Genomic DNA, 112,653 nt, shown 5'->3' with positions numbered 1-112,653 from the left:
TTTGGACTCGTAGACCTGGTAGGGGTCCACAATAAAATCCTTTCTCAACAGGGGCTGGCCGGTCAACTTCCGCGCCGCGGTTAAAAACCCCGGCGAGCCGCCGAAAAATTCCCCGTCCGTCAGTACGGATACGGCATCCGCCCCGGCCTCCCGGTAGGCCGCAATCGTTTCCTCCAGGCTGAAACCCTCTTTGATCACTCCCCGGGAGGGGGAGCGCCTTTTCACCTCGGCAATCAGGGCTACCCGGCCGGGCTGCCGCAACGCGGCGGCAAACTTCCCGGGAGTGCAAGTCGCCCCCTCCAACCGTTCCCGGATTTGCTTCAGCGGCAATTTTTTTTTGTTATCCGCGACTTCTTCCCGTTTATGCCGTAAAATCGTTTCCAGGAAATCTATGCTCATAATCCGGCCACCTTCGCCTTCCGGTACCTGGCTGTAAACCGGATCATTTCCTGCAGTTTGGCCTGGGCCAACCCCCGGTCCAGGCTGCGGGCCGCCAGGTCGATCCCGGAGGTGAAATCTTCCGCGGCGCCGGCCGCCATCAGCCCCAGGGCGGCGTTCAATACCACCGCATCCCGCCGCGGGCCCGCCTCTCCCTTCAATATGCTCAGGATAATTTCCGCGTTTTCCTCGGGCGAACCCCCGGCCAGTTGATCCGTTCCCGCCCGGGCGAACCCGAATTCGCCCGGGTCCAGGGTATATTCAAATATATTGCCGTCCTTGACCTCACATACCAGCGCCGGGCCAGCCGGGGACACCTCATCCAGCCCGCCGGCGCCGTGCACCACGAAGGCCCGCTGTGCACCCAGCCTTAGCAACACTTCGGCCAGCACGGGCACCAGCTGGGCGCTGTAGACCCCCAGCACCTGCGCCCGGGCGCCCGCGGGGTTGGTCAGCGGCCCGAGGATATTGAACACCGTGCGGAAACCGAGCTCGCGGCGCGGCCCCGCGGCGTGCTTCATGGCCCCGTGCAAAGCCGGGGCGTACAGGAAGGCGATGCCCACTTCCTCCAGGCAGGCCGCCATTTCGCCGGGCTCCAGGTCCAGGTTGACCCCCAGCGCCTCCAGCACGTCGGCGCTGCCGCAGCGGCTGGAAACCGAGCGGTTGCCGTGTTTGGCCACCTTGACCCCCGCGCCGGCCAGCACCAGCGCGGCGGCGGTGGAGATGTTGAATGTGTTGGCGCCGTCCCCGCCGGTGCCGCAGGTATCCACCAGCAAGGGATGACAGCTGCGCACCGGCGTGGCCTTGCTGCGCATAACCCGGGCAAACCCGGTGATTTCGTCAATCGTTTCGCCCTTCAGTTTCAGCGCCGTAAGCAGCCCGGCGATCTGCGCCGGCGTCGCCCCGCCGTCCATAATTTCCTCCATGGCCGCGGCGGCCTCGGCTTCGGTAAGGTTTTCCCCGGCCACAACTTTCTTTAACAGTTCCTTGATCAACTCCGCTCAACTCCTCTCGGCTTAATTGGATCGCAATGAAACTCATGCGTTAATGTTGAGTAACTCAAGCAACTTTCAACAGGCTCTTCCTACTTTTACGCTGTTCATTCAATTAATTGGCTGCTTTGAATATGCTGATATTATAGTTATTACAGTTATTCAAGGCCTGACCCCTGGAAAGGAAGTTGGAGAGGAGGTCCAGGCCGTATTCACTGAGCATGGATTCGGGGTGAAACTGGACGCCTTCCACCGGCAGTTCCCGGTGCCGCAGGGCCATAATCTCGCCCTCCTTCGTCCAGGCGCTTATTTCCAGGCAGGCGGGCAGCGTTTCCCGGTCCACCACCAGCGAGTGGTAGCGAACGGCCTTGAACGGCGAGGGCAGCCCGGCAAAAATCGACCGGCCGTCGTGGTAAACCAGAGATATTTTCCCGTGCATGGGCGTCCTGGCCCGCACCACTTTGCCGCCGAAGGCGCGGCCGATGGCCTGCAACCCCAAGCACACGCCCAGGATGGGCATCCGGCCGGCGCATTTTTCAATGGCTTCGATGATTATCCCGGCCCCATCCGGCGTGCCCGGTCCCGGCGATAAAACCAGGTAATCGGGATGCAAGTCGTGTATTTCGGGCACTGTGACCCGGTCGTTGCGCCTGACCAGAACTTTTTCCCCCAGCAGGGACAGGTATTGCACCAGATTATAAGTGAAGGAATCATAGTTGTCGATCATCAGCAGCAGGGTGAACACCCCCTATTGAAAATAAACACAAAAAGCCGGCACTCAAATGAGCGCCGGCCGGTTGGCACGGTAATCACTCATCTCAGCTCTCCTAAAAACTCCACTCAACTAAACTAAACTCAACTGAACCCGAATTGATTATTTACTTGTTTATCAAGTGTACTACTGATAACATCTTCTGTCAATAACTTTTTTTTCTTCCAACCCCAAGGTTTTAAACAAGGCCCGGGCCTTGCCCGCAATTTCCTCGCATTCCCGCAGCGGCCGGGAGTCGGCCACGATCCCCGCCCCGGCCTGGATGTAGGCCTTATTATCTTTGATCACCAGGGTGCGGATGGCGATTGCGGTGTCCATATTGCCGTTAAACCCCAGGTACCCCACGGCCCCGGCGTAGACGCCCCGCCGCTGGGGCTCCAGTTCGTCAATGATTTCCATGGCCCTGACCTTGGGCGCGCCGCTCACCGTGCCGGCGGGGAAACAGGCCCCGAGCGCGTCCAGGGCGCCGGTACCGGGCGCTAAAACGCCCTCAACCCGGGATACGATGTGCATTACGTGCGAGAAATACTCGATCTCCATAAAGCGGGGAACCTTGACGCTGCCGGGTACGCACACCCGCCCCAGGTCGTTGCGACCCAGGTCCACCAGCATCAAGTGCTCGGCCCGCTCCTTTTCGTCGGCCAGCAATTCTTCAGCCAGACGCGCGTCTTCCTCCGGGGTGTTTCCCCGAGGGCGCGTGCCGGCAATGGGGCAGGTGGTGGCCCGACCGTCTTCCACCCGCACCAGCATTTCGGGCGATGAGCCGATCACCCTGATGTCCCCCAGGTTCAGATAATACATGTACGGCGAGGGGTTCACGCTCCTGAGCCGCCTGTACACCGCGAAATCATCCCCCGTAAAGTCCACGGCGAAACGCCGGGACAGCACCACCTGGATGATTTCCCCCGCCCGGATATACTCCAGCGCCCGTTCCACCCGGCGGGTAAACTCGTCATCCCCCAAGTCCACCGTTATTTCACCCCCCAGTGTAAAAGCGCCGGGCCCGGGCAGCGGGCGCCGCAGGGCCGCCCGCATTTCCTCCAGCCTGCCCACCGCCCGGTTGTACGCGCCGGCGGGGTCGGCGCCGCCCGCCGGGCAGTTGACCACGAAGGTGACGGTGTGCCGGACATGGTCAAATATAATCACGGTGCCGGGGAAAAACTGGGCGCAGTCGGGCAGCTGCAATTCATCCCGCGGGGTGCCGGGCAAATCCTCCAGGGAGCGCACCGCGTCGTAAGCGACAAATCCCACCGCTCCACCGTAAAAACGGGGCAAATCCCGCATCCGCGGCACCCGGAAAGTTCGAAACAATTTTTCCAGAACCTCCAGGGGCGGGCCGTCGGCTCTTTTAACCATGCCGCCGGGATAAACCACCTCTCCCCGGCCCGCCCCGGAACGGAAAGTCAACAGCGGGTCCAGGGCAATAAAGGAATACCGGCCCAGGTACCGCCCCCCTTCCACGCTTTCCAGCAGGCAGGACGGACCGCCGCCCGCCAGCTTGAGAAAAAGCGTAATGGGCGTTTCGGTATCCGCCAGGCACTCGGTATATACGGGAACCAGGTTGTATTGCCCGACCAGGTTCAAGTATGCGTTGTAATCGGGATAAATCATCTGCCATCTCCCTCCCCAAAAATACAAAAACGACACTCGTAATGAGTGCCGTTCGTCACTGCGCAACAGCTTCCTCATCCAAGCTCAAGCTCATACTATTAAACTCCGCTCCACTCGTCTCATAACATATTAATTTTAGAAATATATTATAAATTATTCCCGCGCAAGTCAACCCTATAAAATTGTTAACGCTGTTCCGGTAATCGCAGGTGATAAGCCAAACATGCTGTACCCCTTCCACGGCACCTGCAACCAAAAAATCACCCGAACACGATGCGAGCCGTGCCGGTGAACTTGTTTTTCCCACCTTTTCCTTCATTTAAAATATTCTACGCAATTTTATTATTTATAATATGATTTCACTGCAAAAACCACAGCGGCAGGCGATTCGGGGGATTTCCGGAGTAAGTGGAGCACTGGATGCGGAATAGCGGTCAGGGGACACACCTCCTCTTTAGAGCAAAGCTTTGGAGTCGGAGGTATGTCCCCAACGATACCGTCATATCCCCAAAGCCATGACCCTTTAGCGGCGTGAAGAAGTAGTTGGGCAGTAAGTTGCAAGCGTTAACTAAAAGTTGCTCCAACTATTAAGGTAAAATTGCGAAACGAACGATTGATGCCGCCGGAGTGCCAGATATAAGTACCGGTTTTGTAGCAAAATCATAATATGCAAATATTGTAGTTATTACAGTTACGACAGGCCTGACCCCTGTAAGGATGTCGCCTCTTTTCTCATCCGTTGCAAGGCATCGTGCAGTTCCAGAAGCGGCGCCGCAACGTGGAGCACTTCCCGTTCAATCGCAGCGGCGTCTCCCCGTAGCACCGCGCCCATCAAATGCCCCATGTGTTCCCCGGCAATCATCGCCCATTCCTCAATTTTCCGGGGTTCCGCCTTTTCCTCGTCGCCGTGCCGGGTGCGGTTGATTTCCGCCTGCAGCAGGGTCTTGGTCAAAAAATCATCAGCATGGGTCATCCCAACCAACCTCCTTTTTACTCCAGGATACACCTGAAGCCGGACAACCGTTTGTCAAACATAATCCGACTTTGCAATTCATCAAAAAAGGTTCGCCGGTCATCGACGAACCTTTGTTTATCCTCACTACTTGTTTTTTTCTTGCTTGTTTTTCTCGGGTTCCGCTTCCCCGGCCAGGGGATTGGCGAATTCATAACTAAAACTCGCCCTTTTCCCCTTCTTAAACTTATCTTTATCTTTTCTCACTTTATCCCTCCTTTCCAGTTTAGTTATTGCAAGAATAATTTTTTTTATACTTGTTGCATTGGCTTTTTACGGCCCCGTTGTGGTAAAATACAGGCGATCCCAATACTTATCCCGGAGGTTTTTCAAATGATCGACCCGGTTGCCGTCAATATCGGCCCCCTGCAAATCCGGTGGTACGGCGTGATTATGGCCACAGCGTTTTTACTGGGCATCTACCTGGCCTACCGCCGGGCCCTGCAAAACAATATCGACCCCAACCACATTTTAAACATGGTGACGTTGATCATCCCCGCGTCCATCATTGGCGCCAGGCTGTATTACGTCATTTTCGCCTGGGAAAATTATGCCGGCAACCCCCTGGAGGCGCTGGCCATCTGGCACGGCGGGCTCGCCATCCACGGGGGCATTTTGGGCGGGCTGCTGGCCGGCCTGTTTTACGTGCGCCGGTACGGGTTGCCCGTCTGGAAAATAGCCGATATTATCGCCCCCAGCCTGATCCTGGGACAGGCCATCGGGCGCTGGGGCAACTTCATCAACCAGGAGGCCCACGGGGGACCGGTATCGGAACAATTTATCAGCCACTTCCCGGACTTTATCAAAAACCAGATGTTCATCGAAGGGAGCTACTACCACCCCGCTTTTTTATACGAATCAACCTGGGATTTCATTGTTTTCATCATCCTCATGTGGCGGTGGCCCCGTAAAAAAACCGACGGCGAGATCGCCTTGCTCTACCTGGTGTTATATTCAGTAGGGCGTTTTTTCATAGAGTCCATCCGGACCGACAGCCTGATGCTCGGCCCCTTCCGGGTGGCCCAATTGGTCAGCCTGGCCTTGATAGCTGCCGGTATAGCCGGTATTATGGCGTTACGCAAGAGAAATCAAGCATGGGCAAAAAAGCGGTAGAAAAACCCCTGGTGGGCGGTTTGATTTTGCGGGCCTCCAGTTGGAGAAACACGGAAGAAACCACCGGAGCGCCAGATACAAGTACCGGGTTTTTGCAGCAAAATCAAAAATGCAAAAAAGAAAACCCTGAACGGGTTTTTTAAAAATGTTTTGATTAGGATTTAATGTGCGGAAATTTTCATATGCATTTATTCGACATTATCTTTAAATATCCTGCAATCTTATATATTAAAAAACATTTTCCTCTAAGGTATAATTTAGGCAAACAAAATTACATGCTTTTCTACATAACTCTCCAAATTTATACCGGAAGAAAGGATTAAGCATGATTGATCCGCAATCTACCAGCGATACGATTTTTGCCCTGGATATCGGGACCAGGACCGTAATCGGCATCGTGGGGTGCATGGAAGGGAAAAATTTTAAAATCCTGGCCCAGGAGTTGGCGGAACACGAAGGCCGGTCAATGTTCGACGGCCAGATCCACGACATCCCCCGGGTGGCGGAAGTGGTGGCGCAAATTAAGGCCGGGCTGGAAAAAAAGACGGGGCTGGCGCTGGATAAAGTGGCGGTGGCGGCGGCTGGCCGTTCACTGAAAACCATCCGCTGCCATGCGGAAATGGAGCATGATGAAAACCGGGAAATCGACCAGATGGATATCCGCAGCCTGGAGTTGTCGGCGCTGCGGCAGGCCCACCGGGAACTGGAGGGTGAAAACGCCGCGGATTATTATTGCGTGGGGTACTGCGTAATTACGTACACCCTCGACGATATGCCCGTAACCAATCTTCTGGGGCATCGCGCCGGGAAAATCGGTGCGGAAATAGTGGCCACCTTCCTGCCGGTCTCAGTGGTCAACAGTCTTTACTCTGTTTTGCACCGGGTCAACCTGGAGCCCGTCCACCTGACCCTGGAACCCATCGCCGCCATCGACGTGGCCATACCCCCCAGTTTTCGCATGCTCAACCTGGCCCTGGTGGACATTGGCGCCGGCACCTCCGACATCGCCATCACCCGTGACGGCAGCATTGTCGCCTACGGCATGGTGCCCATGGCCGGCGACGAGATTACCGAACCCATCATGGAACAACTCCTGGTGGAATTTAACGAGGCGGAAAAAATCAAAAAGGCGCTGGGTACGGGCGAACAAATATCATATACCGATATTCTCGGAATCACCAATTGTATAACCCGAGAGCAAGCACTGGAAATCATTAACCCGCCGGTGGACAAGCTGGCCGGCGCCATCAGCGCCAGCATACTGGATCTTAACGGCGGTATCCCGCCCAAGTCGGTATTTTGCATCGGAGGTGGCGCCCAAACCCCGGGGTTGACGAAAAAGCTGGCGGAACATTTACAACTGGACCAGCAGCGGGTGGTGATCAGAGACAGAAGCTTTTTGCGCAATTTTGTTTTTGAGGGGGACGATTTCCTGTCCGGCCCGGAAGGGGTAACGGCGGTCGGTATCGCCACGGTGGCACTGACCAGGTTGGGTTACGAATTTATGACCGTCAGGGTAAACGGGAGTGAATATAAAATTTTCAACACCAGGAACATCAATGTTTCCCAGGTGCTGGGCCTGGTCAAATTCGACCCGCGGCATTTAATCTGCAAAAACGGCAGGGACCTCAGATTTACTTTAAATAAAAAAGAACACACCGTATTCGGTGAACTGGGCCGGCCGGCCCGCATTTACGTGGGCAACCGGGAAGCCAACCTGCAAACGCCGGTACGGGACGGCGATGACATACTGGTCATCAAGGCCGTCGATGGGGCTGACGCGACCGCCCGCGTGGAAGATTTTTTACCTGAAAAAAGAACGCTGGACCTCCTAATCAACGGCATCGAAATAACCTGGCCGGTACGGGCACTGCTGAACGGGACCGAGGCCGGACCAGCCGCGCCGGTTAAACCCGGCGACAGCCTTGAGATCGTTAATCAGCCAACTATAGGTGAAATATTAAAATGGCGGGGCATAAACACCACCCGGGGGGAAATTTACATCAACGGGCAAAAAGCAACAACCCGGGATACTGTTGCCGACGGCGACGTAATTGAAGTCCACGCCGCCGAAAAAATAATGAACAATGGGCAGCCTCCCGGTATTAAAGTAACCGTCAACGGAGAAGAAATAATCATCCCGCAGCGGGAAGCCATTTTCGTGGATATCTTCAACCACGTCAAAATAAATACCAGCGATTCCGGAGGAACCATGGTGATGAGGCTGAACGGCGCCAGGGCCCGGTACACCGACCCCGTCCACAACGGCGACCGCATAGATTTATACTGGGAAAGCTCAGCTTCAGACCCCAAACCGGCGGGCGGGTCCGGGTAAACGGTACAAGCGCCGCCGGCGCTTGTTAAAAGATTACAGCGCCTTGCTCTGGTGCCCATTTTATGGTAAGCTCCTAGTAGAGAATTTTCCCCAAAATCTGCCGGGGGTGGAGTTGTTTTGACAAGACCGGTTAAAAAAAAGGCCGGGCAGCACAACGATTATAAGTTTGATTTAGCGGGACTGGCGTTAATCGCCATTGCCTTGATCGGCCTGGCGGGAATTTTTTCGGACGCCGTGGGCACCATCGGGCTGTTGATTAAAAAAGGTTTGGAAATCTTAACCGGTAACGGGTACGTGGTATTTTTGCTGCTAATGATTTTTTCAGGCGTCAAACTGGTATACCGGAACAGCTGGCCGATCAACAACCGGTTTTTTGGCCTGGCCATTCTTTTCGGAGCCCTGCAAATATTTCTGCACATGCACATACCCCTGTCCGAATCATTCCATGCCGCCCTCCAAAAAGAGGGCGGGGGGCTTCTGGGCGCCGTCCTCAGTTACGCCTTTATCTTTTGTTTCGGCACCGTGGGCACTTATATTTTACTTTTTTTCCTCGCCTTGATTGGACTTGCCCTGTGCCACGGAGGTTCCCCGAAGGACCTGGGAACAACCTCCTGGTTGGGTCTCCGGTCGGCGACGGCAAGGCTCCGGGACATGGTAATCAATTTCCTTTTCGTCGAGGTGGAAGACGCCGGTCAACCCAAACGCAAAAAAAACAAACGCAAACTGACGGAAGAAAGCGCCCCACTGATCGGAGTCGACGGCGGCGAACAACCAACCATTGAAATAGCAAGGGTTCCCGGCGTGGACGACAACCGGAAAACCAACAACGATACCGCCATGGAAGAGGCCGGATTGCCGCCGGCGAAGATTGGCCCGCGGGGAACCGCCTTGGCCGGAACCGGCGGAATGGAATACCATCTGCCGCCGCTGACGCTGCTGGCCCCGCCGCAAAGCCGGGGTGAAAGCGCCGCCGGCCAGGATATCGGCAAAAAAGTAAAAATCCTGGAGCAAACCCTGGACAGCTTCGGCATCAAGGCCAGGGTCACCCATGTTTCAGTGGGTCCCGCTATCACCAGGTACGAACTACAACCGCCACCCGGCGTAAAAGTAAGCAAAATTGTGGGATTGGCAGACGACATCGCTCTGGGCATGGCGACGACCGGGGTGCGTATCGAAGCGCCCATCCCCGGCAAGGCGGCGGTGGGCATCGAGGTACCCAACGACGAGATCGCCACGGTATCGCTGCGGGAATTAATTGAGTGCAAGAACTTCAGCAATTCCGCCTCCCGGTTGACGGTGGCGCTGGGCAAGGACATCGCCGGAACCCCGGTGGTGGCCGACCTGGCCAAAATGCCCCACCTGCTGATCGCGGGGGCAACCGGCTCGGGGAAAAGCGTATGCGTAAATACCATCATTTGCAGCATTTTGTTCAAGGCCACCCCGGACGAAGTAAAGTTCCTCATGGTCGACCCCAAAATGGTGGAACTGGCCAACTATAACGACATCCCCCACCTGGTCAGCCCGGTGGTGACCGACGCCAAAAAGGCCGCCGGCGCGCTGCGCTGGGCGGTGCGGGAAATGGAATCCCGGTACGACCTGTTTGCCGCCGCGGGGGTAAGGGACATCACGCGCTACAACGCCATGCTTGATGAGTTTGATCACGACCCCGGGCAAACCCCGCTGCCGCTGATCGTGGTCATCATCGACGAGCTGGCCGACTTGATGATGGTGGCACCGGCGGACGTGGAGGACTCCATCTGCCGCCTGGCGCAGATGGCGCGGGCGGCGGGCATTCACCTGGTGGTGGCCACCCAGCGGCCATCGGTGGATGTCATTACCGGACTGATCAAAGCCAACATCCCCTCCCGCATCTCCTTCGCGGTTTCCAGCCAGATGGATTCCCGTACCATCCTGGACATGGGCGGCGCAGAGAAGCTGCTGGGCAAGGGGGACATGCTTTTTTACCCCGTGGGAGCGCCCAAGCCGGTGCGGGTGCAGGGCGCCTACCTGTCCGACCGGGAAGTGGAAACCCTGGTGGACTTCCTTAAAGACCAGGCCAGGCCAATATACAACGAGGAAGTGTTGAAAGACCAGCCGGGGGCTGAGACCGCGGAAACCGAAGAAACAGACGAGTTGCTGCCCCAGGCGACCAGGATATTTATCGAAAGCGGCACTGCCTCCATCTCCATGCTGCAACGCAGGCTGCACATCGGCTACTCCCGGGCGGCCAGGCTGGTGGATATTATGGAACGGCGGGGCATCGTGGGCGGGTTCGAGGGCAGCAAACCCCGCGCGGTGCTGATGACCATGGAACAGTACCGGCAGGTGTTTGAAAACGGCGAAGCTCCCCGGGAAGCAAAAACAGCGGCGTCATAGCCACCATGCCCCCAAAGTCACGATCCCTTAGCCGGAACGCCAGATAAAGTACCGGTATTTGCAGTGAAATTATCATTAATATGCGACATGAGGAAACACCGTGGCGACTTTGAATATAAATAATGTAAATGTAAATAATCTTATCGGAGCCAAGTTACAATGCAAAGAGAACTGCAAATTCAACTATATAAACTGTTGAGCGCCCTGTCCCTGGCCATGGATTACAACCGGACGGGCCTGATGCGCCACCACCAGCGGGTGGCGCTGCTATCGCTGTACCTCGCCGGGGAAATGCAAATGACCGGGGAAGACCGGATGCGCCTGTTTTGCAGCGCGGTCATCCACGACGCCGGCACAAGTACCTTCCGGGAGAAGGCCAAACTGGAGCATTTCGAAGTAACCGACCCCTGGCACCACTGTGAGAAGGGATTTGCGCTGCTGCACAACACCGGCATACTTGCCCCGCTGGCGGAAGTCATATTGCATCATCACGACCGCTGGGACGGCAATAACCGTTCCGGCCTGGCGGGCGATTCCATCCCCCTGGCCAGCCGCATCATTTTTCTGGCCGACCGGGTGGACGTGCTGGCCCAGCGGCCGGGCAACATTCTGGACTACCGGGAAGAAATCGTCCGGACAATCACCGCCCATTCCGGCACCATGTTCGACCCGGACCTGGTGGAGATATTCATCCAAGTGGCCCGCAAGGAATGCCTGTGGCTGGACTTGACCTCGCAGTATATTGACTACCACCTGCAACGGCGTTTGGGCGCCTGCCCGGTTATCATCGGACCGGAGGAAATTACCGGCATCAGCCGTATTTTTGCCGAGATTATTGACGGGAAAAGCCCCTACACTTACCGGCACTCCAGGCTGGTGGCGGAAGTGGCCGCCTACCTGGCACGGCGGGCGGGGTTCGATGAGGCGCGGCAAAAAAACATGTACGTGGCGGGGTTGCTGCACGACCTGGGCAAACTGAGCATACCGGAGGAAATCCTGGAAAAACCCGGCGCCTTAAGCGCGCGTGAATTTAATTTAATTAAACAGCATACCTATATCACCCACCTGATCCTGGGCGGCATCGACGGCATGGAAGAAATCAACCTCTGGGCCTCCTACCACCATGAAAAATTAAACGGGGAGGGCTACCCCTTCAGGATCAAGGGTGAAAACCTGTCCCCGGGCTCGCGGATCATGGCCGTGGCCGACATTTTCAGCGCGCTGGTGGAAAACCGCCCTTACCGGGCGGGACTCCCCCGGAGCAAGGTGGAAAACATCCTGGCCGGCCAGGTCAGCGCGGGCGCCATTGACGGGGATATTGTGCACCTGCTGGTGGAGCGCTACCGGGAAGCGGAAAGCTTGCAACAAAAAATCAACACGTAATAAACTCTTGATTTCAGGGAGTTGTCCATGCTTACACCCAAAGATTATCAGTACCTGTACCGGATTACGGCCGGGCCCACGCCGCTGCCCGGAGATTGCGGAACCTTGTGCGGCAGCGTTTGCTGCCGGCCCGGCAAGCATGACGAGCTGGGCATATACCTGTTCCCGGGAGAGGAAGCCATGTTTACCCGCCGGGAAAACTGGCTGCAGTGGGAGGAGCACGACCCGGTGGAGCACTTTTTCCCCGCCTCCTGGCCAAAACCCGTTTATTTCGTGCGCTGCACCCGCCCGTGCCCCAGAGAAGCGCGCCCGCTGGCCTGCCGGTTCTTCCCCCTGGCGCCTCACCTGCAGCGGGACGGAACCATGTTGCTGATTTATGAAACTATGGACCTGCCCTACAGCTGCCCGTTGATCACTCAAAATAAACCGCTGCAAAAAGAGTTTGTCGCCGCGGTCAACGCGGCCTGGCAAATCATGCTGCGGGACCGGCGTATCCGCGACCTGGTGGAAGAGGATTCACGATGCCGGGAAGAACAAAACTTACCGCTGAGAATTGTGACAGACTGGTAAAATACCGCTTTGGTTCAATGCTCTTTTTCTTCTGCCCTGTCCACCTTTTCCACCATCCGAATAATCAGCGACGCCAGTATTTTTTTCTCATCTTCAGTAGCCTCATTCCATAACTCAACGAGCAATCTCTGCTCCCGGTTGCCGGGGTCGACCTTTTTGGCCAGAAAATCGCCCAGCCGGTAAGCCAAATCGTTAATCCGATCGTCTGATACGCCGATAAATTGGGCGGCGTTAACGGCCCGGCTCAATAATTTTTTCCACTGGTGCCATTCTATTTCAAGCTCCATTAGTTGTCACCTCCAGCAGATATTTAGCCTGGTTTCAGCCTGTAAAAAAACAGGCCATTTTTAAAATCCCCGGTTGGATTATTATTTAAACAGCACAGGTCGTATTTTTAAATAAAAAACCCTTACTTCATTCGCAAGGGTGTACACGAAGCAAATTCAGTTCAGCAAATTAAATTTAAATTTGATTTAACTACAAAGACACCATAGTGGTAGGCGATCCGGCGGATTTCTGGAGTGAGTGGAGCACTGGATGCGGTCCCTAGCCCGTCATATCCCAAGAGCCATGACCCCTTAGGGCGTGAAGAAGTAGTTGGGCAGTAAGTTGCAAGCGTTAACTAAAAGTTGCTCCAGCCATAAAGGTAAAATTGCGAAACGAACGATTGATACCGCCGGAGCGCCAACTACAAGTATCAGTTTTTGCAGCGAAATCAAATTTAAATAACGTTTTCTTGCTGCAGCACAGCAAGTTCAGTCTCGCTCAATCCAAGCCCCGCGTAAATTTCCCTGTTATGCTGCCCCAGAACGGGCGGGGGCTTGATTTCCCCCGCCTCCTGTTCCAAAAACACCAGGGGGCTGCGCACCTGCCGCATCGTACCGCCCCCGGGCTTCGGCACATCAATGAATAGATCGCGCTCCCGGGCATAGATACCATTAATTACCTGTTTCACACTTTCCACCGGGGTAAGGCAGCAATCCACCCGGCCGGCAAATTCCGTCCATTCCTCCGTTGTTCGGGATAGAAAAATATCCCTCACCTCACGGTAAACCGGGTCTTCTTCAACCGCCCGGGAAAAGTGGCCCGAAACGAGGTCCTCCCTGCCCAACCCCATACAGAAATTCCTCCAAAACTTGGCCTCCAGCGCGCCCAGCGCCATGTAGCCATTATCGCGGGTACGATAAATATTATAACAGGTCAGGGCGCCCGACAGCATCATGTCGCCCCGCACCGCCGGCGTTCCGGCAGCCATGAAATTGGCCAGGTGAATGGACATCATGGAAAACAGCCCGTCGGTCATGGACATATCCAGGTATGCGCCGCGGCCTTCCCGCCGCCTCCGCCATAAAGCGGCCAGAATACCAATTACGGAAAACATGCCGCCCGTCAAGTCCGCCACCTGGATCCCCGGCACCACCGGCTGGGCGTCCCTGACCCCGGTGATGCCCAGCGCCCCGCTGACCGACATGTAATTGATATCATGTCCCGCCCGCTCCCGAAAAGGGCCGTCCCGGCCATAGCCCGAAAGGGAACAGTATACTATTCCCGGGTTTGCCTGCCGCACGGCCTCGTACCCGAGCCCGAGGCCGTCCATCACGCCCGGGCGAAAACCTTCAAAAACCACGTCGGCCTCCCGGGCCAGCGCTAGGAAAATTTCCTTACCCCGCTCCTTTTTCAAGTTCAAGGTAACGCTTTTTTTGTTTCTGTTCACCGCCAGGAAAAATACGCTCACCCCGTCCACCCGGGGCATAAAATGGCGCATATAGTCACCGGTGCCCGGCTCCTCGATTTTAATCACTTCCGCGCCCAGGTCGGCCAGCAGCATGGTGGCGTAAGGCCCCGGCAACAACCGGGTCAGGTCCAGCACGCGTATTCCTTCCAACATACTTATCACCCCTGCGCAAAAAAGCCCGGCTCTCCCGGGCTGTTAGAAATTGGAATAAATTCTAAAGGATGATCTCCTGTCCCGGCTCGATAACCTCAACTTTCACCCCGGGCGCCTTTTCACCGGCCAGCTTGACAAATTCTGCGGCGTCCTGCACCAGAATGGGGAAGGTTCCGTAATGGATGGGAACTACTCGCCCGGGTTTCAGCAAGGTCAGGCTGTACGCAGCCTGAACCGGGTCCATGACAAATACACTGCCGATCGGCAACAGGGCAACATCAATACTGTAAATTCGGCCCAGCAGTTCCATGCTGGCGAAAATGCCCGTATCTCCTGCATGATAAATAGTCTTGCCGTCTTCCAGGATAATAATGTAACCCACGGCATCCCCCGCCGTGCCGGAGTGAAAGGCCTGGGTCATCACCACCTGGACGCCGGCCGCTTCCACCCGGCCGCCGATGTTCATCCCCATGCCGAAGATAATATTTTCCGCGGCCACTCCCGCTTCCTGCAAAGCGCCCGCCAGTTCCGGCTGGGCTATCACCGTTGCTCCGGTGGCCTTGACCAAATCGGGGATATCCGTGCCGAGATGGTCAAAGTGGTCATGCGTAACCAGGATCAGGTCCGCGCGTTTAATGTCGTCCTTTTTTACGGGGCAGGCGGGGTTTCCCGTAATCCAGGGGTCGATCAAAATTACTTTGCCGCTTTCCGTGGTGATCTGGCAGGCCGCGTGTCCCAGCCACTTGATACTGTGGGGCATTAAAATTCCTCCTCTATTGTTTTTTTATTATTATTGTTTACTTTTTCTGTATTATCCAAAAAAATCCTGCCAAAATCGACCGATCGGATTATTATTTATCTGTAAACCTTCTCCGGGTCGAGCCCGGATGCTGCATCAAACAATACCGGAGGGGTCTACACCTCCGGCATAATTTTACTTATTAACCCAACAGGGTTTGTAAACGCATGGCCAGGGACAAGTCGCCCTGCACTTTCAATTTGCCGCTCATGAAAGCGCCCATACCGTCCAGTTTACCTTCCACCAGGTCTTTGAAATCGGAGGCAGCCATTAAAATGGTAATATCGGAGTTGTCGGCGACGCCTTCATTTACTTTACCCGCTCCGTTGGCGAAGACAATATAATATTCGCCGCCATCGTCGCCAGACAAGCTGAACTGGTAAGTTGCCGTGAGCCCGGCCGCCTTGGACGGATCGGCATCAAGTCTTTCCTGAATTTTTGAGAAAATTTCCTTCATGCTCATTAAATAATCCCCCTTCTAATATATTGTATTAGGTCGACGCGCAATGCGCCGGAATCCCCCCAGTCTTTATGAATGAACTCTCATTCATTTTTCTTCAAATAAAAATTATTTCCTCCACAATTACCTCTTCGGGAATATACCGGGTAACTATTAGTTACTTTATAGTTTAATCCTATAAGAATTTAGTTGTCAATACAGTGTTAATGAATATTCTGAAAATAAGAATGTGTATAATAAGACCCCTCGCCTCTCAAGGCGAAGGGTCATCAACACCTGTTCTCCCACCGGGCCGTTATCCACCAGTTTTTTAATCAACCCACCTCTCCCAGGTGGGTGCCCGACCAGTTGCTTCTGCCTTCCGCTCGCCAGGGCGGCCTGGCATAAACAACCGGATCCGTTGCTCCCGTAATGCATGTGTAGGTTAAAAAAACAAGGGACAACGCACCTAGCAGGTATTAATATAATCTCATAAGCCAGGAATTAAATCAAGACTACACGGCAAATTTATACTGGTGAAACACCAATCCGCCATGATTAAATTTACAAAAATTAAACCAGAGCACGGCCGTAAGCGAGATTCTGTTTCGACAGTCATCTATCTAGGCAAACCTTGCGGTTTACCTCCCCCTTGCGGGAGCGCCCCTACCCGCGGCTCAAAGGCCGCCTATTTGGGTTGCACGCTGGCGGAGTTTACCCTTGCACTCACCGGTTGCCCGGTGACCTAGTTTCTGTGGCACTTTATGGCTACTCGAAACCCGGTGGGTTTCTTTCGCCGTCGTCAGGTCGCCCTGCCCCGGCTTGCGCCGGGCGCCGTACTACGCCGGGCACGTAAAGCGCCCGGTGTGCGTGTCTCGACTTTCCTCTACCGCCCGGAACCCCGGGCGGCAGCGACTGTCCGCCGTACTCCGATTATATTTCCTTGGTCACATTACGTTATTATAAATCATATAATGCATTTATGCAAATGTAAAGTATACCATTTGCAGGACATTGACTAACCGGTTGCATAGTGATAAATTTTAAACAAGCACCCGACTGTGAAAGGAGGAGCAAAATGGAGAACTACTGGACCGCGTTTTACATCGGCATGGGCATTTTTGCCGTTATCGGTATTGGCGCCGGTATTTTCGCCAACCCTATCAAGAAAGCCATAAAAAACCTGGAATACTATGCCACCGGAAAGGTCACGGACCACCACACCTACATTCCTTATGATTAAAAGTAAATAAAATAAATTACCATCACCCCGGCACACTCGTGTGACCGGGGTTGTCTTTTCGCGGAGCTGGTGATTATGTTATGGAAAAATTGACATTAAAATGATATACTATTAACATGGGAAGTGAACCAATGATTTCGGATCAGAAGATAATATCTTTAAAAAAAATAATATCATGCATATTGATACTGGTGGCTTTGGCAGCTTTAATCACCGGCTGTACAATCGCCGGGGAACCGGGCGAGGGCCAGTCCGCAAGCAAACCCGGCAATAACGGCATGAAACAAACGGAACAGCCCGATATCAACCTGGCCGTTTACTTTGTGAAATACGACGGGGAAGATGTTTACCTGGTGCGGGAGGTACATACCGTTCCTTATACCGAGCACGTTGCAGAAGCGGCCATGCAAGAGCTGATCAAAGATAAAAAAAGCATTTTCCCCCCCGGCACTGAAGTTCTGGGAGTAAAAATTGAAAACGGCCTGGCTACGGTAAACTTTAATGAAAAAGTGCTAACAGCGACCAACGTCGGTTCAGCCGGGGAAGCGCTGGGCATTCAGAGCGTTGTCAACACATTGACCGAGTTGCCCAATATCGAAAAGGTGGCTTTTCAAGTGGAAGGCAAATCGGACGGCCGGGTGCGGGACTGGTGGGGCCACGTGGGACTTTACGACCAGCCTTTTACCAGGGACCTGTCCAAAGTTTACGAGCCGGCCATTTGGGTGACCCACCCCACTCCCAACCAGGTGGCCGGGGTGCCTTTACTGGTAAAGGGTAGCGCCAGGGTTTTTGAAGCCGCGGTAAACGCCCGTCTGCTTGATCAAAACGGGAACTTGCTGGCGGAAGGTCATACCACGGCAACCGCCGCCGCACCCGACCGGGGGGATTTTGAAATGAGCCTCAAATTTGACCCCCCTTCCAGCGGTAAAGGATTGCTGGAGGTATTTTGGACGAGTCCCAAGGACGGCAGCATCAAAGACAAGGTATCTATTCCATTGCAATGGCCTTAAAATACAGGAGGTGTCACCATGAACAAAACCGGAAGCAGCTTTCCCACGGAAATAAAAAACCCCGAGCTGGTAATTAAAAGAGTTAAAAGAGATCTGATCCGGGTGGTTGTCAGCACAGCCGTGGCGCTTGCTGCCGCCGCTGCAACCTATATGTTGATAAAACCCGCTTAAAGCGGGTTTTATCTTTTTAACTTAAACGATATTGATAGTACCATACCAGCGCCGCTGCAACCATGGCAATTACTTTCGCTATACCGGCCCTGCCGGCGCCAACGATACCCTTGTATTTCAACCATTCCACCAAACCATTGGGAATCACGAAAATAATAAAAACAGCCCGTGCCACCGGCACCAGCGACGGTTGCCCCAGGGTAAGAATCCATAGGAATAACGCCCATAAAGCCATGGCCAGGGTTATACGCACCGGCTGCGGCATGCGGCTTTCCCTTTCACCCATGTCCAAACGCCCCCTTTGCCCTGTATTACTTCCTTCTCCCGAAAGTGAAATCCTCCCTTTGGTATCAACGTTTTCAAAAAAAAAACTCCGCCTGTCCGGCGGAACTGCTGAGAGAGATTTAGGAGGCTGGTCACTGCTCGCTGCAGTATTATAATATTGCCCCAATTAATGCCCTTTTATCCGCCCGTATAAATTATTATTAAAAAAAATAAAATACCCCTAACAATTGTTAGGGGGGAAAAAGAGGTATGTGTAAAACCAGGAATAACCGTAATAAAATTTTGCCATAAGACAAGCCCGCAGGTCTGTCCGTGCATTGACAACGGATCTGTCATATTTGCGACAAAACGCTTTATTGCTCCCGGTTGCTGTTGATCAAATGACCGGCCATGTCGTGAAAGGAATCCGCAAAGGAATTATAATGAACGACCCACTGCCCGCCGGTGTCAAACATGCTGAACGGCCCGACCTGTTTTACCGTTCCATCGGCCATGGTTATTGATATTGTCACCAGCGCTCCCGCGGAACCGGCGGGACGGTAATTTTCCACGCCCCATTCCACCGGGTGTAACAACTCCACCTCACGCTGCAATTCCCCCAGCGTAACCTGGCCGCCGCCTTCGTCAAGACCGTTCAGGCAGGCTTCGGCCTTTCCCAGATCGTTCAATCTCAAACTTTCGATTAAATTAGATAAAGTGTTGTTTATTGCTTCTATTTTATCTCCGTAACCCTTTGGTGCCAGCAACGGGTTGTCTTTTTGTCCCGGCACGGGTTCGGCCAATTGGACGGTACCCAGTTCCGGGCTCTTTTTCTCAACTGCTTGTTGTGCCTGTTCGCCGTTCGCCTGTTTTTCACCCTCAGCCGGAGAACAGCCTACCAGGATTACGGCAAGAAATACTAAAAGCAACATCTTAAGTTTTAGCTCCATTTCGGCAACAACTTCTCCTTTCGTCAATTATTTACTTATATATACATATAATAACATTATATACGTTTATTAAGGGCATCACGGGTAGGTGATTTAATTGGATTGGGAAACCAGGTATATCGAAAAAATTGAACAGGAACTCAGCGAATTACGTAAACATTTAAATGCAATAGAGCACAAAATAACGGACAACCTGGACCGCTCCATGGCCAAATTGTTTTTGGTCAACAAGGAAAGGCACCAGGAATACCTCAACTTGAACCAACGCATCGACAGCATGGGGAGTAAGGTGGACCGGGCAATTCAATGGACTGTCAAATTTACCATCGGCACCCTCGTTGCCGTTTCCGGACTAGTCATTGCCTTAATTACAAAAATCTTCTAATCTGCCGCGACTAATAATGGCAACCGGCGATTGAATGAAATAAATGGACCACCCAGTGTTCCACCCGGTGAAAAGTCAGCCCGTTATAAAACCCGTCACCAGTTAATTTTAAAAAATTACTTACTGTCACAGGCATTTTCTCCGGATATACCTCAACTTCGATATTCCCTTTTTCCGTACCAATCATCACTTTCCTGGTCGACATTTTTCCATATCAGCTCCTTTTTAAATCACCACTATGATACATCTTTTGATAAACCCGGACAACCCCACAATGGTAGTTATTGAGCCGTCTTTTAAAAAACAAGAAAATTTCTCAAAATTGTCATTTACTTGACATAAACTGCTATATTATTCTGTTAAAATACAATTTAAATATAAAATTTAGAAAATCAACCTCCTCTTACTCCCATAGATCATCTTTTACTTAAACCCCGCTGAAGGGGGTTTTTCTTTTTCCCAACTTTACGTGGTCGTTATCCGAGGTACGCTTGCCACCGACCACCCTAACAAGAAAAGCATATCCAAAAACGCAGCAATCCGGAAAACAAAAATTGCGCAGGTACTATATTTCCCCTTGCAAGTCTCTATAATAGCATTAAAATAATTGTAAAGAATTTTAGCAAACTTCATAAGAGTCTAACATTGCCGGGTGGTGCTATAATGTTTAAAAAATTTAAGGCAAACCGGGCGCAAAGGGATTTTTTTCAGCAGGAAGGGCTGATCCCTAAAAAAATTCACCCCACCCTGGCCGGGTCATGGTTGAGATCAAGGGAGCACGGTGTTGATCCCTTCATTGAAGTAGCCCCACCAGCGACTGATTTTTTACAGAGTGACACCGAGGAGCTGCTGCTGAAATCGGCTAGGCCCTACTTTGATTATTTCGGTAAACTGGTTGCTATCAGCGAATGTGTTTTAGCCCTTAGCAACGCCCGGGGGGCCATTATTCACCTGGAAGGGCGCATGGAACAAAAAATCAGAAAACTGGCGGAAAGGCATAACTTCCTGGTCGGAGCGGACTGGAATGAAAAAGCGGTCGGCACCAACGCCATCGGCACGGCCATAACAGAAAAAACAAATATGTTGATTCACGCCGAGGAACATTTTTCTTACGCCTGGCATCCTTACAGCTGCGCAGCATCACCGGTGTTTGACCGCGCCAGCGGCGAAATAATCGGGGTGGTGGACGCAACAAGTTTCAGCGGCAGCCTGCACCTGCATACCATCGGTTGGGTGGCGGCGGTGGCCCGTTTAATTGAGGCGGACTACAATAAAATAGTTGCGATAAGAAAGGACCGCCGGGAATCCGGGAACCCGCCCGCCCGGTTTTATATCCGGGAAAACCCCTTGCAACAGGGGCCGGTGAGAATTTTGGGCAACGCACCCGCCTTTCTCCTGGCGCTCAATACAGCTTGCAGGGTGGCCAAAACAGACCTCAGTGTGCTGCTCACTGGTGCAACCGGAACCGGCAAGGAGATGTTCGCCAGGGCCATTCACCACCAGAGCAACCGGTCCGAAGGCCCCTTTGTGGCCGTCAACTGCGGGGCAATCCCCAGGGAACTTGTTTACAGCGAGCTTTTCGGCTACGTCGAGGGGGCATTTACCGGCGCGTCACGCCGGGGACATCCAGGCCGTTTTGAGCAGGCCGACGGGGGTACAATACTATTAGACGAAATAGGTGATGCGCCAGCCGAGGTACAAGTGGGTTTACTGCGGGTAATTGAAGAAAAATCCGTATACAGGCTGGGATCGGCCGCGTCAGTACCGGTTAACGTAAGGATTCTGGCGGCCACCAGTAGAGATCTCCAGGGTTTTGTAAAGCAGGGAAAATTCCGCGAGGACCTGTATTACCGGTTAAGCGGCGTGAATATTGAAATCCCTCCATTAAAAGAACGGGGACTGGATATTCTCCTTCTGGCCGACTTCTTTCTCAATGAAGCAGCGGCAAAGCTGGGCCGCGCCACGATGGTTATTGATGACCAGGCCGGACAGGCGCTGCTCGAATATCACTGGCCGGGCAACGTCAGGGAGCTTAAAAACCTGATGGACCGGCTGGCGGCCTTGACCGAAGACAGCGTAATCACCCTCCAGACACTGGCACAGTGGGGACCCCGGGGTTTAAAAACAGAAAATAATAAAGACATTTCGGGAAAAGAGCTCATGATTAGGACAATCAAGGGTACAGGCGGCAACATAACAAAAGCAGCCGAACAGCTAGGTATCAACCGTACAACGGTTTACCGCAAAATTAAAAAGTATGGTATTAATATTTACGATCTTAAAAACATGAATCTAAAAACCTAAATATCCAGATTTAATAACGGCAAGGGCCAGCAATGGAAATCTTGCCGTTATTTTTTCAAACGGTTAATACATTCAACAACCCACGCGCGCCGTTATCTCTTTGGCGCTAATAGATTTTGCGTAGTGTTGCCGCAACGTTGCGCAACACTACGGGCATAAAGCCACATCACCACCGGCTCACCACGCATCGCCAAAGTTTGTTTTCCCCGATTATTCCTTTCACCCCGCTTTTTTCACAAGGATTAGCGTATTGGCACAGCGTTTGCTTTTAAATAAGTTACCAAATAGACCAATCTACGCTGCGGGCATTTTTAAACCAATTAAAGTAAGGGAACTCCGGGAGGTGGTACTTCGAGAAACTAATTGCTTGAATATTCCCATTTTTCAATCTAGAAGGGGTGAAAGCTTTGGGTAAACATGACGATTTCAGGGGCAGGGAGCACATCCATGAATACCCTCCCTATTCCCCCCAGGATTTAAGAAGGCGCGAAGGTTCTCTCCTCGCCGCCAGGTTGATGGTCAATGCCGCTCTGACCGCCCCGTTTGCCGGCGGTGTCTGCCAGGTGGAAGCGGAAATTGTTTACGGCCCGGACGAGCAGGAAGAACTGGCCAGAAAGATTGAGGAACTGGCCTACACCAACCGGGCCTGGGAAGAGATGTTCAAATACGAGGCGGTAATGGTGCGCGAAAGCGACGCGGTGATTTTCTTGGGCAACCTCCTGGCCGGGGAATTCGCCCTGGACGCCGGCTGCGGCATGTGCGGCGGCAGGCCCGACTGCAGCTATTTCTACGAGAAAAAGAACACCAAATATGGGCTGGTTGACGTCACAGACCGCCGGTCGGATACGTTGATCAAGGGCCCCCTGTGCTCGGCTAGAGTCAGCGACCTCGGTTTCGCCGCCGGTTCGGCACTATGGATGGCCTCGCAACTGCTTGTGGACGCAAGGCCGCTAATCAGCGTATCCCTGGCAGGACAGCAGCTGGGGTACTGCCGGCGGTCGTTCGTGGTGGCCGGAATTTGCATCGCCACTCTGGCCAAGAACCCGTTCGTGGACATCAACCCCGATTACCACCTGATCAACATGACCAAAGTGCTGGAGAACACGCGCAAGCAGTACGTAACACCGCGGACGGTAACCACCTTTGATTACCGGAAGTGGATACCCAGAAAGAGCGAGGAGGAATAGCCATGGCACGATACACCGGAAAGGAAATTGCCCGGGAGCACCTGCTGGATGTGGCCAAACACGTGGTTCACGCCGCGTATAAGGCGCCGCAGATAACCGGCAGGCTTAAACTACAGGCGGAGATCATCACCGGGGAAGACCTCGTACCCATTATCGAGGGCCTGGGTGTACTGGCCAAGGTCTCCCAGTTTGTTTACTGGGACTATACCACCTTCAAGGATTTTTACGAAGCCGGGAATCCCCCGGTGCTGGTGCTGATCGGGGCCGAGACCACGATTTCTGAAATGAACTGGAACTGTGGCGCCTGCGGTTTTGCCACCTGCTCGGAATTTAACAGGTACGCCAAAGAGAACCGCGGCACCGGGGTAATTGGCGGCGGGCCCTGCTGCAACTGGAAGGTGTTTGACCTGGGCATCGCATGCGACTGGGCCTGCGCCGCAGCCAGCCAGTACAACGTGGACAACCGGATCCAGGGCTCCAGCGGCGGCGTCGCCGCAACTCTGGGGTACCTGCCCGGGTGTAGCAGCGTGCTGGGCTTGCCGCTGGGGCCCAGCCGGGAAATGGTCTGGTACAGCCGCGACATCATGCACCGCAAGTTTAAATACGAAGACCACATCAACACCATGCTGGCCAGTATTCCAACTCACTTCATGGCCTTTGCCGGAAGCGGCCGCCCGGTGTTCAAGGCCGCCGACCGGTGGTGGGAAGCCAACAACCAGATTACCTGGGGCCGCCAGGAACAATCCGAGGAAAAGCTTTACGAAGTGATCATGGAAATGGCCGAACTGACCGCCAAATACGGGCCCCAGATCGAGGCGCGGTATAAAAACAGCTAAGACGCAAGCGTCGCCATCAAAAAAAAAATGTGAAAAATCACCACTTCGACAGGCGATCCGGTGGCTTTCTGGAGCGAGCGAAGCACCGTGTGCGGTGCTCAGCCCGTCACAGCCCCAGAGCTTGATCCCGAAAGGGCGTGGAGTATTGCCCCGGCAGGTTTGTGTAAGCGTTAACAAACATTATCAGGATAATTGCGAAGTGAGCGGAAGAAACCACCGGAACGCTGGATACAAGTACCGGTAAAGGAGATTACCGCCTATGAGAGACGTTTATGTGATCGGCGTGGGTATGACCCGGTTCGGCAAGTACCTGGACGGCACCATCAAGGGCATGGCCGCCGAGGCCACCGAAAAGGCGCTACGGGACGCCGGCATTGGGAAGAAGGACCTGGAAGCCGCCTATTTTTCCAATACTTTCTGGGGCTTGTACAGCAACCAGCACTCCATAAAGGGCCAGGTTGCGTTGAGGCCCATGGGAATCGAGGGCATCCCGGTAATCAATACCGAAAACGCCTGCGCCGGGGCTTCCACCGCGTTTTACCTGGCCTATACGGCCATTGCCTCGGGCATGTTCGATGTTGCCCTTGCCATCGGGGCGGAAAAACTGTCGCACGAAGACAAGGCCTTTGCCCTCAAATCCTATGCCTCCTGCCTGGATGTGGAAAACACCGCGGCCCAAATCCGAAGCCTGATGGAACAGGATAAGCAGGCGGCGGTCAAGATCCCCGAAGACCAGGCCCCGCCCGGCCAGGGCCGCAGCATCTTTATGGATTTATACGCCTCCGCCTGCCGGTTGCACATGGCCAAATACGGAACCACCCAGCGGCAGCTGGCCGTCATCGCCGCCAAAAACCATTATCACGGCAGCCTGAACCCGCTGGCCCAGATCCAAAAGAACATGACAGTGGAAGAAGTGCTGGCGGACGTGCCGGTTTCCTACCCGCTGACCCGCTCGATGTGCTCCCCGGTGGGTGACGGCGCGGCGGCGGCAGTGCTTTGCTCCCGGGCGTTCCTGAACAAGCTCGCCGCCCCCCGGCCGGTCAAGGTGAGGGCCTGTGTCCTGGGTTCGGGCATGGACCGGCCTTCGGAAGACGAGGAAATCAGCGTCCGCCTGTCGCGCCGGGCTTACAACCTTGCGGGCGTGGGCCCCGAGGACATCAACGTGGCCGAGGTACACGACGCCACCGCTTTCGGTGAATTGCACCAAACCGAGGCTTTGGGCTTCTGCGCCAGGGGTGAAGGCGGGCCGTTCGCCGAATCCGGAGCCACCAGGCTGGGGGGCAGGATCCCCGTCAACACTTCCGGCGGCCTGGAATCGCGGGGACACCCCATCGGCGCCTCGGGCCTGGCCATGATTTACGAAATTGTCGTCCAACTACGCGGCGAGGCCGGCCCGCGCCAGGTGGAGGGCGCCCGCCTGGGCCTTGTTGAAAACGGCGGCGGCAACATCGGCCTTGAGGAGGCCGCCATGGTGATCGGCATTTTTGAGAAAGCCAATCGCCAATAAGATTAACACTGTCAAATCAAGCAACCCCAAAAGGAGGTTTTGACCATGGGAGTTTTTAAAAATACCGCTCAAATGTATGAGGTGCTAGGTGAACTTTGGACGGGATTGCTGGAGCACCCGGAAAGCGGGCCCAAAATGAAGCAAGCCGGGCTGACGGTCAAGTACAATCTGACCGACCCGGACGGGACGCTGTGGATCACCCCGGATGGAGTGAAAACCGGCGACCAGAACTTTAAGGCAGACGTGGAAATGAACCTGGCGGCTGATATCGCCCATAAATTCTGGTTGAAACAAATTACCCTGCCGGCCGCCATGGCCAAGCGGCTGATCACCAGCAAGGGTTCGATGGACAAGGTAATGAAACTGCTTCCGCTATTGGGACCCAACTACGAAAACTACCCCAAACTCTGTGCAAAATACGGTCTGCCCAAGGAATAGTTACGTTGCAAGGAGGAACCGCAATGGCTCAGAATGTTGGAGGAATACTGGCCACCGAGATAGCCAAAAAGGTGGAAGAGAAACCGGATTTTCCGCTGCTTACTTTTGAAAACGGAACATATCCCGACGAGGTAATAACCTACGCCGGCATCTTTGCCAACGGCTGCAAAATTGCGCATGCGCTGCTGCAAAACGGCATCGGACAGGGCGATACCTTTGCCCTGGTCATGCGCAACCACCCGGAATTTGTGTACAGCATGGTTGCGGCGTCCATGACCGGCGCGGTACTGGTCCCCATCGACCCGCGCTCCAAGGGGGATAAACTCCGGTTCCAACTGTCGAACTCGGGCGCCAAGGGAATCATCTTCGCCAACGAATTAATCGACCAGGTGGAGCCTGTACTCGCCAACCTGCCCGGTCTCAAGGTCATCGGGGTCATGTATAAACCCGGCTTTGATGAACCCGTCAGCGACCTCTACCCCAGCCTGAACGAACTTCTGGCCGGGCCGGACCCGGGACCGGTGGACCGGCCCAAAAACGACCCCAAGGTGCCACTGGAAATAATTTATACTTCGGGAACCACCGGCAACCCCAAGGGGGTGCGGGTGGCGGAGGACAGGCTAATGCTTTACAATTTACTGGCCAAGCTCGTCTGGCAGTACACGGACGATGACATCCTCTACACCGGTCTTTCCTTCACCCACGGCAACGCCCAGGCGGTAACCCTCATGCCCGCCCTGGGCCTGGGAATACGGGCCGTGTTCAGCCGCAACTTCACCAAGAGCCGGATCTGGGACATCTGCCGCAAGTACGGCTGCACCACCTTCTCGCTGCTGGGCGGGATGATGATGGGCATCTACAGCGAGCCCGCCCGGGAAAACGACGGAGATAACCCGGTACGCAAGGTGCTGAGCGCGGGAACGCCCGTCGCCATCTGGGAGGCCTTTGAAAAGCGTTTCAACGTGCAGATTCACGAGTGGTACGGCGCCGTTGAAGGAGGATTCGCCCACAAACCGCCCGGTCAGGGCCCGGTTGGGTCGTTCGGCAAGCCTCTGCCCGGCCTGATGGAAATGAAGGTGGTGCGGGAAGACGATACCGAGTGCGCCCCGGGAGAGATCGGTGAATTGATCTGCAGGATGGTGCAGGGGGAAACCACCGTGGAATACCACGGCAACCCGCGGGCGTCCCAGGAAAAGACCCGCGGCGGCTGGCTACGCACGGGCGATATGTGCCACATGGACAAAGACGGCTGGTTTTTCTTTGACTTCCGTAAGGGCGGGGGCATCAGGCGACAGGGTGATTTTATCCAACCGGATTACGTGGAAAAGGTGATGGCCGAACACCCGGACGTTTCGGAGGTCTGCGTTTACGGCATTCCAGCCGCCAGCGGAGCCCCCGGGGAAAGCGACCTGGTGGCGGCAGTGGTGCCCTTTCCAGGACGCGCGCTCGACCCGCAATCGCTGTTTGAAGCCTGTATCAGGGGGCTGGAGAAAAACGCCGTGCCCTCTTACATCCAGTGCGTCGACGAAATTCCCAAAACCGTTTCCGAAAAGAACCTGGACCGGCTGCTCAGGGAGCAGTTCCATCCCGATGCCGCCAACGTTTTTAAATTTAACGATTACATTAAATCAATAGGGGGTTAGTCCCATGGAATACTTGGAACTGGATATGAATTTGACCGATGAGCAGATAGCGCTGAAAAAAGCGGTGCACAAATTTGCCAAAGAGGTCATTCGCCCGGCCGCCATCCAACTGGATGCCCTGGCCGACCCCGGGGACGTTTTAAAAAAGGAGTCCATCTACTGGGACGTCATGGGGCAAATGAAAAAACTGGGCTACCACACCGTGTTTATACCGGAACATTTCGGAGGCATGGGCCTGTCTCCCCTGGAACTGCACATCTTCTGGGAGGAAATTGCCTGGGGCAGCGCAGGCTTTGCGGTTTCCCTGGGGGTTGACACCTTCCCCTCCTTCTTTGCCTCTTTAATCGGGGAAGACGCCTTGATTAAAAATATCGTTGAGCCCTTTGTCAACGATACCGGCTGCAATTTCATCGGCTGCTGGGCCATCACCGAGCCCGACCACGGTTCGGACATGCTGGTGGCCGGCACCCCATATTTCCACGATCCCAAGATTACCGGAAATGTAAGGGCCCGGCGGGAGGGCGACGGGTGGGTGATCAACGGTCAAAAGTCGGCCTGGGTTTCCAACGGCACCCATGCCACGCACGCATTGCTATTCTTAAATATCGACCAGTCCATGGGCATGGCCGGCGGCGGCATCGCCATCATCCCGCTCGACTTGCCCGGCATCTCCAGAGGCAAACCTCTGAACAAGCTGGGACAGCGCGAATTGCCCCAGGGGGAGATCATTTTCGACAATGTGCGCATCCCGGGTTGGTGCATGGTGGCGGAGCCGGATACCTACGAGGCCATGCTGGATATGACCCTGGCCACGGCCAACGCCTGCATGGGCGCGTTTTTCACCGGAGTGGCGCGGGCGGCTTTTGAGGAGGCCCTGACCTATTCCAGGGAACGGGTGCAGGGTGGGAAACTCCTTTGCGAGCACCAGCTGGTGCAGAAAAAACTCTTCGAAATGTTCATGAAGGTTGAAACCTGCCGGGCCATCTCCCGCAAGGCGATGGTTTATAACCTGAGCAACACTCCACCCCGCACGGAATACTCCATCGCATCAAAAGTTTACTGCACCCAGGCGGCTTTCGAGGTGGCCCACGAAGCGGTGCAGCTTTTCGGAGGGTACGGGGTCAGCAAGGAGTACCATATTGAAAAATTGTTCCGCGATACCAGGTCGGCACTGATTGAAGACGGGTCCAACGACGTATTGGGCCTGGCGGCGGCCGAAGCCATTCTTAGAAATTACGGGGCATAAGTTGAAACCGGGGGCAAAATGCCCCCATTTTTTATGAACAATACCTATTGGGATCCAATCAAAAATTCAATAATAACATGATATGATTTACGACAAAATAAATATAGGCGCCATGTATGAATGAGCATCGGTTTAACAATGCCAGCACGCCGGATAAGATAGACGCGGCCATTTATGAACTGGCGGCCGCTGAATTTCATCTCCGGGCGGTTTTAAAAAGAGTTCGTAAAAACGAGTAGCTCTTGAAAATCATCATGAATTGCCGTCCCCGCTCATGCGATAAACCAGGCCTTCCGCCAGGGCAACCGTTCTGCCGCTTTCGTCCTTGACTTCCATGCGATAGAGGCCGGTCTTTCTGGTCAGGTTGTCCTCGCGGGCAGTGGCGGTAAGAACGGCACCCTCAGTGGTAGCCTTTAAAAAATTGATGTTTACGTTTAATGCCAGCGCCACCGGGCCATGGGCATTGCTGGCGGCGGCAAAAACCACGTCGGCGAGGGTAAAAATAGCGCCGCCGTGAGTCACACCCGCTCCGTTGAGCAACTCCGGCGTTACCTTCATCACCGCCCTGGCGTAACCTGGTTCCATCTCAAGCAGCTCAATTCCCAAAAGCTTGGCCAAAGCGTCTTTTTCCATGCGCGCCTTACCAGCGTCGTTATTTTTAACGGCACTGCCATTTTTCATTTTATTTGCATCCCCGTTACCCAACTATATAACCACCTTTCTCCACTTTCACCCTTTTATCCTTTTATCATACTACAAAAAATAAATGAAACACTCAATAAGAGTGTTCCGCAATCCCTTCCACCGCCCAATGCAAACTTGCCCACAAGAAATCATCTGTTTTTAATTTCTTTCCCGATGGAAAACGCGGCCCCAATATCTTTACCCACACCGTAATAATGTCTGATTTCCGGAGCATGCAGCATGGGTTTTAATTTTTCCATCACCGGAACCTCGTTTTCCCCAAGTATGGCCGGATCGGCTTTAACATCCATAACCTCCCCGATGAATTGTGTATGCAGTCCGATTTCAAAGATATGAATGACCTTACATTCTAAAATTAACGGAAACTCCGCTATATACGGAGCATCTACCAGGTCGCTTTTGACGGGCGTCAGACCGGACCTGGCAAATTTGTCGACATCCCGGCCTGAAACTAAACCAAAATAATCCGCCTCTTTCGCATAGTCTTCCGAAGGGATGTTTATTGTATAGGCCTTTCTCGCCATAATGTTTTCGTAGGTGTAAGTAGCTTTTCTGAGCGAAACAGAAATACACGGCGGGACCGAACAGCAAATACCTCCCCAGGCGGCGTTCATCACATTCGGCTTGCCCTTTTGGTCATAAGTACCGACAATCAAAACAGGCGTTGGATAAAGTATGGTTTTGGCACCCAGGCTCTTTTTCACTTGCATCCCCTCCAATGTTTAAGTAAACTGCCGGTGGTTATAGCAGGCAGTTGTTATAGAAATCCTCAACAACTTCGTTTTTTAAGCAATCATCGCAAATATGCCGGTTATCCCTCCTGCTTGCGGTCCATAAACCTTCGAATTGCCTGTTACACCTTGGGCAGATTTTAATTTGCTTATCTTCCATTTTCTTCACCCCTGTTCCGGTATTAAGTTTACCATATAATTTTATTCCAATACATTCTTGCTAAAACTTTTTTGGTATAATTACCCTGGTTGTAATTTTTGAAATACCATCTAAGTAAGGAGAATGAGAACATGGAGCCCGGCAGGTCCCAATTTAAGGCGGGAAGGTTCGCGAGTATTCATTACGGTTGGACAATACTGGTGATGGGCATTTTTGTAGTTGCCGGTGCGTTGGGCCTGGCCCGTTTCGGGTATGGAATGATTTTGCCGTCCATGCAGCAAAGTTTAAATTTAACCCATAACCAGACCGGTTTCATTGCTTCTGCAAATATGTTCGGTTATTTTATCAGCGCCTTGATCGCAGGTCTGCTGGCCACCAGGTTCGGGCCACGGGCAATAATAGCAATTGCCCTTTTGTGGACCGGTTTGACCATGATATTGACCGGCTTGGTGCACGGCCCTTATCAAGCTGCCTTGACGCGTTTTCTTACCGGGGTCGGCAGTGCGGGAAGCAACGTTTCCGTGATGGGCCTGGCATCAGCCTGGTTTGCACCCACCCGCCGGGGAATGGCTACGGGGTTTCTGGTGGGAGGTTCGGGCCTGGCCATTGCTTTTACGGGTTGGGTGGTTCCTTATGTTAATGAAGCCTTTCAGGAGGCAGGGTGGCGGTATAACTGGTTTATCCTGGGCGGGATTGTTATCCTTGTTGGTATCGCTTCCTGGTTGGTATTGCGGAACCACCCCTCGGAAAAGAACCTGATGCCCATAGGGGTGGGCTTCAAAATGGCGCAAGAAGAGACAACAACTTCCAACCCCCCGGGGGTAAAGGACTTGTTAAGAATTAACGGTGTTCCCTGGCTGGCCGCCTTATACTTTTGTTTTGGGTTTTCCTATATCATAACGGCAACGTTTTTAGTTACTTTTTTAATAAATGAGATTAAATGCACAGAGGAGCTGGCCGGAAGTATCTGGGGAACGGTGGGTATGTTAAGCATCGGTAGTTGCGTGGTGTGGGGAATACTATCCGACAAGTTTGGGCGCCGCTCGATATTGATTACAGTTTTTTTAGTTCAGGCATTATGCTATACTTTACTTTTGTTTAAATTTTCAACAGGGTTTTTACTATGGTTGCCCGCTATTCTTTACGGGTTGACCGCCTGGAGCATACCCGGCCTGGCTGCATCTTGCTGTGGTGATATCAGCGACGCCAAGCGTGCCCCGGCCGTTCTCGGCTTGATTACGTTCGTTTTCGGGTTTGGACAGGTGCTGGGACCTATTATTGCGGGGTATGTTAAAGAACACACTTCATCCTTTACCGGGGCCTTTCTTTTGGCAGCGGTACTTGCAGCTCTGGGGGCGTTTTTTAGCAGCAGGCTTATTATTACTAAGGGCGTTAGAAAATAATCTATGAGTTAAATTTATGCTTGTTCTACAATAATCCTCCAGATCCCCAGCACAACCTGCGCAAAACGAAAGAGGGCCCCGGGATGAAATATCCCGAAACCCTCTTCGCTGTAATACTGGAGGCGACACCCGGATTCGAACCGGGGAGTAAAGGATTTGCAGTCCTCTGCCTTACCACTTGGCTATGTCGCCTTAAATGATTAACTTTGCCGTGCGTGTTTATTATAATAACAAATTGCCGCCACCCAGTCAAGGGTAATTGCTGCTAATTTCCCGTAGCCAATATGTCGCCAAAGTAAAATAAACTACCCTCCTGCCCGGTTTAAGATTAAAACTCTGGATGCTCAAATAAAGCAGAGGGAAAATTTATAAAGTGAGTTAGATACGCGATGGCTTAACTGGCACCAAAAAGGATTCCGGAGAAGCTTAATTCTCCGGAATCCTTTTATTACTGGAGCGGAAGACGGGATTCGAACCCGCGGCCCTCGCCTTGGCAAGGCGATGCTCTACCACTGAGCTACTTCCGCATATTGAACTTATCCTGGTGCCACGGGACGGAATCGAACCGCCGACACGAGGATTTTCAGTCCTCTGCTCTACCAACTGAGCTACCGTGGCATTTATATTTGGCGGAGCTGACGGGAATCGAACCCGCGATCTCCGGCGTGACAGGCCGGCATGTTAGACCGCTACACCACAGCTCCGCGATTTAACTTCCTTCACCGGACCGGGCTTTTTATTGCCTCGCGCCGTTGACAATGATAAGTATACAAAAGATTTACCATCATGTCAAATGAAATTTTTGGCCTTTTATAAATTTTATCATGAGAATTTTACCCTGGATGCGCTGTAAGACCCGAAAACTCGCTCACCTAATGTTTACGGTGGAATCCACGGGCGCGCCCGGCCGGATCACAATGGATCCTGAAGCCGTTATCCACGCCCGTGGATCTATTGTACCGCGCCGGCTAAAAATCAGCCGGTCACCAATTCCTGAAAATAAGGGGGCAGCACAAAGGCCGACCTGTGAATTTCCGGCGAGTACCACTTGGTTTTCAGCGCGGGGAACTTATCCATATCCACGGCCAGGGGGTCATATTTTTTGGAGGCCAGGGTAAAGGTCCAGGCCCCGCCGGGATAAGTGGGCACCACCGCCCAGAACATCCTGACCAGCGGGAATATATTCTTAAGGGTGGCATGCACCCGGGCAATCAGATCCCTGTTGAAATGGGGCGATTCGGTCTGGGCCACCAGCAGCCCGTCCTCCCGCAGCGCCTCGTGCACGTTGCGATAAAAATCGTCGCCATACAACCCCACTGCCGGGCCGATGGGATCGGGGGAGTCCACCATAATTACGTCGTAAGTATTCTTATTTTCTTTTACGTGTTTGACGCCGTCGTCCACCAGTATCTCCACCCGGGGATCGTTGAACCCAACGCTCAACTCGGGGAAAAATTTTTTGGCCACATCAATGACCATCTGATCAATTTCCACGTGTACAACTTTCTCCACATTGTCGTGTTTCACGATTTCCCGGACTGAACCACCGTCTCCGCCGCCAATCAACAGTACTTTTTTCGGATTGGGATGGGTATTGAGACCAACGTGGGTGAGCATTTCATGGTAAACGTACTCGTCCCTGATATTTGTTTGAATAATATTATCCAGGGCCAGCAAGCGGCCGAACTCCACCGTATCATACACGGCCACTTTCTGAAAAGGCGATTGCCCACTGAACAGCACTTCCTTAACGCGAACACTGATACGCAGGTCCTTGGTTTGATCTTCGGTGAACCATACCTCCAATTAAACCCCTCCTTCAAAAGACATTAATAAAACAAAGGTACGGCAGCCAGCGCGCAACCTACCTTTTCCACCCGGTGTTCCACGGCGGCAATTTTGATATCCTTCAACTCCAAACCGCGGGTCGCAAAAGCTTCCCGGAGCATCGCTTCGATCCGCTTTTCTGCTTCTTCTCGGCTCGCCCGCCCGGCAAATTCCATAATTACCCCGAAAGTATCGGAGGAAAGCCCCACCCCCACTGCTGCGGCGATCAATTCTCCCGGCACGTCGCTGCAAACGTAGCCATAAGCAGTAGGGACCAGGGAACCCGGTGGAATCTGCATATCCGGGTCATACTCCGCACCCGGGGGCAATATGCTGCTAACCCTGATCAAGTTGATATTACCTATTCCGCCGGCCAATAAGGCATTGTCAAAGGCGGTCAGTTCAGTTTTCCCTTCCGCTGCGGCAGCCGTCAAAAAATACTTTTTTGGTGTGGGCAACATGGTTGGATTCTCCTTACTAACTGGATTTGCCAAACAACACGTTATATTATATCAAAATTGATCCAAAAATAAACTGATTGCCAAGCACTTCCCTAAAAAATATTTTTACCTGTGAATAGACCGGTCAAAATGGTGAAAAATTAAGGAAGGATAACACAAAGGAGGTTCTAGATTATGAAAACAGTACTCGGCACTTTCCCCAGCCGCGATCAAGCCGAAAAAGCGGTGGGGGAACTGCGCGGCAAGGGTTTTGACAGGGATATCTCCGTTGTGGCCCGGGACGAGGGAGAACGGCAAAAAAATCAATTTACCACCATGGGCACCGATAACGTCGCCGATGGCACGGCCACCGGCGGAGTAATCGGCGGGCTGGCCGGGCTGGCAGTCGGAGCAGGCGCGCTGGCTATCCCCGGCATTGGCCCACTGATTGCCGCCGGACCTATCGCCGGGCTGCTTTCCGGAGCTGCCACCGGAGGAATCGCCGGCGGGCTGATAGACTGGGGCATTCCGCAGGAACGGGGCAAGTTTTACGAAGAGAAAGTCAAGCAGGGCAATATCCTGGTGTCCGTGCGCACCAGCGCCAACAGGATCAACGATGCCGCCGACACCCTGCGGCGCAACGGCGCCCGGGATGTGGAGGTACATTAAAGGAAAGGGGCTCATTCACCTCGACCTGCATGCGTCTAAAGCAAACCAACCGAAGGGTACCTCGCGGGGTACCCTTTTTGGTCGCCGGTGGCAAGCGATCCGGCGATTCCGGGGTGAGTGACACACTAAACGCGGTCCTAACCCGGCTGTTATTTTTCGGCACAATGTCTGCCGGAGACACTCTGGTATATTTGCCGGTACACCAGCGCATCCTCGGCCTGGCGTCCCGCGGACTCACATATAATTGTGGGCGTCATGCCCCGCTCGTGGATCAGCCTGGCCAGGCAGGTAAAATCTGGTCCGTACCCTTCGTCCAGGGTGGTCCGGTGTCTTCTTTCCCCAGCCCTGGTAAATTCAACCGGGCTGAAGTGAATATGCAACCGCCTGACCGCTTCGGGGCCAAGTACCTCCCCGATCCGGTCCAGCACCGCGGCAAATTTTTCTTCCCCTGTCAAGGCGCCCACCCCGGCGGCGTGCAGGTGCCCGAAATCCACAGCGGGCACAACCTTTGTCCCCAGCGTGCACAGCTCCAGAATTTCATCCAGGTTGCCAAGCTGGGACGGTTTACCCATGGTTTCGGGAGCCACCTTGATATTCCCCAGGCCTTCGGCTTCCGCCATCTCCAGCAGCTCCGCCAGGTGTTCCCTGGCCCGTTTCAGGGCGGCGGCCCGGTCTTCCTTGACCCCGCCTCCGGGGTGAAACACCACCAGGTGCGCGCCCATCCACCGGGCGGCGCGCAGGGAATCCAAAAAATGTTTCCGGGTTTTGTCCTTAATCCCCGGATCGGTGGCAGCCAGGCTGATATAGTAAGGGCCATGAATACTTAAAGAAATGTCGTGCTTCAGGGCGGCCTCACCAAGCTGTCGCGCCGTGTCCTCCTTGATATGCACCCCCCTGACGCACTGGTATTCGTAAGCGCTGAGTCCCATCTTCGCCAGCCAACCGGGCATGTCCAGGGAAGACTTGTAACCCGCTTCGTAAAAGGAGTCGGAATTTCCCGCCGGCCCGAATCTTACCCGCAAAAATACTCCCTCCCCGAGTTTACTAAATAAATCCTTTAAAAGTTCGCTAAACAAAACCGTAACCCTTTTACCGGCGATAATAACATTTCCCGGCAAACGGCCCGGCCATACGCTATATTTTTTAATTAAAAAGGATATTTACTTATTTTTACAGAATTTATTATTAATGGTATTAATACTTGCAGCTACAAGGGGTGTCTTTTAAATGGCCAAAAAGCTAAACGTTTTGTTTGTATTTTTACTTTGTGTAACGGTAATGATAGCACTGGCCCAAAATAAAAGACCCGGGAAGGATCATGCACTTGAACTGCCCGTAACCGGGCCGGCCGCCGCCGGCCGGGTGGTGGTCGCCCAGGAATACGATGTTCGGGAGTTGGACCCCCGGGCGGTTGCCGACACGGGATCGGCCCGGGTCATCAGCAATGTTTACGAAGGGCTGGTGCGCTTCAAACCAGGCACCGCCATGGTTGAGCCCTGCCTGGCCAGTTCCTGGAAAGTTTCCGGTGATGGCATGACTTGGACGTTCAACTTGCGCCGGGATGTTAGATTTCATGATGGCACGCCCTTTGACGCCCGGGCGGTGCAGTTTAATTTTGAAAGGCAACTGAACAGGAAGCCGGGCGGCGTAACTACTTACGCGGATTTCGTGTTCGCCCCGCTGGACCGGGTGGAGGTTGTGGACAATTACACCGTAAAACTTCATTTAAAATACCCCTACGCTCCATTTTTAAATAACCTGGCCATGCCGCTGGCAGCGCCGCTGGTCAGCCCAACGGCAATCCAAAAATACGGCGACAACCTGGGCTTACACCCGGCAGGCACCGGGCCGTTCATTCCGGCCGGGAAAACCGGTAACGGGATACTATTGAAAGCCAACCACAATTACTGGCAACCGGCCCCTGCCGCCAGAGAAATTTTGTTTATTACCGTTCCGGGGGCGGAACAAAGAACTGAGCAGTTACTTCAGGGTCAAATCGACATCGCCCTTGATCTTACTTTTATCCATACGGCCCGGCTCCGGCTTGAAGGATATCCGGTATTCAGGGCCACCGGGCTGGACATTTGCTACCTGGGTTTTTACACCGACCAAAAACCGTTTAACCGGCCCTCCGTGCGCAGAGCGGTTGCCCTGGCCCTGAACCGCGAAAAAATTTTCAACGAACTGTGGCCACACGAGGTACGCCCCGCCCTGGGGCCGCTGCCCCCAACAGTGCCGGGCTACAATCCGGATCTCACCCGGGAGAGCTACGACCCGGACGGGGCCGCCCGGCTGTTGCGGGAAGCCGGTTTCGGTGACGGTTTATCCTTTACGCTGGTTACCTATAACGATTCGCGTCCCTACAGCCCCGGGGGCGGAAAAAAACTAGCCGATGCCCTGGCCCGTTCCCTGGCCGAAGCCGGTATTAACATGAAAATTAAATCCTACCCCTGGCGGGAATTCAAGCAGGCGCTCGATCGCCGGGAAGGCGACGCCTTCCTGTACGGTTGGATCAGCGATAACGGCGACCCCGATAATTTCTTGTTCACCTTGCTGGCCCAAAGCCAGATTAAAAGCGGGATGAACATCACCCGCTACCATAATGACCAGCTGGATACGTTGTTACTCAGTGCCCGTAATACCACCGATCCCGAAATCAGGCGGGAACTGTACTACCGGGCCCAGGAAATCATTCACCGGGACACCCCCTGGGTGGTGCTCAGCCACAGCGTACACCATGCCGCCACCGCTCGTAATATTCAGGGCTTTGTCCTGAGTCCTACCGGGTGGCACTCACTCTACGGAATCACCAAGGATTGAACCTATAAGCATTTTCCAACAAATCCCTCTAATATTAAACACATTTTGGAACATAATATGCCTGAAGTCAAAATAAAAACAATGCCAAGGGGGTAAATTAATGGATCAGATCTACCAACTGCAACAGCAAATTCAAAGACTGCGCCAGGAAGTGAATAATATCTCCCAAATGACCTCCCAACTACAGCAGTTTGAGCAAAGCAACGCGGCACAACTGCAGCGCCTGCAACAGCACGAGGTCAACGCAACCCAGCAATTACAGCGCATTCAGCAACTGTGCAGCCAGCTTTCAAACGATCTGAACAGCGTCAGCAGCATTGCGCAGCAAGTTACCCAGTCCATAGCTCAAAACATGTTCCAGCCGGGAACAGGTTATGCCGGTTTCGGCCAGCAGTTCGGAACATTTGGAGCGCAGTATACACCCGGGTGGACCGGAACTTACGGCACAACCCTGCAAAACCAACCCATCTATACTTCAGCTATACCGTTCCAACAACAGCGTTTCGGGACCGGACAAATGACCAGCGCTTATATTACACCCGGGCAATGGGGTTACGCCCAGACTCAAAGTCAACCGCTTGGCGGTTTGGGATGGACAGGCCAGCAAAATTTAACCCAGGGGTATAGCGGCCAGTTCCAAAACCAGCTTCAAAATCAAAATTACGCCCAAAGTTACGCGCAAAACCAGCAAATCAGCCAGCAAGCCCAGCAGGCTCTGCAAAACCGCATGAATCAGGCCACTCAAAACCTGCTCGGCCAGAGCTTCCAAGCCCAGCCGGCTCAAAGCATGTACGACCAAAACTACCAGACCGGGCTAAGCCAGTATGGCCAGAATCCCCAATTCTAAAGCAAATTTAAATTGAGTTGAGTAACATAAAAGGGCCCTTCGGGGCCCTATGACTTGACTCAACTTTTTCCCGGGAAAATAGACAATTAACCCCCCTTAACACAATTTGGCAGTTATATTATAATTTGGTATACAGGCGTGGAAAATTTCTGGGGGTGAGGGGTGTGGCCAAAATACTCAAGGACGGGGCAACATATAGCCAGCGCGAAGTAGTTGACTTACTGGTTGAATTTTCTTCTTTCAAGGATCGTGTTGAAAAAAAGTTCAAGGTCCTGGCCAACGAGCTGGACGGCAAAAGCAACGAGCATGACCTGTGGGTAAATTTGTACCTTGTTTCCACCGATTATGCGGAGGAAGCATACAACAAGCGGCAAAAGCAGGCGGAAAACTTGCAAAAGACTTGCTAGTCAACTGGTCCGGTGCGGCGCCCGGACTATAATTTTCATATTCGCATTTATATTGAAAAAATTTTTTTAAAAGGTTTTTTCAACACCCCGGAGAATTACTTCCCGGGGTGAATTATCTTGCGCCATGGAAAACGTCAACCTCCCCGCCGGCTCCCTGCACCTTGCGGGGGATACCGATTTCACCGTACGGCTGCTGGGGAGGTTTTCCGATACACGTGGCTTATTCCATTGTGAATGATATTAGAAAAAGGACAAGAAAATAATAGCACCATGTATAAATACCCCGGCAAAGGTACATTCTATTTAAATAAATAAGCTACAGGAGGCGGTCAAATGCAGGGTAATACCACCAGCTGGATTGTGGCCGGTTTGGGTGTAATTATCGCGTTAATCGGCTGGTACGTCGGCGGTTACTGGGGAGCGGGCATACTGGGTTTCGGCCTGGCCCACATACTCCTGGGTATCCTGGACATGTTCAGGCCCGCCGTCAAAACGGAACCCGCGGACCGGGGATAGCCAAAAGCGACAAGCTGGCCGGCAACCAGCTTGTCGCTTTTATTGTTTCATTAATTCAGCTCCCGGTGGAAATTCCCCGTGTTTTATTCATCCAATCCCAGGGAGTTTCTTTTCGCGGCGATATGTTGCACCGCAAGTTTCGCCGCAGCCACCGGGTCTTCTTCCACGGCGAATACCGCCCCCACTACCCTTTCGGCGCCGCTGGTAAGCAATTCGGCTACGTTTTTGCTGCCCAAAACCGGAGGGACGGTACCCAGAATGGTGAAAATACCTGAACTTACGACGTAGGTGCCGATGGAAACGGCCTTCTCGGACATCCATTCGGGTGCCGCGCCGGCCAGGGGCAGGTCCGAAATATCAACGCCCAAGGCGTTGGCTATTGCCGCGGCCACCGTCAAAATACGGCTGATGTCCACGCATGAACCCATGTGCAAAACCGGCGGGATATTCAGGCTCCGGCAAACGCCGCGCAACCCATCGCCCGCTTCCCGGGCCGCGGTCGGCAGCAGCAGCCCGTCCTTGGCACAGGCAATGGCCGCACAGCCCGTACCAACCACCAGGATATCATTTTTGATCAGCTCCCGGACGAAGGTTAAATGGCTGTAATCCTGCTTGTACTTGGGATTGTTGCAGCCAACAACCCCGACAATACCTTTAATCGCCCCGGATTTGACGGCGTCGATCAGCGGGTTCAGCGAACCGCCCAAGGCTTCAAGAATGGCCTCGACGCTGAACCCCGCCATGTATTCCATCTGATCGGACGGAATATTAATTTTAGACACCATGCGGTTTGAGTAATTCTCCACGGCAACGCGCACAATTTTTTTAGCCACATCCATGGCGTTATGTTCATCAAAGGGCACGTGCTCCGCTCCCGGGAATTTGGCCTTTGGCGAAGTGGAAATGATCTTGGTGTGATAACACTTCGCCACCTGGGCCAGGGAAGGCATGATACACTGGATATCCACAATCATTGCTTCCACGGCGCCGGTTACAATGGCCAGCTCCTGCTGCAGGAAATTGCCGGCCACGGGCACGCCGTGCCGCATCAATATTTCGTTGCCCGTGCAACACATACCGCAGACATTGATCCCCACGGCCCCTCTTTCCCTGGCTTCTTGCAACAGCCCGGGATCCCGGGCGGCATGAACAATAATATCGGAAAGTGTCGGCTCATGCCCGTGCAGGATGATATTAACGTGGTCTTCCTTTAAGACACCCAGGTTGCAGGAACCTTTAACCGGTTTCGGAGTACCGAAAAGAACATCGGACAGTTCGGTGGCCACGGTCGAACCGCCCCAACCGTCACTCAAGGCCGTGCGCATCCCCTGCAGAATCAGGTTGACATAATCATTATCAACCCCGATATTGGTGCGGTGCATGCTTTCGACCACTTCCCGGTCTATACCCCGGGGGGTTATTCCCAGCTCGTCCCATAACGCTCTTCTCTTCCCGGGCACCCGGTTGATGAATTGCAGCGATCCCTTTAATGTGCCGAATTCTTCCAGCACTTGCCCGGCTAAATCCAGCGCGATCTCAGAAACGGAACGCCCGTCCGTGGCAATACCGAACTCGCCGGCCAGCGCCTTTAACTTCGCTTCATCCTTGACCGGGTAATCCGGGGCGTCACCTCTGGCCGAGGCCAGCAGCGTGGAAGCTATCCCCCTGCCGTGGTCTGAGTGCGCCGCAGCCCCGGCGGCAATGGCCCTGACCAGGTTGCGGGCCACAATGGTGTCGGCATCCGCCCCGCACACCCCCCGGGGCGGCCCGTCCCCAAACGGGTCAATCCGGCATGGCCCCATGTTGCAGTTCCGGCAGCAAATGCCCAGTTGCCCGAAACCGCACTGCGGCTCCTGGGCGGCCAGCCGGTCCCAAACCGTTTCCACGCCGTCGCTCTTTGCTTTTTTAATCATTTTTATTGTTGATTGGTCAACGCTTTTGTCCGGCATCCCGTATCATCCCTCCTTAAAAATTTAAATGCCCAGCGACTCTAAAAAACGTTCTCTTTTCCCCCGGCTAAAGTCATCAACTTCGACAAATTTAAGCGCCCCGGTGGGACAGGCATGCACACAGGCCGGCTCGCCCCCGGCATCCAAACAGTTGCGGTCGCACTTCAAGGCCAATCGCCGGTCGATTTCACCGCGAATAACCCCGTACGGGCAAACCATGACACACATCCAGCAGCCCGTGCATTCCGCCGGCCCGTCCACGTTGGTCACCACGCCGCCGGCGGTACGGTGCATGGCCCCGGCAATACAGGCGTCGATGCAGGGGGCCTCCTCGCAATGCCGGCAGTTGAGCGGAATCTTTTTGCCCCCTGCCTGGTGGACAAAAATCCGCTTCAAAGGTTTTTTGCTCTCACCCGCCGCGCCGAATAAATTTTTGCTTTCCGAATGGGCCACGGCGCAGGCCAGCTCACACGAGCGACAGCCCAGACAGCGTTCCGTGTCGATTAAAACCTCTTTCACCTTATCCCTCCTTACGTTACTTTAATCCCGCTATATCGGCACCGGTTACGGTTCCGTCAACCAGCCTGTCCTTCAGCCGCCCCGGCAGTTGCTTTTGCCGTTTAATTAAAGCAGTATATACTCCGGCCCGGTCCACGCGGCCCACCATGATGAAACCCACCAGGCGGCCTTCCTTAAAGCAAAGTTTCCGGTAAACCCGATTGTCTTTATATACGACCTGTTCATCGCCTCCCCGCACGTCACCCACGGAAATAAACGGTACCGAGCGGAACTGGGCGGAGTTAAGCCTGGTCAGGGGCGGCGGGTATTTTCTGGTTTGCCCGGCCAGGTTGCAGCCGGCGTAGCGCCCCTGTTCCACGGCCAGCGTCCACAGGCCGGAAGTTGTTTTAGCGCCGGTTACCAGGTCTGTTACTTCAATACAATCCCCGGCGGCATAAACCCCGGGCAGCGAGGTTTCCAGGTAATCATTCACCACTATACCCTTATCCACCCTGCCGCCGGCCTGCCGCACCAATTCCGAGTTGGGCCGCACCCCCTTGCCGACAACCACCAGGCCGGCGTGCAGCTTACGCCCGTCTTCCAATTCAACTGCCCGCACAGTACCTTCATGTCCTGCTGTTACGGCAACCGGTTCCATACCATAGATAAATTTGATTCCCGCACCGGTAAAGTCTTTTTCCACAAGGCCAGCGCTGTCTTGATCCAGTTGCTTGATCAATAAATGCGGGCTTTTGATCACCACCGTCACGTCATGTAAACCGCGTTTTTTCAGGGCATAGGCCGCTTTAAGACTGACCAGCCCCCCGCCGACCACTACGGCGGATGCACAGCCCGGGGCCAGTTTACCTAAATCAACTGCCTGGTCCACCCTGCGCAGCGTAAATACGCCCGGCAAATCCGCCCCCGGCCACCCGGGCGGTACGGGGGAAGCGCCGGTGGCCACCAACAGGCGGTCATAGCCGATAACCCGTCCATCCGCCAGGTTTAGTATACGGCGTTCCGCGTTTATGGAAACTACTTTTTGACCCGACCAAAGGTCAATTTCAAAATCTTGATAGAATTTTTGCGGGGCGTAATTAATACCGGAAACGTCCTTAACTCCGGCCAGAACCTCAGGTATCAGACAGCGGGCGTAAGCCGGTCCGGGCTCATCGGAAATAACTGTAATGCGAGCCGTTGCATCAAGCTTTCGCACGACGCGCGCAGCTGACAATCCAGCCGCACTGTTGCCGATTACAACTATGTGCACCTTCACACCTCCTTCGTAAATTTAAGAATGTTTTTTCAATTACGCAGCGGGGTTTATTAAAAATCTGAACACCCTATAGTCGCGCAATAAAAAGTTTTGAAAATATTTCGCTAAAACCGTTTAATTTCCTCCCCTGTAAATTATTTCGGGTCCGGTTTAGCTATAATAAATTACTGTTCCGAGCAAAATATAACCATGCTCACCAGGTTCATCATCTACGGCCTGTTGGGTTGGAACATGGAGGTATTCTGGACCGGGCTGGTTTCGGGGCTTAATGGCAACCCCCGGCTGGCCGCCCATACCTACCTGTGGATGTTCCCCATTTACGGGCTGGCGGTTTTTCTGGAACAACTGCACGACTACATTCGCCCGCTGCACTGGTACCTGCGGGGCATGATCTGGGCGCTGGTGATTTGGGCGGTGGAACTTGTTACGGGAGGCCTAATCCGCTTCCTGGTGGGCACCAGCCCCTGGATCTACCGGGAGGGATGGCAGATAGCCGGGCTGATCCGCCTGGATATGGCGCCGCTGTGGTTTATCGCCGGGCTGTTGTTTGAACAAATCCACGACAGGCTGAAAAGAATCACTGTATTGATCCACAATTAAAGCCGAATAGCGTAGTTTTTAAAAATGCGGTTGAAATAAAAGGGGGAAATCACGTGCACATGTTTTACTGGCCGGGAGGCTATTTCGGGTGGGGAGGCATGATCATTTCCATGCTGTTCTGGCTGCTTTTTGTGGGCGGGCTGATTTATTTCGTTTTTTGGCTGGTCAGGCGCGGGGCGGGCGGCCCGGTAAACTACCGTGCGGAATCCGCCATGGATATTCTGAAAAAGCGTTACGCCTCCGGTGAGATTACCAGGGAACAGTTTTTGTCCATCAAGGAAGAGCTGAAGGAAGGAAATAAAGAGAAACAGGAAAACGATCTTTGAGGTGATCCCGGGCTCGGCTCTTGCCGTTTTAACCATGCATGTCGCAACAATTTACAACCATCTTCCCCTTTCCCGGGGTTTTTTGTTAAGCGTAGCGGTTCTTTTCGTTTACCGCTTAAACAAAGGGAAGCATGGAATGCCCTCAATAATCCAAAGAATTTATCAAACCCGAAATCTTTATCAATTTATTTTATTGTTCCAATTTATTTATTTTATATATAATTATTTAGTGAAAAAAAATCAACTTGGATAAAGGCAAGGTGTTAATATGAGCAATTACAGTGAAATGTGGAGTTCCCTGGGGCTTAACCTGGAGGCCCACGATCAATTGTTAAAGGTATTGCCTCCGACCTACCACGATGTCTACCTCACGCAGCCCAACAGGCCCAAAAACATGGAATATTTCGATTTCGTGGTCAACGAAATACACGGTTTGCGCATCCAGGAACTGCAGGAACACAAAAAGGCGGGCGGAAAAGTTATCGGCGCTTTCTGCGTCTTTGTACCCGAGGAAATCGTCCGCGCCGCCGGCGGCATTTGCATCGGCCTATGCTCCGGGATTGACATAGGTACGGCCGAGGCCGAGCAAGTTTTGCCGCGCAACATTTGCCCCTTGATTAAATCGTTCATGGGATTCAAACTGGCCAAAATCTGCCCCTATTTTGAATCCTGCGATCTGGTTGTGGGCGAAACAACCTGCGATGGCAAAAAGAAGGCATTTGAAATCCTGAACGACTATGTGCCGGTGCACGTCATGGAAACACCGCAAATGAAGAAAGGGCGGGACAGGGACCTCTGGCTGGAAGAGGTAAAGGATTTCGCACGCCTCGTCGAGGAAACCACGGGCAACCAAATCTCCGCCGCCACCCTGGCCAGGTCCATCAACGAAGTGAATGGAAAACGGCGGGCGCTGCGGCGCCTGGCCGACCTGCGCAAATGCGACCCCGCGCCCATCAGCGGCAAGGATAGCCTGCTCATCGAACAAATTGCCATGTACGACGATGTGGAAAGATTTACCGCCAGGGTCAACCAGCTTTGCGACGAATTGGAACAAAGGGTTCAAGCCGGCGAGGGGGTTTTCCCCGCTAAAACACCCAGAGTGATCGTTACCGGTACGCCCATGGCCATCCCCAACTGGAAAGTGCCCCACATCATCGAGACCAGCGGCGCGGTGATTGTGGCGGAGGAACTGTGCACCGGGTTGCGCTATTTTGAGAATGAAGTGGCCGAGGACGCCACCGGGCTTGATAACATGTTGGAAAACGTGGCCGCACGGTACATGGGAATCAACTGCGCCGTGTTCACTCCCAACCCCGGGCGCCTGGAAAAACTGGTCCAGCTGGTAAAAGAATATAATGCCGGCGGGGTCATCCATTGCACCCTGTCCTTCTGCGATCCTTACGCCGTGGAAGCCAACCGGGTGGAAAAAATGCTCAAGCAGGAAGGCATCCCGTTATTAAAAATTGAAACCGGTTATGACCAGGAAGATGCCGGTCAACTGAAAACCAGAATCGAAGCTTTCGTGGAAATGCTTAAATAAAGGAGTAATGACATTGTACGCCGGAATAGACATCGGTTCCAGAACCATCGGCTTTGTAGCGCTGGCAGGCGACCGGGTACTACTGACGGCGCTGGAAGATACCGGGCATGAACCGCTGGACACGGCCAGAAAACTACTCAACCAAAAATACGCGCGGGTGGTCGCAACGGGTTACGGCAGGCACTCGGCCAAATCCGACTTTGCCCATGATGTGATTACCGAAATCAAGGCCCACGCGCTGGGCGCCGCTTATCTCTACCCGGGTGTTCGCACCGTGTTGGATATCGGAGGACAGGACACCAAGGTGATCCTGTTGAACGACCGGGGTTCGGTGACCGATTTCCAGATGAACGACCGGTGCTCGGCGGGAACGGGCAAGTTTCTGGAGGTGATGGCCGGCGCCCTGGGCTACACCGGCGTTGGGGAATTCGGGGAGGAAGCGCTGAAAGGCAAACGCGGCATCAAAATCAGCAACATGTGCACCGTTTTTGCCGAATCGGAAGCGGTATCCCTGCTGCACCGGGGCGCCGGCCGGGAAGATATCGCCCTGGCGCTGCATGTCTCGGTGGTAGAAAGAACGGCGGGCATGCTGCAAAGAGTGGGTTACAAAACCCCCCTGGTTTTTACGGGAGGTGTGGCCAATAACCGCTGTATTGTGACCCTGCTGGCCGAAAAACTGGGCGTGGAGGTGATTGTGCCCCCACAACCCCAACTGGTGGGGGCGCTGGGGGCGGCCCTCGCCGCGGCAACCACGGCCGCGGCTCAATAGGCGTTCTCCCGCAGCCACTGTCCCAGCTTAACGAAATCCTGCCGGATCACCTCTTCCAGGGCCGGCCGGTAGATGGCCGCCGCCGGGTGATAAAGGGGAAACAATTTGAATTGCCCCATCACGAGCGGCTGCCCGTGGTAATTACCAATTTGAATTTTATTGCCCCCGAAATTTTTCAGGGCCACGTCGCCCAGGGTCACGATAACCCCGGGCGATAATATTTTCAGTTCCTCTTGCAACCAGCGGGCGCAGGATTTTATTTCACAAATGCCGGGTTTGCGGTTGGCCCTGCCGTTGTTCCTGGTGGGCCGGCATTTGACCGTATTGATAATGAAAACGTCACGACGGCCAAGTCCCGCCAGCTTCAAATATTCTTCCAGTTTACGCCCGGCCTGCCCCACAAAAGGCATTCCCCGCCTGATCTCCTCCCCGCCCGGCGCCTCCCCGAGAAAGATAATGCCCGCATCGGGGTTACCGCAATCCCTTACCAGCCCGGCGCCTTCCCTTTCGCCGGGACAATCGCAACGGCAACCGTAAACCCGCCGGTAAAGATCCTCTAAAGCCTTTTCTTTCATGCTGTCCCCCTTGCAAAACAATTTTTCACCCAATACCTGATACTCGGGTGACAGGCACCATTAATTTTAAACCACGCAACCATTATAAATGATCGATCATTTAAAATGAAGGGTCATTGAAAAGCTGGACAATTATTAATATAACTGGTAAACTCTTAATTAGTTTAGCAATCTAATAATTAACATATTTATCATTATATTGTTACATCGTTAAGTTAATTGGAGGAATCGGAATTTGACCGGCAAGGAAAAACAATCTTTTTGGCTGCCCTTGATGGTACTAGTTACCGGTGCATTTGCAGCTATTTTAAATAATAGTTCCATTAATGTCGCCGTTCCCAAATTAATGACCATTTTTGGAGTCGACGCGGATAAAATCCAATGGGTGGTTACAGCGTACATGCTTTCCTCCGGTGTAATTATTCCGGTAACAGGTTTTCTTGGGGATCGTTTCGGTACCCGGCGCATATTTGTAGTTTCCCTGGCGGCATTTACCACCGCTTCGCTGCTGTGCAGCATTGCGTGGAACATCAACACCATGATTGCCTTCCGGGTCATTCAGGGTATTGGCGGCGGCATGATGATGCCCATTAGTATGGCGATAATTTATCGCATTGTCCCGCGCGAAACCATTGGGCTGGCACTGGGCATTTGGGGCATGGCGGCGATCACGGCCCCGGCCATCGGCCCCACCCTGGGCGGTTACATTATTGATAATTTTAACTGGCGCTTCCTTTTCCTTCTGAATATCCCCATTGGTCTTACCGGCTTATTGCTAACCCCGGTCACGGTTCCCGAAAGCAAAAAAATTACCGGCCTGTCCTTTGACCGCTGGGGCTTTTTGCTTTGCACCACGGGTTGTTTCACCCTGCTGCTGGCCCTTAGCGAAGGGCATAAAAAGGGCTGGGATTCACTTTTTATCATTACTCTTTTGATTTACGCCCTGTTCAGCCTGGTTCTGTTTGCCATCGTGGAATTGTCCATCCCGGAACCAATGCTGGACCTGCGGCTGTTAAAAAACAAAACCTTTACCATCAGCATTATTACCGGCGCCCTCATCACCATGGGGTTGTTCGGCGGAGTGTTTTTAGTCCCCCTGTTCACCCAGAACATCATGAACATGACCCCTTACGAAACAGGGCTATTATTGATGCCGGCCGCCATTGTCTCGGCGCTCATGCAGCCTGTAAGCGGGTTCTTATTTGACCGCATCGGCGCCAGGCCCCTGGGATTGGCCGGTCTGACCATCACGGGGGTTTTCACCTGGAAATTACAATACATTACCGCCCAAACTTCGCCACATTACCTGACCATGCTCATGACAATACGGTCCATCGGCATGGGTTTGGCCATGATGCCCATCACAACCGCCGGCATGAACGTGGTACCCCGGCACCTGGTACCCCGGGCTTCATCACTGAACAATGTTTTTCGCCAGGTGTCGGCCTCGCTGGGCATAGCCTTGTTAACCGCCATTATGGTCAATCGCCAGGCCCTGCACGGTGCGCACCTGTCCGAAAATTTAACTATATATTCCCCCGCCCTGACATTGGCACACGATCTATTTAATTTATTATCATCAAGCGGGTTGAAACTGACCGTTCTTTTTGGCCTGGTTCAATCGCAAGCGCTGGTTTCGGCCATTAATGATACTTTTCTGGTATCCAGCTTGTTTATTTTTCTGGCCATACCCTTTGTACTGTTCCTGGGTGACAGCAAGCCGGTTCCCTCGAAACCAGCCAAAGAATAATTTCCATTAAAGATGATCCGGCATCTTGAAGGAGTGGAGCGCCGGGTGAGCCAAGCTCAAATGGAAATCCCCTTCCAGAGAAAGGAAGGGGATTTCACCTTCAAGCCCGTAATGACCTGCGCTACAACCACTATGAGTATCTGCGCAGCCCACGATGACCTTTCGGCCACCATGAACCATTACGACACCCATAATGATCTTTGCTCGACTATTATGGATACCTTATGAGCCTGCAGCAATCTCTCGACTGCTGCAGACCCAAACAAATTTCAACAGAGAAACATAGAACCATGTTCAATTGTTAAAATTTTTGTCGGCACCCATAATAATCTTAGCTCGACCGGTAAACATCCCTTGCGACCATATTGCAATCGTTCGGACTGCAATATAGCCTGCCGGAACATTTACCGATCTGCCCGCCGGCCAATACCGAGCCGCCTTGACCCGGTATTAACCTTTGGCCGGCTGTTACAGAGCCTTACGACCCTGTAACAGCCTTGGCTCGGCCATTACGAACCTTGCGTTTATATTGTGTCCCAAATAATCACGGATATGAATGGTAAGTAATGGGAAATAATTAGCCGGGCATTCAGGCCGGTTGATTTACGAAAAAGCTGGAAATGTTTAAAAAAACGCCCCGTCGGAGGCGTTTATTCTTCCATTTGTTTGGCCAGAAATGAGGCTGCTGTTTCCGCCAGTTTTTTTTCCAAGTCACCCATGCGGACATCTTCGCTGGAAGTGATGATTACAGCGCCGATGGCATCCCCGTTGGCGACAATTGGTGAAATAACACTGTTCTTAAATTGAACCCGGTCGTCCGAGATGATGCTGTGCGTTTCTTCGATAATCCTGGTTTGGCGATTGTTTATCATCTCTTCCAGTATGGTACTGATAGGCTTCCTCAATAAATCCTTTTTGGGACCACCCGAAACGGCAATGATCTCGTCCCGGTCGGCGATGCAAACCACGTGCCCCAGGGCCTCGTGCAGAGAATCGGCGTACTCCTTGGCAAACTCACCCAGCTCGTTGATAGGGGAATACTTCTTTAAAATTACTTCCCCTTCGCGGTCTACATATATCTCCAGGGGTTCACCTTCGCGAATTCTCATAGTGCGCCTTATTTCCTTGGGTATCACAACCCGACCCAAGTCGTCGATTCTTCTAACGATCCCGGTTGCTTTCATATTAAATTTACCCTCCTTTCTAAATCTTGTTTTAGTAATATCCTGATTTTTATAAAACCATTACAGGAAACCATTTCAAAAAAAACCAACACTACCTATAGATTGCCTCCAACATTTGATTTATAATAATTAGAATAGAGAAAAAACAATATTGCCAGGTCTTTTTTTGAATTCGGGCCGGCAACAATCGTCCCCGAGCCATTTCTAAATATTAAAAATTATAACTGTTGTTTTAATTAAATACCAGGAAAATACCGCTCATTAAAAGGCATGGTATTTGCATACGGCATGATTAAGGACGTTAAAAAAATTCCATAGAAAGTTATTCTCTTAATTTTATTTATAGTCAGATAGTCATTTTTTTTAATAAGCTTTTAACGAAGGGAGGCGTTAGCGGAAAATAGCATGAAGAATTACGCCTGAGGGCAAAAGCAAACTAAAGGAAAGGAGAAGAAATGTTGCTACAAAGAACATTGAGCAAAAGCAACAAAACCGACCTGTACCTGGATCTGGTGGAACTGGCCAGCGGGCTTCTCCTGGTGGGATTTTTATGGACACATATGCTCTTTGTGGCCACCATCCTTATCTCCCAGGAAACGTTCAACGGCTTGTCCGAATTCCTGGACAAGTATTACTTATCTTACATCGGCATTCCCTTTATCATCGTCGTAGCCCTCTTCCATTTCGTTATAGCGGGACGCCGCATTCCCACCAGAATCCAGGAGCAGAGAATTGTCTGGCGGCACGCCAAGATGCTGCGCCATACCGACACCTGGACCTGGGTGTTCCAGGCCATCACGGGCATGGCCATTTTGGTGCTGGCCAGCATTCACGTGTGGATGGTCGTTACCGGCTGGCCCATCCGTGACTTTACCAGCGCCCAGCGCATGGAGTCCTTCTGGTGGTTTTACCTGATCCTCCTGATCGTCGGCGAATACCATGCGGGCTTCGGACTGTATCGCCAGTTCGTCAAATGGGGCTGGTTCCCCCGCAAACCCATTGGTTATATCACCAAGGTCATCACCGCCATCATACTAGTTCTGGGACTGGCGGCAATGTTTGTCTTTGTCCAGTTGGGAGGTGCCCTATGAGTACTTATAAAACCCTCATCACCGATGTTCTAGTCGTTGGCGCAGGCCTGGCCGGGGAAAGAGTTGCCGTCGAAGCAGCTTCCCATGGACTGGACGTAATTATTTTAAGCCTGGTCCCACCCCGCCGTTCCCACAGCACCGCGGCCCAGGGAGGCATGCAGGCCAGCCTGGGCAACTGTGCCATGGGCGAGGGGGACAACCCGGACGTTCACTTTGCCGATACCGTCAAAGGCTCCGACTGGGGCTGCGACCAGGACGTGGCCAGGCTGTTTGTGGAAACCGCCCCCCTTGCCGTAAGGGAAATGGCGATCTGGGGCGTACCCTGGAACCGCGTGGTGGCCGGCAAGCGGACTTTGCCGGACGGCAGGGTAATCGAAGAGAAAAAGGAAAAGGAAGGGTTGATTACTGCCCGTGACTTCGGCGGCACAGCCAAGTGGCGCACCTGCTACACCGCCGACGGAACCGGGCACACGCTGCAATACACCATGGACAGTATGGTGATTAAAATGGGCATCACGGTGCATGACCGCACCGAAGCCATCTCCCTGATCCATGACGGCGAGCAGTGCACCGGCGTGGTGGCCCGCTGCCTGCGCACCGGGGACCTCAGGGTCTACATCGCCAAATCCACCGTGATCTGCACCGGCGGTTACGGCAGGTTGTACAGTGCTTCCACCAACGCGGTTATCAACGAAGGCAGCGGTATGTTTATCGCCCTGAATACCGGCGTAGTTCCCCTGGGTAACATGGAAGCGGTGCAATTCCACCCCACGGGCATGGTGCCGGTATGGATTCTGATCACCGAGGGCGCCCGGGGTGACGGCGGTTACCTGCTGGATAAAAACCTGTACCGCTTCATGCCGGATTATGAACCCAAGAAAAAGGAACTGGCCTCCCGGGACGTGGTATCGCGCCGCATGATTCAGCACATGCGCAAAGGTTACGGGGTCGACAGCCCCTACGGCCCGCACCTGTGGCTGGACATCCGGCACCTGGGAGCCAAGCACATCAATACCAACCTGAGGGAGATCGCCAACATCGCTCGCAACTTCGCCGGCATCGACCCGGTGAAGGATTTGATTCCCGTCCGTCCCACCCAGCACTACAGCATGGGCGGGGTACGGACCAACATCGACGGCGCTGCGTACGGGCTCAAGGGCCTGTTTGCCGCCGGTGAAGCAGCCTGTTGGGACTTGCACGGTTTCAACCGCCTGGGGGGCAATTCCCTGGCTGAAACAATCACCGCCGGGCGGATCATCGGCAAAAAGGTGGCTGAATACACGCTGGGTGCCACTTTGTCCTATAATTATGAGCTGGTGGACAAAGCGGTCAAAGAACAGGAGAACCGCATCAAGGCGCTGGTCAACGGATGGAACGGCAAGGAAAACGTCTACGAACTGCGCAAGCTGATGGAGCAGAACTTGATGGACTACGTGGGCATTTTCCGCAACGGGAAAGACCTGCAAAAAGCCGTTGACAACCTGCGGGAACTTTACCACCGCTCGCTCAAAATCGGCCTGCGCTCCAATGGCGAAGGGGCCAACCCCGAACTGGCCCAGGCCCTGCGCCTGCCCGGCATGATCAAGCTCGCGCTGTGCATCTCTTACGGCGCCCTGATGCGCACCGAAAGCCGCGGCAGCCACGCCCGGGAGGACTATCCCAAGCGGGACGACGCGAACTGGCTCAAACGCACCCTAGCTTACTGGCCGGAGGGCGCGGACCTGCCCGAGTTGAAATATGAACCGGTTAAGATCACCGAACTGCCGCCGGGGGACCGTGGTTACGGCGAATCCTCGGCTGAATCACAAGGAGGCAAAAATGGCTGATCGCGAGTTAACCTTTGAAATATTTCGTTACAACCCACAAAAACCCGAAGTAAAACCCTATCTGCAGACCTACAAACTCAAGGAAACCACGGGCATGACCATCTTCGTCGCCCTGAACCAGATTCGCGAGGAACAGGACCCGTCCCTCATGTTTGACTTCGTATGCCGGGCAGCCATTTGCGGTTCCTGCGCCATGGTCATCAACGGGCGCCCCCGGCTCGCTTGCAAAACGCTGACTAAAACACTGCCGGCCAGGATCAAGCTTTTCCCGCTGCCGGTGTTCAAGCTGATCGGGGACCTGTCCGTTGATACCGGGACCTGGTTCAGACACATGTCCTTGAAAACCGAAGCCTGGGTACACACCAGCAAGACATTCGACCCCAAGGCACAAGAAGAGCGTATGGATAATGAGACAGCGTTAAAAATTTATGAAGCCGAACGGTGCATTGAGTGCGGTTGTTGCATTGCGGGCTGCGCCACCGCCAATATCCGGGACGAATTCCTGGGCGCCGCGGGGATCAACCGGGTGGCCAGGTTTATGCTCGACCCCCGGGATGAAAGAACCCCGGCGGAATATTTTGAAGTGGTGGGTTCCGAGGAAGGCGCCTTCGGCTGCATGGGCCTGATGGCCTGTGACGACAATTGCCCCATGGAGCTGCCCCTGCAGATGCAGCTGGCCTTCGTCCGGCGCAAAATGGCCTCCATCGGCATCGGCTACAAGCCCGGCAAAGGCATCAAGCTGGCTTGATTGGTGGTCGGTAGTCGGAATGCTTAGCCCGTCGTTAGCACCCTCCCTCAATTTGAGGGGGGTTTTTACTTTTAAAGCGCCCCCTGATCGAGGGTGCTTTTTGCTTTTGCCAGCGCCGGTTACCAGGGCAAAATTTTGCGCATACTAATCCAGGAGGTGTGGTTATGCGTTTAATTGCCAGAATGCAGGACCAACAACAGGTTGGTTTCCTGGTCGACTCCCTGCGCAACGCCGGTTTTGACCGCAAGGATATGATTATTTCCGACCTGGCGGACGCGGAAGAGCAACGCAGGGATGACCCCGAGGAAGTGGCCGGTGAACTGGCCTTTATCAAAACGGAGCGCGACGGCTTATGGGAAACGGGCGCCTTTGCGGACGGCATAAAAGGATTTGAGCCCGGCAAGCGGGGGATTATCGTGGCGGTAAAAACACCCAAACACGAAGCCGACAGGGTCAGGGCCATCATGGAACAATCCGGCGCGGTTGAGATCATCCAGGACTAAAGACTAAAAATATTACTTTTGCGCCGTATAATTTCCGGGATATACCGAATAATAAACAGGAAACATTAAAAATTTCTAAGGGAGGAATAATATGAATACGGGAACTCGTGAAGCAATGGTACTGAGCGAAGTATTGCGGAGCAACTCCTGTATGATTGATCATTACAATTTTTACCTGGGCAACTGTCAGGACCAGCAATTGCGTTCAATTTTGGACCGGCAGCAAAGGCACACCCTGGACAGCGTACAAAGATTGATGCAAATGATGCAAAGCCACGGGATAGATACAACCGGAATGCCGCTACCGTCCACCATGACGATGACGGCAAGTGCTCCCCAGGCCGCCTCGACCGTACAGTACGGCACCCAAATGACGACTCAACAGTACGGCACCGCCCCGGCCGGAACCGCGCAGTACGGCGCCGGCGCCATTTATACGGCGGGACCACCCGCAACGGGTACCCAGATGGCTTACCAGCAGAGCACCCGGCCCACCGCCATCAACGACAGGGTTATTGCCGAGGGCGCTTTATTGTTCCACAAATGCAGTGCCGATACCAGCACCAGGGCCGCGCTGGAAAGCTCGGAACCACATATCCGCAGCGCCCTGACCAACATGGCCCGGAACTGCATTGAAATGTCCTATGAACTTTATAATTATATGTCCCAGCGGGGCTGGTACCAGTTGCCCGCCACTCCGCAACACTTTATTTCCCACTCACCCAAGCAACAACAGTACCCCCCTCAATAAGAGCAGAAGATTAACCTCAAAAAACCAGGCAGTTGTAACCACAAACAAACAGGTTTACAGTTGCCTGGTCTTTTTTATCCAATATAACATTCACAATAAAACCCGCGGTGTTAACGCGGATCTTTTCAGTACCATTTTTCCAAACCCTCAAAATTTCCTCATCCTGAATAACAAATTCAACTATGGAGCATAATAAAGTGCTGTAGAAAAGAAATTGAATAGTCGTTCAACTTCTCTAGCTTCATTCTATCAATAGCAAGGAATTATTAGGCTTAATCTTCCATTTGTTTGGCCAAAAAAGCTGCAGCCGTCTCTGAAAGTTTCTTTTCCAGGTCTCCCATCCGGGCGCCTTCGCCGGAAGTAATAATGACAGCGCCAATGGCGTTCCCGTTGTTGACAATGGGCGCAATTACGCTGTTTTTAAAAGACACCCGTTCGTCCGCGGTGAGACTGTGAGTTTCCTCCAAAATGCCGGTCTGCCGGCTGTTCATAATGTCTTCCAGCACGGGTCCGATGGACTTGTTCATAAGGTCTTTTTTAAACCTCCCAGCGACAGCGATTATTTCGTCCCTGTCGGCAACACAAACTACATGCCCCAGCACTTCGTGCAGGGAATCGGCATACTCCTGGGCGAATTGCCCAAGGTCATTGATGGGGGAGTATTTCTTTAAAATTACCTCCCCTTCCTTGTCAATATAAATTTCCAGCGGCTCACCATCACGTATCCGCATTGTGCGCCTGATTTCCTTGGGGATTACAACCCGGCCCAAATCATCTATCCTTCTAACAATCCCTGTTGCTCGCAAAGTTAAATCCTCCTTTTAGTGATAAATTGCTAATCTTAGTTTTTTCCTTCTCTAGAAAAACTATTACTAGAAAATTATGATAAATTATCCCCGCAGTACCAGGTTATTTTCGTACCGTTTCCATTCTGTTGGACCATCGGCGCCGTGACCACGCCCACCATCAGCACGGTGGTTAAAAAACAGGCCACCGCCGTTACGCTGGCCCCCGCGGCAATTAATGAGGCGCCCAGGCGATCTGCAGGGCTTTGCCGGTTTTTTCCCGGTCCTTGCGCCAGGAAACAATTAAAGCCACCGCCGCCAGAATAAAAAGCACGGCATTGAACATATCCCCGAAACCTCCACTTGATTACTCCTTTTCAGTTGAGAAGCACTTTCAGCATAATGGCGTTTTACTTTGGATTGTTATTAACCTTTCATTGGTAAAAGCTTCATTAATAACTTTTTAATATACACTACAGCTAATTGGTTAACTGGAAAAAGGAGAGGATTTAAGCCTCTCCTTTAAGCTCCTTGATCTTTTCTTCCACTGCCTTGGCTTCCAGTTTTAAATCCTGCAGGTATTTTTCCAGCTTGACTACCTGTTCCTCTTTACCGTAAAACTTGCGATTAAACCCGCCGGAGCTGCAGCAGCAGCCTTCATGCCGGACCGGTTGATGAGGTAAGCTCCCATGGCACCGGTTCATGTGCCGGTGCGGAATCAGCCTGCCCGGGTTTATTATATTGTATTAGAATTTCTTACTATGGACAATTTATTATTAATAACAAACAGGTTTGTTGGGCAGGAGGTTTGAATTCATGCAGGATAGATTGGCCAACGGTTTTTTAGCGGGCCTGGCCGGCGGCGTCGCAATGAACATTGTCAACCTGGCATCTTACTATTTGAATATCGCCACTCTACGTTTTTTGGACTGGTCGGCGGTTGCAATTTATGGACATAAACCTCATAGTTTCTGGGAAGCGGCGTTTGCCCAGGCGGCACAACTCGTCTTTGTCGGCACACTGGGCATCATTTTTGCCTACCTGATTCCTGTGCTGACAAGCAAAAATTACCTGTTGAGAGGATGGCTGTTTGGTACCGCAGTATGGTTTTCCCTGTACGGACTGACACTGTTATTCCAAATTCAAGATAAAATACCTGTATTTCTCGCAACTGCAGTAACTGATTTTGTAAGTGCCTCTATTTATGGCCTGGTCCAGGCCGAGGCTTTTCAGCGGCTGGGTAAAAGAGCGGAAGTATAACGGATCGACAGCAATACTCGGCAAAAGCCGGTTTTCCCATTCATTACATAAACTCCGGCCCACGCTCCGGAGGACGTCAAAAACCGGCCCGGATACAGGAAACTGAAAGCCGTTTTCGGAATAATCAGGCTTATATCATAGAGGACGACTTGGTCACCTTGCCCGTCCAAGGATTGTCCAGGGGTTGGAGGAAACGGCCAAAATCATTCATTCCGAATTATTTAACCGGTAAATCAAGTATATAATGCTCATCACATAAAACCCCTTTCCAGGGGTTAAAAACGCATTACGGCCGGTCGCCTTTTTTAAGGATCATGTTGGCGAATTTTTCTTGGGATTTAGTCGCAGCGGTTGCCGCGGCTCCAATAAGCCTGCGCAAATCGGGATCCAGGATTTCCGTCTCAATCAAGGCGTAAGCCATTGCCGCCATCCTGGCGTCTTTTTCGTAATCCTGCAGCATGTCCATGTCGGTAAATTTCATTGCCATCACTCCATAGTCATGTTTTCATAATACCGTTGTAAAGCCTGGTAACCTTGTCTCAACAGCCTGGCCTCATCTTCAAAGGCCCTTTTAACCTCGGGATCGACAGCGTTGCCGGCGAAGAATTCACACTTGCGGGCGGCAACTTGGGTTTCCGAGATCATTTTGACCAAATATGCTCCTTCCTTAATTCTTTGGACCGTAGTAGGGTCAAATTCACGTAACCGGGGATTCTTTTCATTCATTGTTTTAAATATGTTCAACATATAAACCTCCCCCCTTTTATATTTATTTTGCGTCCCCAGCACTTTATTATGTAATAGACTTTGGCAATAAACTTCATTGAAAAGCCGGAGAGTAATTCCTCCGGTTTTGCCTTTTTCTATTATACAAGTCCGGTATCGCCCCGGCCGGGTAAAATGAACCAAAACTATTCTTGCAGGATAATCACCATACGAAAAGAGATAATAAAATTATGTTAAACCAATGGGGTAAGGAGGCCATTAAATAATTATGAAGCCGTCTAAAACAATTCTTCTGCCCCTTATAGTCCTGCTTGGAACATCGCTGGCCCTGGGATGGCATCTAGCCGTAAACAAGCACGCCGGGCCCGGGGCTATAACGGCCGCCTTGAATAATTCCGGCCGCGACGTAAAAAAAGAAAGCAAAGAAGACGGGGTAAAACCCAAAGATTATGCTATTTATGAACAATTCAAGGGCATGGAAAAACCCTACGAGGGACCCCTGCCCTGGGAAAAAAACGCCCGCTTTCGGGAAACCATCAAAAAGCATAACACGCCCGTGCTTATGGCCGCATATAGAGCCACATTGCATGACCCTTTGCCGGGAGAAGGTTATAATATCGGCCTGGCGGCAAAACAACTGGCCGGAACAGTGGTCCGGCCGGGTGAAATTTTTTCCCAAAACCGGACTATCGGGCCATACACCGAATACCGCGGCTACCAGTCCGGCCCCACATATATGGGTAATCGATATACCACCACCGTGGGGGGCGGAGTGTGTAAAATCGCCACCATGTTATATAATGTGGTCACTTTTAGCGATCTTAAAGTCATCATGCGCAGTTCCCACTCCATGACCGTGCCCTATGTCCCGCCAGGGCAGGACGCCACCGTGTATTACGGGGCCAGGGATTTTCGTTTTTTAAACAATACGGAAGGGCCGGTTGTGATCTGGTCCCAGAAGGTTGGCGATACACTTTATATGGCCTTATACGGCACCACAAAGCCGCCGAAAGTAACCTGGCACCATAAGATTATCAAAAGAACCAGGTACTGGACGGAATACCGGTATAACCCCGAGTTGCCGCCGGGCACGGAAAAAGTAATCGCGCCCGGACAGGATGGTTACGTCGTAAAATCGTGGGTTACCGTGGAAGCGCCCGGCGGCACGGTTACCTTAAAACAAAAGGGAACAAGCTGGTATAACGCAAGCCCGCGCATAATTGAGCGCGGGCCGCGCAAACAGCAATAACCTAATCCAAGCAAACAAAAAACAGGCCTATGGTAATTAGAGCAGCCCCTATAATTTGGCAACCGGTGGCCATCTCACCTAAAAAAAAGTAACTGAGCAGCATGGTCACCAGGGGTGAACAGGATAAAATCAATGTTACTTCATTAATGTTCCCTCCTTTCAGGGCGGCAAAATAGGCCAGGTCGCCCAGTAACGTTGCCAGGATGGCCTCAATGCTTATAAACAACCACAGCAGGGGTGGTATTTGAATAATTTGGCTAAACCCACGGGAGGCGATCAGCCACCCCATTACCAGCGAGGCTGCAATAAGGGTTCGCAGCGAAAGGGCGGTAACCGGGTTTACGTTGTATAAACCGAGTTTACCAAACAAGGGAGCCAACCCCCAGCACAACATGCCCAAAAACGCATAAAAAATAGCCATTGGGATCCCCCTCCCGGCTTTCGTGGAGACTTTATACCCAATAATTATTTTTTATGCTTATGTGTTTGCTTCCCGGTTTATTCTTAAGGCAAAGCAAAACCGGGGATAAAACCCCGGTTTTACATGGTTCTGGGTGTCACTCTCCGGCCTATTTCCGTTAATTCCCTGGCAAAGCTGGTTACCGGCTTACCCTGGGCGATACCCCTGGATACTTTTTTAATCCTGGTCACAATATCCGGATCCGAACTGACATATACGGTTTTTATCGTAGGCTCCAAATTTTTGATTCTGTTGATCACCGCCTTTTCAACTTCTTTGGTCTGGCTTTTTTCAATGTTCGCATTAATATCCAGCCCCACATAGGCCTTATTTCCCGCAACTACCACGGTTGAACTTTTAACCCACTTAACCCTGTCAGCCTCCCTGGCAATGCGCTGCGCTTTCTCATTGGCCACATTACCGGTTCGCGCCTGGTTGGGCGCCGGTTCCGTCGGAGCGGGCTTTCTGGCAGCTGCCGAGCAACCGCTGAAAATAAAGATTGACAGGACAAGCAGGCTTAATAGCAGGTGCAAAATCCTTTTCCTGCTGTTCATATTATCACTCCCTTAAAATTAAATTTCTTTTCTTTAGGTTGTAAAAAGTAATAAAAAAATATTCTCCGGGCTGAGGAATTGATTTTAAAGAAATGATTAGAAGAACTTTCGATAACAACCAGGCAATTGTGGTTTGCACGGGCGCGCTAATAAGCGCTACAATTGTAATAAATCAGCGTTCAGTATCAAATTACGAAAGGGGTTTCGGTTTTGCTTTTTGCTATCAACCAGGATAAATGCAACCGGTGCGGGATTTGCGCAGCGGTATGCCCCGCCAGGATCATTAAATTTAAGGACCGGAATTCATTCCCCGTACCGCTGAATGGAGCATCCCTAGTGTGCATCGAATGCGGCCATTGCGTCGCCGCGTGCCCTCAAGGCGCTTTTAGCCATAGGGATATGCAGCCCGAAGATTGTATTCCTATTGAAAAAAAGGCGCCATTGAGCCCGGAACAGGTTGAAGTATTTCTTTGTTCCCGCCGGTCCATCCGGGTTTACCAGGAAAAACCGGTTGAACCGGGGACTTTAAAAAGACTTATCGAGATCGCCCGTTATGCTCCCACCGCCCGTAACATGCAGAACGTATATTGGATTGTTATTTACGACAAAAATGAATTGAATCGCCTGGGCGGGCTGGTGATAGATTGGATGAGGCATTTAATCCGGGAAAACCCGGAAATCGCCCGTTCCCTGCATTATAACGTGCTGATTGAAGAATGGGAAAGGGGGACGGACCGGATATTTCGCGGCGCGCCGCATCTGATCATCGCTCACGCGCCGGCCCGAGATCATTATGCCGCCGAAAACTGCGCCGGAGCTCTCGCTTACCTGGAGCTGGCCGCGTATGCCATGGGTCTGGGATCGTGCTGGGCGGGCTACTTTACCACGGCGGCCCGCGCTTACCAACCGCTGAAGGAACGTTTAACTCTGCCGCAGGGCCACAGTTGTTTTGGCGCGGTGATGGTCGGTTACCCCAAGCACCGTTATTATCGCATTCCGCTGCGCAATAAGCCGGTAATAGAATGGCGTTAGGTCATCAGCCTTAACGGATACCAGCGTTAACACCAACTAACGTAACACCCCATACCCCGGGCGATAAAAAAGACCGAGTTTTAAACTTCGGCCTTCTTTTTTTATCTTTACAATTTACTTGTTTTTATTCTGAAAACACTTGTAGCAAGCCAGGCAGCCAAAAACCTTGCGCCCGCCCGGTTGCACCAGCTCCGTTTCGATACCTTCTTTTTGCAGTTCTCCCAAAACTATGTTTAAAGCGTTGAACGTATTTCCTTCACCCTCGGGCTACCGTTAAAAGCCACGACTTTCACCGGCAAAATCCCTCCCAGCAAACTATATTCTCAAATTACTCGCCGATAATTTTAACCAGAACCCTTTTTCTCCTTTTTCCGTCGAATTCGCCGTAAAAAATTTGTTCCCAAGGCCCGAGATCCAGCCTGCCGCCAGTCACCGCCACCACCACTTCCCGGCCCATGATGGTCCGCTTTAAATGGGCGTCGGCATTGTCTTCATACCCGTTATGACGGTAGCGTGAATAGGGTTTTTCCGGGGCCAGCCCTTCCAGCCATACCTCAAAATCGTGGTGGAGCCCCTGTTCATCGTCATTGATAAATACGCTGGCGGTTATGTGCATGGCGTTACAGAGAAGCAATCCTTCTTTGATGCCGCTCTCCGCCAGGCACGCTTCAACGTCGGGGGTGATATTGATAAACGCCCGCCTGCTTGGAACTTCAAACCACAGCTCTTTCCGGTAACTTTTCATTTGAAATTGCCTCCTTCAAATAAACTTTATTCTAACCAGGGTTGACAATTCCTTCTTTATTTATAACCATGAGCGGCCCGGAAAATTTGTAACAAACGGCTGGTATAATTCATAATATATTTACCAGAAGCTTCCAGAATCAGGAGGAAAGCTTTATGACCATACAAAGCCATTGGACTCCGCAAGCGGCGGTACCCCCCGGCGGTCACCGGTTGCCGCCCCTGCCCTACCCTTATAACGCGCTGGAACCGGTTATCAGCGCGACCACCCTGCGCATCCATCACGACCTGCACCACCAGTCCTACGTCGACGGGTTGAACAAGGCGGAGCTCAAACTGGTGGAGGCTCGCCGGCAAGGCAACTTTGAGCTGATCAAGCACTGGGAACGGGAACTGGCCTTTCATGGTTCCGGCCATATATTGCACAGCATTTACTGGACGGTGATGGCCCCCGGAGGGGGCGGCCAACCCCACATGCAGACGCTGAGCCGAATCAACGCCTATTTTGGAAGTTACCCGGCTTTCCGGGAACAGTTTATATCCGCGGCCAAGAACGTGGAAGCCTCGGGTTGGGCGATGTTGACCTGGCAACCGGCCTGGGGGAGGCTGGAAATCCTTATGGCGGAAAAGCACCAGGATCTCACCCAGTGGGGTGGAATTCCCATTCTTGTGCTGGACGTTTGGGAACACGCCTATTACCTGGAATATCAAAACAGGCGCGCCGACTACGTTGAAGCGTGGTGGGGACTGGTTAACTGGGGAGAAGTGGAAAGGCGCCTGCATCTGGCCATACGGGGCCAATTGCCTTTATCTATTTATGACTATTAAGTAAGCTATTAAGTAAAAACAGCGCAAGCGAACACCCGGTTGTACCGGGGCTCGCGGTTAAAGAAAAGTTTTCAACTTTTCAATTCCCTTGATTATGGTATTATGGCAGAACTCAGCGGCTCTCGCCCCTCTTTGCAGCATTTCCACCAGCTCTTCCGGTTCCAACCCGGTGGAGGCCAATTCCCGCGGCACGTCTTCCAGCAGCAGCGCCAGGGCACGCGGGTTCCCGGCCAGTTCAATGAAAACGGCCTCCGCCATTTCCGGATCGGAGAGCACCGGGGGCAGTTCCCACACCCGGTGGTCCCCCCCGGGCCCGCACAGGCAACGCACCCATGCCCCGGCCGCGGCATAAACGGCATCTTCCAGCAACATCTCCAGCATCGAAGCGCTCTCCCGGATCTCCGGCCCGGACGGGGTTTGAAAAACCACCCGGGCTTTTTTGCCGGCAGCCCGTTTTTTTATATCAAGCAGGGTTTCCAGCAGCCATTTCAGGTCGGAAAAATCACCCGCGCCGGGCACCCAGCCGGCCAGATCGCCCCGCAACAAAGTCAGTATGACACCGTATTCCCCCCTGCGGTTCAGGCATTCCACCAGCTCATCGCGGCCGGCGCATCTGCCGATTGACACCGCCTGCCGCTTCAGCGGCAGGCCGGACAAAAACGCCAGCAGGTCCGCCCTTTCCTCCACCGGCCCCGGCGCCTCCACTTTTGCCGCCATTTGCCCGACCAGCCAGGGTTTGGCCGCAAAATCCCAGCTTTTTTGCAATTAAATCCAGCTCCTTTAAAAATGATAATTCAACCCTTAATTTATTTCATGCCCCCGAATAATATTTCAATCAAGCAGGATGTCCCGCCGGCAGCGCCAAATAATAATGCCGAGGGGGGTTACAATGCAATCATTACTTCTATACGCCGGCGCGGCGGCTGTGCTGATGCTATTGAGTTTAACAGCCCGGGAACAGGAACAATACAAAGGGCTGAAGTTGTTCGGCTACTTCTTCACCAGCACCCTTGGATTTAAAGTCTCCCAGTACATCATCCCCACCGGAATCATCTTTGCGGCTATTTTAATTTACCGTACCCATTTGAACCGGCTGCCAAAAATCCTGGCGGCAGGGTTGGGTTTGATCTTTACCGCCATCAACGTGTACCTAATGTAAAGAAATCAACGATCCCTTCCCGTTCTTTTCGGCAGCGCATATCAGAGCACATATAGTTGCACCGTTGCGGAGAAAATATCAACCGGGAGGAGACCATTATGAGCGTGTGGCGAAAAAAAACCGTGGAGTCAATCCTGGCTGAGAAAAAAGAAAACAAACGCGGCCTGGTGCCTTCCCTTGGAGTGGCCGACCTGACGGCGCTGGGCGTCGGCGCGGTCATCGGTACCGGCATCTTCGTGCTCACCGGGGTGGCGGCGGCCAATTACGCGGGCCCCGGCATAATTTTTTCCTTTATCCTTTCCGGCATCGCCGCCGCCCTTGCGGCCCTGGTGTACGCGGAACTGGCCGCGGCCATCCCGTCCGCCGGGAGCGCCTATACCTTTTCCTATGTCAGCCTGGGCGAAATTGTTGCCTGGCTGGTGGGCTGGAACCTGATCCTGGAATACCTGGTGGCGGCCGGCGCCGTCTCCATCGGGTGGAGTTCATATATGGGCGACCTGCTGCGTTCTCTGGGAATAGCACTTCCCGCGGCCTACACGTCATCCCCCTTTGAGGGCGGCATGATCAACCTGCCCGCCGCGCTGATCGTTTTGCTGATTACCGGCCTGATCATTACAGGAACCCAGCACAGCGCCACCGCCAATAAAATAATTGTGGTTGTCAAGCTGGCGACCATCGGCTTGTTTATCGCCCTGGGCGTGCAGCACATCAACCCGGACAACTGGCGCCCGGTGCTACCCTACGGCATTACCGGGGTCTTCCACGGCGCCGCCATTGTATTTTTCGCCTATATCGGTTTCGACGCCGTGGCCACGGCGTCGGAGGAGGTTAAAAACCCTCAACGGGATTTGCCACGAGGGATTATCTGGACGCTGGCCCTGTCCACCACACTTTACGTCGCCGTTGCCGCCACTTTGACGGGCATGGTTAAATATACCGCCCTGAATACGGCATCGCCGGTGGCCACCGCACTGTTTATGGTGGGCATCCCATGGGCCTCGGCCCTTGTGTCCGTGGGCGCGCTGGCGGGCCTGACCAGCGTGCTGCTGGTGGCCATGTACGGGCAGAGCCGTATCTTTTTCGCCATGGGCAGGGACGACCTGTTGCCGCCCATCTTTGACTGGCTGCACCCCCGGCTGCGCACCCCGCTCTGGGACAGCGTGATCATCGGCATCCTGGTAGCTTCCATTGGTGCTTTTTTACCGATCGGCCTGGTGGCCGAGCTGGCCAATATCGGCACCCTCAGCGCATTTATCGCCGTTTCCATGGGCGTAATTATCCTGCGCCGCACCAATCCCGATCTGCGGCGCCCATTCCGCCTGCCTTTCATGCCCGTAATCCCGGTGCTGACCATAGTTGCCGCCGGATACCTGGCCCTCAACCTGCCGCCCCTGACCTGGGTGCGGTTTGCCATCTGGATTGCCATCGGCCTAGCCATATATTTTTTCTACGGATACAGAAAAAGCAAACTGGCCGGGGAGCCCGGGCCGGCCATTCCCGGTGGAGCCTTGCCGCAACCGGCCCGCAAGCCTGTATTTGAAGACATAGAAAAGCATAATCCGCGGGAATAATCAAAATATTGCGCGGGCCAGGCTGCCCAGCAGGTACAGAATCGATACCACGCAGACCCCGTACCCCGCCAGGAGATCAAATAAAGTATCTTCCCGCTCAAGACTGCGGGATACCCTATCAATAAACGATGTTCTGCGGGCAATTTGTTTTCGCGCAGTCCGCTTTGCCGCATGGCCGCTTGTTTGCCCGCATGTTCGTTTTAAAACCGCCGCGTCAACCTGCATAGCATGTCCCCCGTAAAACCATCTTAGCATCTAGAACAATTGTTTGGGTTTATTATATTCCGGGGACCTCCCGCCGTCAAGACTCAATCTTGCTCAAAACAAATATTCTGTTGATAGTTTTCTTCCGAATACACCCGCAAGCCTTCCCTGATCAACAGCGCGGCGGTGCAACCGCAGCCGGGGATTTTTTTCCCGCTGAACGTTCCGTCGTAAATCATGCCGCTGCCGCAGGATGGGCTACGTTCCTTCAAAATGGCCACCCGGGCGCCATGCTTGCGGGCAATGGCTAAAACTTCCCCCGCCCCCCGCAAAAAAACATTTGTTTTATCCTCGCCCCGGGAGGTAAGCACCCTGGCCCTCCCGTCCAGCACGTCAAACCCGTCACCGCCCACAATTTCGTTAGGGTCCCGTGGTACGGGCAATCCACCCAAAACTTCCGGGCAAACCGGCACGGCTTTACCTTCCTCCACCATCTTGCGCAGTTCGGGGTAATCAAACCCGTCCCCGGTATACCGGCATTTCTCCCCGGCCAGACAGGCGCTTACAATTAGCATTTTCTTCATCTCCAATCATGAAAATTATCAGCATAATTTATCAACTTATGTTTTGCCTGTCAACGGGCAAAATATAACCAGCTGTTTACCCCGGACATTGCCACCTCGCCCCGCTCCCGTTAATTAATAATTTTTTTTGTTGCCGGGACATACGCTTGATTGCATTTTCCCTCCGCATGGCGCTGCCCCTGTCCGGCAAAATTTCAAAATAAACCAATTGCACCGGCCTGCGTGACCTGGTATATTTACTGGCAATACCCAGATTATGTTTTTTCAGCCTCTCCTCCAGGTCGGCGGCATAGCCGGTGTAAAAAGTGCCGTCGCCACATAAAAGCAGGTATACATAAAACATTGACGATCCATCCTTCGTTTACTGCTATTGGGTAACTAAACCAAAATTTTGCTGGAAGAGGCATTGACCTTTAGTTTATAATATACTAATATTTAGATTAAGGAGGGATTGCCGTGGCACAAGCTAAATTTAAATGCAACCATTGTTTGAAAGATTTTTTAGTTAAATATGTATTGTTTAAACCCGGTCAAATTAATTGCCCTTATTGCGGAAGCTCCGATGTCCGGGAAGAAAAAAATTCCGGGTGCGGTTGCCAAAGCAAAGGGTTTTTTACCTGAGGTTAAACGAAACGGAAGCGGGACTTCCGTCGAAAACCCCCGTTGATGGCCAAACCACCGGGGGTTTTGTCTTGTCATGGCATATAAAGACATAATAATTATGTAGATTTTATTATCCAATTATGTTAATATATTCCATGATATTTTAAGGAGATGATTTAAATGATTGATCTGGTGGAAGAATACAGTGAGTATCAGATATCTCCCTTGATTCCCGTTCTGGATGAATTTGAAGCAAACATACGTGATTCCCTGGCGGGTATTAAACACGCCGATCTAAAGGATAAATTAATCCTGGAAGCTAAAATCTACGGTGAACTGGTCCAAACAATGGACAAGCACGGAATGCGCACTTACGGGTTGGCCACAGCCATTAAAAAATATTACAATTATCTCGCTGTAGAAGTTTTTATCAACGGCCCCAAATCCAAAACAATCCGGGTGATTAAAATTCCGCTGAAATAAACCCCTGGAGTTTTGATGGTTCGCAATACCCCGGGGGAACGGGGCTTGACTAGTTATCTATTTGCATCGCCGTAACGGTAATATACTTTTCTTCACCGAGTCCCCTTACACACATGATGTCTTCGGTTTCATTCCAGGCCAGCGTTACGTCTATGCCTTCAGAACAGTTGATGCTGTTCAAGTCTATCCTGGCCTGGCGCACCCAGTCTTCGGTAAGGTGCACGAAAACAAGTTCAAACCCGCTGCTACGAAACAACTTGAACCTGGCGTCGCCCACCAGCTTATAAAAGATGGTGACCTCTTTAATGTTCCTGTCGAATATTTGCCGGTCTTTGAGTTCGAAATTTATTCTACCGGCCAGTTCGTTATCTTCATTGAGCAGGTCGGCTATCCCAGCGACCATGACATCCCCTCCCGTGAATGATATATTATTACATACAACCGAAAAGCACTTTTTTCCTGCCCGCATCCTGCAATTTACCGCCAGTTTTTATCAGGGCTATTTTTTTATAAAACAACTGCCCCCGATAAATTCGCGGATAATTGAGTTGGAAGGCACTTCATCGGAGGAAATGGGTACAAAATAGCCTAAAAAACGGCGCAGGCGCCGGACCATGGCGTATTCCCGGTGGTCACGGTTCACCATCTTCAGCAGAGGCTCGGCATACCCCTTCAAAACCGCCAGTTCATAGATCAATGCGGAATTGAACATAATATCCGCGCTTTCCTGGAATGGGAAAATGTGCCGCTCTTCGCCGCGCCGCACCGACTCCCAGCGGCGAATGGTCTCCATGGCCGAGTAACCCCTGGTATGGTAATCCCGCACGATGCGCCGCAAAATCCGCAGGTAAGTGGTGGGGATCCAGTTATGGCTGTCCAGGTTGATCTGGGTCAACGCGCTGACGTAAATTTTAAATTTCCGCCCCTTGGGAATTGAAGACGTAAGCTTGTCGTTCAGCCCGTGAATACCTTCCACGATCAACAGGTCCCTGTCGTCCATTTTCAGGGTCTTGCCGCTTTTTTCCCGTTTCCCGGTAATAAAGTTATAACGGGGCAGTTCGATTTCTTCCCCCTGGATCAGGCTGATCAGGTGTTCGTTAAACAACTCCATGTCAATGGCCTCAATACATTCAAAATCGTACTCCCCTTTTTCATCCCTTGGCGTCAGTTCCCTGTCCACAAAATAATCGTCCATGGAAATGGGCACGGGCCTGATTCCGTGGATGCGCAATTGCACGCCCAGGCGCTGGGCAAAGGTGGTTTTGCCCGAGGAGGAAGGTCCGGCGATCAACACAATTCTGATCAAATCAATGTTTCTGGCAATCTGGTCGGCTATTTCCCCGATTTTCTTCTCGTGAAACGCCTCGGCCACCCTGATTAAATTACTTCCCCCGTCCCTTTCCAGCAATTCATTGAGTTCCACCAGGTTGCGCACTTCAAGGACACGGCTCCACTTTTCCGACTCGTAATAGATGTTGGCCAGCTTGCCCTGTTCCACGTATTCCGGCACTACCAGCGGGTTTTCCTTCCGGGGCAGTTCCAGAATAAACCCCGGCATATAGTAGCGCAGCCGGAAAACGCCAAGGTAACCCGTGCTGGGAACCATATTGCCGTACGTAAAGTCATGAAACCAGCCGCAGGTGTGCACCCAGACCGAAGGATATTTACGATACCGCAGCAATTCCAATTTTTCAGTCTGCCCGGATTGTTTAAACAGGGCCTCCACGTTTTCTTTGGGAACTTGCCGGATAATTATCGGCTCGTCTGCTTTAACGATTTCATGCATGCGTTTTTCAATATTTTCTATATCAACTTTTCTTAACGGGCGATGATAGTCTATCTCGCCGTAAACGCCGTTTCCCAGGGTATGTTCCATTCTAACCCTGCAGCCCGGCAAAACTTCGCTGGCGGCGCGCACCAACAGCATCACCATGCTGCGGGTATAGATGCGCATGCCGTCGGTAGTCCCCATGTCGGTAAATTCTATGGTGCTGTCCTGGTCCAGTTCGGAACGCAACCCGATCAACGCGTTGTCGACATATACCCCGACAACGGGGGATTTACGGACAACGTTTTCATACTTCAACAGGTCCAGAACCGGAGTTCCCCGGGGCACTTCGATCACACCGGTACCCACCAGGTTTACTTTGATCATGTCGGTATTGTTTTCTGCAACGCTCAAGTTTTTGGCCATAACAACACCCCATTATTCTGTTATGATTTACTATTAACTAATAAATTAAATTCTACTAAAATTTTTAAAATCCTTGTTTTATTATTCACAAGCCAATTGTTCCCGGAGACTCAATCCCGAAATACCCTGGAACACAAAACAATCCGGTTGCTGAAAACGCCCAAACGCCTTTTAAAAACAACAACTCGGCAGGAGATAATTGCATAATTGCGTGATTAATTATATAAATATTACAAATATTCTGCGTTTTATATCTTATTTTTTGGCTCTCAAGGAGTGAAAAGTATGAACGACGTACAATTCTCCAATGACCTGGTCATGGAAATTCGCAAAATGGAAAAAACGCTGGTCAAACATCCTGCCGTGGAGGATGTTGTTGTTATATCTTTCCACACACCGGACGGTGAACAAAAAATTAAAGCGTTTGTTGAGCCGGGCACACCGCCCCCTTCTGTGGAAAGCATTATTGAATACTGTCAAAGGGAATGCGGCAATGCAACCTTACCCATCGAAATCGTTTTCAGGGAAATCCCCCGCACCGCGTCAGGCAAGGTAATCAGACAACAGTTATTGCATTCGTAATAATTTAGGGAACCCCCAAGGGTTCCCTTTCATCTTGCATCCCGCTAAGCTCTTGCCAAGCTTCAAAACCATCTTCACCGGATGATTATACGTATGCGGCGCGGTGGTCAATTGCGTTACAAACCAAAGTCGGATGCAGTGAAAACCGCTTCCACCTTCACTCCCATCCTCGCCAGGGCTTCGGTGCCCCCCTCCTGCCTGTCCACCAGGGCGATGGCCTTGACCACCTCGCAGCCAACTTCCCTGACAGCCTCAACGGCCTTGATAATCGAACCCCCGGTGGTAATCACGTCATCCACGACAACCACCCGCTGCCCCGCTTTGAGCGGCGGGCCCTCGATCAGGCGCATGGTTCCGTGTTTTTTGGCCTCCTTGCGTACAATAAACAAGGATATATCCATATTGCGCTGGTAGGCCACCACCCCCACCGCGCCCACTATGGGGTCGGCCCCCAAGGTTAACCCCCCTACGGCGTCCACATTATCATCCCGGATCATGTCGCAGATGATATTGGCAATATGGTAAGCGCCACTGGGGCTGAGCGATACCTTTCTCCCGTCAAAATAATAATTGCTGGTCTTTCCCGACGAAAGCACCACCCGGCGGCGCTCAAAAGCCCGGCTATCCAGCAACTCCTTTAATGCTTCCCGATTGTTTATGTTCCATCCCTCCCAAAGTAACGATTACCTGCCAGCTGCGGTAAATTACCGGTCCCCCCGGATAATTTTCGGGACCGCCAAACCTTTCTCCAACGAAGCCAACCTGCGCAGCGCATCCAGCTTATCCCTGTTCCCAGTTCTGGCCCGGCGTATAGCTGTTTCCAGCATGTTTATCGAGCGGTCATAAACTTTCCGGTCCACGGGATAAGGATGCCCGTCTTTACCGCCGTGAGCAAAAGAATAGCGCGCCGGATCGGAATAACTGGCACGCACCCCGTAGACAACCTCGCCCACCAGGGCAAAGGCCCTGATAGTGGCGGGACCCACCCCTTCCGTAGCCAATAATGATTCAAAGTTTAGCGGCGACAAGTCATAAAGACGCCGCAAGGTTTTTTCGATCCTGCCGGCCTGAGGCACCGGGTGCGCCCCCGGCAGCTGCAGCAGTTTTTCCGCGGGCTGCGCGGCAATTTTTTTTAATTCAGTTACGGTTTTTTCCGGCCTCTCCCGGGCGAGAAAAACCGATACATCCCGGGCAGCGCGGCTTTCCCGCGACACCATGTTCAACACGTCCCGCCCGCGGTTGCCGCAAACAGCCGCGTGCGGTTCCTCCACGTAATCGCTTATATTGTCGCTCAGCCAGTGGTAACGCCTGGCCCAACCGTTGTCCCGGTTCATACCCTGCTGCACCACCGCCCAGCTACCATCGCCGGTGAAGATAAAAAAATGATGGTAAATTTGGTATCCGTCCTGCACGGCGGCGGAATCCACCTTCGCCGCCATCCGGCTGGCGTATTGCAACTCGGAAACATGGTCCGGTAAGCCGTATTTTTCGGTATATGTCTCTATTTCCAGGGGTGTTTTGCGTGAAGTCATCGCCTTACCGCCGGCAAAAAAAACGCCCAGGTCGCGCTGCCTTTGAACCATACCCTGCTTTATGGCGCCGCAAAGCACCGTAGTAAGCCCGGAGGAATGCCAATCGAATCCCACCACGCATCCCAGGGCCTGAAACCAGAAAGGGTCTGACATCCTGCGCAACAGTTCCCGCGGCCCGAATTCTTCCACAACGCCCTCCACAATTGCCGCGCTGAGGCGCACCATCCTGTCAAACAGCCAGCGGGGACAATGATGCCCGTGCAGGGGTAAATTGGCTATGCCGGTACGCATATTCGCACCCCTTTCACCAAACAGGCGTTTGATTGATTTTACCCCGCCGGCAACCGCTTGTCAATACCAAGCAATACCAATTTATTAAGGCTTATTGTTATCTGAACTGATTGAGATCAACAAATATGGCTTTTTCCTTTTCATTGTAATCCGCCGCGAAATTCCCCTTTTTTCCCTCGATGTCAAAGTATTTAAAAATTCCCCGCGCTCCTATTTTATTTTTATTCAGCATCAAACCACCCTCTTCTGTTCCCCTGATGCGCAATTTGTTACTGTCCCTGTCATACGCCACTTCAACCCTATCGGTACCCAGTTTATCCACCAGTTTCCTGCTCAGCCTGATATGGTGCTTGGTCAGAGCCACCACATTTTCCCTTGACGATCTGGGCCTGTAAATTTCAAATGCCAAATTCATTCCCTCCTAATTTATAACTTGGATTTATTTTAGTTTTATTATATAAAAAAGTCATTAACGCTACTAAATCTCTTAAGAATATAAGATAAAATAGCATTTTAAAAAATAGTATAATACTAAACTTTATTTTATAAACCATTACCCGTAAAAGCAAGCAAAAATAACAGTGGACCCCGTAATATAACGAGGTCCACCGCTGTTAAACCCTTCGAGTTAATTCCTGGCGGAAACAAAACATATCCACTGATAACCACCAAAATTTTAAACCGGGCCGAACAGAATTAATAATTAGATGGGCAGTTTAACGTCATACCCGGGACAACTCTGGGCACCCGCCCTTGCAGTGAGCCACCGGACGAAGCATATACCGTTTCCTGAACATATAAACACCTCCCTCTGTATATTAATATTCATCAACACCGGTTTCAGACGCAAAATGTTTCCTAAACTTAATATAATAATACGTCAACTGGAAAGGCCGGCATTAGGCCGGCCTTTCCAGTTACATTTTGGGTTTGAAGGTTTCGCATTTGGTCTGGTCGGAATTTGAAGCGGTAGAGGCATTGCTCCTGTCAACCTGAACCATGGGAGCATGACACTCGACAGACTTATTGTAATCGCATTCAGTTACAGTGCATTTAATATTTGGCATTATTTTCACCTCCAATTGTTAGAATCTCCAAAGCCAATAAAATTATTCAATTTTTAAAGCGAAAGAAAAAGTTTAACTTATCGGGAATTATTAGCCTATTGTTAAACTTGTATGCGTTTAAAAAATTGAACTATCCTGCAAAAGAGTTGTTGTTTTTTTGTGGATAAAAATATTTAAGAAAGGCAAAATAAAAAGGGTAAAAAATTAATGAAACAAATAAACATGGCTCTTTACGGCAAAAAAAAGAGAATTAAACACCACCCGGTGATTTTCTTTAATTAAAATAAATCGGAAAATGAAAAATACCGGCCTTCAAATCAGGCCGGCATTTAGGCTAAGGAGTCGGTTGCCGGTTGGTAACTTGCGGGGTGGGGGGTTTGGTTCCCTGGGCCAGGCTTTGCTCATAAGCGGCGATCATTTTTCTGACCATGTTACCGCCCACCGCCCCGTTTACCCTTGAAGGCAGGTCGCCGAGGTATCCCTGGTAGTTTTGAATACCCAGTTCAGCGGCCGTTTCATACTTAAACTGGTCCAGCGCCTGAGCTGCCTGGGGGATCAGTTTCCTGTTGGTCCTTTGCCCTTGTGCCATTTCAAAATTCCTCCTCTTGTTTAATTGATTAAGTCAACTTTCATTAAGTATGATGCCCCCAAAACAGTTCTATATGTGTGACACTTTTTAGCGGCCGTTTAAAAAATTAGTTTATCCGGCATAAAAAATCAAGCCGTCGTAGACGAACCAAACCCCGTTATGTCTTACCCAACGCTTTCTCGGCCGCCCGGTAACCGATGCGGATAAGCGCGCGGTAATTGCTTAAATCAGCGGTGGAAAAACCGGTGGTGGCGGGGAAAATCACTTCGGTTTCCGGGTGGTAAAACATAGTTCGTTTCATTAAAATGTTCAATGATTTGTAAATAACTCCAAAAATATTACTAGGACGTTCATTGCCTGTGACATTGGCTATCAAATCCACGGCAATTACCCTTCCGGCGCCCATCTCCCACACAATATCGTCGGGTACCTGGTTGACAATTCCCCCGTCACAAAGCAATTCCCCTTCCCATTCAACAGGTTCGAAAATTCCGGGAATGGCGCAACTGGCCATAATCGCGTCCACCAACGGTCCCCGGCGCAAAACAACCTGGTTGCCGGTTTCCAGGCTGGCGGCTACGGCAGCAAAGGGTATTTTTGTGTCATGAAATTTTTTTTCACCTATCAGCCGGCGAACCTGTTCCACCAGCCTGTCGTTGGTAAACAGGCTCATCCGCGGGATGGCCGGACGGGTAATTTTTGTCCACCTCGCCCTGCGTGCAAACCTGGTCAATTCCACAACCGGCACTCCGCAGGCATAGGCACCGCCCACCAGCGCTCCCACACTGGTTCCCGCAATATGAGTAATCTCAAAGTTTTTTTCCTCCAGGTATCGCAATACACCGACGTGTACCGCCCCTAAAGCCGCGCCGCCGCCAAGGGCCAGGCCTATTTTTTTATTCGCATTACCGGTCACGGTTACACCTCCAAAACATGCAAAGGTTAATTAAATTATAACCGGACCGGTATTTTTATGCTGGATCTTTATTATCTAAAATAAATTTATCCGAGCTTTGCTCAAGTTCATCCGCAATTCTGGATAACTCCTGGGCGGCCCCGGATACCTGCTGCATGTTGGAAGCTATTTCTTCGCTGGCCGCGGCAAGCTGCTGGGTGCCGTCATTGACCCGCCTGACGGCTGTGGCAATTTCTCGAATCATAACCGTATTTTTATCAACGGCCTCAATGATCTGCTTCAGGGAAACGCCCGCGGTTTGGGCAATCCGAACCCCTTCATTAACTTCCCTGCCCCCGCGTTCCATGGCGGAGATCACTTCGCCAACGCCGGCTTGGATTTCTTTAACCAGGCCGGTTATTTCACCGGCCGCCCTGGCGGACTGCTCCGCCAGTAGACGCACTTCCTCCGCAACCACCGCAAATCCGCGGCCGTGTTCGCCCGCCCGCGCTGCTTCTATGGCTGCGTTCAGCGCCAAAAGGTTGGTTTGGTCCGCTATAACGGTAATACTTACGATAATCTCCCCGATCCTGGTGGATTGCTCATTGAGTTTTTGAACAGCGCTGGAGATATTTGCCGTAGCGTCGGCAATGGAATTAATCTTGTCGATAGTTTCCCTTACCGCTTGATTACCTTCCCCGGCAATCCTTTTTACCTCTTCCGATTCCAGCACCGCAGCTTCTGCGTTCGCCACGCCCCGGGTCGAAACAGCCGCAAATTCATCTACAGCGCCTGCCACTTCCTCCATCGAAGCGCTTACTTCCTGGCTCGAGGAAGCCAGCTCCTGACTATAAGTGGCAAGTTTGTTTGCATTTTTTTGGATATCCGTGATCATGATCTTCAAATTGTTCATCATCTTTTGGCAGGACAAGGCCAAAACACCGATTTCATCCCGGCTTTTAATTGCCCCCACTTCTTTCGTCAAATCCCCCCGGGAGACGGCTTCTACCGTATTGCTAAGCTTTATTACAGGTCCGGTAATCACAGTCACGATAAAGAAAGTGGCGACCAGCAGGATCAATAAGGCAATCACAGCCGTGACGATTGCGCTTTGCAGGTCGCGGTTCAGTTTATGTATAATTTCCGACCGGTCATTGATAATTTTTAAATAACCGATGGATTTACCGCTGTAATCTGCCAGCGGAATGATCAACGCCGCTTTTTGCGCCCGGTCCAGTAACAGCGTTTCGGGTTTTCCCGTTTGCATTATTTTATCTAAAACCTGTTCGCTTATTTTAACCTTGTCTTCTTTTAGTGTGGATACAAGCAAACCATCCCGGTTATTTTCCAGGGCAACCCCCGTTCTTCCCTTGCTATAAATATAATATTCCCCGCCCATCTGGCTTTTCCACTTCTCCAACAAACTGGAATTGAGCCCGGGTCCGTATTCAACGCTTCCCACATGGCCGCCCCGGTAAAATACCGGCATGACCACACGAAAACCAAACCCGCCCCTGCCTTCTTCCAAGCCCTGCACCAGTTTTTGCGTTCTGTTGCATTCAATTACCGTATTGCGAAAAGATGACAGGTCATCCCCAAATTTGGCCGGCATGTGCAGGCGTAAGAATGATGTGGCGGGAGCCAGGTGAAACTGGAATTGTTCTATTCCCTCCCGGCTGGCTTTTTCAAATATGGGCATGGTCAACTCAAGAAGCCTTTCCCTGTTTCGCTCCGCAAAAGCCTTTTGAATTTCCGGGTTTTCAGCAACCGCTTCCAGGCCGAGTCTTGCCTGGTCAAAAATATTGTCCAGGTCGGCCTTGATTCTCTTCGCCACCAGGTCGTATTCTCTCCGCTCTTGATCAAGCTGCATATTTACCCCGTTTTTATAATTCTCATAAATCAACACTAAAAAAATTGCGGAGATAATGGCGAAAACAGGCACTATGATTTTAAATCTAACACTAATGTTCATATGCCCCTCCCGAATGTTTAAGAATAAAGTGCATGCGATCACATATAGACTATCAGTAAATTACAAAAATTATTGTCAACCGGGCGACTTAATTATTGTCTTCCAGCCGACACACAATTCAATTAAATTGCCGTTCCTTTTGAATTTTCCGCAGCACAAGGAGTTTAAATTTTTCGTCAAACTTTCCACATCCGGAGGATTGTGCATTACCATGTCGAAAGTATTTATCCAGTCAATTTTTTAACCGGGTGGCATTAAAATGAAGCGAATATCCATTATTGCGCTGGTATTGTTACTTTCCATCGGTGTATATTTAATCCCCCGGGCGGCGGCGCAGGAGCGGTCCGGTGTCGAAATATTGCTTGACGGTTTGCCGGTGGCTTCTGATGTACCCCCGACCGTCCATCACGGTCGCACAATGGTTCCTTTTCGGGCCGTGGCGGAAGCTTTAAATATTGCGGTTACCTGGGACGGCCAAACAAAATCCATCATTGCCAAGAACAATGAAACCACTCTGGAACTCAAAGTGTCCCAAAGCACCGCATACCGCAATCAACAAGCTATCCCGCTGGATGTGCCGCCACTGATTATCGAAGAAAGGACATTAATCCCCCTGCGTTTTTTTGCCGAAGCATTCGGTTGTTCGGTTAAATGGGACGGGGCCGGCAAAAAAGTGGTCATCACTTCACCGCCCAAGTCGATGCAGGTAATCGGGTTTTACGCCCTGGGGGACGCTCAAACCAGCAGCTGGAAAAATCTTTTCGGCACAAGTTACCCCGAAGCAGGTCGGGGCAACACCGGCGCGCTCAGCGAGCTGGCCCTGGGATGGTATAGCCTGGACGAAGAGGGGACACTGGTCACCCGGAGCAGAACCGGCTGGCAAAGGCCGGAAGGATGGGAAAACGTGCTGCGGGCAGCCGAAAAATATCAACTTAAAACTGAAATGGTTATTCATGCAACTGATTACAACTCGGCCATTTCCACGTTTTTAAACAATGAGGCGCTTATGGCCAAAGCCGTTGCCGCGATCAAAGAAGAGGCTACAAAATATGATGGAGTAAATATTGACTTTGAAGGTTTGGGTTGGCGGGAACTGGGCACTCAACTGGAAAAAACAAGGAATAATTTTACCGGCTTCATCCGTAAACTATCCGAACAGTTGAAACCGCTTAATATTAATTTAACCCTGACGCTGCACGCCCCCAACAGTGCTTACCCTGGTTACGATTACCGGGCATTGGGGCAAATTGCCGACCGCATCATTATTATGGCCTACGATTACGGTGCCAAACCGGAGCCGGCCAACCTGGTAATTCAAGCGGTGCAAATGGCCAGGGCAAGCGTTCCGTCCGAAAAACTGGTGCTGGGTATTTCCGCGCCAAGTGAGACGCCGGAAAGCATGGCCGTCAAAATCGGCATCGCCAAGCGTTACAATTTGAACGGCATTGCCCTGTGGAGGTTGGGGTTGGTGACGGATGAAATGTGGAAGGTTGTAGAAAATAGTGTTGAACCCAAATTTTGAACGTTAAACAAACAAGGGGAAATGCCATGTCTAAAAACTTGATGAATGAATAAGTAATATCCGCCGCGTTAGTAAAAAAAAACCGGGGGCATTTGGCACTCCCGGTTCCTTATCCATTTATTTTTTTTACACGTCACTGCCGCCCGAAGCGCTTTCAGCTGAATCTTCCCCCGCAACGGTTTCTTCACTCGAGACACTGTCATCTTCGGCACCCTCTTCCACGTCACCCGCTGCATTGTTATCATCTTCCAAATCCCCGGGTTGTTCTTCCTGGCGGGTGAGAATTCTTTCGATCAGCACCGCCATTTCCGCCCTGGTAATGGCACTGTTGGGATTGAATTTGCCGCCCGGCAAACCACTGATTAAACCCTCTTTATAAAGCGCCAGTATATAGCCGGCATCCTCCCGCGCAATCAGCAAGCCGTCGGCAAAGGGCATATCGGAAACATCCACCGGCTCCAGCCCGAGGGTTTTGGCAATCCAAACCGCCGCTTGCGCCCTGGTGGCTTGCACCTGGGAATGGAAACGGTTCATGTTTAAGATCCCCAGTTGAGCTGCCCGGCCAACACTTTGCTTGGCCCAACCCGGAACGCCGGCAAGATCCTCCGCGTCTTCCGTATCCGTATTTGTATTATCTTCTACGGCATCACCCGCATCCTCCGAACCGGTATCACCCACCTCAACCGTTTCACTTGAGCTTTCTTCCACGGTGCCGTCACCGGAACCATCACCGGCGACACTATCCCCACTGGACGTATTTTCCAGGGGCACCAGCCGCATCAACAGCGCAATTGTTTCCGCCTGGCTGATGGGGTTGTCCGGCTTGAAGGTGCCGTCCCCGTAACCGCTGAACAACCCGATGGCAGCCATGTTCCGGATTGACTTTTGCGCCCAGTGACGCTCGGCATCCTTGAACATGATGCGGGTTTCTTTTCCCTCGTTCATCAATTGATTGTAGTTTTTCAACATCTCCCTGTATGTACTCAACTTTTGCTCTTTAATCGCGGCGCTTCCCTTTTGGGAGTCGTTCTTAAGCTCAAGTTTCACCTGCTGCTGAACATGGCCCCGGGCATCAACCCCGGACACTTGCTTTACAGCCGTTGAACCCTTGCCCCGGCCCGCGTCGCCGCCATTCCCGTTTCCGTTGCCCGGCTTTGCCCAGGCGGCACTGGTAGCCAGCGCTACCGCCAGTAATCCACACAGAATCATTAACGCAATTTTTTTCATTATTCATCCCTCCCAGTATTTTTATTTAATTATCCGCCAAAACCCCATTTTTTTCAGGGGTAACAATGGTCCTATTTTTTTAGGACTATTTTCCCGGTGGACGCAAATGCAGCTCTGCTGAATACTTTCGTGAAGCAGATTATTATCGTAATTTTGCTCCGGGGAAAAAATAAGGAGGCACAACTTTATATTTGTTGAACCTCCTTTGTTGGTGACCCATCCGCGACTCGAACGCGGGACACCCTGATTAAAAGTCAGGTGCTCTACCAACTGAGCTAATGGGTCATAACCAGCCGCTTACCGGCCGGATTATTAATTTTTAATGGCTGGGGCGGCAGGATTCGAACCTACGAGTGACGGGTCCAAAGCCCGTTGCCTTACCGCTTGGCTACGCCCCAACATAATGGGGTGGGTGATGGGATTCGAACCCACGACCCCCAGAGCCACAATCTGGTACTCTAACCAGCTGAGCTACACCCACCACATCAAACTACTGGCTCACCAGCGCAAGAAATATCTTATCATATTAAACAGATCAAGTCAAGTCAAACCCGCCTGTAAATTATATCCAAAAACTATCCCTCCGGGAGCATGGTTTTCGTTTAAACGTCGTTTTCCCGCTCCAGGGCCTCCTTTAATTTGGCGTAAGTCATGTCCAGCGCCTCGGAAATAACTCGCACGTCACCGAGCACCGGCATGAAGTTGGTGTCGCCACCCCAGCGGGGCACAATATGGATGTGAAAATGCCCGGGAATCCCCGCGCCCGCTATCTTGCCCAGGTTCACACCCACATTGAACCCGTCGGGATTAAAAGCGCGTCGCAATAATTTAACCATGAGCCGGGTAGTGGAAAAAAGCTCCTGCATCTCGACGGGGTCCAGTTCCTCAATATCTCCCACGTGCCGCGCGGGCGCAACCAGCAGGTGCCCGTTATTATAGGGGTATATATTTAATATCACAAAGGCTTTTTCGCCGCGGAAAAGAACGTAATTTTCACGGTCCTTTTCCCCGGCGGCGTTTAGTTTTTCGCAAAAGATGCACCCTGATCCATGATCCTTGCCGATATACACGCTGCGCCAAGGCGCCCATAATCTTTCCATGTTGATCCCCCTGTTTACCGTTTTCTCCAAAATTTCTGCCTTCGGGCAACAAATCCTGCCAAAAAACCGTGGGTTTGTCGAGCTTTTTACTTCCTCTGCCATACCCCCAGTTCCGGGTAATACCTGTACGATTGACCGTTGCCCCGGCCGAAATAATTAAAATGTGTCAACTCACCTTTATTGTTGAAGTACATTTCCCCCGAGGCCTCCCAGTGAGGGCAAATCAACTCGTTATACATGATAATGTACCGTAAATCATCCCTTTCATGCAAAAAATTAATAAATTTATATAAAACCCGGAGTGCGCGCGTCCTATCCTCGCCGTGGTTCCACTCACCGTATTTTTCACGCGCCAGCATACTCCGCAGCAGGTAAGGATTATAAACTGCCAAACTATTGAATAAACCGGGATGGTTATTACTGTGGCCGCACCTCCACAACGGCATGTTAACCACCTTGATCAACGAGCGCCTCAAAGCCGCCAGCAAACCTTCCCTTTTTACCACCGTGGCCAGGCAAAAATCACTCGAGATCGCAAAGTTGAACCTTGTTTGCAGGCTCCAGGCCTTTTTACCCACCAGTTGCTCAACGGGAATGCCGGGCTTGTCCCCGAAATATGAAAACCTTTTGGCCACTATAAGTTCACTTGATACCCTTGCGGGCAATTCCATAAAAACCTCGTCTAAAATAATTCGTTCAATCATGTCAAAACCGAAGTCGCAACCCATCTCGTTGCCGCCTTCAGTCGCCCCTGCGATGTAATACAAATTGTTCACCTCCGTAAAAATATGATAAGCATTTTGGGGGCAAGCAACAACGGGAGATAATGTCGCTTCATGACTTCATTTTTTAATGGCCTCGACAAAAATCTGCTTGACAACTTCCGCTAAACCAGAACGGTTTAAAACTGCACACCGTAAACAGTTCCGTGGCCATGGCGGTAATCGTTGTAAGGAAAAATAAAAAACCCACATCCCGACCGGATATGGGCGAAGTAAAAATAAAGCGTTTATATTTTACAATTAAGATTCGGTTACAGTAACCGCTTCGTTGGGGCAAACGCTGACGCAGGTTTCACAGCCCAGGCAGTCTTCAAGGTCGCCGGCAACTTTAGCCTTGTCGCCGTCCATTTCCAGAATGGAAGCCGGGCAGTTGTCCACGCACTCGCCGCAACCTTGGCACTTATCGGTGTCGATTTCAACCTTGAACATTTTTTTTGCCTCCCTCTCCCTCAAAAATTCAAGGGGACGTCCCCCTTATTCCGGTCATAATTGACCGGTTAATTTAATTGTACAAAACCCTAACTGTTACGTCCATAGCAAATTTTACAAAGTTGAATTTTTATAAAAGATATTCGGAAACCAATCTATAATAACTCTTTAATATATTCGGCACACTGGAGCAGCAGGCGCAAATCAATACCCGTTTCAATACCCATCCCGTGCAGCATCCGCACCAGTTCTTCGGTGGATATATTACCCGTTGCGCCGGGTATGAAGGGGCATCCGCCCAGTCCACCCACGGAACTTTCCAGCACGTGCACCCCCGCCATAATGCCCATTACGGCGTTGACCGGCCCCGGGCCACGGGTTTCGTGCAGGTGTAGCGCCCAGGTGACTTCCGGGTAACGTGACACGGTTTCCCGTACAAGCTCGTAAACCTGCCGGGGATTGCCCGCGGCCGCTGTGTCGGCCAGCGTTATTTCATCGATTCCCTCCGCCAGCATACCCTCAGCGACCCTGGCCACCTCGGCAAAACTGATTTTTCCCTGGTAAGGACAGCCAAAGGCGGTTGCGATTGCGCCCCGCACCTTGAACCTCTCCCCGGCCAGGCGACGGATTTCCCCCAGTTCCGTCAGGGAATCCCCCACCGTCCTGTTTAAATTGGCCCGGTTATGGGCCTCGCTGGCCGAAACCACCACCACAATCTCCCGCAGGCAGGTGTGGGAAGCCGCGATGGCCCGCTGCATCCCCCTGACATTACCCACCAGGGCGCTGATGGTCACCCCGGGGCCGGGGTCACCGATACCCTCCAATACGGTCTCGGCGTCGCTCAACTGGGGCACCGCCCGGGGATGAACGAACGAAGTGGCCTCGATGGCCGTAATTCCCGCCCTGATCAGCCGCCTGATCAGGGTGATTTTTGTTTCCGCGGGCAGGATGGCTTTTTCATTTTGCAGCCCGTCCCTGGGGCCCACCTCGCGGACCAGCACCCTTTCCGGCCAGCGCAAATATCCCCCCTCCTGTCTCCCAAAATATTGGGCTACGACGGCCGGGTTCCGCTCAGAATCCCGTCGGCCCCTTGGGAATGCGGCCGGTCTTGATACACTCGCTGCGCAGGCGGCGCCCGATAATTTTCTCCATCATCCGGCCGATCTCCAGTACCCGGTCGACGTCAACACCGGTGTCGATACCCATTTCGTCCAGCATCACCACCAGGTCCTCCGTGGACACCAGCCCGACAATGTTGGGGTCCTGGTAGTAATACGAACCGGTCCCGGCGACGGGCGACCCGTCCACAAAATTGGCCGGCTGGCCGCCGATGCCGCCCATGGTGCTCTCAAACCGGGTAATGCCGGCCTGCAGCGCCGCCAGCACGTTGGCCAGGCCCCACCCCCGGGTGACATGGAAATGGGCCACGTGCAGGTCGGGGTTGGGGAGGGCGTCCAGGATCATGGAAAAGTACTCGTAAACCTTGTTGGGCGGCGCCGAGCCGTCGTGGTCGGCGTGCTCGATGTCATCGGCACCGATTTCCAGGTACCTTTTGGTGAACTCCACCGCCTTTTTCAACTCGGTGGGTCCCTCGATGGGGCACCCCCAGATGGTGCTGACGGTGCCGTTTACCTTGATTCCGGCGTCGTGGGCCTTTTTAATGCACTCTTCGGTCATTTTCCAGTAGCCCTTGTGGTCCAGGCCGGAATTTTTGTACTGGTGCGATTCCGACGTGGACACCATCTGCAAAATCCTGGTGGGACCGTAGCCCTTTTGCTTCAACTCGATGGCCCGGTCCACCGCCTTTTCCCTGATGGTGATGGCGGTCAGCTCGATTTCCGGCAGCTTATCCTTGACCCGCTTGGAACTGTACAGCAGTTTAAACAGCTCGTCGGCGTCGGCAAACTGGGGCATCCCCCGGGGGTTGCCCAGGTTGGTGACTTCAATCTCCTTGAACCCGGCCAGAATCAATTCTTCCAGTACCCAAAGCTTGGCCCTGGTGGGTATGGTTTTTTCCTCGTGTTGAAAACCGTCCCGCACCGTAATTTCACCAATTCTTACCTTCTTGGGGTATTTCAGCTCAAACATATATTCTCCCTCCTTGATTGGGGTCAAGCTTAAACCGGATTTATCTTCCCCTGTATACCGGCCTGCGTTTTTCGTTGAAGGCCCGGAGACCCTCGTCCCGGTCCCCGGTGGCCAGGCATACGTTGTAACACTCGGCTTCCAGGGCCAGGGCGGTGTGCAGTTCCAGTTCCACCCCCAGGTTGATGGCGCGCTTGGCCTGCTGCAGGGCAATAGGGCCGTTTTTAGTGATTTCACGCATAATGTCCATGGTTTTGGCCATGAGCTGGTCGGCCGGCACGACATGGTTCACCAGCCCCAGTTCAAAGGCCTCCCGGGCGCTGATGCGCCGCCCGGTGAAGATCAATTCCTTGGCCCGGTTGCGCCCGATCACCCGGGGTAATAACTGGGTGCCGCCGCCTCCCGGGATAATGGCCAGGCCCACCTCGGGCAGCCCGAAGGAGGCGTTTTCCGCGGCGATGATAAAATCACAGCCCAGGGCGAACTCGCAACCGCCCCCCAGGGCGAACCCGTTCACCGCCGCCACCAGCGGCTTGGGGAATTCCGCCACCGCGGTAAACGCGCGCACAAACAGGGCCCGCTGCTTTTTCATTTCCTCCCGGGTCATGGTTTTTCGTTCCTTGAGGTCGGCCCCCACGCAAAAGGCGCGGTCGCCCTCGGCGGTCAACACCGCGGCGAACACCTCGTCGTCCTGTTCCAGTTCCTCCAGGGCGGCCAGTATTTCCCGGGCGGTTTGGGTGCTCAGGGCGTTCATGGCCTGGGGCCGGTTAAAGGCCATAATGGCGATGTGCCCTTCCCGGGCCAGCTTGATATTCTCGTATTCCATTCATCATCACTCCCTTCAAACAGTGTTTCAATAACTTTAATGAGCCATGTATTAGTGATGCCGGCCACCGGCGACTAAACCGGGTAAACCGGGTGCTTGCGCTCGGTGAACACCTTCGCCTTGGACTCGTACAGCGCAAACCGTTTGATCAGTTCGTCCCGCAGTTCCGCGCCGCTGACTACGTGATCCACCACCAGCTCCGAGGCCAGCCGGTAGATATCCACATCCCTGGCGTATTCCTCCCGTTTCTGTTGCACAAAGGCGGGCCTTTCTTCGGGAGGCAGGGCCATAATCTTGTTTTCATACACGGCGTTCACCGCCGCCTGTGGACCCATCACGGCGATCATGGCGGTGGGCAGGGCCATGCAGCAGTCGGGCTCGAAGGCGGGCCCGCACATGGCGTAAAGCCCGGCGCCGTAAGCCTTGCGCACCACCACGGACACCTTGGGCACCGTGGCCTCGGACATGGCCGAAATCATCTTGGCCCCGTGCCGGATAATCCCCTGGCGCTCCACCGCCGACCCGATCATAAACCCCGGCACGTCCATCAGGAACAGGAGGGGGATATTGAAAGCGTCGCACAGGTTCATAAACCGGGCGCCCTTATCCGCCGAGTCGACGAACAACACCCCGCCCTTGACCAGGGACTGGTTGGCCAGGATGCCCACCGCCCGGCCGCCGATGCGGGCGAAACCGGTGATCAGCTCCGGCGCGAACAATTTTTTAATCTCAAACCAGCTGTCCCGGTCAATGATCCGGTTGATCACCTCGTACATATCAAAAGCCTGGTTTTCCTCAACCGGTACGATGTCTTCAATACCGGGGCCTTCCGCGGGCGGCAGCGCCTCCACCAGAGGCACCCTCTCCTTGTAATTCTGCGGCATGTAGGTGAGATACCGGCGGCAGGCCTCAATGGCTTCCCTTTCGGTGGCCGCCAGAAGGTCACCGCAGCCGCTGACGGTGCAATGCATCCTGGCGCCGCCCATTTCCTCCAGGGTTACCTTTTCAAAGATCACCATTTCGGCCATCCGGGGCGAGCCCAGGTACATGCTGGCGTTGCCGTCCACCATGAACACCACGTCGCAGAAAGCCGGGATATAAGCCCCGCCCGCCGCGGAAGGACCGAACAGCAGGCAGATTTGCGGAACCATGCCGGACATTTTCACCTCGTTATAAAAAATGCGGCCCGCGCCCCGCCGGCCCGGGAACATTTCAATCTGGTCGGTAATCCTGGCCCCGGCCGAGTCCACCAGGTAGAGCATGGGCACCTTCATGTTCATGGCGGTCTCCTGGATGCGGATGATCTTTTCCACCGTGCGCCAGCCCCAGGACCCGGCCTTCACCGTGGAGTCATTGGCCATTACGCAGACAGTGCGGCCGTGAATTTTGCCCACCACCGTTACCACACCGTCCGCCGGCAGCCCGTCCGCCAGGTTATTGGCCCACAATCCGTCCTCGGCCACAATGGAACCTGGGTCCAGTAACAGCTCCAGCCTTTCCCGGGCAAACATTTTGCCTTTTTTGGCGTTGCTTTCGTGGTACTTGGGCGCTCCGCCCTTTTTAATCACCGTTTCCTTTTCCTTCAACTCCAGGTCAAGGGCCTTCAAATCTTTATCACTCATGCTCTCATCCCCCGTTTTTCTTCTTGACCGGTGTAAATATTTTTTACACCCGGTTTTGCTTGAATTTTTCGACATTTATTGGGAAGGTTAACCCCCATTCAATTGTTTTCCCTGTTTCCCCAAAGGGCCTCAATTAACCAGGGTATATCACCTCCCGCAACTTCACGCGCCGGCTAAATGATGAACATAAGGAGCAAAAACAATGCCAGTATTATATAAACCGCGTAAAAACCCCAAAACCGGCCCCAGAGCCGGCAAATCAATGCTTCAGGCTATTGGAATTTTATGCGAGCCGGCAAATGCCTGGAATAATATAACCGGTAGTAAACATGAGCGTTGCCCGGGTTTACATCAGTTGAGACGCAGCCCGCCGGAACACTCTGCAGATAAGGGATTGCAAATTATTTTTAGCAAATACGAAAAAACACTCAGGCCCCGGCCGTATCGAACTGAACGGCTGGGGCCTAAGTGCCACTGTCTATCGGATAAAATCCCATATGCGCCTCCTTAATTTCTATTGCCGGGCTATTTAGTGACCCGTAGGGGAACTACCTTTTTATGCCTTTTACCGCGGGCAACATTCCCGGCCGGCCTTGCTTCCTCAAGCAAAATTCCGGCCCGCTCCATTTCAATTGCGTAAAATGGTCGCTCCAGATGTTTCTCCATCCACTTATGAAGCATTCTCAGCACAACCATCGTAAAACACCCTTTCCTATGTTCATGACCGCATTTATTTATATATTTTACTCTCCCCCGTAAAATACGAAACCATTTGCCGGCGAACTACCAATTTTCGAAAGTAAAATTTTCACAAGCTGTTCCCGGGCCGTTTTGCTTTATAATAATACAAACCTTCACAAACCATTGCTTAAGTTTAATAACCACCAACAATAATTTTCAGACTCTTTCGATTATTTTTCAGACAACATGGTGCCTGCCTCACCATACCGGTCAAGGGTCCGTTTATGCCATTGACCCGTCAATAGGGCGTTTCCCCCGGCGGTGTGCAAAATTAAGTCAGGGGTGATGAGATAATGGTCAAAACTCCCCCGGCGCCGGGTAGCGGAAGCCTTATTTTTCGCGCCTTTGAGCCTTCCCGGCGCCTGGCACACGCTTTGCACCTTAAATTACATCATCTCCAAATACGAAGGAGGCCCAGAGCAATGCGAACCGGTGAAAGATTACACAGGTGGATGGTGCACAACCTGGAGGAGCCTTTTTTCCAGGCCGAAATGCACAAGATCGAGTTGGCCCGGGAAAACAATGCCGGCGACGGCATGGGGAACGTTCTGGCCACGGCGGTTGTTCTGGCCATGCCCCTGATCTTTATCCTGGCCGGAGTACTGCACGGTTAAACACGGGCGAATTAAATATACCCGGACCTTAATCCAAGAGCAGAGGGAGGGGGAATTATGACAGAGAGGGAATTTGTTTCCGCCTTTGAACAGCAAAAGAAACTCTTCATCAGCCAGGTAATGCCCGGGGATGACAATCGCAGGGCGCTTGAGTTGTTTGAAAAATGGCTGAAGGGAAAACTGCGGCCGGTCAAGACCGCCCGAAAATCCCGCGCCGAAAGAAAAAATGACCTGGGCGAGCTGCTGGACCGGGTGGTGGCCGAAGCGGGCGCTTTGTTACAGGACCGGGATATCCGGATTAACTGCGTTTCCTTTAATGTTCCGGGTATCAAGGCCACTTCCCGTTGCATCAAGACCAGCCTCGACGATAACACTTATTACCGGATTTGCAAAACATCCCCCCGGAAGGGTAGATACAGCGGAAAAAACCTGATTTCCGTCGAGCTGGTCATGGACGGCCATAAAAACAATATTTTTATTCCAATGCTCTCCGAAAAGGAAGATATCGAACGTCAACTGGGCTTGAAAATCGAGCGGGAAAGACAAACCATTGAAGCCACGGGCAAATACCGGTTTAAAATATTGTTCGACTTTGACAAATACGAAGAAGAAGAAATCGCCGGGCGGATGGCGCTGGCCATGGCCGATTTCATTACAGTAACCAGCCGGCATTTAAAACAGATAAAAAGCCGTAAACATTAGCGTGCGGGGTAAACCTTCTCATTCGATAATCCCCAGCTCTTTCATTTTGGCGTACAGCGAACTCCTGTTGATCTTCAGCGCCTGCGCCGTGGCCGAGCGGTTCCAGTTGTTTTCCTCCAGCGCCTTGAGGATCACCTCCCGCTCCACTTCGGCCACAATTTCCTTCAGGGAGTCCCCCTGAATTTCACCCAGCCATTCAACGCGCCGGTTGCTCTTTTGCAGGCTGAGAGGCAGGTCCTCGATAGTAAGGACCGGCCCGCTGGACATCAGCACGGCGCGCTCACAAACGTTCTTTAATTCCCTGATGTTGCCGGGCCAATCGTACGCTTCAAGGAGTTTCATGGCCTCCCTGGAAAAACCGGTAATGGTTTTGCCATGTTCGAGACAACAGTTTTTAATAATATGTTCCACCAGCTCCGGAATATCCTCCTTCCGCTCCCGCAGCGGTGGCATGACAATATCCACAACGTTGATCCGGTAATACAGGTCTTCCCGGAAAGTCCCCTCGTCGATGCTCTTTTCCAGGTCTTTGTTAGTGGCCGCCACAATGCGCACATCCACCCGGATTGTTTCCGTGCCGCCCACCCGCTCGAATTCCCTTTCCTGCAGCACGCGCAACAGCTTGGCCTGGGTGGCCAGGGACATCTCGCCGATTTCGTCAAGGAAAATCGTACCCTGGTGGGCCAGCTCGAATTTGCCCTGTTTGGCCACCACCGCCCCGGTGAAGGCGCCCTTTTCGTGGCCGAACAATTCACTCTCCAGCAGGTTCTCGGGAATCGAGGCGCAGTTGATCTTGACAAAGTTTTTATCTTTACGGATGCTATTGAAATGAATGGCCCGGGCCACCAGTTCCTTGCCGGTGCCACTCTCCCCCCGGATCAACACCGTGGCGTTGCTGTTGGCGATCCGGCCGATTGTTTTATAAATGTTTTGCATGACGGTTGACCGCCCGATCATGATATCCGTTTTAACCTGGTCCTTCTTAATGTCCTTAAGCTCCGGCCTTTGCAGCATTTCCTTTACTTCCACCGCTTTTTTTACCGTCTCCAGAATTTCATTGACCTTGAGGGGCTTCATCAGGTAATCGAAGGCGCCCAATTTCATCGCTTCAATGGTGGTTTCCGTGGAACCGTACGCGGTAATTAAGATCACGGGCAGGTTCTTGCCCCGCTGGTTGATGATTTCCAGGGCTTTGATCCCGTCCATTTCCGGCATGCGGATATCCAGCAGCACCGCATCTGGCCCAAGCCGGTCGATTAATTCCAGCCCCTCCCTGCCGTTCGACGCGCATTCCACCCGGTAACCGCTGTCCTCCAGGATATCCCGCAGCGCTTCCTGTACGCTCTGTTCGTCGTCTATCACCAGTACCAGTTTAGCCAATTTAAACATCCTCCCTGGTTTTTAAATAAAAGGTGAACTTGGAGCCCTTCCCGACCTCGCTGTCAACTTCGATATGCCCGCCGTGCACCTGGATGATTTCGTGGGCAATGGCCAGGCCCAGCCCGGTGCCCTTTGGGCGCGTGGAGTAAAAAGGGTCGAACAAATGGCTCAGGTGTTCCCGCGGTATGCCGCAGCCGGTGTCGGATATGGAAACGTAAACCATGTCGCTGTCCGCGCGATAACCGGTGGAAACGGTGATAGTGCCGCCCTCCGGCATGGCCTGCATGGCGTTGAACATGATGTTCACCAGCACCCGCTCAATCTGTTCCGGGTCGATCCATACCCGGGGAACGGCCTGGTCCAGATCCCTGATCAGGCTGTACTTACCCTGGTGGATTTCGTTGAAAAATCCCAGGACATCTTCAATAATGGCGTTGATATCCTTTTGCATAAACTTGGCCTCGGCCGGCTTGGCAAAATAAAGCAACTGGTCGACGATGGCATCAAGCCGCGCCACTTCCCGGTGAATCGTGGCCAGTGCCCGCTGGTTGGGCGCGCCCTGGTTTTGCCAGTGCTGGATATACACGCTGATGGAGGTGAGGGGGTTCCTGATTTCATGGGCCACCCCGGTCACCAGCTTGCCCAGGGAAGCCAGGCGCTCCTGCCGCTGGGCCTTTTCCCTCAGGCGCATCCGCTCGGTGATATCGCGGCACAACAACACCATCCCGATGTGCCTTTCTTTGGCGCCTACCAGCACCGCCGTGCTGATCAACAATTCCATTACATGGTGGTTGCCGTTGTTCGCCCAGGAAATATGCAGGTCTTTATAATTATGCTTCTCCTCCAGGGTTTTGTGAATCAACTCCACAAACGGCGAACCGGCCGGCAACAGCTCCCGGCAGTCCCTGTCCAGGTAATCCCCGGGCAGGTTCATCAGCCTGCGGGCCATGTTGTTGGCGATCATCACCCGGCCTTTCACATCCACCACCAGAATGGCGTCGTCTATTGAGGCCAGCATAGTTTCGTTATACAGGTTCAAATCGGCTATTTTATGGGCAAAGCCGTTGATGGCTTCGACGATTTCACCCAGTTCGCCCGGCGCCGGCGGCAGGGTCTGGCTGAGGTCTTTTTCCAGTAGTTTAACCCCGTTTTTAATCTCTTCCACCTGGTTGACCAGCTGACGAAAGATCAACACGGCCCCGGAAATTCCCGTTATAATTACAAGCGCGATAATGGAATAGACGGTATACTCGATTTCCCGGCGCTTGGCGTAGTAACTGGTTTCGCCCAGGTATTCGGCCGACCTGATCACGCCCTCCACCCGGCCGTTTCTGGTCAACGGCTTGTAAACTTCCACCACGCCGCCCTGTTCCTCGCCCAGGTTCTGCGTCAACGCCGTTTTGCTCTGCAGCACGGCATCGAAAGCTTTTTTGCGGCGCAGGGAATAGTTTTCCCCGAACCGCTGCGTGCCGTCATAAAACACGTCCAGGTCCTTATAATAAAGGCCGATGTGCACCTCCGGGTATTCCCGGTTGACGTCCCGGATCACCCGGTTGACGTATTCCCCCAGGGCGATTACCTGCTCCTGGCGATTACCCTGGTTTATATTTTGTTTAATTAGATAATCTTTCAAGCTTCCCTCCAAATTCTGGTCAAAAAGATAAGCGGCCTGGTTCAACCGGGCCCTCTGGTGCTCCAGCAGGGAAAGCTCGCTGTTGCGAATGATGCTCATCAGGTATACCGTCAGCAGTACAGTAAGCACAAGCAGCGTTGAAACAAAAATCAGAATACGATTACCAAAAAATATATTTCTATTGATCATCACATATCCCCACTATATAAAAATAAAGTATTACTTAATTTTATTATAAATATATTATTTAAATACGTAAAGCGACGATAAAAAACAGGCACCGGCGATTACTCACCGGCGCTGCAGATTTAAATTATTTATTTACCTTGCGGCTTGGGAACTGACCCCGACCTCGCTTTTCTCCTGCTTTTCCGCCCGGCGGTAGGCCTGGAGTATCCACATCATAATCAGTCCCACCCCCACCAGGCCGCTGCCGTAGAGGAAGATGTTGCTTAGAAGGGTTACCATGTCATGCATACTGTGCGACATGGCTATCCTGCCCATATCGCTCAAGTACACGGGCACCATGGCCGCCCTGCTCAGCGCCACCATGACGATGATGGACACCATTACCAGCTTGATCTGCGAGCCCCGCACCACCCGGGTGCCGATTGCGCCCAGGTTGACGCCGATTAACGAACCGAGATACAGGAACAGGGTTATGCGAATATCCACATACCCGTTCAGCGCGTAGAGAAACGCACCCTGTGCGCCGGAAAAGATGGCCAGGAACAACTCGGTGCCGGCGGCCACGTAAGTGGGAATGCCCAGCAGGTAAATCATGGCCGGGACGCCGATAAAACCACCCACCCCGATGGTGCCGGCGAGGAAACCGGTGGCAAAGCCCACCAGCAGCGCCAGCCAGAGCGATGCCCTGACGCCGGCCACCTTGAAGTGCACCATGGGCGGCAAGTTGATGTTCCTGATTTTCTCCGTCAGGGTCGACCCCTTGCCGGATGCATTTTCCGCCGCCCCATTGCGCTGTCTTTTGATATCCCGGTACATAAACCAGGACACCCAGGTTAAAATGGCCACGAACATAACGCTGATATACAGGTTGGAACCCGCCGCTCCCATTTTTTCCAGCACGCCCTTGTTCATGGAAACGGCCACCTTGACGCCCGCAAACAGGGCGACGAACATGACCAGCCCCATGCGCATATCCACGTTGCCGAACTCGCTGTGTTTCTTGGCCCCCATGATGGCCTTGCCGAATTTATGGGTAATATTGGCAGCCACCGCCATGATGCCGGGTATGCCCATGCTCATCATGGCCGGAGTCATGATAAACGCCCCCCCGCTGCCCAAAAAGCCGCTCAACACGCCTCCCACCAGACCGATGCCAAAAAGGGAAAGGGCGGTTTTCGGGGTCATGGCGATAAATTTTATTGCTTCCGCGGCAGCCGGAATTTCCACTGCTCCCGCCATTCGATCACTCCTCTCTCAACTCCTGGGACTTCAACCTTTCCTGCAGCGTGTGTTTGAGTATATTAGACACCGCTGTCCCATATAAAAATGAAGCCAGCAGTACAATGGAAATCGATGTCAAAGGGGCGTAATAGCTTTTGCTTTTCAATATATTCGTAACCTGATCCGAGTTGGTGAAAACAATAAAATAAAGAACAGCGGTACCAATTAAACACAACAGCGCTTGTAACATGGCCGTTTTTTTGCTTTGACTATTTTTTTGGCCCATTTATGTAACCCCCTTCCCTGTTCAATGTGTTCAATCGATATCAAGGTGTGCGGTTAACACCCCCTTAACATTTTTGTAATTTAAAGTGCAAAGGGAGTGCCACCCGGCCACACACGCCAAGCCTTGATTTTAAAGGCTTTGGGAAATAAAAAACCCGCCTGGCGTGTTGGAAAACTAGTCACCCCTGACCTGATAACCAACAGCATGCCCGGGCACAAGAGAATGTGCAGCTTGTAACAAGCCCCCCTCTCCCGCATCTCTGTCGGATTTCAAGTCAAAAAGAATAAGTTCAGGCGAGTATCGTTTCGACCCCAGGGTGAAAAAGTTATTTTTTTAACTAACTATGTTAAAGTTTAAATATTGTGAATATTACGTCTACAGCGCGCACTTGTAATCACTTCACCGGCAAAAAAAGAAAACCCCCCGCCAGGGGAGTTGAATTTGGCTCGATTTATTTATAGCGATCGCATCCCTCACGCGCCGTCCACCAGCACCGCTTTCATCCGGTCCATCAGGCTGCCGGCAAAGGCACGTTCGGTTACTTCCCCGGCAGGGCCGTAGCCAAAGCCGGAAGCCAGGTCGGTCAGGATCAATTTAACGGCCTTCATCCGGCGCAGGTGAAATTCTTCGTGCCCGATTTCTTCCACGCCGGGGCCGAGCTTGTAGCGGAGCAGGTCCGGGGCAAATAAAAACGGGACGATCATTTGCACAACTTTGGGATTCATCCATTCCCGGCAGTTCAATTCCCTGACGGCGTAATCAACCAGTTCCGTATACTGGTCGGACATGCGGTAGTAGGTAATAGCACCAGCGTCCTCGAACCATTCCCGCACCGTCCAGGAGCGGCCGGACTTGTGGCCCAGGCAAAACTGCATCCGGTCCACCATGAAAATGCGCTCGTCCATTCGCCGCCCTTCCCGGTCCTGAACATAACGCACCGCCCGTCCCAGGGGATAAGTGCGACAGTTCCTGGACCTGGCGGGATAAATGGAACATTTGCCGTCCTGCAGCATAAAAGCGCAGGAGCCTTCTTTGGCGTGGGCCAGCCAAACCACGGGCCAACCCGTGTTCCGGTCCAGTTCCATTTGACAGTAACGGTTGAAAAATTCCTGCCCGGACAGTTCCAGGTGCCGGGCCATCACCTCTATGTCCCACGGGTCCAGCAGGATGGTGATATTCCTGCAGCACCGGCCCATGCATTCCGGCCCGCAGGAAAAGGTGAAAGTGTCATCCATGCCCAATTCTTCCAGTGTGCCTTTTTCCAGCTTGTCCAGGATTCCCTGCTGAAAGTCAAACGCCATAATTAGTACTCCTCTCCATTATCCCGAATAATATGGCAGCATTAAACATCATTTGAATCAGCCCACGATGATATTATAATAAAGTTGTTTTGTATGCCCGGAAACGCTGACGGGCAAATCGGCCAGGGTCAACCCCGGGCTGTCTTCCAGTGCCGTAACGGCAAAATAACCGTCCCAGTACCGGTGATAGTCGAATGGTTTTTCCGCCCCCACCATCACCTGCTCCCAGGGGGCGCCGAAAAAACCCCCAAAATCCCCTTTAAAGAACTCCCCGTCACCGGCATCCGGCAAGTCCACCCACACCGCCGTTAGTTTGCCCACGGCAAGCACTTTACGGGGCCAGTCTCACCCGGGTTCGTAAAAGTACACCATCATGCCGCCGGTCGGCGCGCCGGTGGCGGCCTGCTTCAATTTTTGACCGTCCATGGTCCCGAAAACCACCAAATTTTCAACCGCGGCGATGCGCCGGGCGGCTTCAAGCTGTTCCCGGTTGATCGCCGCCAAAATGTATCCTTGCGTCATATCCCTCCCCCCTTAATGATAAATTTACTGCTCACCTTACGTAATCCTGCTTTTGGGCCACACCTCACCACGGTTAAAATTATAAAGCCGGCATGTTTTTCAACACGCCGGCTTCACTTTCTGTTAATTAATGTTTTACCGCCGGGTTAAGCAAGCATCTTCTTCAGTTCCTCGGTGAGCAGGGGCACAACCTCGAAGAGGTCGCCCACGATGCCGTAATCCGCCACCTTGAAGATGTTGGCTTCCTCATCCTTGTTGATGGCGACGATGCATTTGGAGGAACTCATGCCGGCCAGGTGCTGGATAGCGCCGGAAATACCGCAGGCAATATAAAGCACCGGCGAAACCGTTTTCCCGGTTTGGCCCACCTGGTAAGTGTGCGGTATCCATCCCGCATCCACCGCAGCCCTGGATGCGCCCACCGCGGCGCCGAGCACGTCGGCAAGCTCTTCCAGCAGCTTGAAGTTCTCCGGTCCCTTCATGCCGCGACCGCCGCTGACAATGATGTCGGCTTCGGTCAGTTCCGGGCGTTCGGAAATCTGGCGCACGATGTCCTTGATCACCTGGCGGATATCGCCGGTATTGGGAGTAACGGTAATAATCTCGGCTTCCCTGGCGTTGGGAACGGCTGCGAAGGTATTGGGACGGATGGTGGCCATCACGGGCCGGGCCTCGGGACACGCGGCCTTGACCATTGCCTTGCCGGCATAAATCGGGCGGGTGAACACCAGTTGCCCGTCTTCAATAGCCATACCCGTGCAGTCGGTCATCAGGCCCGTTTCCAGGCGCTGGGCCACTTGAGCGGCAAGGTCGCGCCCCGTAACCGTGCAGCCCAACAGGAGTGCGCCGGGCTCGTATTGTTTAACCAGGTCCGCCACGACATTGGTATAACCGTCGGTGGTATAGTTTTCCAGAGCATCGCTTTCAGCCACGTAGACTTTATCCGCGCCGTATTCCCCCAGGGAGGAGGCCAGCCCGGCCACTCCTTTGCCCAGCAGAACCGCGCAAAGTTCTTCACCCAGCTGGTCGGCAATTTTACGACCTTCACTCAACAGTTCGTACGTAACTTTTTTAATTTGCCCTTCACGCTGCTCGGCAAATACCCAAATTCCTTTTGCCATGTATTATTGCCCTCCTTAACAAGATTACTAGATCACTTTGGCTTCTTCACGCAGCAATTTGGCCAGTTCCCTGGCTGCTTCCGCCGCCTCGCCGGGAATAATTTTACCGGCCTTGCGGGGCTCGGGCAGGGAGTAGGACAGGGCCTTGACCTTAGCCGCAACCTGCCCTTCCAGGCCGAGATCTCCCAGGGTCATTTTCTGCATCGGCTTTTTCTTTGCTTTCATAATTCCTTTCATGGAGGGGTAACGGGGCTCGTTAAGTCCCTTTTGCGCCGTGAAAACAGCCGGAAGGGCCACTTCCACCAGCTCGCTGCCGCCTTCTATCTCGCGGGTGGCAACCGCCTTGCCACCTTCCACTTCAAGCTTGGTCACCACATTGACCACGGGCACGTTCAAAATTTCCGCCACCCTGCCGGCGACTTGGGCCGAACCGTCGTCAATGGCCCTGAAACCGCCGAGGATGATGTCGTACTCCAGCCCGCTGATGGCTTTGGCCAGTATTGTCGCAGTGGCATATTCGTCCAGTTCCGCTTCACCCGGGTCCACCAGGATGGCCTTGTCGGCCCCCATGGCCAGCGCCTGGCGCAAGGCGTCCTGGGCCGAACTTTCGCCAACGGATATCACTGTTACTTCCCCACCGTCTTTTTCCTTGAGACGCAGGGCCTCTTCCACGGCAAATTCGTCATAGGGGTTCATGATCAGGCTAACCCCTTTGCGTTCGATTTTGCCGCCGGCATCCAGGGTAATTTTGGCTTCCGTGTCAAAGGTCTGCTTCAGGCATACTACGATATTCATAAGTTTCCTCCTTTGCTGACTGTAATTAATCCCCCGGAAAACCAAAGGATCGCATACCGCTTATTTGTATAAGCAAAAATCATTCCACCGGGGTTGAACTTCGATTTTTGCCGGGGCAACCCGGCTAATATTGAATATCAAGAAAAAACGGAACCCTCTTTTATTTAACCACGGCAATAAAAATAAAAGCGCGATGCATACTTACATTACTACTTGCAAATTTGCATTACGCTTGCCGGACGTTAATTTTTGAAATAAAATTCCCACTGCAATGTTGCATTATTAAACATAAATAATATTTTCGTCGAACGGGGTCAGGACCTCCAGGCCGTTTTCCCCCACCACAAATGTATTTTCAATGCCCACCGCGCCATCAGGGAAAACAAATTTGGGCTCCATGGCGAAAACCATGCCCCGTTCCAGCGGTGTTTTGAACCCGCGGGCCAGGACCGGCAGTTCGTCCAGTTCAATCCCCAGCCCGTGCCCGATAAACGGGGCGGGGTCGGGATAGCCCATGAAATGCCCGGCCAACCCCGCTTCAGCGGCGATGTCCACCGCGTACAGGTAAAGATCCGAACACGTCACCCCGGGCCTGGCCCTTCTTTTTATTTCCTCCTGAATGGCAATTGCCGTTTCGTAAGCCCGGACAAACTTATCCGGCAGGCGGCCCAGACAAAAAATTCTGGCCTGGTCAACCATGTAACCGTCCAAAACTCCCACGTAATCCACCATAACGGGCTCGTTTCTATTTATTTTTTTAAACCCCGCGCCCTGGGGAAAAGAAGGGTTGACCCCCGGCCCACCGGTGGGGCCGTCGAAAAAGCTGGGAACGGCCAGGTTGGAACCGGACATGAGATGGCCGTAGAAAATTTCCTGGTTGAAGCCCCGCATCCTGATGTAGCCCTGGTGCCCCGCACCACGGTAAACCGCTTCCAACTTCCCCGCCAGCTCGGCTTCCGCGATGCCTTCCCGCAAAAAATCCCGAACCCGGGAGAAAAAGGTATGGTTTAGCCCGGCTGCGGCTTTGAGCAAATCTATTTCATAGGATGACTTGACCGCCCTGACCGAGCGAATCAAACCGCCGATATCCACGATTTTGGCCGGTGCGAAGAGTTCCTTATAGCGCAAATATAGCGCGGCGGGCAGCACGTCAAGTTCAAAGCCCAGGGCCCCCATGTTTTTGTACCCGTATCCCGCCAGCGTTCCAACCAGCGCTTTAACACCGGAGAGCGGGATTACTTCCTCCAGCGCCGATTCTTCCCGGGCCCGGAGGTAGTTTTTCCTGACCATCAATACCGGCTTTCCTTCCGCGGGAATAAATAAATGGGACTGCTGCACCGTACCCGCAAAATAAAACAAGTCGGCGTTTTGGATAATTACCGCCCCGTCAATGCCATCCCGCCGCAGCAGCTTTTGCAGCGCAGCAACGCGCCGCTTCAGTTCACTTTCAGGAGTATATTTCAAATTAATTCCCTCCGGTTCTTAACCTGCTGGCATTGAAGCATTCCTACGGGGTCATGCAGGATTTTTTTGTTCCCAATCGTGATTTCGGTTCCAGGTGACAGCTCAGTTCTTCCCAAGCCTTGTGCACACTGTGCACCTGCCCGGCCACCTCCTCCACCGGCCGGCCGGACATCAGGCCGGCAATGGGCAGGGGCAAGAGGGCCAGCACCTTGCCATCCCTGACTGCAACCATGCCCCCGCCGGACTCGGCCAGGGTGTTGCCGGCCAGGGCCATGTCGGCTACTATTTTAATTATAAACCAAAAACACCCGGTCCTTAAAGGCCGGGCGCGCAATACCAAATCCCTTTTCACGGACCATTACTAAATTCACCTCGATATATATGTTAGTGCTTTTCGGTTTCATTATTCGGAGTAATCAGATGTAGAATATGAAATTCATACAATTAACTGGTAAAAAAGAAAACCCCGCCTAATACGGGGCAAACTTGGATGGACTTTAAACATATTATACTACTTGCATATTTCGCTTGCAATAGTCTAGCGAAAATCCAGCTTTAAAAAATCACTCATAAAAAGAAAAAGCCCGGCCGGGCTTACAGGTATGCACGATAAGATTTTTTTAATGTGTCTTTTTGCCGGCGGCACGGCATTTTTGTATGATTGCCTTATTTTTTTTCAATATTGCTATTTCTTTTATTTTTGCTCCCGCAAATGGGACAACAACTTGTTGACATAACAGGGTACCACCTGCTTCCGGGGCTGGAGCCATAACCGCAGATGGCGCAAATGGCCATGCCACTTTGCAATTCGCTTTCCGTTGTATCAAATACCTTGAAATCAACAGGTTTAAATCTTTTCTTTGCCGTGAATAAAATAACCTTTTGATTAATCTTCCGTTCAGGCACTCCCATTTCCATCATCCTTTCAATTTATTCTTAAAAATAAATCAGCCTCCGGGTTGTTAATTTAACCAAGTATACAGCATAGCGAAATTATCTTTGAAGCCGGGTAAAAAACAAAGCGTTCCCACATCCCCCGTTAGGGAATGCAAGGAACGCCATTGCTCCTAATACTATAACTACAATTAATAATATCATAACAAAATGCAATTACAATACCGGCGCAAAAAGAATATTGTATTCTTTCATTGCACCGGTTATTTTTGGGGCAATTTCACGCTCTACTTGAGCCACCCGGCGGCAGGTGCTACTATGTTAAAATCATGGTTTCCCGGCACGAAATGCCCTGTTGCGTGTTAAACTATTGATACCGAATAATTAAAAACGGAGGAGCTTTATGCGAGCCACCATCGATTGCGTTCATTGCTATCTTAAACAGGCAGTAACCTGCATGAACATCGCCGGCATTGATGAGGACGTCGGTTTCTCCAGGAACGATTACAGCCGGTTTACTGAAAAGCTGGAACAGGCGGATGAGGTGGTTATCGTGGGAGATAATGCCGGAGAAATAGTTTTTGACAAGTTACTGGTGGAAGAACTATCCGGCATGGGGAAAACGGTCACCTATATTGTCAAAGGCGGGCCCGTGTTGAATGACGCGACAGTGGAAGACGCCGTACAGGTGGGGATGGACAAAATAGCCCGGGTTATCACCACCGGGTCGAACTATCTTATAGTGTCTTTTACTTTTCACCGACCGGCAGGAAAACGGAAAACATGGCTCCTTCTCCCGGTCTGCTGGTCACTTTAATCTCACCCCCGTGGGCGTTTATGATCCGGCGGGAGATAGCCAAACCCAGGCCGGTGCCGTTTTCCTTTGTGCTGACAAAGGGGTCGAATATTTTATTCAGCAGTTCTTCCGGGATGCCTTCCCCGTTGTCAATAAAATCAACGTTTACCTTGGACTGGTCGTCCAAAACGCTGGACCTGATTGTCAATACGCCATTTTTAACGGGCATCGCCTGAAAAGCGTTGCTGATGATATTCAAAAACACCTGGGCCAACTGGTATTTATCCGCCGTGACAAGGGGAACCTGTTCCGCCAATATCTGATTGATGTGAATTTCCTTGCGCAGGGCTTCGTTTTCCATTAGGAACATCACTTCATTGAGCAACTCGTTAATATTTACCGGTTCCATTTTTGCCTCCTGGGGCTTGGCCAGGTTTAAAAAATCGGTAAGAATTTTATTGATCCTGTCAATTTCCGCCAGAATTAGCTGGACATAAGAATCAATTCCGGAGGTTTCGTTTTTCCTGATCTTTTGCTGAATGATTTGCACGAAACCCCGGACAGTGGTTAAAGGGTTGCGAATTTCGTGGGCTGTTCCGGCAGCCAGCTCACCAATGGAGGACAGCTTTCCACTTCTATCCAGCTGATGCTCAAACTCCTTAAGTTTTTTCAGCAGCTCTTGATAACCGGCCTCTATGGTTAAATCATCGATGATACAAACCGTCCCCAACCGCAAATCCTGCCCAATAAAGATAGGGTAGGCGGAAACCCGAACGGGAATATTAGTGTTTTCATTGAGCACCAAATTATCCCGGTAATCCCTGATCGGGATTCCGAAATCCAATATTTTGGCCAACTGCTCATCCCTGAAGTCCAGCTCCTTAAAACATATCTTAATTTCACCATCCCCGGACAACACCCGGGCCATTTTGCGCAGGGCGGCGTTGGCCAGGACGGTGTCTCCCTCGCTGTTCAGGACTAACAGCGGTTGGGATTCCCGGTCTAAAATATCTCCGGAGATTTTTTTAACCGCCTTGGAACATCCGGGGTCAATGATGTTGCAGGCCACCATCTCCAGGGGGAATAATTGCAGTGCTTGCTTGACCATAGGTGATATCAATTCAACACCTTCTTTTCCCATCTTTTTAATGGCAATATTTAGATTATTTTTTTTCATTTCCTCCTTTTGGGAATGATAATTTTTTTCAATATTCTCGCTTAAAAGAACCTTAATATTATATCGGCCCTTCGGTGACTTTTTAAGCCTTTTCACCAAAGGCATCCATAATCTGTTGGCATAATTTAATATTGTAATCCTTATCCTCCTGCTCCAGCACCTTGCGCACATGATCGACAACGCCGGTGCACTTGCTCTCCAGGACGGCTTTCAAGGCGTACTGCCGGACCTGGGGTTCCGGCGCATACAAGCAGGGCACAATATGCCGGACGATCCGACCGTCCTTTATTTTGCGCGCCGCCGAGCAGGCCCGCCTGCGCACTTCGTAATCCGGGTGTTTGAATAGTCCGGGCAGCAATTCGATATTCTCGCCGGTTTCACCGATGGCCAGGGCCAGTTCCCGAGCCCTTTGGGTGGGAATAATGTGGCCAGGCCGGGATGACGCCGTGTTTTGATCTAAAGCCGCCCGCTTTACAGCGCTTGCCCGGACGTTCTGGTTCGTGGCGCGGGCGATTCCCGTGTTCGGGGTTTCGTTTTCCGCCAGGTGACGCCGGATTTCCTCAAGAAACGCTGCTCCATAACGCCGGAGCTTAATTTCCCCCACCCCGGTGATTAGCCGCAACGCCCGCTCACCGGTGGGACAACGCTCGCTCATCTCCCGCAGTGTGCTGTCCGGAAAGATCATGTAAGGCGGCAGGCCTTCCCGGCTAGCGATTTCCTTGCGCAACCGGCGCAACCGGTCGAAAAGTTCGTTGTCCGCCTGCGGTTGTTTTTCCCGGCGCACTTTCCGGTGGACGCGGGTTTCTCCCTTAAGCACCGGGTAAGCCTTTTCCCGGAGCTTAAGCACCGGGTACCGTCCTTCAGTTATGGTAATATACCCTTCGGCGATCAACATATTGATCATGTCCTTGATTTCTTCCGTCGAATAATCGCGGAGCAGCCCGTAGGTGGACAGGCGGTCGAATCCCGGCCCAAGCACCTTTTTATTGCGCGCCCCTTTCAAAACGTCGGCCACCAGTGATATGCCGTAGCGTTCCCGCATGCGCCACAAGCAGGAGAGAATTTTCTGCGCTTCGACGGTAATATCCACAAGCTCGACGTCATCGCTGCAGTTGCCGCAGTTGCCGCAATTACCGGGAACATCTTCCTCGCCGAAATAGGTGAGGATATAGCGGCGCAAACAACGGGCAGTGTGGCAGTAATCGATCATAGACTGTAGCTTGCGGTATTCGCCGGCTTTGTGTTCAGGGGTGGATTCATTCTGCTCTATCAGTAGTTTTTGGATTTGAATGTCTTGCGGGCTGAAAAGGAGGATACACTCTCCGGCCTCGCCGTCACGCCCGGCCCGGCCGGCCTCCTGGTAATAGGCTTCCATGTTCTTGGGCATGTTGTAGTGAATTACAAACCGTACGTTGGATTTGTCGATGCCCATACCGAAGGCGTTGGTAGCCACCATGACCTGAATATCATCGTTGATAAACGCTTCCTGGGCCCTGATACGCGCGTCATCGCTCAACCCGGCGTGGTATTTGGCGGCGGCGTATCCCTTGGCCAGCAGAAATTCGTAAAGGTTGTCCACTTCCCGGCGCGTGGCCGCGTAAATAATCCCGGAACGCCCTTCATTCCGGGCTAAATATTGATGCAAAAAAAATTTTTTATTCTCGCCGCGTACCACCGAAAAGAATAAATTGGGGCGGTCGAACCCACTCACGTGGATAAAAGGATCTTGAAGCGTCAAGCACCGGATGATATCTCGCTTCACTTCGCCGGTGGCGGTGGCGGTAAACGCGGCCACCGGCGGTCGAACGGAGAACCCGGCAATCAAACCGGCAATGGCGAGGTAGCTGGGCCGGAAATCGTGCCCCCACTGGGAAACACAATGGGCCTCGTCCACGGCCAGCAGGGAAACACGCAAGCGGTTGAGAAATGCCCTGAAAGCTTCCGCTTCCAACCGTTCCGGCGCGATGTAGAGCAGTTTATACGTACCACGGGCCACACCGCGCATACGGGCGGCGACTTCCCGGTGATCCAGCGAACTGTTGATGAAAGTGGCGGGTATGCCCAGGTTGATCAAAGCGTCAACCTGGTCCTTCATCAGCGAAATCAGCGGCGAAACGACCAGCGCGGTACCGGGGCGGACCAGGGCCGGGATCTGGTAACAAATGGACTTGCCGCCGCCCGTGGGCATAATGCCAAGCGTGTCGCGCCCGCTTAAGATGCTGCTGATAATTTTCTCCTGACCCGCCCGAAAAGTAGGATAGCCGTAATATTTTTTGAGCAATTTCCGGGCTTGTTCCAGCACTGTCGTCCACATCGTTTATTTTTCCATTCCCCGGAGTTAATTCATAGTGGTAATATAAACGGTGTTTCCTTCTTTGGTTCCCCTGAGCAGTTCACAATGTCGCAGCACGGCAAAATTTCTTTCCAGTCTGTTCCAAGCATAACGACTGGCATGCTAAACTTATGTTTATTATTATCTATTTTAACATTTTATTATTAATAGGTTAACAAAATTATTCCCGCAGCCGGCCGTTCCGAACAACTTGTAAAACGCAGCGGCAGCTGATCCCGGTCCCGTAGTTCCAGCAGCAACCATTTATTTATGGATTTGTACATATGCTTTCAAAACTGTTGTAATAAATTCCAGATGTTTGGGCTCCATGTTTTTAATTGTATATAGTAATTGCAATAAGCCCGCAGGCAATTTATTATCCGGCGAGCCAATAAATAATAAATAAGCATCTATGCCAAGAACATCCGCAACTTTTTCAATAAGATTTATTGAAGGGTTTTTTTGACTTCTTTCTAAATAGCCCCAATACGATGGCGTAATACCAGCCAGAAGTGCTGCTTCTTTTTGTGACAGGCCCCGCTGGATTCTGTAATGTTTTATATTTTCTCCAACAAAACCTTTCATTGTAACAAAGTACCTCAATGTACTGTTTTTATTTTATAGACAGCCATTATGTATACTTACAGTTTATTTTTATTGAAATATGTCGATTGATGGTTGTATAATATTTGAGGATATTTAAATAATAACCTGTTTCACAAAGGCAAACTACATCGAAAGAGTAGGGCGCAAAGCTATGGGTCTAAAGCCCGGTGTATCTGGGCTATGACTGCCAAGCTGCGGGGAAACAGTTTTTTATTCTTTATTATCCCCCTCCTTTCACGGTAGATATGCCTTTGGTTTATTTGGAGGGACATATTAATTGCAATTTGACCTGAACTTCGTAAAAACAATTATTGCCGGATTTCCCCATGATTTACGCCGCCATTCCTGCAACGTATGTTATTTAGCTGTAAGACTGGCCGAGTATATCGGTTGCACTTACGAACAATTAAAAACGCTTACTGTAGGAGCTTTGCTCCATGATATAGGAAAAAGCTGCATCGATGAGAATATTTTAAACAAACCCGGCAAGTTATCAGATTATGAATTTTCAATAGTAAAACAACATACTGTTTGGGGTGCTAAAATGCTTGACCAATTTAAGGAAAGCCAGGAAATCCTTCCAATTATTCTTTACCACCATGAACGTTGGGACGGAAAAGGTTATGAAGGCCTGTGTGGGCAAGAAATTCCTGAACTGGCGAGCATTGTTACGATTGCAGATGCGTTTGATGCCATGACCAGTTCCCGCCCTTACCAAAAACCCAAAACCCTTACAGACGCCCTTAAAGAGTTGAATAATAATAAAGGTACTCAATTTTCCCCGGAATTAGTAGAAAAATTTGAATTATGCATTCTGGAACTGGCAAAAAGACCATACCATACATCAATTAATAAATTCATGGGGCAACTAATCAATAAATTCGGCTAAAACCTACCTTTGGAAAGAGGTTTTTACATGAACACAGAAAAAGACAAAAAAATTGTCAATAGAAAGGCTAACGTACAAATACATTTTTCTGACTTTGATCTCCCCCCCATGCAAGATGTACTGTTAATTGGTAAACGGGCCGCCATAGGACCTGAGGCCGTGCGCAGAATGGTTAACGCTCTGGCTCCCGGGCAATACGAGATTATTCCGGTGGAAAACGATCAGATCGAAGCCATGGCTGTTAAAAGCTCGCTATTCAATTGGATATCACGAGACACTTTAGTTAATACTATACTTGAGGAAGGCATAAAGTTAACAAGTGACAAGTCCCTGGTTAAAGCTAAATTAGAAATAACAATTTCTATATACAAAGAAGTTGATGTGTAAATGTCCAACCTGCTTAAAGTTAAAGATTTAATGACAATCCCCGTATTAACAATCGATCCTGAAAAAAGTGTTTTTCAGGCTGCGGAGTATATGCGTGATAATCAATTAGGCGGGTTACCGGTTATCGAAGATGATAGACTTGTAGGTATTATTACATCAAGGGATATACGCCTTAATCATCCCAATCGAATTGTGGCCGATGCAATGACTAAAAAAGTTATTTGTTGCACGCCAAATGATATAATTTTGGACGCGGCCGAAACAATGGAAAAACACAAAATCGAACGGTTGCCGGTAATAGAAAACGGAAAAATCGTAGGGATAATTACCAAATCTCAAATAATGAAAAACATAGGTCAAATGTATGATCCATTAACTGGTATATATAATTCAGCTTATATATATCAAGTTGCAAAAAAACTGCTCTCTGAAGGTAATGAAATTTCTGTAATTTTATTTGATGTAAATGATTTCGGTAAAATTAATAAAGAATTAGGACATATTTATGGGGATAGATGCTTAAAAGAAATTTCCAGGATATTGCGCGAGAACATAGACAATAAGCATGACTTTGCCTGTAGATACGGCGGTGACGAATTTGTGGTTGTTACCCTTGACAAAATTAACGATGCCAAGCATCTGGCCGAAAAAATTATAGATTTGATCACAGATAATACGCTCAAAGCCGGGGTGCCCGTTACCGTTTCAGCGGGAATTTGCGGCAGTCATAAGAACCATGCTGACAACTGTATCAATCAGCATGAAGTTGTCGAAAGCCTTATCAATAGTGCCAGTTTAGCATCTACCAAAGCAAAAATATTAAATCAAAAATATATTATTGCCTAATGATAACACCCCGGAAATCCTCGCCATTATGATATAAGCCGATGAAATTGCTATATCTTTATAAATGCCATGCCCAATGAAAAGACTGGCAGCCGGTGTTAAAACCGGGGGTTAATAGCACTCAATTTTCACCTATTCCGGCGGCCAACCGGCGGCTACCGCCGGCTGCGGTCCGTTTTTGGCGCAAAAATGTTCAGTAACCCCTTGATTTATAAGGCATTTGGCGGAGAAAGTAGATTCGAAACCACGAGACCGCTCCTTGAATGAATATGGTTCTCCACTGGCACCATTTAAAGGTTCAGCAATATACGAATCCTATCTTCAACTGCTTCCATGGTTACTAAAGAAACTATACCTATCCGTGATAAAAGCCTCTCTTTCGAAATAGATCTTATATCCTCACACTTAATAAAACTTTTTTCTTTTAAGCCACCCTCCGGCGGGTAAATTTCTACATGAAAAGGTATCCCTTTATCTTTAGTCGTTACAGGCAGGACAACTATAAGTCCTGCCGGGCCGCTATTAAATAAATCTACTGAAACAACAAGGGCAGGCCTTTTACCCGCTTGTTCATGTCCACGGGCAGGGTTAAGATCAACAAACCAAATTTCACCACGGGAGGGCTGTTTTTCAGTCATTAATCATCTCTCCTCAGCCCATCCCCCAGGGTGATGTCCCATGCTTCACGCTCCTTAACTTCTTCTTGCCAGGCTTCAGCATTTTTCCTTAAGGCTGCATATGCATCATTTGCTTTTTGTAAAAAATACTGCCTCCGGTATGCTTCAATAGCTTTATCAAGGACTGCCTGCATTGGCTCACCTGCTTGTGTAGCGATTAATTTAAGCGCTTTCCAGGAAGATTGACTAATTCTGACTGTAGTAGACACCCTTAAAGACCCCCAGCATTCAGTTTGTTACAAATAAGTATACAATTTTGTATACATTTGTGTCAAGAGACTTGGCGGCACCAAATACAAAAGGTTTGACACTTATTTCTTACCACATTTATTTCGGAAACTCCCCCGTCTCCTTAATGTACTGAATAATAATAATTAAAACTGCATTTGACCGGGAAGTTTTCAACCTATGCAAAAACCCCGGCATAACCCGGGGTTACTAACACTTGAATCTATATACATGCACCTGTAAACCGGACACAGTTTCGCCCGGAAGACTTTGCTTCGTAGCCAAGATACTCTCCCCACACCTTTGATAATTGGTGCTTGCGGCTGTTCTGCATACTGGCTGTACTCCTGCCTTTCGCCGGTTAGGGCCACCTTGCCGTAAAAGGCCACCCAGTCAAAGCCGCCCGCCCTGATGCCGGGCAGCACTTCCGTCACCCTTTTCCCGAGGATAGCTTCGCTTTTTAACCCGGTCATTTCTTCAAAGGCGGGATTAACTTCCAGAAAGATATAGTCTTCCGGCTCTCCCTGCCTCCCGTACAGCACCTTGTGACAAGCATAGCCAAAGGGAGATTTCATAAGTATTTCTTTATAAACCTTTTCTTCCATCTGCTTAAATTCCACTTTCCCAATAACCCTATGATAATATTATACTATTTTTCCCCAAGATTTTTCTCAAGCTTCTATTCTAGAGGAATTTGTAAATGGCTCCCACTATTTTTTCAGGAAACCGATTTTACACAATTATACGAACTCAACTAAGCAAAAAAACCCTCTATATCTGAATTCCAAGATGTTGTATAATGTGTTGTAATGTATTAAATGAAATAAGATTAGGAAGGGAAGACCTTTTATGGCGGAAAAAATTCAAATGAAAGTTCCACTGGTGGAGATGGATGGCGACGAAATGACCAGAGTTATATGGCAACAAATCAAAGACATCCTTTTAACGCCTTACATAGATTTAAAAACAGAGTATTACGACCTGGGCCTCAAAAAAAGGGATGAAACAAATGACCAGATAACTATCCAAGCTGCAGAAGCCACCAAAAAATATGGTGTGGCTGTTAAGTGCGCCACTATTACCCCAAATGCCCAGCGGGTAAAAGAATATAATTTAAAACAGATGTGGAAAAGCCCCAACGGAACAATTAGAGCAATTTTGGACGGAACAGTTTTTCGTACACCGATTATTGTAAAAAACATCAAACCCTTTGTAAAAACATGGGACAAGCCCATTACAATTGCCCGGCATGCTTATGGTGATATATATAAAGGTGTGGAAATGAAGATTAACACTAAAGGAAAGGCGGAATTAATCTTTACAGATCAAGATGGCCATGTAACCAAAGAAGTGATCCATGATTTTGATGGTTCCGGCATTATTATGGGAATGTATAACCTGAATAAATCCATTGAGAGTTTTGCAAGGGCATGTTTCAACTATGCACTGGATCAAAGGCAGGACCTGTGGTTTGCCACCAAAGATACTATTTCCAAGAAATACCACCATACCTTTAAAGATATTTTCCAGGAAATTTATGAAAAAGAATATCATGATAAGTTTTCAGCCGCCGGTATCGAATATTTTTATACATTGATTGATGATGCCGTAGCCAGAGTAATCCGCAGCTCAGGCGGCTTTATTTGGGCATGTAAAAACTATGACGGTGACGTAATGTCTGATATGATAGCTGCCGCTTTTGGCAGCCTGGCAATGATGAAATCAGTTTTAGTTTCACCTGAGGGATACTACGAATATGAAGCTGCACACGGGACAGTGACCAGACATTATTATCAATATCTTAAAGGTCAAGAAACATCAACCAACCCCGTCGCCACTTTATTTGCATGGACAAGTGCATTAAGAAAAAGAGGCGAATTGGACGGCATCAATGAATTGGTTCAGTTTAGTGATAAACTGGAACAAGCCGCCATAGATACCATCGAGGCTGGTATAATGACCAAGGATTTGGCATTACTTGCAAAGGGAGATAAAAAAGTAGTAAACACCGGGGAGTTTTTGGAGGAAATCAATGCTCGCCTGGAGCATGGTACCCGGTAACATATAATCTCAAATTTTTCTTATTTTCATAGGATAGGATAGAAGGATTTTAACCATATAGTGTTAAATATATGATTAATGAATGATTATATCTTTTTTCGGTTTGGGGTGCCCTTGAAAAAAGGGAGAATAGGGAATACAGGTGCAAAACCTGAGCGGTCCCGCCACTGTAACCGGGGAAAAGCCTTGAAAGTATGCCACTCCTTTAAAGGGGGAAGGCTCAAGTGCAATGATGATCCGGAAGCCAGGAGACCTGCCCGCAAACCATGAAAAACGCCTGCGAGGAAACGGGTGTTTTTCAGGCGTTCGGATGATGGTAAAGTCCGGCCCTTGTGGGCCGGTTTTTTTATTGGGTTTTGATGCTCAAAAACTCAATGGAAAAAACAATAAAACCTGCGCAAGGAGGGTTTGTGTAATGTTGCAAAACCGCATTGTTACTCACCCGGAAAAGTGTCGAGGATGCAGGCGCTGCGAAATGGCCTGCTCCTGGACGGACCAGGGCCTCATGAATCCACGTCTTGCCGGCATTCGCATCTGGAAGCTGGAGGATGAGGGGAAGGATTACCCGGTGCTCAACCAGCAGTGTTTAGACAATTTTTGTGGTAAAGAGCTCCGGGAACAAAAAAATACGGGAATACCGGCATGCGTGGGAAGTTGTTTGTTTGGCGCGCTGGAAATGGCAGGGGGGTTTGAAAATGAGTAAGCATTGGAACGGATGGGCAGGAAAAATTTTATGGGTGGATTTAAAGAATAAGTCCTGCAAAATAGAGACTTTATCACCAAAGCTTGCGTACGGTTACCTGGGACAATCGGGCATTAACGCCAGGTTGCTTTATGACCTGGCGCCCCGTGGTATGGACCCTTTTGACCCGGCCGCACCGCTTATTTTCGGCGTGGGACCGCTGGGTGGTACCCTCGCACCTTGCTCCGGCCGTTTTACGGTAACCGCCAAATCCCCGCTCACGGGCATATTTGGTGATTCCAACTGCGGTGGTCACTGGGGCCCTGAATTAAAAATGGCTGGTTATGACCATATTGTTATTACAGGGCAAGCTGAACAACCTGTCTATATCTGGATAGATAATGACCGGGTAGAGATCCGTGATGCCCGGCACCTGTGGGGTAAAGATACCTGGGAAACCGATGCGGCCATTAAGAAAGAGCTTGGGGATAACACCGTACAAGTGGCCTGTATTGGTCCGGCGGGTGAAAACAAAGTCCGTTTTGCCGCAATTATTTGCAATCTGGCCAGGGCGGCGGCACGTACCGGTCCCGGGGCTGTCATGGGCAGTAAAAAATTAAAGGCTGTGGCTGTTAGGGGTAATATGGGAGTCAGCGTCGCGCGGCCGGGCCAATTTCGTGAGGCAGTTGCACAGGCCGTGGAGGCCATCCGCAACGACCCGCTTTATGAAGTGGCTTCAACCTTTGGTACCACCGCCATAACCGGCCTGGCCCAAATGCTTGGTTTTCTGCCGACCCGTAACTTTCAGCAGTCCTGGTTTGAAGATGGGGAAAAACTACGGGGGGAAATATTGCTTGAAAAGTATGTAGTGAAACATAAGGGCTGTTTCAACTGCCCGGTAAGCTGCAGCAGGTATTACAGGGTAACAGACGGGCGGTTCGCCGGAACTGCGGGTGAAGGACCCGAGTATGAATCAATTTCAGCTCTGGGCTCAAAGTGCGGCAACAGTAATTTGGAAAGCATCTTACATGCGAATACGTTATGCAATAGATTGGGTCTGGACACAATTTCCACGGGTAATGTTATTGCCTGGGCAATGGAATGCTACCAGAGGGGAATAATCACGGACAAGGACACAGGGTTGGGCGCCCTGCACTGGGGTGACCATGAAATTATTGTTGAGCTGGTAGAAAAGATAGCCCGGCGTCAAGGTTTTGGTAATTTACTTGCCGAGGGGGCCCTGCGGGCAGCCCGAAAAATAGGTGGTACGGAATTGGTGGTGCACAGCAAGGGTATGGATTACCCGGCAGTAGATGTGCGCGGAACCAAAGGAATGGCCCTATCTTTTGCAGTTTCGCCCCGGGGCGGTGACCACCTGAAAGGGTTGCCCATGTATGAAGTGGGACCGGAAATTTATGCAAAGGATATCAAAGAACAGCTGGGAATAGAAGTCACCCCCAATTACTGGCTGGAATACGCCACCAAACCACACTTGATGCGCTGGCATGAGAACTGGCACTGCGTGGTGGACTCCCTGGGAATTTGCAAATTGGAAGGCATTGCCTTAAAGCCCCTCCTTCCTGTTCATTTCCGCGATTTGTTGGCTGCGGCAACCGGCTGGGACCTGGAGGTGCCGGAATTGGAATTAATCGGTGAACGGATCTGGAATCTGGAGCGCATGTTTATAGTGCGTGAGGGTATTCGCAGGCGTGATGATCTGCCGCCCGCCAGGATGTTTGAACCCATCAGCAACGGGCCGGCAAAAGGTGAAATATTAAATCTTGAAAAGTTTAATCAAATGCTTGACGAATACTACACATTACGTGGTTGGGACCAATCCGGCGTTCCTACAAAGGAAAAGCTTTTGGAGCTGGGGTTGCATTAAATGAAGATAGTTGTCAAGTACTATACCGTCATGTGTATGGCGGCGGGCTATTGCAGGGAGGAAGAAATAATTTTTGAGGGCCAGCATAACGTCTATACATTATTGCAGTTTATTTCTGAAAAATATGGTGGACAAATGAAAAAAAATATTTCTTCTTTACTTAAGGGCGAAAAAAATATTATTTGGGTCTTTATTAACGGGCACAGAATTAAAGATGATGATTATCACTTAAACCTTAAGGAAGGGGATGTGGTGGTATTAACAACGCCATTACTTGTAGGCGGTTAAGTGACGTTTTCTCCGGAAATGCCATTTTCACCTATGGAAGGTAACTTTGTATTAATCATCTGGATTTGAATCAAAACATCTTGTAGAAATGACATCAACCTGAACATTGCGGCAGATACGCCGGGCAAAGCAAAGCAGCGGTACCTGCATCAGATACCGCTGCTTTATGGTACATTTTGCTATTGCTTAACAAAAACCACATTAAAATCCTTAAGTCATGAACATAGGCTTCCACCTTTTTTTATTTAAGGGAATTTTTTTTGCTTCACCGATAATTTCCAGGTTTCTTACCACACCATCTGGACCAGTTCATTATGCAAAAAGTCCTGAAACGACATGTTATTTGTGCAAAGCTCAATTTTATTAATCGAGTCAAGGATATCGCTAAGATATGCCTTATATTCCCTGGGCATACCGTACACTCCCTGTATTGTGGGCTTTAAATTCGGCTTTTTTATTCAGCTATAACCAAATCCACTTTACGGCAAATTGTTCCTTTGTATTATGAAAAATTTGGCCATGCTTTACAAATCTTTTATGCAGCTGAAGTCTTGCCAGCTTTATTTTTTGGTAAACTTATTATAGAATTGCATCACAAAAAGGGAGGTGTAATACTTGACTACCAATGATAACCTTGTCGAACAACTTGCCAGCCTGTCCCCTGATGAACTCGAAAATATTCTGGAGGCTTTAAAAAAACGCTTGGAAAAAAACAAACAGCTAAGAGTAGTCCGCCAACATTTATTTTGACGGCGCCCCTTTGAACGAGGAGGATAAAGAGGATATCCTTACCTATTTGAAGGTAAAGTGGGAGCGGGAAAAGAAAAAACGAGAAAAGGGGAAGGGGTAATTTTTAATGAGCATACCCAAAGAAGAACTCCACAGATTAATTGACAGGATTCCGGAACAAAGCGTGGCAAGAGTTAAAAGGTACCTGGAAAGGCTGGTAAAAAGCGTACAACCAGAAAGCCCCGCCATGCCGCGACCGCATAACAAACCTTTTTATATTGATCCCACATGTCCAAAATGCGGCACCGTTCTTGTGCTTGCAGATTTATTAGATGATCCCAATGCGCCATTGGAGACTGTCTGGCATGACGAATTCATTTGCCCCATCTGTCGCGACTACATTTACCTGGACTGGCCTGAAAGCGAA

Annotated in this window: 122 protein-coding genes, 7 tRNA genes, 2 other RNA genes, 2 pseudogenes and 2 riboswitches (2 of these 135 running past the window's edge); of the genes and pseudogenes, 55 read left to right on the top strand and 78 right to left on the bottom strand. The window is 51.6% G+C overall.

The features are described 5' to 3' along the window. The 5 genes from trpC to IT084_RS02465 form a co-directional block, all read right to left on the bottom strand. Positions 1-399, bottom strand: the 5' portion of a protein-coding gene (gene trpC / locus IT084_RS02485; protein WP_195710742.1) for an indole-3-glycerol phosphate synthase TrpC. 417 nt of this gene lie to the left of the window's left edge; 399 of the gene's 816 nt are visible here — the first part of the coding sequence; the start codon lies at positions 397-399; the stop codon falls past the left edge of the window. Further along, the gene (trpD, locus tag IT084_RS02480) at positions 396-1,433 is read right to left on the bottom strand and encodes an anthranilate phosphoribosyltransferase (RefSeq protein ID WP_195710739.1); all 1,038 of its coding nucleotides are present in this window, start codon (positions 1,431-1,433) and stop codon (positions 396-398) included. The genes trpC and trpD overlap by 4 nt, the downstream gene beginning before the upstream one ends. A 112-nt stretch (positions 1,434-1,545) precedes the next feature. Continuing rightward, the gene (locus IT084_RS02475; RefSeq protein WP_195710827.1) at positions 1,546-2,166 is read right to left on the bottom strand and encodes an aminodeoxychorismate/anthranilate synthase component II; all 621 of its coding nucleotides are present in this window, start codon (positions 2,164-2,166) and stop codon (positions 1,546-1,548) included. 162 nt (positions 2,167-2,328) lie between these two features. Further along, positions 2,329-3,813 (bottom strand): anthranilate synthase component I, encoded by a 1,485-nt coding sequence (trpE, locus tag IT084_RS02470; RefSeq protein ID WP_195710737.1) that lies wholly within the window; start codon positions 3,811-3,813, stop codon positions 2,329-2,331. Positions 3,814-4,504: 691 nt separating this feature from the next. Continuing rightward, a complete protein-coding gene (locus IT084_RS02465) occupies positions 4,505-4,786 on the bottom strand; it encodes a hypothetical protein (protein ID WP_195710735.1) in 282 nt (93 codons plus the stop codon). Between the two features lie 372 nt (positions 4,787-5,158). Here IT084_RS02465 and lgt point away from each other — a divergent pair, with 372 nt between their 5' ends. The 5 genes from lgt to IT084_RS02440 all read left to right on the top strand — a co-directional run bounded on the left by lgt (position 5,159) and on the right by IT084_RS02440 (position 12,602). After that, positions 5,159-5,938, top strand: coding sequence for a prolipoprotein diacylglyceryl transferase (gene lgt / locus IT084_RS02460; protein ID WP_207744363.1), 780 nt, complete (start codon positions 5,159-5,161; stop codon positions 5,936-5,938). Between the two features lie 325 nt (positions 5,939-6,263). Next, a complete protein-coding gene (locus IT084_RS02455) occupies positions 6,264-8,273 on the top strand; it encodes a cell division protein FtsA (RefSeq protein ID WP_195710733.1) in 2,010 nt (669 codons plus the stop codon). A 117-nt stretch (positions 8,274-8,390) separates the two neighbouring features. Next, positions 8,391-10,649 carry a DNA translocase FtsK gene (locus IT084_RS02450; RefSeq protein ID WP_195710731.1) on the top strand — a complete coding sequence of 753 codons (2,259 nt, stop codon included), beginning with the start codon at positions 8,391-8,393 and terminating at the stop codon, positions 10,647-10,649. Positions 10,650-10,808: 159 nt separating this feature from the next. Further along, positions 10,809-12,032, top strand: coding sequence for an HD-GYP domain-containing protein (locus IT084_RS02445; RefSeq protein WP_195710729.1), 1,224 nt, complete (start codon positions 10,809-10,811; stop codon positions 12,030-12,032). A 27-nt stretch (positions 12,033-12,059) separates the two neighbouring features. Continuing rightward, positions 12,060-12,602, top strand: a complete 543-nt coding sequence (locus IT084_RS02440) for a hypothetical protein (RefSeq protein WP_195710727.1) — start codon at positions 12,060-12,062, stop codon at positions 12,600-12,602. A 14-nt stretch (positions 12,603-12,616) separates the two neighbouring features. On the opposite strand, the gene IT084_RS02435 is transcribed toward IT084_RS02440, so the two are convergent. The 6 genes from IT084_RS02435 to rnpB all read right to left on the bottom strand — a co-directional run bounded on the left by IT084_RS02435 (position 12,617) and on the right by rnpB (position 16,655). After that, entirely contained in the window at positions 12,617-12,889 is a 273-nt protein-coding gene (locus IT084_RS02435) for a DUF3243 domain-containing protein (RefSeq protein ID WP_195710725.1), read from the bottom strand. A gap of 434 nt (positions 12,890-13,323) precedes the next feature. After that, entirely contained in the window at positions 13,324-14,490 is a 1,167-nt protein-coding gene (locus IT084_RS02430) for a CaiB/BaiF CoA-transferase family protein (protein WP_195710723.1), read from the bottom strand. Between the two features lie 61 nt (positions 14,491-14,551). Then, positions 14,552-15,250, bottom strand: coding sequence for a metal-dependent hydrolase (locus IT084_RS02425; protein WP_195710721.1), 699 nt, complete (start codon positions 15,248-15,250; stop codon positions 14,552-14,554). Between the two features lie 181 nt (positions 15,251-15,431). After that, entirely contained in the window at positions 15,432-15,752 is a 321-nt protein-coding gene (locus IT084_RS02420) for an SCP2 sterol-binding domain-containing protein (RefSeq protein WP_195710719.1), read from the bottom strand. 274 nt (positions 15,753-16,026) lie between these two features. Beyond that, positions 16,027-16,210: non-coding RNA, 6S RNA (gene ssrS / locus IT084_RS02415), on the bottom strand. 105 nt (positions 16,211-16,315) lie between these two features. Beyond that, positions 16,316-16,655, bottom strand: an RNA gene (rnpB, locus tag IT084_RS02410) — RNase P RNA component class B. A 151-nt stretch (positions 16,656-16,806) separates the two neighbouring features. Here rnpB and IT084_RS02405 point away from each other — a divergent pair. The 3 genes from IT084_RS02405 to IT084_RS02395 all read left to right on the top strand — a co-directional run bounded on the left by IT084_RS02405 (position 16,807) and on the right by IT084_RS02395 (position 18,152). After that, entirely contained in the window at positions 16,807-16,971 is a 165-nt protein-coding gene (locus tag IT084_RS02405; protein WP_195710717.1) for a hypothetical protein, read from the top strand. Between the two features lie 131 nt (positions 16,972-17,102). After that, complete coding sequence (locus IT084_RS02400) at positions 17,103-17,981, top strand: Gmad2 immunoglobulin-like domain-containing protein (protein ID WP_195710715.1); 879 nt, start codon at positions 17,103-17,105, stop codon at positions 17,979-17,981. 18 nt (positions 17,982-17,999) lie between these two features. Further along, entirely contained in the window at positions 18,000-18,152 is a 153-nt protein-coding gene (locus tag IT084_RS02395) for a hypothetical protein (protein ID WP_195710713.1), read from the top strand. A 16-nt stretch (positions 18,153-18,168) separates the two neighbouring features. Here IT084_RS02395 and IT084_RS02390 read toward each other — a convergent pair whose 3' ends face one another. Both IT084_RS02390 and IT084_RS02385 read right to left on the bottom strand, forming a co-directional pair. Continuing rightward, complete coding sequence (locus IT084_RS02390) at positions 18,169-18,438, bottom strand: hypothetical protein (RefSeq protein ID WP_195710712.1); 270 nt, start codon at positions 18,436-18,438, stop codon at positions 18,169-18,171. A gap of 352 nt (positions 18,439-18,790) precedes the next feature. Beyond that, positions 18,791-19,366 (bottom strand): hypothetical protein, encoded by a 576-nt coding sequence (locus tag IT084_RS02385; protein WP_195710711.1) that lies wholly within the window; start codon positions 19,364-19,366, stop codon positions 18,791-18,793. A gap of 97 nt (positions 19,367-19,463) precedes the next feature. Between IT084_RS02385 and IT084_RS02380 the strand changes: the two genes are divergently transcribed. Next, entirely contained in the window at positions 19,464-19,751 is a 288-nt protein-coding gene (locus IT084_RS02380) for a hypothetical protein (protein ID WP_195710710.1), read from the top strand. A 10-nt stretch (positions 19,752-19,761) separates the two neighbouring features. Here the strand turns inward: IT084_RS02380 and IT084_RS02375 are convergent, their stop codons facing one another. Continuing rightward, positions 19,762-19,956, bottom strand: a complete 195-nt coding sequence (locus tag IT084_RS02375; RefSeq protein ID WP_195710709.1) for a peptidylprolyl isomerase — start codon at positions 19,954-19,956, stop codon at positions 19,762-19,764. Positions 19,957-20,414: 458 nt separating this feature from the next. Between IT084_RS02375 and IT084_RS02370 the strand changes: the two genes are divergently transcribed. From IT084_RS02370 to IT084_RS18485, 8 genes are all read left to right on the top strand, one after another. Continuing rightward, positions 20,415-22,055 (top strand): sigma-54-dependent Fis family transcriptional regulator, encoded by a 1,641-nt coding sequence (locus IT084_RS02370; RefSeq protein ID WP_195710708.1) that lies wholly within the window; start codon positions 20,415-20,417, stop codon positions 22,053-22,055. A gap of 407 nt (positions 22,056-22,462) precedes the next feature. Continuing rightward, positions 22,463-23,242, top strand: a complete 780-nt coding sequence (locus IT084_RS02365) for a DUF2148 domain-containing protein (protein ID WP_195710707.1) — start codon at positions 22,463-22,465, stop codon at positions 23,240-23,242. Between the two features lie 2 nt (positions 23,243-23,244). Next, positions 23,245-24,078, top strand: coding sequence for a DUF2148 domain-containing protein (locus tag IT084_RS02360; protein ID WP_195710706.1), 834 nt, complete (start codon positions 23,245-23,247; stop codon positions 24,076-24,078). 259 nt (positions 24,079-24,337) lie between these two features. Continuing rightward, positions 24,338-25,585 carry a thiolase family protein gene (locus IT084_RS02355; RefSeq protein WP_195710704.1) on the top strand — a complete coding sequence of 416 codons (1,248 nt, stop codon included), beginning with the start codon at positions 24,338-24,340 and terminating at the stop codon, positions 25,583-25,585. A gap of 45 nt (positions 25,586-25,630) precedes the next feature. Further along, the gene (locus IT084_RS02350; RefSeq protein WP_195710702.1) at positions 25,631-26,023 is read left to right on the top strand and encodes an SCP2 sterol-binding domain-containing protein; all 393 of its coding nucleotides are present in this window, start codon (positions 25,631-25,633) and stop codon (positions 26,021-26,023) included. Positions 26,024-26,046: 23 nt separating this feature from the next. Further along, positions 26,047-27,666: an AMP-binding protein gene (locus tag IT084_RS02345; protein ID WP_195710700.1), complete on the top strand. Its 1,620-nt coding sequence runs from the start codon at positions 26,047-26,049 to the stop codon at positions 27,664-27,666. 4 nt (positions 27,667-27,670) lie between these two features. Then, positions 27,671-28,912 carry an acyl-CoA dehydrogenase family protein gene (locus IT084_RS02340; protein ID WP_195710698.1) on the top strand — a complete coding sequence of 414 codons (1,242 nt, stop codon included), beginning with the start codon at positions 27,671-27,673 and terminating at the stop codon, positions 28,910-28,912. Positions 28,913-29,028: 116 nt separating this feature from the next. Beyond that, complete coding sequence (locus IT084_RS18485) at positions 29,029-29,151, top strand: hypothetical protein (RefSeq protein WP_279327793.1); 123 nt, start codon at positions 29,029-29,031, stop codon at positions 29,149-29,151. Between the two features lie 13 nt (positions 29,152-29,164). Here IT084_RS18485 and IT084_RS02335 read toward each other — a convergent pair whose 3' ends face one another. Then, positions 29,165-29,593 carry a PaaI family thioesterase gene (locus IT084_RS02335; protein ID WP_243276653.1) on the bottom strand — a complete coding sequence of 143 codons (429 nt, stop codon included), beginning with the start codon at positions 29,591-29,593 and terminating at the stop codon, positions 29,165-29,167. Positions 29,594-29,745: 152 nt separating this feature from the next. After that, positions 29,746-30,321, bottom strand: coding sequence for a flavin reductase family protein (locus tag IT084_RS02330; RefSeq protein ID WP_195710696.1), 576 nt, complete (start codon positions 30,319-30,321; stop codon positions 29,746-29,748). A gap of 318 nt (positions 30,322-30,639) precedes the next feature. On the opposite strand from IT084_RS02330, the gene IT084_RS02325 reads away from it, so the two are divergent. Next, the gene (locus IT084_RS02325; RefSeq protein ID WP_195710694.1) at positions 30,640-31,911 is read left to right on the top strand and encodes an MFS transporter; all 1,272 of its coding nucleotides are present in this window, start codon (positions 30,640-30,642) and stop codon (positions 31,909-31,911) included. A gap of 117 nt (positions 31,912-32,028) precedes the next feature. Here the strand turns inward: IT084_RS02325 and IT084_RS02320 are convergent. From IT084_RS02320 to IT084_RS02295, 6 genes are all read right to left on the bottom strand, one after another. Then, positions 32,029-32,103, bottom strand: a tRNA-Cys gene (locus IT084_RS02320). Positions 32,104-32,363: 260 nt separating this feature from the next. Beyond that, a tRNA-Gly gene (locus IT084_RS02315) sits at positions 32,364-32,438 on the bottom strand. 15 nt (positions 32,439-32,453) lie between these two features. Beyond that, positions 32,454-32,529: transfer RNA gene (locus IT084_RS02310), tRNA-Phe, on the bottom strand. A 9-nt stretch (positions 32,530-32,538) separates the two neighbouring features. Next, positions 32,539-32,615 (bottom strand) — tRNA-Asp (locus IT084_RS02305). A gap of 271 nt (positions 32,616-32,886) precedes the next feature. After that, positions 32,887-33,717: a polyamine aminopropyltransferase gene (gene speE / locus IT084_RS02300; RefSeq protein WP_195710692.1), complete on the bottom strand. Its 831-nt coding sequence runs from the start codon at positions 33,715-33,717 to the stop codon at positions 32,887-32,889. A gap of 23 nt (positions 33,718-33,740) precedes the next feature. Then, the gene (locus IT084_RS02295) at positions 33,741-34,199 is read right to left on the bottom strand and encodes a pyruvoyl-dependent arginine decarboxylase (RefSeq protein WP_195710690.1); all 459 of its coding nucleotides are present in this window, start codon (positions 34,197-34,199) and stop codon (positions 33,741-33,743) included. 174 nt (positions 34,200-34,373) lie between these two features. On the opposite strand from IT084_RS02295, the gene IT084_RS02290 reads away from it, so the two are divergent. After that, a complete protein-coding gene (locus IT084_RS02290; protein ID WP_207744361.1) occupies positions 34,374-34,847 on the top strand; it encodes a hypothetical protein in 474 nt (157 codons plus the stop codon). A 149-nt stretch (positions 34,848-34,996) separates the two neighbouring features. Here IT084_RS02290 and IT084_RS02285 read toward each other — a convergent pair whose 3' ends face one another. Continuing rightward, a complete protein-coding gene (locus IT084_RS02285; RefSeq protein ID WP_195710688.1) occupies positions 34,997-35,869 on the bottom strand; it encodes a TIM barrel protein in 873 nt (290 codons plus the stop codon). Positions 35,870-36,074: 205 nt separating this feature from the next. On the opposite strand from IT084_RS02285, the gene IT084_RS02280 reads away from it, so the two are divergent. The 4 genes from IT084_RS02280 (at position 36,075) to IT084_RS02265 (ending at position 39,437) form a co-directional block, all read left to right on the top strand. Then, complete coding sequence (locus IT084_RS02280; protein ID WP_195710686.1) at positions 36,075-37,667, top strand: ABC transporter substrate-binding protein; 1,593 nt, start codon at positions 36,075-36,077, stop codon at positions 37,665-37,667. Positions 37,668-37,767: 100 nt separating this feature from the next. Beyond that, positions 37,768-38,514 carry a hypothetical protein gene (locus IT084_RS02275; protein WP_195710684.1) on the top strand — a complete coding sequence of 249 codons (747 nt, stop codon included), beginning with the start codon at positions 37,768-37,770 and terminating at the stop codon, positions 38,512-38,514. Positions 38,515-38,678: 164 nt separating this feature from the next. Beyond that, positions 38,679-38,921, top strand: coding sequence for a hypothetical protein (locus IT084_RS02270; RefSeq protein WP_195710682.1), 243 nt, complete (start codon positions 38,679-38,681; stop codon positions 38,919-38,921). A gap of 333 nt (positions 38,922-39,254) precedes the next feature. Then, positions 39,255-39,437 carry a hypothetical protein gene (locus IT084_RS02265; protein WP_195710680.1) on the top strand — a complete coding sequence of 61 codons (183 nt, stop codon included), beginning with the start codon at positions 39,255-39,257 and terminating at the stop codon, positions 39,435-39,437. An 83-nt stretch (positions 39,438-39,520) separates the two neighbouring features. Here IT084_RS02265 and cooS read toward each other — a convergent pair whose 3' ends face one another. From cooS to IT084_RS02250, 3 genes are read right to left on the bottom strand one after another with little or no spacing between them, the layout of a single operon-like run. Further along, positions 39,521-41,386 carry an anaerobic carbon-monoxide dehydrogenase catalytic subunit gene (cooS, locus tag IT084_RS02260; RefSeq protein ID WP_195710678.1) on the bottom strand — a complete coding sequence of 622 codons (1,866 nt, stop codon included), beginning with the start codon at positions 41,384-41,386 and terminating at the stop codon, positions 39,521-39,523. Positions 41,387-41,410: 24 nt separating this feature from the next. Further along, the gene (locus IT084_RS02255; protein ID WP_195710676.1) at positions 41,411-41,905 is read right to left on the bottom strand and encodes a 4Fe-4S dicluster domain-containing protein; all 495 of its coding nucleotides are present in this window, start codon (positions 41,903-41,905) and stop codon (positions 41,411-41,413) included. 16 nt (positions 41,906-41,921) lie between these two features. Then, the gene (locus IT084_RS02250) at positions 41,922-43,154 is read right to left on the bottom strand and encodes an FAD-dependent oxidoreductase (RefSeq protein WP_195710674.1); all 1,233 of its coding nucleotides are present in this window, start codon (positions 43,152-43,154) and stop codon (positions 41,922-41,924) included. Between the two features lie 195 nt (positions 43,155-43,349). On the opposite strand from IT084_RS02250, the gene IT084_RS02245 reads away from it, so the two are divergent. From IT084_RS02245 to IT084_RS02230, 4 genes are all read left to right on the top strand, one after another. Further along, positions 43,350-43,760 carry a putative ABC transporter permease gene (locus tag IT084_RS02245; RefSeq protein WP_195710673.1) on the top strand — a complete coding sequence of 137 codons (411 nt, stop codon included), beginning with the start codon at positions 43,350-43,352 and terminating at the stop codon, positions 43,758-43,760. A 59-nt stretch (positions 43,761-43,819) separates the two neighbouring features. Further along, on the top strand, positions 43,820-44,086 hold the full coding sequence (locus tag IT084_RS02240) for an SHOCT domain-containing protein (RefSeq protein ID WP_243276712.1): 267 nt from the start codon (positions 43,820-43,822) through the stop codon (positions 44,084-44,086). A 268-nt stretch (positions 44,087-44,354) separates the two neighbouring features. Continuing rightward, complete coding sequence (locus tag IT084_RS02235; protein WP_195710671.1) at positions 44,355-45,626, top strand: double-cubane-cluster-containing anaerobic reductase; 1,272 nt, start codon at positions 44,355-44,357, stop codon at positions 45,624-45,626. A 7-nt stretch (positions 45,627-45,633) separates the two neighbouring features. Then, positions 45,634-46,395 (top strand): acyl-CoA dehydratase activase, encoded by a 762-nt coding sequence (locus tag IT084_RS02230; protein WP_195710670.1) that lies wholly within the window; start codon positions 45,634-45,636, stop codon positions 46,393-46,395. On the opposite strand, the gene IT084_RS02225 is transcribed toward IT084_RS02230, so the two are convergent. Further along, positions 46,389-46,970 (bottom strand): uracil-DNA glycosylase, encoded by a 582-nt coding sequence (locus tag IT084_RS02225; RefSeq protein ID WP_195710669.1) that lies wholly within the window; start codon positions 46,968-46,970, stop codon positions 46,389-46,391. The two genes, IT084_RS02230 and IT084_RS02225, sit on opposite strands and share 7 nt — an antisense overlap. A gap of 235 nt (positions 46,971-47,205) precedes the next feature. On the opposite strand from IT084_RS02225, the gene IT084_RS02220 reads away from it, so the two are divergent. Continuing rightward, positions 47,206-48,720: a DHA2 family efflux MFS transporter permease subunit gene (locus IT084_RS02220; protein ID WP_243276651.1), complete on the top strand. Its 1,515-nt coding sequence runs from the start codon at positions 47,206-47,208 to the stop codon at positions 48,718-48,720. Positions 48,721-48,765: 45 nt separating this feature from the next. Then, entirely contained in the window at positions 48,766-48,948 is a 183-nt protein-coding gene (locus IT084_RS02215; RefSeq protein ID WP_195710668.1) for a hypothetical protein, read from the top strand. A gap of 422 nt (positions 48,949-49,370) precedes the next feature. Here the strand turns inward: IT084_RS02215 and spoVT (IT084_RS02210) are convergent, their stop codons facing one another. After that, positions 49,371-49,904 carry a stage V sporulation protein T gene (gene spoVT / locus IT084_RS02210; protein WP_195710667.1) on the bottom strand — a complete coding sequence of 178 codons (534 nt, stop codon included), beginning with the start codon at positions 49,902-49,904 and terminating at the stop codon, positions 49,371-49,373. 455 nt (positions 49,905-50,359) lie between these two features. On the opposite strand from spoVT (IT084_RS02210), the gene IT084_RS02205 reads away from it, so the two are divergent. The 5 genes from IT084_RS02205 (at position 50,360) to IT084_RS02185 (ending at position 54,823) form a co-directional block, all read left to right on the top strand. Next, positions 50,360-50,995, top strand: coding sequence for a succinate dehydrogenase (locus IT084_RS02205; RefSeq protein ID WP_195710666.1), 636 nt, complete (start codon positions 50,360-50,362; stop codon positions 50,993-50,995). Further along, positions 50,992-52,821, top strand: coding sequence for a fumarate reductase flavoprotein subunit (locus IT084_RS02200; protein ID WP_195710665.1), 1,830 nt, complete (start codon positions 50,992-50,994; stop codon positions 52,819-52,821). Before IT084_RS02205 ends, IT084_RS02200 begins: the two co-directional genes overlap by 4 nt. After that, positions 52,814-53,569 carry a fumarate reductase iron-sulfur subunit gene (locus IT084_RS02195; protein ID WP_195710663.1) on the top strand — a complete coding sequence of 252 codons (756 nt, stop codon included), beginning with the start codon at positions 52,814-52,816 and terminating at the stop codon, positions 53,567-53,569. Before IT084_RS02200 ends, IT084_RS02195 begins: the two co-directional genes overlap by 8 nt. A 164-nt stretch (positions 53,570-53,733) precedes the next feature. After that, positions 53,734-54,072 carry a hypothetical protein gene (locus IT084_RS02190; protein ID WP_195710661.1) on the top strand — a complete coding sequence of 113 codons (339 nt, stop codon included), beginning with the start codon at positions 53,734-53,736 and terminating at the stop codon, positions 54,070-54,072. A gap of 91 nt (positions 54,073-54,163) precedes the next feature. Further along, positions 54,164-54,823, top strand: a complete 660-nt coding sequence (locus tag IT084_RS02185) for a spore coat protein (protein WP_243276649.1) — start codon at positions 54,164-54,166, stop codon at positions 54,821-54,823. Positions 54,824-55,095: 272 nt separating this feature from the next. Here IT084_RS02185 and spoVT (IT084_RS02180) read toward each other — a convergent pair whose 3' ends face one another. Both spoVT (IT084_RS02180) and IT084_RS02170 read right to left on the bottom strand, forming a co-directional pair. Then, positions 55,096-55,629, bottom strand: coding sequence for a stage V sporulation protein T (gene spoVT / locus IT084_RS02180; protein WP_195710659.1), 534 nt, complete (start codon positions 55,627-55,629; stop codon positions 55,096-55,098). A gap of 488 nt (positions 55,630-56,117) precedes the next feature. Next, positions 56,118-56,312, bottom strand: a complete 195-nt coding sequence (locus tag IT084_RS02170) for a hypothetical protein (protein WP_195710657.1) — start codon at positions 56,310-56,312, stop codon at positions 56,118-56,120. A 112-nt stretch (positions 56,313-56,424) separates the two neighbouring features. On the opposite strand from IT084_RS02170, the gene IT084_RS02165 reads away from it, so the two are divergent. Continuing rightward, positions 56,425-56,868: a DUF6789 family protein gene (locus IT084_RS02165; RefSeq protein WP_195710655.1), complete on the top strand. Its 444-nt coding sequence runs from the start codon at positions 56,425-56,427 to the stop codon at positions 56,866-56,868. Between the two features lie 286 nt (positions 56,869-57,154). Here the strand turns inward: IT084_RS02165 and IT084_RS02160 are convergent, their stop codons facing one another. Continuing rightward, complete coding sequence (locus IT084_RS02160) at positions 57,155-57,349, bottom strand: spore coat protein (RefSeq protein ID WP_195710653.1); 195 nt, start codon at positions 57,347-57,349, stop codon at positions 57,155-57,157. 5 nt (positions 57,350-57,354) lie between these two features. Further along, positions 57,355-57,615 carry a hypothetical protein gene (locus IT084_RS02155; protein WP_195710652.1) on the bottom strand — a complete coding sequence of 87 codons (261 nt, stop codon included), beginning with the start codon at positions 57,613-57,615 and terminating at the stop codon, positions 57,355-57,357. Positions 57,616-57,862: 247 nt separating this feature from the next. On the opposite strand from IT084_RS02155, the gene IT084_RS02150 reads away from it, so the two are divergent. Then, positions 57,863-58,843, top strand: coding sequence for a VanW family protein (locus tag IT084_RS02150; protein ID WP_195710650.1), 981 nt, complete (start codon positions 57,863-57,865; stop codon positions 58,841-58,843). Between the two features lies 1 nt (position 58,844). Here the strand turns inward: IT084_RS02150 and IT084_RS02145 are convergent, their stop codons facing one another. Both IT084_RS02145 and IT084_RS02140 read right to left on the bottom strand, forming a co-directional pair. Then, entirely contained in the window at positions 58,845-59,264 is a 420-nt protein-coding gene (locus IT084_RS02145; RefSeq protein ID WP_195710648.1) for an EamA family transporter, read from the bottom strand. Positions 59,265-59,383: 119 nt separating this feature from the next. Next, complete coding sequence (locus IT084_RS02140) at positions 59,384-59,857, bottom strand: YhcN/YlaJ family sporulation lipoprotein (protein WP_195710645.1); 474 nt, start codon at positions 59,855-59,857, stop codon at positions 59,384-59,386. A 210-nt stretch (positions 59,858-60,067) separates the two neighbouring features. Between IT084_RS02140 and IT084_RS02135 the strand changes: the two genes are divergently transcribed. Then, entirely contained in the window at positions 60,068-60,889 is an 822-nt protein-coding gene (locus IT084_RS02135; protein WP_195710643.1) for a nitroreductase family protein, read from the top strand. Between the two features lie 120 nt (positions 60,890-61,009). On the opposite strand, the pseudogene IT084_RS18095 reads toward IT084_RS02135, so the two are convergent. Together IT084_RS18095 and IT084_RS02130 are read right to left on the bottom strand one after the other, a co-directional pair. Continuing rightward, a pseudogene (locus IT084_RS18095) lies at positions 61,010-61,182 on the bottom strand (flavodoxin family protein); the annotation flags it as partial. A 35-nt stretch (positions 61,183-61,217) separates the two neighbouring features. Next, positions 61,218-61,634, bottom strand: a complete 417-nt coding sequence (locus IT084_RS02130; protein WP_195710642.1) for a secondary thiamine-phosphate synthase enzyme YjbQ — start codon at positions 61,632-61,634, stop codon at positions 61,218-61,220. Between the two features lie 155 nt (positions 61,635-61,789). Here IT084_RS02130 and IT084_RS02125 point away from each other — a divergent pair, with 155 nt between their 5' ends. Beyond that, complete coding sequence (locus IT084_RS02125; RefSeq protein WP_195710640.1) at positions 61,790-62,461, top strand: superoxide dismutase; 672 nt, start codon at positions 61,790-61,792, stop codon at positions 62,459-62,461. Between the two features lie 57 nt (positions 62,462-62,518). Here the strand turns inward: IT084_RS02125 and IT084_RS02120 are convergent, their stop codons facing one another. Continuing rightward, a complete protein-coding gene (locus tag IT084_RS02120) occupies positions 62,519-63,226 on the bottom strand; it encodes a hypothetical protein (RefSeq protein WP_195710638.1) in 708 nt (235 codons plus the stop codon). Positions 63,227-63,350: 124 nt separating this feature from the next. Between IT084_RS02120 and IT084_RS02115 the strand changes: the two genes are divergently transcribed. Together IT084_RS02115 and IT084_RS02110 are read left to right on the top strand one after the other, a co-directional pair. Beyond that, positions 63,351-63,620, top strand: coding sequence for a hypothetical protein (locus IT084_RS02115; RefSeq protein ID WP_195710636.1), 270 nt, complete (start codon positions 63,351-63,353; stop codon positions 63,618-63,620). 98 nt (positions 63,621-63,718) lie between these two features. Then, positions 63,719-65,191, top strand: a complete 1,473-nt coding sequence (locus tag IT084_RS02110) for an amino acid permease (RefSeq protein ID WP_195710634.1) — start codon at positions 63,719-63,721, stop codon at positions 65,189-65,191. Here IT084_RS02110 and IT084_RS02105 read toward each other — a convergent pair whose 3' ends face one another. The 3 genes from IT084_RS02105 to IT084_RS02095 all read right to left on the bottom strand — a co-directional run bounded on the left by IT084_RS02105 (position 65,192) and on the right by IT084_RS02095 (position 66,322). Further along, positions 65,192-65,416 (bottom strand): hypothetical protein, encoded by a 225-nt coding sequence (locus IT084_RS02105; protein WP_195710632.1) that lies wholly within the window; start codon positions 65,414-65,416, stop codon positions 65,192-65,194. An 83-nt stretch (positions 65,417-65,499) separates the two neighbouring features. Then, a complete protein-coding gene (locus tag IT084_RS02100; protein ID WP_195710630.1) occupies positions 65,500-65,970 on the bottom strand; it encodes a DUF523 domain-containing protein in 471 nt (156 codons plus the stop codon). 85 nt (positions 65,971-66,055) lie between these two features. Then, positions 66,056-66,322, bottom strand: a complete 267-nt coding sequence (locus IT084_RS02095; RefSeq protein ID WP_195710628.1) for a GIY-YIG nuclease family protein — start codon at positions 66,320-66,322, stop codon at positions 66,056-66,058. A 440-nt stretch (positions 66,323-66,762) separates the two neighbouring features. On the opposite strand from IT084_RS02095, the gene IT084_RS02090 reads away from it, so the two are divergent. After that, the gene (locus IT084_RS02090) at positions 66,763-67,065 is read left to right on the top strand and encodes a hypothetical protein (RefSeq protein WP_195710626.1); all 303 of its coding nucleotides are present in this window, start codon (positions 66,763-66,765) and stop codon (positions 67,063-67,065) included. A gap of 49 nt (positions 67,066-67,114) precedes the next feature. Here IT084_RS02090 and IT084_RS02085 read toward each other — a convergent pair whose 3' ends face one another. Further along, positions 67,115-67,468, bottom strand: coding sequence for a hypothetical protein (locus tag IT084_RS02085; RefSeq protein ID WP_195710624.1), 354 nt, complete (start codon positions 67,466-67,468; stop codon positions 67,115-67,117). Positions 67,469-67,564: 96 nt separating this feature from the next. Then, positions 67,565-69,259 (bottom strand): nucleoside kinase, encoded by a 1,695-nt coding sequence (locus IT084_RS02080; RefSeq protein ID WP_195710622.1) that lies wholly within the window; start codon positions 69,257-69,259, stop codon positions 67,565-67,567. 285 nt (positions 69,260-69,544) lie between these two features. Between IT084_RS02080 and IT084_RS02075 the strand changes: the two genes are divergently transcribed. Beyond that, positions 69,545-69,841: an acyl--CoA ligase gene (locus tag IT084_RS02075; RefSeq protein ID WP_195710620.1), complete on the top strand. Its 297-nt coding sequence runs from the start codon at positions 69,545-69,547 to the stop codon at positions 69,839-69,841. 116 nt (positions 69,842-69,957) lie between these two features. On the opposite strand, the gene pyrE is transcribed toward IT084_RS02075, so the two are convergent. From pyrE to IT084_RS02040, 7 genes are all read right to left on the bottom strand, one after another. Then, positions 69,958-70,473: an orotate phosphoribosyltransferase gene (pyrE, locus tag IT084_RS02070; protein ID WP_207744360.1), complete on the bottom strand. Its 516-nt coding sequence runs from the start codon at positions 70,471-70,473 to the stop codon at positions 69,958-69,960. Positions 70,474-70,545: 72 nt separating this feature from the next. After that, positions 70,546-71,652 (bottom strand): DUF763 domain-containing protein, encoded by a 1,107-nt coding sequence (locus IT084_RS02065; RefSeq protein WP_395879302.1) that lies wholly within the window; start codon positions 71,650-71,652, stop codon positions 70,546-70,548. Between the two features lie 109 nt (positions 71,653-71,761). Next, on the bottom strand, positions 71,762-72,073 hold the full coding sequence (locus tag IT084_RS02060) for a hypothetical protein (RefSeq protein WP_195710616.1): 312 nt from the start codon (positions 72,071-72,073) through the stop codon (positions 71,762-71,764). A 508-nt stretch (positions 72,074-72,581) separates the two neighbouring features. Beyond that, on the bottom strand, positions 72,582-72,731 hold the full coding sequence (locus IT084_RS02055; protein ID WP_195710614.1) for a DUF1540 domain-containing protein: 150 nt from the start codon (positions 72,729-72,731) through the stop codon (positions 72,582-72,584). Between the two features lie 334 nt (positions 72,732-73,065). Beyond that, positions 73,066-73,320 (bottom strand): alpha/beta-type small acid-soluble spore protein, encoded by a 255-nt coding sequence (locus tag IT084_RS02050; RefSeq protein ID WP_195710612.1) that lies wholly within the window; start codon positions 73,318-73,320, stop codon positions 73,066-73,068. A gap of 157 nt (positions 73,321-73,477) precedes the next feature. Continuing rightward, positions 73,478-74,236: a patatin-like phospholipase family protein gene (locus IT084_RS02045; RefSeq protein ID WP_195710610.1), complete on the bottom strand. Its 759-nt coding sequence runs from the start codon at positions 74,234-74,236 to the stop codon at positions 73,478-73,480. A gap of 55 nt (positions 74,237-74,291) precedes the next feature. Next, positions 74,292-76,187: a methyl-accepting chemotaxis protein gene (locus IT084_RS02040; RefSeq protein WP_195710608.1), complete on the bottom strand. Its 1,896-nt coding sequence runs from the start codon at positions 76,185-76,187 to the stop codon at positions 74,292-74,294. Positions 76,188-76,446: 259 nt separating this feature from the next. Between IT084_RS02040 and IT084_RS02035 the strand changes: the two genes are divergently transcribed. Continuing rightward, positions 76,447-77,709, top strand: coding sequence for a stalk domain-containing protein (locus IT084_RS02035; RefSeq protein ID WP_195710606.1), 1,263 nt, complete (start codon positions 76,447-76,449; stop codon positions 77,707-77,709). Between the two features lie 126 nt (positions 77,710-77,835). On the opposite strand, the gene IT084_RS02030 is transcribed toward IT084_RS02035, so the two are convergent. The 11 genes from IT084_RS02030 to IT084_RS01980 all read right to left on the bottom strand — a co-directional run bounded on the left by IT084_RS02030 (position 77,836) and on the right by IT084_RS01980 (position 85,780). Further along, positions 77,836-78,936, bottom strand: a complete 1,101-nt coding sequence (locus tag IT084_RS02030; protein ID WP_195710604.1) for an S-layer homology domain-containing protein — start codon at positions 78,934-78,936, stop codon at positions 77,836-77,838. 209 nt (positions 78,937-79,145) lie between these two features. Further along, positions 79,146-79,221, bottom strand: a tRNA-Lys gene (locus IT084_RS02025). 38 nt (positions 79,222-79,259) lie between these two features. Further along, positions 79,260-79,334 (bottom strand) — tRNA-Gln (locus IT084_RS02020). Between the two features lie 6 nt (positions 79,335-79,340). Continuing rightward, a tRNA-His gene (locus tag IT084_RS02015) sits at positions 79,341-79,417 on the bottom strand. A 121-nt stretch (positions 79,418-79,538) separates the two neighbouring features. Next, positions 79,539-80,036 (bottom strand): HIT domain-containing protein, encoded by a 498-nt coding sequence (locus tag IT084_RS02010; RefSeq protein ID WP_195710602.1) that lies wholly within the window; start codon positions 80,034-80,036, stop codon positions 79,539-79,541. Between the two features lie 86 nt (positions 80,037-80,122). Further along, on the bottom strand, positions 80,123-80,803 hold the full coding sequence (locus tag IT084_RS02005) for a hypothetical protein (protein WP_195710600.1): 681 nt from the start codon (positions 80,801-80,803) through the stop codon (positions 80,123-80,125). Positions 80,804-81,058: 255 nt separating this feature from the next. After that, positions 81,059-81,271 carry a 4Fe-4S dicluster domain-containing protein gene (locus IT084_RS02000; protein WP_279327792.1) on the bottom strand — a complete coding sequence of 71 codons (213 nt, stop codon included), beginning with the start codon at positions 81,269-81,271 and terminating at the stop codon, positions 81,059-81,061. Between the two features lie 131 nt (positions 81,272-81,402). After that, positions 81,403-82,266, bottom strand: coding sequence for a hydroxymethylglutaryl-CoA lyase (locus tag IT084_RS01995; RefSeq protein WP_195710596.1), 864 nt, complete (start codon positions 82,264-82,266; stop codon positions 81,403-81,405). Positions 82,267-82,318: 52 nt separating this feature from the next. Then, a complete protein-coding gene (locus IT084_RS01990; RefSeq protein WP_195710594.1) occupies positions 82,319-83,335 on the bottom strand; it encodes a pyruvate carboxyltransferase in 1,017 nt (338 codons plus the stop codon). 40 nt (positions 83,336-83,375) lie between these two features. Beyond that, positions 83,376-84,158: an enoyl-CoA hydratase-related protein gene (locus tag IT084_RS01985; RefSeq protein ID WP_195710592.1), complete on the bottom strand. Its 783-nt coding sequence runs from the start codon at positions 84,156-84,158 to the stop codon at positions 83,376-83,378. A gap of 74 nt (positions 84,159-84,232) precedes the next feature. Further along, positions 84,233-85,780 carry an acyl-CoA carboxylase subunit beta gene (locus IT084_RS01980; RefSeq protein ID WP_195710590.1) on the bottom strand — a complete coding sequence of 516 codons (1,548 nt, stop codon included), beginning with the start codon at positions 85,778-85,780 and terminating at the stop codon, positions 84,233-84,235. 1,163 nt (positions 85,781-86,943) lie between these two features. Here IT084_RS01980 and IT084_RS01975 point away from each other — a divergent pair. Both IT084_RS01975 and IT084_RS01970 read left to right on the top strand, forming a co-directional pair. Further along, positions 86,944-87,135 carry a hypothetical protein gene (locus tag IT084_RS01975; protein ID WP_195710588.1) on the top strand — a complete coding sequence of 64 codons (192 nt, stop codon included), beginning with the start codon at positions 86,944-86,946 and terminating at the stop codon, positions 87,133-87,135. A gap of 57 nt (positions 87,136-87,192) precedes the next feature. Beyond that, positions 87,193-87,837, top strand: coding sequence for a hypothetical protein (locus IT084_RS01970; protein WP_195710586.1), 645 nt, complete (start codon positions 87,193-87,195; stop codon positions 87,835-87,837). 18 nt (positions 87,838-87,855) lie between these two features. Here the strand turns inward: IT084_RS01970 and IT084_RS01965 are convergent, their stop codons facing one another. From IT084_RS01965 to IT084_RS01915, 11 genes and pseudogenes are all read right to left on the bottom strand, one after another. Continuing rightward, on the bottom strand, positions 87,856-89,226 hold the full coding sequence (locus IT084_RS01965; RefSeq protein ID WP_195710584.1) for a sigma-54 dependent transcriptional regulator: 1,371 nt from the start codon (positions 89,224-89,226) through the stop codon (positions 87,856-87,858). Beyond that, positions 89,219-91,039, bottom strand: a complete 1,821-nt coding sequence (gene atoS / locus IT084_RS01960) for a two-component system sensor histidine kinase AtoS (RefSeq protein ID WP_195710582.1) — start codon at positions 91,037-91,039, stop codon at positions 89,219-89,221. The genes IT084_RS01965 and atoS overlap by 8 nt, the downstream gene beginning before the upstream one ends. Before the next feature lie 132 nt (positions 91,040-91,171). Beyond that, entirely contained in the window at positions 91,172-92,278 is a 1,107-nt protein-coding gene (locus tag IT084_RS01955; protein ID WP_195710581.1) for a sulfite exporter TauE/SafE family protein, read from the bottom strand. A 4-nt stretch (positions 92,279-92,282) separates the two neighbouring features. Next, positions 92,283-92,546 carry a hypothetical protein gene (locus IT084_RS01950; RefSeq protein WP_195710580.1) on the bottom strand — a complete coding sequence of 88 codons (264 nt, stop codon included), beginning with the start codon at positions 92,544-92,546 and terminating at the stop codon, positions 92,283-92,285. A 473-nt stretch (positions 92,547-93,019) separates the two neighbouring features. After that, positions 93,020-93,847: a YkgJ family cysteine cluster protein gene (locus IT084_RS01945; RefSeq protein WP_195710579.1), complete on the bottom strand. Its 828-nt coding sequence runs from the start codon at positions 93,845-93,847 to the stop codon at positions 93,020-93,022. A 57-nt stretch (positions 93,848-93,904) separates the two neighbouring features. Further along, positions 93,905-94,144 carry a hypothetical protein gene (locus tag IT084_RS01940; protein ID WP_195710578.1) on the bottom strand — a complete coding sequence of 80 codons (240 nt, stop codon included), beginning with the start codon at positions 94,142-94,144 and terminating at the stop codon, positions 93,905-93,907. A 48-nt stretch (positions 94,145-94,192) separates the two neighbouring features. Then, complete coding sequence (locus tag IT084_RS01935; RefSeq protein ID WP_195710577.1) at positions 94,193-94,369, bottom strand: hypothetical protein; 177 nt, start codon at positions 94,367-94,369, stop codon at positions 94,193-94,195. 146 nt (positions 94,370-94,515) lie between these two features. Next, positions 94,516-95,490: an electron transfer flavoprotein subunit alpha/FixB family protein gene (locus tag IT084_RS01930; RefSeq protein ID WP_195710576.1), complete on the bottom strand. Its 975-nt coding sequence runs from the start codon at positions 95,488-95,490 to the stop codon at positions 94,516-94,518. A 27-nt stretch (positions 95,491-95,517) separates the two neighbouring features. Further along, positions 95,518-96,285, bottom strand: coding sequence for an electron transfer flavoprotein subunit beta/FixA family protein (locus tag IT084_RS01925; RefSeq protein ID WP_195710575.1), 768 nt, complete (start codon positions 96,283-96,285; stop codon positions 95,518-95,520). 282 nt (positions 96,286-96,567) lie between these two features. Continuing rightward, complete coding sequence (locus IT084_RS01920) at positions 96,568-97,749, bottom strand: Xaa-Pro peptidase family protein (protein WP_195710574.1); 1,182 nt, start codon at positions 97,747-97,749, stop codon at positions 96,568-96,570. 91 nt (positions 97,750-97,840) lie between these two features. Continuing rightward, positions 97,841-98,026: pseudogene (locus IT084_RS01915) on the bottom strand (adenine deaminase C-terminal domain-containing protein); the annotation flags it as partial. Positions 98,027-99,046: 1,020 nt separating this feature from the next. On the opposite strand from IT084_RS01915, the gene IT084_RS01910 reads away from it, so the two are divergent. Then, positions 99,047-99,460 (top strand): ARMT1-like domain-containing protein, encoded by a 414-nt coding sequence (locus tag IT084_RS01910; protein ID WP_195710573.1) that lies wholly within the window; start codon positions 99,047-99,049, stop codon positions 99,458-99,460. Here IT084_RS01910 and IT084_RS01905 read toward each other — a convergent pair. The 3 genes from IT084_RS01905 to IT084_RS01895 form a co-directional block, all read right to left on the bottom strand. Next, positions 99,393-100,616, bottom strand: a complete 1,224-nt coding sequence (locus IT084_RS01905; RefSeq protein ID WP_195710571.1) for a nitrogen regulation protein NR(II) — start codon at positions 100,614-100,616, stop codon at positions 99,393-99,395. The genes IT084_RS01910 and IT084_RS01905 overlap by 68 nt on opposite strands. Before the next feature lie 82 nt (positions 100,617-100,698). Then, complete coding sequence (recQ, locus tag IT084_RS01900) at positions 100,699-102,930, bottom strand: DNA helicase RecQ (RefSeq protein ID WP_195710570.1); 2,232 nt, start codon at positions 102,928-102,930, stop codon at positions 100,699-100,701. 282 nt (positions 102,931-103,212) lie between these two features. Further along, complete coding sequence (locus IT084_RS01895; RefSeq protein ID WP_195710569.1) at positions 103,213-103,533, bottom strand: helix-turn-helix domain-containing protein; 321 nt, start codon at positions 103,531-103,533, stop codon at positions 103,213-103,215. Positions 103,534-103,661: 128 nt separating this feature from the next. After that, a riboswitch (cyclic di-GMP riboswitch) is annotated at positions 103,662-103,754 on the top strand. A gap of 77 nt (positions 103,755-103,831) precedes the next feature. Here IT084_RS01895 and IT084_RS01890 point away from each other — a divergent pair. From IT084_RS01890 to IT084_RS01880, 3 genes are read left to right on the top strand one after another with little or no spacing between them, the layout of a single operon-like run. After that, positions 103,832-104,443 (top strand): HD-GYP domain-containing protein, encoded by a 612-nt coding sequence (locus tag IT084_RS01890; protein ID WP_195710568.1) that lies wholly within the window; start codon positions 103,832-103,834, stop codon positions 104,441-104,443. 27 nt (positions 104,444-104,470) lie between these two features. Next, positions 104,471-104,830, top strand: a complete 360-nt coding sequence (locus IT084_RS01885; RefSeq protein ID WP_195710567.1) for a hypothetical protein — start codon at positions 104,471-104,473, stop codon at positions 104,828-104,830. After that, positions 104,831-105,676: a CBS domain-containing protein gene (locus IT084_RS01880; protein ID WP_195710566.1), complete on the top strand. Its 846-nt coding sequence runs from the start codon at positions 104,831-104,833 to the stop codon at positions 105,674-105,676. Positions 105,677-105,966: 290 nt separating this feature from the next. On the opposite strand, the gene IT084_RS01875 is transcribed toward IT084_RS01880, so the two are convergent. The 3 genes from IT084_RS01875 to IT084_RS01865 form a co-directional block, all read right to left on the bottom strand. Further along, entirely contained in the window at positions 105,967-106,314 is a 348-nt protein-coding gene (locus IT084_RS01875) for a type II toxin-antitoxin system PemK/MazF family toxin (protein WP_195710565.1), read from the bottom strand. Further along, complete coding sequence (locus tag IT084_RS01870) at positions 106,314-106,562, bottom strand: toxin-antitoxin system protein (protein WP_195710564.1); 249 nt, start codon at positions 106,560-106,562, stop codon at positions 106,314-106,316. Before IT084_RS01870 ends, IT084_RS01875 begins: the two co-directional genes overlap by 1 nt. Before the next feature lie 192 nt (positions 106,563-106,754). Further along, positions 106,755-107,201 (bottom strand): PAS domain S-box protein, encoded by a 447-nt coding sequence (locus IT084_RS01865; RefSeq protein ID WP_195710562.1) that lies wholly within the window; start codon positions 107,199-107,201, stop codon positions 106,755-106,757. Between the two features lie 229 nt (positions 107,202-107,430). On the opposite strand from IT084_RS01865, the gene IT084_RS01860 reads away from it, so the two are divergent. The 4 genes from IT084_RS01860 to IT084_RS01845 all read left to right on the top strand — a co-directional run bounded on the left by IT084_RS01860 (position 107,431) and on the right by IT084_RS01845 (position 111,497). Then, complete coding sequence (locus IT084_RS01860) at positions 107,431-108,642, top strand: NADP-dependent isocitrate dehydrogenase (RefSeq protein WP_195710560.1); 1,212 nt, start codon at positions 107,431-107,433, stop codon at positions 108,640-108,642. A gap of 89 nt (positions 108,643-108,731) precedes the next feature. After that, a riboswitch (cobalamin riboswitch) is annotated at positions 108,732-108,918 on the top strand. Positions 108,919-109,057: 139 nt separating this feature from the next. Further along, positions 109,058-109,345, top strand: a complete 288-nt coding sequence (locus tag IT084_RS01855) for a hypothetical protein (RefSeq protein WP_195710558.1) — start codon at positions 109,058-109,060, stop codon at positions 109,343-109,345. After that, positions 109,338-111,209, top strand: a complete 1,872-nt coding sequence (locus IT084_RS01850) for an aldehyde ferredoxin oxidoreductase family protein (protein ID WP_195710556.1) — start codon at positions 109,338-109,340, stop codon at positions 111,207-111,209. Before IT084_RS01855 ends, IT084_RS01850 begins: the two co-directional genes overlap by 8 nt. Further along, positions 111,210-111,497, top strand: a complete 288-nt coding sequence (locus tag IT084_RS01845) for a MoaD/ThiS family protein (RefSeq protein ID WP_195710554.1) — start codon at positions 111,210-111,212, stop codon at positions 111,495-111,497. A 287-nt stretch (positions 111,498-111,784) separates the two neighbouring features. Here IT084_RS01845 and IT084_RS18475 read toward each other — a convergent pair whose 3' ends face one another. After that, the gene (locus tag IT084_RS18475) at positions 111,785-111,910 is read right to left on the bottom strand and encodes a hypothetical protein (protein WP_279327791.1); all 126 of its coding nucleotides are present in this window, start codon (positions 111,908-111,910) and stop codon (positions 111,785-111,787) included. Positions 111,911-112,112: 202 nt separating this feature from the next. Here IT084_RS18475 and IT084_RS18470 point away from each other — a divergent pair, with 202 nt between their 5' ends. After that, a complete protein-coding gene (locus tag IT084_RS18470) occupies positions 112,113-112,247 on the top strand; it encodes a hypothetical protein (protein ID WP_279327790.1) in 135 nt (44 codons plus the stop codon). 106 nt (positions 112,248-112,353) lie between these two features. After that, positions 112,354-112,653, top strand: the 5' portion of a protein-coding gene (locus IT084_RS01840; protein ID WP_195710552.1) for a hypothetical protein. It continues 75 nt past the right edge of the window; 300 of the gene's 375 nt are visible here — the first part of the coding sequence; the start codon lies at positions 112,354-112,356; its stop codon lies off the right edge, out of view.

Origin of the sequence: Desulfallas sp. Bu1-1, assembly GCF_015594625.1 — a bacterium.
Classification (GTDB): domain Bacteria; phylum Bacillota; class Desulfotomaculia; order Desulfotomaculales; family Desulfallaceae; genus JADNRQ01.
The sequence above is the reverse complement of the archived record's forward strand: the minus strand, read 5'-3'. Positions and strand labels throughout refer to the sequence as shown.

What these genes read in the sequence shown, in the direction of transcription:
- IT084_RS02140 (WP_195710645.1), bottom strand. Translation starts at nt 59,857, where the DNA reads ATGAACAGCAGGAAAAGGATTTTGCACCTGCTATTAAGCCTGCTTGTC.
- IT084_RS01980 (WP_195710590.1), bottom strand. Translation starts at nt 85,780, where the DNA reads ATGAGTGATAAAGATTTGAAGGCCCTTGACCTGGAGTTGAAGGAAAAG.
- spoVT (WP_195710667.1), bottom strand. Translation starts at nt 49,904, where the DNA reads ATGAAAGCAACCGGGATCGTTAGAAGAATCGACGACTTGGGTCGGGTT.
- IT084_RS02280 (WP_195710686.1), top strand. Translation starts at nt 36,075, where the DNA reads ATGGCCAAAAAGCTAAACGTTTTGTTTGTATTTTTACTTTGTGTAACG.
- IT084_RS02195 (WP_195710663.1), top strand. Translation starts at nt 52,814, where the DNA reads ATGGCTGATCGCGAGTTAACCTTTGAAATATTTCGTTACAACCCACAA.
- IT084_RS18475 (WP_279327791.1), bottom strand. Translation starts at nt 111,910, where the DNA reads ATGCCCAGGGAATATAAGGCATATCTTAGCGATATCCTTGACTCGATT.
- IT084_RS02230 (WP_195710670.1), top strand. Translation starts at nt 45,634, where the DNA reads ATGACATTGTACGCCGGAATAGACATCGGTTCCAGAACCATCGGCTTT.
- IT084_RS01875 (WP_195710565.1), bottom strand. Translation starts at nt 106,314, where the DNA reads ATGACTGAAAAACAGCCCTCCCGTGGTGAAATTTGGTTTGTTGATCTT.
- IT084_RS02435 (WP_195710725.1), bottom strand. Translation starts at nt 12,889, where the DNA reads ATGGAGCTTGAAATAGAATGGCACCAGTGGAAAAAATTATTGAGCCGG.
- IT084_RS02190 (WP_195710661.1), top strand. Translation starts at nt 53,734, where the DNA reads ATGCGTTTAATTGCCAGAATGCAGGACCAACAACAGGTTGGTTTCCTG.
- IT084_RS01970 (WP_195710586.1), top strand. Translation starts at nt 87,193, where the DNA reads ATGACAGAGAGGGAATTTGTTTCCGCCTTTGAACAGCAAAAGAAACTC.
- IT084_RS02370 (WP_195710708.1), top strand. Translation starts at nt 20,415, where the DNA reads ATGTTTAAAAAATTTAAGGCAAACCGGGCGCAAAGGGATTTTTTTCAG.
- IT084_RS02405 (WP_195710717.1), top strand. Translation starts at nt 16,807, where the DNA reads ATGGAGAACTACTGGACCGCGTTTTACATCGGCATGGGCATTTTTGCC.
- IT084_RS02110 (WP_195710634.1), top strand. Translation starts at nt 63,719, where the DNA reads ATGAGCGTGTGGCGAAAAAAAACCGTGGAGTCAATCCTGGCTGAGAAA.
- IT084_RS02205 (WP_195710666.1), top strand. Translation starts at nt 50,360, where the DNA reads ATGTTGCTACAAAGAACATTGAGCAAAAGCAACAAAACCGACCTGTAC.
- IT084_RS02345 (WP_195710700.1), top strand. Translation starts at nt 26,047, where the DNA reads ATGGCTCAGAATGTTGGAGGAATACTGGCCACCGAGATAGCCAAAAAG.
- IT084_RS02200 (WP_195710665.1), top strand. Translation starts at nt 50,992, where the DNA reads ATGAGTACTTATAAAACCCTCATCACCGATGTTCTAGTCGTTGGCGCA.
- IT084_RS01885 (WP_195710567.1), top strand. Translation starts at nt 104,471, where the DNA reads ATGAACACAGAAAAAGACAAAAAAATTGTCAATAGAAAGGCTAACGTA.
- IT084_RS01935 (WP_195710577.1), bottom strand. Translation starts at nt 94,369, where the DNA reads ATGACGCAAGGATACATTTTGGCGGCGATCAACCGGGAACAGCTTGAA.
- IT084_RS02075 (WP_195710620.1), top strand. Translation starts at nt 69,545, where the DNA reads ATGAACGACGTACAATTCTCCAATGACCTGGTCATGGAAATTCGCAAA.
- IT084_RS02010 (WP_195710602.1), bottom strand. Translation starts at nt 80,036, where the DNA reads ATGGAAAGATTATGGGCGCCTTGGCGCAGCGTGTATATCGGCAAGGAT.
- IT084_RS02430 (WP_195710723.1), bottom strand. Translation starts at nt 14,490, where the DNA reads ATGTTGGAAGGAATACGCGTGCTGGACCTGACCCGGTTGTTGCCGGGG.
- atoS (WP_195710582.1), bottom strand. Translation starts at nt 91,039, where the DNA reads ATGATCAATAGAAATATATTTTTTGGTAATCGTATTCTGATTTTTGTT.
- IT084_RS02400 (WP_195710715.1), top strand. Translation starts at nt 17,103, where the DNA reads ATGATTTCGGATCAGAAGATAATATCTTTAAAAAAAATAATATCATGC.
- IT084_RS01905 (WP_195710571.1), bottom strand. Translation starts at nt 100,616, where the DNA reads ATGAAAAAAAATAATCTAAATATTGCCATTAAAAAGATGGGAAAAGAA.
- IT084_RS02295 (WP_195710690.1), bottom strand. Translation starts at nt 34,199, where the DNA reads ATGTTGCCCACACCAAAAAAGTATTTTTTGACGGCTGCCGCAGCGGAA.
- IT084_RS01985 (WP_195710592.1), bottom strand. Translation starts at nt 84,158, where the DNA reads ATGGAATACGAGAATATCAAGCTGGCCCGGGAAGGGCACATCGCCATT.
- IT084_RS01845 (WP_195710554.1), top strand. Translation starts at nt 111,210, where the DNA reads ATGAAGATAGTTGTCAAGTACTATACCGTCATGTGTATGGCGGCGGGC.
- IT084_RS01990 (WP_195710594.1), bottom strand. Translation starts at nt 83,335, where the DNA reads ATGTTTGAGCTGAAATACCCCAAGAAGGTAAGAATTGGTGAAATTACG.
- IT084_RS02375 (WP_195710709.1), bottom strand. Translation starts at nt 19,956, where the DNA reads ATGTCGACCAGGAAAGTGATGATTGGTACGGAAAAAGGGAATATCGAA.
- IT084_RS01850 (WP_195710556.1), top strand. Translation starts at nt 109,338, where the DNA reads ATGAGTAAGCATTGGAACGGATGGGCAGGAAAAATTTTATGGGTGGAT.
- IT084_RS02040 (WP_195710608.1), bottom strand. Translation starts at nt 76,187, where the DNA reads ATGAACATTAGTGTTAGATTTAAAATCATAGTGCCTGTTTTCGCCATT.
- IT084_RS01975 (WP_195710588.1), top strand. Translation starts at nt 86,944, where the DNA reads ATGCGAACCGGTGAAAGATTACACAGGTGGATGGTGCACAACCTGGAG.
- IT084_RS02095 (WP_195710628.1), bottom strand. Translation starts at nt 66,322, where the DNA reads ATGTTTTATGTATACCTGCTTTTATGTGGCGACGGCACTTTTTACACC.
- IT084_RS02055 (WP_195710614.1), bottom strand. Translation starts at nt 72,731, where the DNA reads ATGCCAAATATTAAATGCACTGTAACTGAATGCGATTACAATAAGTCT.
- IT084_RS02265 (WP_195710680.1), top strand. Translation starts at nt 39,255, where the DNA reads ATGCAGGGTAATACCACCAGCTGGATTGTGGCCGGTTTGGGTGTAATT.
- IT084_RS02240 (WP_243276712.1), top strand. Translation starts at nt 43,820, where the DNA reads ATGTTTTACTGGCCGGGAGGCTATTTCGGGTGGGGAGGCATGATCATT.
- IT084_RS02155 (WP_195710652.1), bottom strand. Translation starts at nt 57,615, where the DNA reads ATGTTGAACATATTTAAAACAATGAATGAAAAGAATCCCCGGTTACGT.
- IT084_RS02235 (WP_195710671.1), top strand. Translation starts at nt 44,355, where the DNA reads ATGAGCAATTACAGTGAAATGTGGAGTTCCCTGGGGCTTAACCTGGAG.
- IT084_RS01880 (WP_195710566.1), top strand. Translation starts at nt 104,831, where the DNA reads ATGTCCAACCTGCTTAAAGTTAAAGATTTAATGACAATCCCCGTATTA.
- IT084_RS02115 (WP_195710636.1), top strand. Translation starts at nt 63,351, where the DNA reads ATGCAATCATTACTTCTATACGCCGGCGCGGCGGCTGTGCTGATGCTA.
- IT084_RS02080 (WP_195710622.1), bottom strand. Translation starts at nt 69,259, where the DNA reads ATGGCCAAAAACTTGAGCGTTGCAGAAAACAATACCGACATGATCAAA.
- IT084_RS02425 (WP_195710721.1), bottom strand. Translation starts at nt 15,250, where the DNA reads ATGCCCCACAGTATCAAGTGGCTGGGACACGCGGCCTGCCAGATCACC.
- IT084_RS02085 (WP_195710624.1), bottom strand. Translation starts at nt 67,468, where the DNA reads ATGGTCGCTGGGATAGCCGACCTGCTCAATGAAGATAACGAACTGGCC.
- IT084_RS02100 (WP_195710630.1), bottom strand. Translation starts at nt 65,970, where the DNA reads ATGCTAATTGTAAGCGCCTGTCTGGCCGGGGAGAAATGCCGGTATACC.
- IT084_RS02440 (WP_195710727.1), top strand. Translation starts at nt 12,060, where the DNA reads ATGCTTACACCCAAAGATTATCAGTACCTGTACCGGATTACGGCCGGG.
- IT084_RS01895 (WP_195710569.1), bottom strand. Translation starts at nt 103,533, where the DNA reads ATGAAAGGTTTTGTTGGAGAAAATATAAAACATTACAGAATCCAGCGG.
- IT084_RS02355 (WP_195710704.1), top strand. Translation starts at nt 24,338, where the DNA reads ATGAGAGACGTTTATGTGATCGGCGTGGGTATGACCCGGTTCGGCAAG.
- IT084_RS02130 (WP_195710642.1), bottom strand. Translation starts at nt 61,634, where the DNA reads ATGAAAAGTTACCGGAAAGAGCTGTGGTTTGAAGTTCCAAGCAGGCGG.
- IT084_RS02170 (WP_195710657.1), bottom strand. Translation starts at nt 56,312, where the DNA reads ATGAACCGGTGCCATGGGAGCTTACCTCATCAACCGGTCCGGCATGAA.
- IT084_RS02245 (WP_195710673.1), top strand. Translation starts at nt 43,350, where the DNA reads ATGCTCACCAGGTTCATCATCTACGGCCTGTTGGGTTGGAACATGGAG.
- IT084_RS01860 (WP_195710560.1), top strand. Translation starts at nt 107,431, where the DNA reads ATGGCGGAAAAAATTCAAATGAAAGTTCCACTGGTGGAGATGGATGGC.
- IT084_RS01930 (WP_195710576.1), bottom strand. Translation starts at nt 95,490, where the DNA reads ATGGCAAAAGGAATTTGGGTATTTGCCGAGCAGCGTGAAGGGCAAATT.
- IT084_RS02035 (WP_195710606.1), top strand. Translation starts at nt 76,447, where the DNA reads ATGAAGCGAATATCCATTATTGCGCTGGTATTGTTACTTTCCATCGGT.
- trpE (WP_195710737.1), bottom strand. Translation starts at nt 3,813, where the DNA reads ATGATTTATCCCGATTACAACGCATACTTGAACCTGGTCGGGCAATAC.
- IT084_RS02395 (WP_195710713.1), top strand. Translation starts at nt 18,000, where the DNA reads ATGAACAAAACCGGAAGCAGCTTTCCCACGGAAATAAAAAACCCCGAG.
- IT084_RS02105 (WP_195710632.1), bottom strand. Translation starts at nt 65,416, where the DNA reads ATGCAGGTTGACGCGGCGGTTTTAAAACGAACATGCGGGCAAACAAGC.
- IT084_RS02160 (WP_195710653.1), bottom strand. Translation starts at nt 57,349, where the DNA reads ATGAAATTTACCGACATGGACATGCTGCAGGATTACGAAAAAGACGCC.
- IT084_RS02325 (WP_195710694.1), top strand. Translation starts at nt 30,640, where the DNA reads ATGGAGCCCGGCAGGTCCCAATTTAAGGCGGGAAGGTTCGCGAGTATT.
- lgt (WP_207744363.1), top strand. Translation starts at nt 5,159, where the DNA reads ATGATCGACCCGGTTGCCGTCAATATCGGCCCCCTGCAAATCCGGTGG.
- recQ (WP_195710570.1), bottom strand. Translation starts at nt 102,930, where the DNA reads ATGTGGACGACAGTGCTGGAACAAGCCCGGAAATTGCTCAAAAAATAT.
- IT084_RS02030 (WP_195710604.1), bottom strand. Translation starts at nt 78,936, where the DNA reads ATGAAAAAAATTGCGTTAATGATTCTGTGTGGATTACTGGCGGTAGCG.
- IT084_RS02185 (WP_243276649.1), top strand. Translation starts at nt 54,164, where the DNA reads ATGAATACGGGAACTCGTGAAGCAATGGTACTGAGCGAAGTATTGCGG.
- IT084_RS02150 (WP_195710650.1), top strand. Translation starts at nt 57,863, where the DNA reads ATGAAGCCGTCTAAAACAATTCTTCTGCCCCTTATAGTCCTGCTTGGA.
- IT084_RS02340 (WP_195710698.1), top strand. Translation starts at nt 27,671, where the DNA reads ATGGAATACTTGGAACTGGATATGAATTTGACCGATGAGCAGATAGCG.
- IT084_RS01965 (WP_195710584.1), bottom strand. Translation starts at nt 89,226, where the DNA reads ATGTTTAAATTGGCTAAACTGGTACTGGTGATAGACGACGAACAGAGC.
- IT084_RS02390 (WP_195710712.1), bottom strand. Translation starts at nt 18,438, where the DNA reads ATGGGTGAAAGGGAAAGCCGCATGCCGCAGCCGGTGCGTATAACCCTG.
- IT084_RS01855 (WP_195710558.1), top strand. Translation starts at nt 109,058, where the DNA reads ATGTTGCAAAACCGCATTGTTACTCACCCGGAAAAGTGTCGAGGATGC.
- IT084_RS01945 (WP_195710579.1), bottom strand. Translation starts at nt 93,847, where the DNA reads ATGGCGTTTGACTTTCAGCAGGGAATCCTGGACAAGCTGGAAAAAGGC.
- IT084_RS02090 (WP_195710626.1), top strand. Translation starts at nt 66,763, where the DNA reads ATGATTGATCTGGTGGAAGAATACAGTGAGTATCAGATATCTCCCTTG.
- IT084_RS02420 (WP_195710719.1), bottom strand. Translation starts at nt 15,752, where the DNA reads ATGAGCATGAAGGAAATTTTCTCAAAAATTCAGGAAAGACTTGATGCC.
- IT084_RS01950 (WP_195710580.1), bottom strand. Translation starts at nt 92,546, where the DNA reads ATGGGCCAAAAAAATAGTCAAAGCAAAAAAACGGCCATGTTACAAGCG.
- IT084_RS02125 (WP_195710640.1), top strand. Translation starts at nt 61,790, where the DNA reads ATGACCATACAAAGCCATTGGACTCCGCAAGCGGCGGTACCCCCCGGC.
- IT084_RS02290 (WP_207744361.1), top strand. Translation starts at nt 34,374, where the DNA reads ATGAAAACAGTACTCGGCACTTTCCCCAGCCGCGATCAAGCCGAAAAA.
- cooS (WP_195710678.1), bottom strand. Translation starts at nt 41,386, where the DNA reads ATGCCGGACAAAAGCGTTGACCAATCAACAATAAAAATGATTAAAAAA.
- IT084_RS02360 (WP_195710706.1), top strand. Translation starts at nt 23,245, where the DNA reads ATGGCACGATACACCGGAAAGGAAATTGCCCGGGAGCACCTGCTGGAT.
- IT084_RS02455 (WP_195710733.1), top strand. Translation starts at nt 6,264, where the DNA reads ATGATTGATCCGCAATCTACCAGCGATACGATTTTTGCCCTGGATATC.
- IT084_RS02275 (WP_195710684.1), top strand. Translation starts at nt 37,768, where the DNA reads ATGGATCAGATCTACCAACTGCAACAGCAAATTCAAAGACTGCGCCAG.
- IT084_RS01910 (WP_195710573.1), top strand. Translation starts at nt 99,047, where the DNA reads ATGCGAGCCACCATCGATTGCGTTCATTGCTATCTTAAACAGGCAGTA.
- IT084_RS18485 (WP_279327793.1), top strand. Translation starts at nt 29,029, where the DNA reads ATGAATGAGCATCGGTTTAACAATGCCAGCACGCCGGATAAGATAGAC.
- IT084_RS01925 (WP_195710575.1), bottom strand. Translation starts at nt 96,285, where the DNA reads ATGAATATCGTAGTATGCCTGAAGCAGACCTTTGACACGGAAGCCAAA.
- IT084_RS02145 (WP_195710648.1), bottom strand. Translation starts at nt 59,264, where the DNA reads ATGGCTATTTTTTATGCGTTTTTGGGCATGTTGTGCTGGGGGTTGGCT.
- IT084_RS02350 (WP_195710702.1), top strand. Translation starts at nt 25,631, where the DNA reads ATGGGAGTTTTTAAAAATACCGCTCAAATGTATGAGGTGCTAGGTGAA.
- IT084_RS02385 (WP_195710711.1), bottom strand. Translation starts at nt 19,366, where the DNA reads ATGGAGCTAAAACTTAAGATGTTGCTTTTAGTATTTCTTGCCGTAATC.
- IT084_RS01955 (WP_195710581.1), bottom strand. Translation starts at nt 92,278, where the DNA reads ATGGCGGGAGCAGTGGAAATTCCGGCTGCCGCGGAAGCAATAAAATTT.
- IT084_RS02050 (WP_195710612.1), bottom strand. Translation starts at nt 73,320, where the DNA reads ATGGCACAAGGGCAAAGGACCAACAGGAAACTGATCCCCCAGGCAGCT.
- IT084_RS02465 (WP_195710735.1), bottom strand. Translation starts at nt 4,786, where the DNA reads ATGACCCATGCTGATGATTTTTTGACCAAGACCCTGCTGCAGGCGGAA.
- IT084_RS02445 (WP_195710729.1), top strand. Translation starts at nt 10,809, where the DNA reads ATGCAAAGAGAACTGCAAATTCAACTATATAAACTGTTGAGCGCCCTG.
- IT084_RS02225 (WP_195710669.1), bottom strand. Translation starts at nt 46,970, where the DNA reads ATGAAAGAAAAGGCTTTAGAGGATCTTTACCGGCGGGTTTACGGTTGC.
- IT084_RS02165 (WP_195710655.1), top strand. Translation starts at nt 56,425, where the DNA reads ATGCAGGATAGATTGGCCAACGGTTTTTTAGCGGGCCTGGCCGGCGGC.
- IT084_RS02335 (WP_243276653.1), bottom strand. Translation starts at nt 29,593, where the DNA reads ATGAAAAATGGCAGTGCCGTTAAAAATAACGACGCTGGTAAGGCGCGC.